Annotated in this window: 95 protein-coding genes (2 of these 95 cut by a window edge); 41 read left to right on the forward strand and 54 right to left on the reverse strand. The window is 72.7% G+C overall.

What is annotated here, in order from left to right; all coding sequences use genetic code 11:
* The 4 genes from SGUI_RS04280 to SGUI_RS04295 form a co-directional block, all read left to right on the forward strand.
* Positions 1-366, forward strand: the 3' portion of a protein-coding gene (locus SGUI_RS04280; protein WP_066636705.1) for a DUF3043 domain-containing protein. The gene continues 243 nt to the left of window position 1, outside the view; only the last 366 of its 609 coding nucleotides appear in the window; the start codon falls outside the window, past its left edge; it ends in the stop codon at positions 364-366.
* 116 nt (positions 367-482) lie between these two features.
* Positions 483-1,115, forward strand: coding sequence for a DUF937 domain-containing protein (locus SGUI_RS04285; protein ID WP_066636708.1), 633 nt, complete (start codon positions 483-485; stop codon positions 1,113-1,115).
* 81 nt (positions 1,116-1,196) lie between these two features.
* Positions 1,197-1,754, forward strand: coding sequence for a bifunctional adenosylcobinamide kinase/adenosylcobinamide-phosphate guanylyltransferase (locus SGUI_RS04290; protein ID WP_066636711.1), 558 nt, complete (start codon positions 1,197-1,199; stop codon positions 1,752-1,754).
* A gap of 153 nt (positions 1,755-1,907) precedes the next feature.
* A complete protein-coding gene (locus SGUI_RS04295) occupies positions 1,908-2,618 on the forward strand; it encodes an HAD family hydrolase (protein WP_066636713.1) in 711 nt (236 codons plus the stop codon).
* 2 nt (positions 2,619-2,620) lie between these two features.
* Here the strand turns inward: SGUI_RS04295 and gcvT are convergent, their stop codons facing one another.
* Entirely contained in the window at positions 2,621-3,733 is a 1,113-nt protein-coding gene (gcvT, locus tag SGUI_RS04300) for a glycine cleavage system aminomethyltransferase GcvT (protein WP_066636716.1), read from the reverse strand.
* Between the two features lie 130 nt (positions 3,734-3,863).
* Here gcvT and SGUI_RS04305 point away from each other — a divergent pair, with 130 nt between their 5' ends.
* Entirely contained in the window at positions 3,864-5,384 is a 1,521-nt protein-coding gene (locus tag SGUI_RS04305; protein WP_083190488.1) for a leucyl aminopeptidase, read from the forward strand.
* A gap of 72 nt (positions 5,385-5,456) precedes the next feature.
* Here SGUI_RS04305 and SGUI_RS17610 read toward each other — a convergent pair whose 3' ends face one another.
* On the reverse strand, positions 5,457-5,633 hold the full coding sequence (locus tag SGUI_RS17610) for a DUF5302 domain-containing protein (protein WP_191090947.1): 177 nt from the start codon (positions 5,631-5,633) through the stop codon (positions 5,457-5,459).
* Positions 5,634-5,823: 190 nt separating this feature from the next.
* Between SGUI_RS17610 and sucB the strand changes: the two genes are divergently transcribed.
* Both sucB and SGUI_RS04315 read left to right on the forward strand, forming a co-directional pair.
* Positions 5,824-7,830 (forward strand): 2-oxoglutarate dehydrogenase, E2 component, dihydrolipoamide succinyltransferase, encoded by a 2,007-nt coding sequence (gene sucB, locus SGUI_RS04310; protein WP_066636727.1) that lies wholly within the window; start codon positions 5,824-5,826, stop codon positions 7,828-7,830.
* 4 nt (positions 7,831-7,834) lie between these two features.
* Positions 7,835-8,818 carry a TIGR01777 family oxidoreductase gene (locus tag SGUI_RS04315; protein WP_066636728.1) on the forward strand — a complete coding sequence of 328 codons (984 nt, stop codon included), beginning with the start codon at positions 7,835-7,837 and terminating at the stop codon, positions 8,816-8,818.
* Positions 8,819-8,862: 44 nt separating this feature from the next.
* Here the strand turns inward: SGUI_RS04315 and SGUI_RS04320 are convergent, their stop codons facing one another.
* Positions 8,863-10,539, reverse strand: a complete 1,677-nt coding sequence (locus tag SGUI_RS04320) for a serine/threonine-protein kinase (protein ID WP_066636732.1) — start codon at positions 10,537-10,539, stop codon at positions 8,863-8,865.
* Between the two features lie 82 nt (positions 10,540-10,621).
* Here SGUI_RS04320 and lipB point away from each other — a divergent pair, with 82 nt between their 5' ends.
* The 6 genes from lipB (at position 10,622) to glnA (ending at position 16,984) form a co-directional block, all read left to right on the forward strand.
* Positions 10,622-11,314: a lipoyl(octanoyl) transferase LipB gene (lipB, locus tag SGUI_RS04325; RefSeq protein ID WP_066636735.1), complete on the forward strand. Its 693-nt coding sequence runs from the start codon at positions 10,622-10,624 to the stop codon at positions 11,312-11,314.
* Positions 11,315-11,379: 65 nt separating this feature from the next.
* Positions 11,380-12,411 (forward strand): ABC transporter ATP-binding protein, encoded by a 1,032-nt coding sequence (locus tag SGUI_RS04330; protein WP_066636737.1) that lies wholly within the window; start codon positions 11,380-11,382, stop codon positions 12,409-12,411.
* Entirely contained in the window at positions 12,411-13,394 is a 984-nt protein-coding gene (locus SGUI_RS04335; RefSeq protein WP_066636740.1) for an ABC transporter permease subunit, read from the forward strand. Before SGUI_RS04330 ends, SGUI_RS04335 begins: the two co-directional genes overlap by 1 nt.
* Positions 13,395-13,536: 142 nt before the next feature.
* Entirely contained in the window at positions 13,537-14,589 is a 1,053-nt protein-coding gene (gene lipA / locus SGUI_RS04340) for a lipoyl synthase (protein ID WP_066636743.1), read from the forward strand.
* A 5-nt stretch (positions 14,590-14,594) separates the two neighbouring features.
* Entirely contained in the window at positions 14,595-15,377 is a 783-nt protein-coding gene (locus tag SGUI_RS04345; protein ID WP_066636748.1) for a DUF4191 domain-containing protein, read from the forward strand.
* 182 nt (positions 15,378-15,559) lie between these two features.
* Complete coding sequence (gene glnA, locus SGUI_RS04350; protein ID WP_066636750.1) at positions 15,560-16,984, forward strand: type I glutamate--ammonia ligase; 1,425 nt, start codon at positions 15,560-15,562, stop codon at positions 16,982-16,984.
* Positions 16,985-17,140: 156 nt separating this feature from the next.
* Here the strand turns inward: glnA and SGUI_RS04355 are convergent, their stop codons facing one another.
* The 3 genes from SGUI_RS04355 to SGUI_RS18260 are packed head-to-tail and all read right to left on the reverse strand — an operon-like array spanning position 17,141 to position 22,183.
* Positions 17,141-18,085 carry a UbiA family prenyltransferase gene (locus SGUI_RS04355; protein ID WP_202816608.1) on the reverse strand — a complete coding sequence of 315 codons (945 nt, stop codon included), beginning with the start codon at positions 18,083-18,085 and terminating at the stop codon, positions 17,141-17,143.
* Positions 18,078-18,704, reverse strand: a complete 627-nt coding sequence (locus SGUI_RS04360) for a class I SAM-dependent methyltransferase (protein WP_157621735.1) — start codon at positions 18,702-18,704, stop codon at positions 18,078-18,080. The genes SGUI_RS04355 and SGUI_RS04360 overlap by 8 nt, the downstream gene beginning before the upstream one ends.
* A gap of 2 nt (positions 18,705-18,706) precedes the next feature.
* Positions 18,707-22,183, reverse strand: a complete 3,477-nt coding sequence (locus SGUI_RS18260) for a TM0106 family RecB-like putative nuclease (protein ID WP_066642743.1) — start codon at positions 22,181-22,183, stop codon at positions 18,707-18,709.
* A gap of 92 nt (positions 22,184-22,275) precedes the next feature.
* Here SGUI_RS18260 and SGUI_RS04370 point away from each other — a divergent pair, with 92 nt between their 5' ends.
* Positions 22,276-23,004 carry a potassium channel family protein gene (locus SGUI_RS04370; RefSeq protein ID WP_066636760.1) on the forward strand — a complete coding sequence of 243 codons (729 nt, stop codon included), beginning with the start codon at positions 22,276-22,278 and terminating at the stop codon, positions 23,002-23,004.
* A gap of 10 nt (positions 23,005-23,014) precedes the next feature.
* Here SGUI_RS04370 and SGUI_RS04375 read toward each other — a convergent pair whose 3' ends face one another.
* The 4 genes from SGUI_RS04375 to SGUI_RS04390 form a co-directional block, all read right to left on the reverse strand.
* A complete protein-coding gene (locus SGUI_RS04375) occupies positions 23,015-23,422 on the reverse strand; it encodes an HIT family protein (RefSeq protein WP_066636763.1) in 408 nt (135 codons plus the stop codon).
* Positions 23,423-23,431: 9 nt separating this feature from the next.
* A complete protein-coding gene (locus SGUI_RS04380) occupies positions 23,432-24,772 on the reverse strand; it encodes an aminotransferase family protein (protein WP_066636767.1) in 1,341 nt (446 codons plus the stop codon).
* Positions 24,773-24,780: 8 nt separating this feature from the next.
* Positions 24,781-26,142 carry an aminotransferase class III-fold pyridoxal phosphate-dependent enzyme gene (locus tag SGUI_RS04385; RefSeq protein ID WP_083190490.1) on the reverse strand — a complete coding sequence of 454 codons (1,362 nt, stop codon included), beginning with the start codon at positions 26,140-26,142 and terminating at the stop codon, positions 24,781-24,783.
* 88 nt (positions 26,143-26,230) lie between these two features.
* Positions 26,231-27,790, reverse strand: a complete 1,560-nt coding sequence (locus tag SGUI_RS04390) for an aldehyde dehydrogenase family protein (RefSeq protein WP_066636770.1) — start codon at positions 27,788-27,790, stop codon at positions 26,231-26,233.
* Between the two features lie 181 nt (positions 27,791-27,971).
* Between SGUI_RS04390 and SGUI_RS04395 the strand changes: the two genes are divergently transcribed.
* The gene (locus tag SGUI_RS04395) at positions 27,972-28,808 is read left to right on the forward strand and encodes a hypothetical protein (RefSeq protein ID WP_157621736.1); all 837 of its coding nucleotides are present in this window, start codon (positions 27,972-27,974) and stop codon (positions 28,806-28,808) included.
* Here the strand turns inward: SGUI_RS04395 and SGUI_RS04400 are convergent.
* On the reverse strand, positions 28,798-30,945 hold the full coding sequence (locus tag SGUI_RS04400) for a S9 family peptidase (protein WP_066642747.1): 2,148 nt from the start codon (positions 30,943-30,945) through the stop codon (positions 28,798-28,800). The two genes, SGUI_RS04395 and SGUI_RS04400, sit on opposite strands and share 11 nt — an antisense overlap.
* Before the next feature lie 74 nt (positions 30,946-31,019).
* Between SGUI_RS04400 and SGUI_RS04405 the strand changes: the two genes are divergently transcribed.
* The gene (locus tag SGUI_RS04405; protein WP_066636775.1) at positions 31,020-33,278 is read left to right on the forward strand and encodes a hypothetical protein; all 2,259 of its coding nucleotides are present in this window, start codon (positions 31,020-31,022) and stop codon (positions 33,276-33,278) included.
* 10 nt (positions 33,279-33,288) lie between these two features.
* Here SGUI_RS04405 and dnaE read toward each other — a convergent pair whose 3' ends face one another.
* The gene (dnaE, locus tag SGUI_RS04410) at positions 33,289-37,401 is read right to left on the reverse strand and encodes a DNA polymerase III subunit alpha (protein ID WP_066636777.1); all 4,113 of its coding nucleotides are present in this window, start codon (positions 37,399-37,401) and stop codon (positions 33,289-33,291) included.
* Between the two features lie 302 nt (positions 37,402-37,703).
* On the opposite strand from dnaE, the gene SGUI_RS04420 reads away from it, so the two are divergent.
* Complete coding sequence (locus SGUI_RS04420; RefSeq protein ID WP_083190491.1) at positions 37,704-40,739, forward strand: M14 family zinc carboxypeptidase; 3,036 nt, start codon at positions 37,704-37,706, stop codon at positions 40,737-40,739.
* Between the two features lie 110 nt (positions 40,740-40,849).
* Here SGUI_RS04420 and SGUI_RS04425 read toward each other — a convergent pair whose 3' ends face one another.
* The 20 genes from SGUI_RS04425 to mraZ all read right to left on the reverse strand — a co-directional run bounded on the left by SGUI_RS04425 (position 40,850) and on the right by mraZ (position 60,969).
* The gene (locus SGUI_RS04425) at positions 40,850-41,779 is read right to left on the reverse strand and encodes an RluA family pseudouridine synthase (protein ID WP_066636787.1); all 930 of its coding nucleotides are present in this window, start codon (positions 41,777-41,779) and stop codon (positions 40,850-40,852) included.
* The gene (lspA, locus tag SGUI_RS04430; protein ID WP_066636790.1) at positions 41,776-42,312 is read right to left on the reverse strand and encodes a signal peptidase II; all 537 of its coding nucleotides are present in this window, start codon (positions 42,310-42,312) and stop codon (positions 41,776-41,778) included. Before lspA ends, SGUI_RS04425 begins: the two co-directional genes overlap by 4 nt.
* A gap of 26 nt (positions 42,313-42,338) precedes the next feature.
* The gene (locus SGUI_RS04435; protein ID WP_066636793.1) at positions 42,339-42,800 is read right to left on the reverse strand and encodes a TraR/DksA family transcriptional regulator; all 462 of its coding nucleotides are present in this window, start codon (positions 42,798-42,800) and stop codon (positions 42,339-42,341) included.
* Positions 42,801-42,973: 173 nt separating this feature from the next.
* The gene (locus tag SGUI_RS17940) at positions 42,974-43,984 is read right to left on the reverse strand and encodes a DivIVA domain-containing protein (protein WP_066636795.1); all 1,011 of its coding nucleotides are present in this window, start codon (positions 43,982-43,984) and stop codon (positions 42,974-42,976) included.
* A gap of 170 nt (positions 43,985-44,154) precedes the next feature.
* The gene (locus SGUI_RS04445) at positions 44,155-44,439 is read right to left on the reverse strand and encodes a YggT family protein (protein WP_066636798.1); all 285 of its coding nucleotides are present in this window, start codon (positions 44,437-44,439) and stop codon (positions 44,155-44,157) included.
* Between the two features lie 64 nt (positions 44,440-44,503).
* On the reverse strand, positions 44,504-45,025 hold the full coding sequence (locus SGUI_RS04450) for a cell division protein SepF (protein ID WP_066636801.1): 522 nt from the start codon (positions 45,023-45,025) through the stop codon (positions 44,504-44,506).
* A gap of 62 nt (positions 45,026-45,087) precedes the next feature.
* Positions 45,088-45,828: a YggS family pyridoxal phosphate-dependent enzyme gene (locus SGUI_RS04455; RefSeq protein ID WP_066636804.1), complete on the reverse strand. Its 741-nt coding sequence runs from the start codon at positions 45,826-45,828 to the stop codon at positions 45,088-45,090.
* Position 45,829: 1 nt separating this feature from the next.
* Complete coding sequence (locus SGUI_RS04460; RefSeq protein ID WP_066636807.1) at positions 45,830-46,606, reverse strand: purine nucleoside phosphorylase YfiH/LACC1 family protein; 777 nt, start codon at positions 46,604-46,606, stop codon at positions 45,830-45,832.
* Positions 46,607-46,620: 14 nt separating this feature from the next.
* Entirely contained in the window at positions 46,621-47,928 is a 1,308-nt protein-coding gene (gene ftsZ, locus SGUI_RS04465) for a cell division protein FtsZ (RefSeq protein WP_066636810.1), read from the reverse strand.
* A gap of 127 nt (positions 47,929-48,055) precedes the next feature.
* Entirely contained in the window at positions 48,056-48,862 is an 807-nt protein-coding gene (locus SGUI_RS04470; protein ID WP_157621737.1) for a cell division protein FtsQ/DivIB, read from the reverse strand.
* Positions 48,859-50,379, reverse strand: coding sequence for a UDP-N-acetylmuramate--L-alanine ligase (murC, locus tag SGUI_RS04475; RefSeq protein ID WP_066636813.1), 1,521 nt, complete (start codon positions 50,377-50,379; stop codon positions 48,859-48,861). Before murC ends, SGUI_RS04470 begins: the two co-directional genes overlap by 4 nt.
* A complete protein-coding gene (gene murG, locus SGUI_RS04480; RefSeq protein WP_237141452.1) occupies positions 50,376-51,503 on the reverse strand; it encodes an undecaprenyldiphospho-muramoylpentapeptide beta-N-acetylglucosaminyltransferase in 1,128 nt (375 codons plus the stop codon). Before murG ends, murC begins: the two co-directional genes overlap by 4 nt.
* Positions 51,500-52,855 carry a putative lipid II flippase FtsW gene (gene ftsW / locus SGUI_RS04485; protein ID WP_066636816.1) on the reverse strand — a complete coding sequence of 452 codons (1,356 nt, stop codon included), beginning with the start codon at positions 52,853-52,855 and terminating at the stop codon, positions 51,500-51,502. The genes murG and ftsW overlap by 4 nt, the downstream gene beginning before the upstream one ends.
* Positions 52,852-54,393 carry a UDP-N-acetylmuramoyl-L-alanine--D-glutamate ligase gene (murD, locus tag SGUI_RS04490; protein ID WP_066636820.1) on the reverse strand — a complete coding sequence of 514 codons (1,542 nt, stop codon included), beginning with the start codon at positions 54,391-54,393 and terminating at the stop codon, positions 52,852-52,854. Before murD ends, ftsW begins: the two co-directional genes overlap by 4 nt.
* Positions 54,390-55,505, reverse strand: a complete 1,116-nt coding sequence (mraY, locus tag SGUI_RS04495) for a phospho-N-acetylmuramoyl-pentapeptide-transferase (protein ID WP_066636827.1) — start codon at positions 55,503-55,505, stop codon at positions 54,390-54,392. The genes murD and mraY overlap by 4 nt, the downstream gene beginning before the upstream one ends.
* A complete protein-coding gene (locus SGUI_RS04500) occupies positions 55,505-56,980 on the reverse strand; it encodes a UDP-N-acetylmuramoyl-tripeptide--D-alanyl-D-alanine ligase (RefSeq protein ID WP_066636829.1) in 1,476 nt (491 codons plus the stop codon). The genes mraY and SGUI_RS04500 overlap by 1 nt, the downstream gene beginning before the upstream one ends.
* A complete protein-coding gene (locus SGUI_RS04505) occupies positions 56,977-58,881 on the reverse strand; it encodes a peptidoglycan D,D-transpeptidase FtsI family protein (protein WP_157621738.1) in 1,905 nt (634 codons plus the stop codon). The genes SGUI_RS04500 and SGUI_RS04505 overlap by 4 nt, the downstream gene beginning before the upstream one ends.
* A 15-nt stretch (positions 58,882-58,896) precedes the next feature.
* Positions 58,897-59,346: a cell division protein FtsL gene (gene ftsL / locus SGUI_RS04510; RefSeq protein ID WP_066636838.1), complete on the reverse strand. Its 450-nt coding sequence runs from the start codon at positions 59,344-59,346 to the stop codon at positions 58,897-58,899.
* Positions 59,343-60,353, reverse strand: coding sequence for a 16S rRNA (cytosine(1402)-N(4))-methyltransferase RsmH (gene rsmH, locus SGUI_RS04515; protein ID WP_066636841.1), 1,011 nt, complete (start codon positions 60,351-60,353; stop codon positions 59,343-59,345). The genes ftsL and rsmH overlap by 4 nt, the downstream gene beginning before the upstream one ends.
* A gap of 184 nt (positions 60,354-60,537) precedes the next feature.
* The gene (mraZ, locus tag SGUI_RS04520) at positions 60,538-60,969 is read right to left on the reverse strand and encodes a division/cell wall cluster transcriptional repressor MraZ (protein WP_066642751.1); all 432 of its coding nucleotides are present in this window, start codon (positions 60,967-60,969) and stop codon (positions 60,538-60,540) included.
* A 379-nt stretch (positions 60,970-61,348) separates the two neighbouring features.
* Between mraZ and SGUI_RS04525 the strand changes: the two genes are divergently transcribed.
* The 4 genes from SGUI_RS04525 to zwf all read left to right on the forward strand — a co-directional run bounded on the left by SGUI_RS04525 (position 61,349) and on the right by zwf (position 67,421).
* Positions 61,349-62,326, forward strand: coding sequence for an AAA family ATPase (locus SGUI_RS04525; protein ID WP_066636844.1), 978 nt, complete (start codon positions 61,349-61,351; stop codon positions 62,324-62,326).
* Between the two features lie 16 nt (positions 62,327-62,342).
* The gene (locus SGUI_RS04530) at positions 62,343-63,587 is read left to right on the forward strand and encodes a DUF58 domain-containing protein (RefSeq protein WP_066636846.1); all 1,245 of its coding nucleotides are present in this window, start codon (positions 62,343-62,345) and stop codon (positions 63,585-63,587) included.
* Entirely contained in the window at positions 63,584-65,908 is a 2,325-nt protein-coding gene (locus tag SGUI_RS04535) for a transglutaminase TgpA family protein (RefSeq protein ID WP_066636848.1), read from the forward strand. The genes SGUI_RS04530 and SGUI_RS04535 overlap by 4 nt, the downstream gene beginning before the upstream one ends.
* A 76-nt stretch (positions 65,909-65,984) precedes the next feature.
* Positions 65,985-67,421, forward strand: coding sequence for a glucose-6-phosphate dehydrogenase (zwf, locus tag SGUI_RS04540; RefSeq protein WP_066636854.1), 1,437 nt, complete (start codon positions 65,985-65,987; stop codon positions 67,419-67,421).
* A gap of 114 nt (positions 67,422-67,535) precedes the next feature.
* Here the strand turns inward: zwf and SGUI_RS04545 are convergent, their stop codons facing one another.
* The 4 genes from SGUI_RS04545 to SGUI_RS04560 all read right to left on the reverse strand — a co-directional run bounded on the left by SGUI_RS04545 (position 67,536) and on the right by SGUI_RS04560 (position 71,863).
* On the reverse strand, positions 67,536-69,245 hold the full coding sequence (locus SGUI_RS04545) for an RNA polymerase sigma factor (RefSeq protein ID WP_066636857.1): 1,710 nt from the start codon (positions 69,243-69,245) through the stop codon (positions 67,536-67,538).
* 167 nt (positions 69,246-69,412) lie between these two features.
* Positions 69,413-69,820 carry a universal stress protein gene (locus SGUI_RS04550; RefSeq protein WP_066636860.1) on the reverse strand — a complete coding sequence of 136 codons (408 nt, stop codon included), beginning with the start codon at positions 69,818-69,820 and terminating at the stop codon, positions 69,413-69,415.
* Between the two features lie 44 nt (positions 69,821-69,864).
* Complete coding sequence (locus SGUI_RS04555) at positions 69,865-71,079, reverse strand: DUF4192 domain-containing protein (protein ID WP_066636863.1); 1,215 nt, start codon at positions 71,077-71,079, stop codon at positions 69,865-69,867.
* A 61-nt stretch (positions 71,080-71,140) separates the two neighbouring features.
* Entirely contained in the window at positions 71,141-71,863 is a 723-nt protein-coding gene (locus SGUI_RS04560; RefSeq protein WP_237141453.1) for an EcsC family protein, read from the reverse strand.
* Positions 71,864-71,944: 81 nt separating this feature from the next.
* Between SGUI_RS04560 and SGUI_RS04565 the strand changes: the two genes are divergently transcribed.
* A complete protein-coding gene (locus SGUI_RS04565; RefSeq protein ID WP_066636867.1) occupies positions 71,945-72,598 on the forward strand; it encodes a hypothetical protein in 654 nt (217 codons plus the stop codon).
* Here SGUI_RS04565 and SGUI_RS04570 read toward each other — a convergent pair.
* Positions 72,574-73,557 (reverse strand): PAC2 family protein, encoded by a 984-nt coding sequence (locus SGUI_RS04570; protein ID WP_066636869.1) that lies wholly within the window; start codon positions 73,555-73,557, stop codon positions 72,574-72,576. The genes SGUI_RS04565 and SGUI_RS04570 overlap by 25 nt on opposite strands.
* 98 nt (positions 73,558-73,655) lie before the next feature.
* Between SGUI_RS04570 and SGUI_RS04575 the strand changes: the two genes are divergently transcribed.
* Entirely contained in the window at positions 73,656-75,791 is a 2,136-nt protein-coding gene (locus SGUI_RS04575; RefSeq protein ID WP_066636872.1) for a S9 family peptidase, read from the forward strand.
* A 27-nt stretch (positions 75,792-75,818) separates the two neighbouring features.
* Here the strand turns inward: SGUI_RS04575 and coaE are convergent, their stop codons facing one another.
* From coaE to SGUI_RS17810, 11 genes are all read right to left on the reverse strand, one after another.
* A complete protein-coding gene (gene coaE, locus SGUI_RS04580) occupies positions 75,819-77,036 on the reverse strand; it encodes a dephospho-CoA kinase (protein ID WP_066636875.1) in 1,218 nt (405 codons plus the stop codon).
* On the reverse strand, positions 77,033-77,707 hold the full coding sequence (locus SGUI_RS04585; RefSeq protein WP_066636878.1) for a VOC family protein: 675 nt from the start codon (positions 77,705-77,707) through the stop codon (positions 77,033-77,035). The genes coaE and SGUI_RS04585 overlap by 4 nt, the downstream gene beginning before the upstream one ends.
* A gap of 106 nt (positions 77,708-77,813) precedes the next feature.
* Positions 77,814-78,197: a type II toxin-antitoxin system VapC family toxin gene (locus SGUI_RS04590; RefSeq protein WP_066636881.1), complete on the reverse strand. Its 384-nt coding sequence runs from the start codon at positions 78,195-78,197 to the stop codon at positions 77,814-77,816.
* A complete protein-coding gene (locus SGUI_RS18220) occupies positions 78,194-78,316 on the reverse strand; it encodes a hypothetical protein (RefSeq protein ID WP_257784409.1) in 123 nt (40 codons plus the stop codon). Before SGUI_RS18220 ends, SGUI_RS04590 begins: the two co-directional genes overlap by 4 nt.
* A gap of 592 nt (positions 78,317-78,908) precedes the next feature.
* Complete coding sequence (locus SGUI_RS04600) at positions 78,909-79,445, reverse strand: hypothetical protein (protein WP_157621739.1); 537 nt, start codon at positions 79,443-79,445, stop codon at positions 78,909-78,911.
* Positions 79,446-79,489: 44 nt separating this feature from the next.
* Positions 79,490-80,683, reverse strand: coding sequence for an ABC transporter permease (locus SGUI_RS04605; RefSeq protein ID WP_066636889.1), 1,194 nt, complete (start codon positions 80,681-80,683; stop codon positions 79,490-79,492).
* The gene (locus tag SGUI_RS16985) at positions 80,649-81,374 is read right to left on the reverse strand and encodes an ABC transporter ATP-binding protein (protein WP_191090948.1); all 726 of its coding nucleotides are present in this window, start codon (positions 81,372-81,374) and stop codon (positions 80,649-80,651) included. Before SGUI_RS16985 ends, SGUI_RS04605 begins: the two co-directional genes overlap by 35 nt.
* 967 nt (positions 81,375-82,341) lie before the next feature.
* Positions 82,342-82,959, reverse strand: a complete 618-nt coding sequence (locus SGUI_RS17320; protein ID WP_157621740.1) for a hypothetical protein — start codon at positions 82,957-82,959, stop codon at positions 82,342-82,344.
* 423 nt (positions 82,960-83,382) lie between these two features.
* Positions 83,383-84,489 (reverse strand): FtsX-like permease family protein, encoded by a 1,107-nt coding sequence (locus SGUI_RS04615; RefSeq protein ID WP_066636894.1) that lies wholly within the window; start codon positions 84,487-84,489, stop codon positions 83,383-83,385.
* Complete coding sequence (locus tag SGUI_RS04620) at positions 84,486-85,187, reverse strand: ABC transporter ATP-binding protein (RefSeq protein ID WP_066636897.1); 702 nt, start codon at positions 85,185-85,187, stop codon at positions 84,486-84,488. Before SGUI_RS04620 ends, SGUI_RS04615 begins: the two co-directional genes overlap by 4 nt.
* Positions 85,188-85,191: 4 nt before the next feature.
* On the reverse strand, positions 85,192-85,563 hold the full coding sequence (locus SGUI_RS17810) for a hypothetical protein (RefSeq protein ID WP_066636900.1): 372 nt from the start codon (positions 85,561-85,563) through the stop codon (positions 85,192-85,194).
* Between the two features lie 132 nt (positions 85,564-85,695).
* Here SGUI_RS17810 and istA point away from each other — a divergent pair, with 132 nt between their 5' ends.
* Positions 85,696-87,249, forward strand: a complete 1,554-nt coding sequence (gene istA, locus SGUI_RS04630; protein ID WP_066636904.1) for an IS21 family transposase — start codon at positions 85,696-85,698, stop codon at positions 87,247-87,249.
* Positions 87,246-88,046 (forward strand): IS21-like element helper ATPase IstB, encoded by an 801-nt coding sequence (gene istB / locus SGUI_RS04635; protein ID WP_066636906.1) that lies wholly within the window; start codon positions 87,246-87,248, stop codon positions 88,044-88,046. Before istA ends, istB begins: the two co-directional genes overlap by 4 nt.
* Here the strand turns inward: istB and SGUI_RS04640 are convergent.
* The 5 genes from SGUI_RS04640 to SGUI_RS04660 form a co-directional block, all read right to left on the reverse strand.
* Positions 88,006-88,782 (reverse strand): peptidoglycan-binding domain-containing protein, encoded by a 777-nt coding sequence (locus SGUI_RS04640; RefSeq protein WP_066636908.1) that lies wholly within the window; start codon positions 88,780-88,782, stop codon positions 88,006-88,008. The genes istB and SGUI_RS04640 overlap by 41 nt on opposite strands.
* Before the next feature lie 1,163 nt (positions 88,783-89,945).
* Entirely contained in the window at positions 89,946-90,191 is a 246-nt protein-coding gene (locus SGUI_RS04645) for a hypothetical protein (RefSeq protein WP_066636911.1), read from the reverse strand.
* Positions 90,192-90,207: 16 nt separating this feature from the next.
* Positions 90,208-94,248, reverse strand: coding sequence for an ATP-dependent RNA helicase HrpA (gene hrpA / locus SGUI_RS04650; RefSeq protein ID WP_191090949.1), 4,041 nt, complete (start codon positions 94,246-94,248; stop codon positions 90,208-90,210).
* Positions 94,249-94,325: 77 nt separating this feature from the next.
* Complete coding sequence (locus tag SGUI_RS04655; protein WP_157621741.1) at positions 94,326-94,760, reverse strand: hypothetical protein; 435 nt, start codon at positions 94,758-94,760, stop codon at positions 94,326-94,328.
* Positions 94,761-94,886: 126 nt separating this feature from the next.
* On the reverse strand, positions 94,887-96,134 hold the full coding sequence (locus SGUI_RS04660; RefSeq protein WP_237141454.1) for a DUF445 domain-containing protein: 1,248 nt from the start codon (positions 96,132-96,134) through the stop codon (positions 94,887-94,889).
* 95 nt (positions 96,135-96,229) lie between these two features.
* Here SGUI_RS04660 and SGUI_RS04665 point away from each other — a divergent pair, with 95 nt between their 5' ends.
* The gene (locus SGUI_RS04665) at positions 96,230-96,796 is read left to right on the forward strand and encodes an SRPBCC family protein (RefSeq protein WP_202816609.1); all 567 of its coding nucleotides are present in this window, start codon (positions 96,230-96,232) and stop codon (positions 96,794-96,796) included.
* Here SGUI_RS04665 and SGUI_RS04670 read toward each other — a convergent pair.
* Positions 96,729-97,370, reverse strand: a complete 642-nt coding sequence (locus tag SGUI_RS04670) for a TetR/AcrR family transcriptional regulator (protein WP_157621742.1) — start codon at positions 97,368-97,370, stop codon at positions 96,729-96,731. The genes SGUI_RS04665 and SGUI_RS04670 overlap by 68 nt on opposite strands.
* 86 nt (positions 97,371-97,456) lie before the next feature.
* Here SGUI_RS04670 and SGUI_RS04675 point away from each other — a divergent pair, with 86 nt between their 5' ends.
* The 15 genes from SGUI_RS04675 to SGUI_RS17330 all read left to right on the forward strand — a co-directional run.
* Positions 97,457-98,032 carry a dihydrofolate reductase family protein gene (locus SGUI_RS04675; RefSeq protein ID WP_066636918.1) on the forward strand — a complete coding sequence of 192 codons (576 nt, stop codon included), beginning with the start codon at positions 97,457-97,459 and terminating at the stop codon, positions 98,030-98,032.
* A 91-nt stretch (positions 98,033-98,123) separates the two neighbouring features.
* A complete protein-coding gene (locus SGUI_RS04680; RefSeq protein WP_066636922.1) occupies positions 98,124-99,857 on the forward strand; it encodes an aminotransferase class V-fold PLP-dependent enzyme in 1,734 nt (577 codons plus the stop codon).
* A 38-nt stretch (positions 99,858-99,895) separates the two neighbouring features.
* Complete coding sequence (locus tag SGUI_RS04685) at positions 99,896-100,309, forward strand: DUF1905 domain-containing protein (RefSeq protein ID WP_083190500.1); 414 nt, start codon at positions 99,896-99,898, stop codon at positions 100,307-100,309.
* Positions 100,310-100,445: 136 nt separating this feature from the next.
* Positions 100,446-101,687: a toxic anion resistance protein gene (locus tag SGUI_RS04690; RefSeq protein WP_066636925.1), complete on the forward strand. Its 1,242-nt coding sequence runs from the start codon at positions 100,446-100,448 to the stop codon at positions 101,685-101,687.
* Between the two features lies 1 nt (position 101,688).
* Positions 101,689-102,348 carry a hypothetical protein gene (locus tag SGUI_RS04695; protein ID WP_157621743.1) on the forward strand — a complete coding sequence of 220 codons (660 nt, stop codon included), beginning with the start codon at positions 101,689-101,691 and terminating at the stop codon, positions 102,346-102,348.
* Positions 102,345-104,120, forward strand: a complete 1,776-nt coding sequence (locus tag SGUI_RS04700) for an AAA family ATPase (protein ID WP_066636928.1) — start codon at positions 102,345-102,347, stop codon at positions 104,118-104,120. The genes SGUI_RS04695 and SGUI_RS04700 overlap by 4 nt, the downstream gene beginning before the upstream one ends.
* Positions 104,117-105,340 carry a hypothetical protein gene (locus SGUI_RS04705; RefSeq protein ID WP_066636932.1) on the forward strand — a complete coding sequence of 408 codons (1,224 nt, stop codon included), beginning with the start codon at positions 104,117-104,119 and terminating at the stop codon, positions 105,338-105,340. The genes SGUI_RS04700 and SGUI_RS04705 overlap by 4 nt, the downstream gene beginning before the upstream one ends.
* Positions 105,337-106,521 (forward strand): hypothetical protein, encoded by a 1,185-nt coding sequence (locus SGUI_RS04710; protein ID WP_066636934.1) that lies wholly within the window; start codon positions 105,337-105,339, stop codon positions 106,519-106,521. The genes SGUI_RS04705 and SGUI_RS04710 overlap by 4 nt, the downstream gene beginning before the upstream one ends.
* Positions 106,518-107,990, forward strand: coding sequence for a coiled-coil domain-containing protein (locus tag SGUI_RS04715; RefSeq protein ID WP_066636936.1), 1,473 nt, complete (start codon positions 106,518-106,520; stop codon positions 107,988-107,990). Before SGUI_RS04710 ends, SGUI_RS04715 begins: the two co-directional genes overlap by 4 nt.
* Positions 107,987-109,108, forward strand: a complete 1,122-nt coding sequence (locus SGUI_RS04720) for a hypothetical protein (protein ID WP_066636938.1) — start codon at positions 107,987-107,989, stop codon at positions 109,106-109,108. Before SGUI_RS04715 ends, SGUI_RS04720 begins: the two co-directional genes overlap by 4 nt.
* Positions 109,105-111,402 carry a serine/threonine-protein kinase gene (locus tag SGUI_RS04725; RefSeq protein WP_066636941.1) on the forward strand — a complete coding sequence of 766 codons (2,298 nt, stop codon included), beginning with the start codon at positions 109,105-109,107 and terminating at the stop codon, positions 111,400-111,402. Before SGUI_RS04720 ends, SGUI_RS04725 begins: the two co-directional genes overlap by 4 nt.
* On the forward strand, positions 111,399-112,550 hold the full coding sequence (locus SGUI_RS04730; RefSeq protein ID WP_066636943.1) for a PP2C family protein-serine/threonine phosphatase: 1,152 nt from the start codon (positions 111,399-111,401) through the stop codon (positions 112,548-112,550). The genes SGUI_RS04725 and SGUI_RS04730 overlap by 4 nt, the downstream gene beginning before the upstream one ends.
* Complete coding sequence (locus SGUI_RS04735) at positions 112,543-113,835, forward strand: VWA domain-containing protein (RefSeq protein ID WP_066642766.1); 1,293 nt, start codon at positions 112,543-112,545, stop codon at positions 113,833-113,835. Before SGUI_RS04730 ends, SGUI_RS04735 begins: the two co-directional genes overlap by 8 nt.
* Complete coding sequence (locus tag SGUI_RS17950) at positions 113,835-114,953, forward strand: FHA domain-containing protein (protein WP_237141455.1); 1,119 nt, start codon at positions 113,835-113,837, stop codon at positions 114,951-114,953. The genes SGUI_RS04735 and SGUI_RS17950 overlap by 1 nt, the downstream gene beginning before the upstream one ends.
* Before the next feature lie 65 nt (positions 114,954-115,018).
* Positions 115,019-115,343 carry the start of a hypothetical protein gene (locus tag SGUI_RS17330; RefSeq protein WP_066636946.1) on the forward strand. It continues 572 nt past the right edge of the window, so 325 of the gene's 897 nt are visible here — the first part of the coding sequence; its start codon is at positions 115,019-115,021; the stop codon falls past the right edge of the window.

Consider the following 115,343-nt stretch of genomic DNA (forward strand, 5'->3'; position numbering starts at 1 on the left):
GAGGAGAAGTACCTCCCCGCCCGCGACAAGGGGCCCGAGCGTCGGTTCCTGCGCGACGCCGTCGACGTGCGGTGGAACGTCGGCGAGATCCTGCTGCCGGCGATGATCCTCGTCCTCGCTCTCTCCCTGCTCCCCTTCGCCTGGGCCCGCGGCGGCACCTTCCTCTTCGCCTACGCCCTCATGCTGGGCGGCGTCATCGACGTCTGGCTGCTGTGGCGGCGCACCAAGAAGCGCTTCACCGCGGCCTTCGGCCACGGGCCGGGCCGGGGCTCGGCGTGGTATGTCGTGCTCCGCGCCTTCCAGATGCGCCGGAGCCGGATCCCGCGGCCGACCGTCGAGCGCGGCGCGGAGCTGCACCGGCGCTGAGCGGGCGTGGCGGCGGACCGGCCTCCTCTCACCGGGGACAGACCGGCCCCCGGTGCCCTAGGGTCGGCCTCAGCACGGCTCCTGCGGGGAGCCGACCACGAGGAAGGCGTGCCGCCATGATCGACCAGCTCCTGAGAAGCATCCCGACCGACCAGATCGCCGAGGCCATCGGCGAGGACCCGCAGGCCACGCGGCAGGCGGTCAAGGCCTCCCTCCCTGCGCTGCTCGGCGGTCTCACCGCCAACGCCGAGCGGGCCGACGGCGCGCAGTCGCTCCTCGCCGCGCTCGGCCGGCACCAGGACGGCCTGGCCGAGGGCGCCTCGGTGGACCAGATCGACGTGCAGGACGGGGAGAAGATCGTCGGCCACGTCTTCGGCGGCAACACCGACGCGGTGGTCAACCAGCTCGGCGGGATGTCCGGACCGCAGACCTCCTCCCTCGTCCGCAAGCTGCTGCCCATCCTGGCCCCCATCGTCCTGTCGTGGCTGGCCAAGCAGGTGGTCGGCGGGGGCGGCGGCGGCTCGGCCGCGGCGACCGGCCGCCAGGCACCCGGGCAGCCGGACGGGCCGCTCGGCCAGGGCCGTCCCGAGGCGAGCCCGGAGCAGGGCTCGACCGACCTGACCTCGGTGCTGCAGGACGTCCTCGGCTCGGCCCTCGGCAGCGCGACCGGCACCCGGTCCTCGGGGTCGTCGGGCTCCTCCGGCGGCATCCTGAGCGACGTGCTGGGCAGCATCCTGGGTCGCCGCTGAGGCTGCGATCACCCGGCACGACGCTTTGTATGCTGACCGGCGACAGTTCCCCTGCCCCGAGCCCGAGGAGCGCCGGTCACGATGACGTCCACCCTGGTCCTCGGCAGCGCCGATAGCGGCGTCGCCCGCCACGCCGCCTCCCTCCTGCGCGGCCACGACGCGGTGACCTGCCTGGTCACCGCGAGCCCGCCGGTCCCCGCCGGGATCGCGGACTTCCGCGAGCGGCTGGGCCAGATGCCCGGCGAGCGGCCGGAGGGATGGACCGAGGTGCCGGTGACCAGCCTCTCCATGGCCCTGCTCGCCTCCCGGCGGCCGGTCCTGGTGAGCAGCGTCCCCGACTGGCTCTGGTCGGTCGTGGAGTCCGAGGGCCTGTGGGACGACCCCCGTGCCGCCGCCCGGCACATGGAGCCCATGCTGGAGGAGGCCGCGGTCGCCCTGCGCGCCGTGCCCTTCGACGTGGTGCTGGTGAGCAACGAGCCTGCCGCGCCGACCGCCTCGGACGACCGGGACGCGCTGCTCCTGGCCGAGCTGCTCGGGGTCGCGAACACCCGCCTGTCGGCGGCCTGCGCCCAGGTGCACGTCGTCACCGCCGGCCGGGTGCTCGACCTGTCGGGCGCGCGGCCGGTCCCGGCCGGCTGATCCCCGCACCTGAGGCCCTACCGGCTCCTCCAGGGTCGACACCTGCGCGTCGCCGCACCCACTCGTCCTGGGCACCACCCGTTCTCCGACGCCCGCCGACAGTCATCTGACAGATAGTGTCGCGGTCATGACGACCACACCGGGGCAGGACGCATGACGCCGACACGCGACACCGTTCTGCTGGATGTCGACGGCACCCTGGCCGATTCCACCTACCATCACGCCCTGGCGTGGTCCCGGGCGTTCGCCCGCTTCGACCTCACCCCTCCGCTGTGGCGGGCGCACCGAGCGATCGGCATGGGTGGGGACAAGCTGGTCGCTGTGGTGACCGATGACGAGGTGGAAGCCCGTCTCGGTGACGACCTGCGGGACACCTGGGAACAGGAGTACTCCCGAATCCTCGATGAGGTCGTGCTGCTGGACGGGGCCCGTGAGCTGGTGCTCTCGCTGCACGAGCGCGGGTTGAGGGTGGCCCTTGCCTCCTCGGGCAAGAAACGGTTCACCGACCATGTCATCGAGCTGCTGGACCTGCCCGACGGGGTGCTGAGCACCGTCACCACCTCCGAGGACGCCGAACAGTCCAAGCCGGCGCCGGACATCCTCGGGGTCGCCCTGCGACGGGCGGGAGGAGAGCGCGCCGTCCTCGTCGGTGACACACCGTATGACGTGGCCTCCGCAGCACGGATGGGTGCGCCCTGCGTCGCGGTGCGCTCCGGTGGCTACGGGGTGCAGGAGCTGCGGGACGCCGGAGCCGTCCTGATCGTCGATGGCCCCCGCACCTTGATCACGGCCGACTGGGACGAGCTGTGCCGGGCCGAGCCGCCCCAGGGCTCGGACGACCCGCAGGAGCCGTTGCCGCACTGAGCTCAGCCCGCGGCGCCACCCTCGACGAAGGGCGGCTTGCTGACCTCGACCGGGACCTCCCGGCCCCGGACCTCGACCACCAGCTCGGTGCCCTGCTCGGTGCCCCGGTCCAGGAGCGCGAGCGCGATGCCCTGCTTGCGGGTCGGGCTGAAGGTCCCGGAGGTCACCTCGCCCACCTCCTGACCGGAGGCGTCGAGCACCCGGCACCCGGCGCGCGGGATGCCCCGGCCGGTCACGACCAGCCCGCCACCCAGCCGGCACTCCTTGGCCTCCCGCTGCGCGGTGAGGACCTCCCGGCCCCAGAAGGCGTCCTTGCCCCACCCGACCGCCCAGCCGGTGCGCCCCATGACCGGGGTGATCTGGTCGGAGAGCTCGTGGCCGTGCAGGGCATACCCCATCTCGGTGCGCAGCGTGTCGCGCGCGCCGAGGCCGCAGGGAAGGCCGCCCAGCGGCTCCATCGCGGTGGTGAGGGCGTCCCAGAGCGCGGGCGCGTCGGCGCTGGCGCAGACCAGCTCGTAGCCACGCTCCCCGGTGTAGCCGGTGCGGCACACGGTGACCGGCACGCCCTGCCACTGCGCCTCGACGAAGCTCATGTAGTCGTGGCCGGTCGGCAGCCCGAGCTCGTCCATGACCTCGTCCACCCGAGGCCCCTGGAGCGCCAGGATGGCGTAGTCGTGGTGCTGGTTCTCGACGCTCACGTCCTCGGGACGCTGCTCCGCACCCTGGAGCAGCTCGACCACCCGCGCGGTGTTGGCGGCGTTGGGGATGAGGAAGACCTCGTCCTCGGAGCGCAGGTAGGCGATCATGTCGTCGACCACCCCACCGTCCTCGGAGCAGCACATCGTGTACTGCGCCTTGCCGGGCTCGATGCGGTCCAGGTCGTTGGTCAGGCAGCTGTTGAGGAAGTCCTTGGCCCCCGGCCCGCGGACGAGCGCGTTGCCGAGGTGGGAGACGTCGAAGAGACCCACCCGCTCCCGGACGGCGGTGTGCTCGGCGACGACGCCGCCGCCGGGATACTCGATCGGCATGGACCACCCGCCGAAGTCGGCCATCTTGGCCCCGAGCGCGAGGTGCCGGTCGTGCAGCGGGGACGTCATCGTCTCGGAGTCGCTCATGGCGCTCACCCTAGTGGGTGGCGTCGTGGCCTAGTGTCGGTCTCCACACCCGGCGCGACCGCCGGGCGACACCCGAGCGACCGCCGCCGGACGGGCCCGTCCCGGACGGCACGGAGACAAGGAACCATCCATGAGTGGCTGCATGCCCGTGACCTTCACCACCGACGACCTCGCCACCGCGCAGGTCGACGCCCTCGTCCTGGGGGCGACCAAGCGCGACGGCGCCCTGGCCCTGCTCGAGGGCCACGGGCTGGGCGAGGACGTCGTGCAGGCGCTGTCGGGGGCCCTGGCCACCCTCGGCGCCGAGGGCTCGACCGACGAGGTGTCGTCGCTGGCGGGGGTCGCCGGGGTCGAGGCCGGGCTGGTCCTCGTCGTCGGGGTCGGCGGGAGCGGACCGGCACCGCGGACCGAGCAGCTCCGGCGCGCCGCGGGCGTCGCCGCGCGCTCGCTCACCGGACGGGGGTCGGCCCTCTTCGCCCTCGGCCAGGAGGGTCGCGACCAGGCCGTGGCCGTCGCCGAGGGGGCGGCGCTCGGCGCCTACAGCTACGTCGAGCAGCACGGGGTGGGCAAGGCCGACTCGGCGAAGGCACCCCTGGGCTCCGCGCTCGTCCGTGGCCTCTCCGGAGAGGAGGCCGAGGCGGCGCAGGCCGAGGTCTCGGCGCTGGTCGACGCGGTCTCGTATGCCCGCGACCTGGTCAACACGCCGCCCAACCTCCTCTACCCCGAGACCTTCGCCGCGGACGTCGTGAGCCGGGCGCAGGAGGCGGGCGTCGAGGTGGAGGTCTGGGACCCCGAGCAGCTCGCCGCGGAGGGCTGCGGCGGCATCATCGGCGTCGGCCAGGGCTCGGCCCGCGGACCCCGTCTCGTGACGCTGCGCTACACGCCCGAGGGCGCCGACCGGCACCTGGCCCTCGTCGGCAAGGGCATCACCTTCGACTCCGGCGGGCTCTGCCTCAAGCCGGGCGCCTCGATGGTGACGATGAAGATGGACATGGGCGGTGCCGCGGCCTGCGCCGCCGCCACCCTCGCCATCGCCGAGCTGGGTCTGCCGGTCCAGGTGACGGCATACCTCTGCCTCGCGGAGAACATGACGGGTGACCTGGCCCAGCGCCCGGGTGACGTCGTGACCATGCGGGGTGGACGCACGGTCGAGATCATCAACACCGACGCCGAGGGGCGCCTCGTCATGGCCGACGGCCTGGCGCTGGCCACCGAGCAGCAGCCGGACGCCATCGTCGACGTGGCCACGCTCACCGGTGCCTGCATCGTCGCGCTGGGCGAGCGGACCATCGGGGTGATGGGCAACGACGACGAGCTGCGCGACTCGCTGGTGCGCCTCGGCACCGACGCCGGGGACACCGCCTGGGCGCTGCCGATGCCCGAGGAGATCCGGCCCACCCTCGACACCCCCGTGGCCGACCTCAAGCACACCGGTGAGCGGTCCGCGGGGGCGATGGTGGCCGCGACCTTCCTCCAGGAGTTCGTCGGCACCCGCGGGGAGGGCGCGCAGGCCTCCCCGATCCCCTGGGCCCACCTCGACATCGCCGGTCCGGCCTACAACGAGAAGTCGGCCTGGGGCTACTACCCCAAGGGCGGCACCGGCGCCGGCGTGCGCTCGCTGGTCGCGCTCGCCCGCTCCTACGCCGGCTGAGCGGCACCGCACGCACGAGGGGCACCACCGCACGTCGCGGTGGTGCCCCTCGCGTCCGTCTGCCGGGCGACGTCAGCCGCTCTTGCGGCGGAACATCTGCTGGGCACCCGAGGTCTTGGCGTCGCGCTCCTGCGCGACCTTGCCGTGCTCGGAGTGGTCCGAGACGTCCGTCCCGCCGTGGGCCTGCTTCCTGGCCAGTGCCTCGCGGAACTTGGCCTTGACGTCGTCCGTGACCGGATCGTTGCTCATCGGGCCACCTCCTCACTCTCGCCGGACATGACCAGCCCACCCTGGCACGCCGATCCGAGGGTCCGCCACCGAATTCCGGGCAGGTGGCAGGATGGCTGGCGGACCGGCCGTCCTGGGTGGCACCACGCCTGACCCAGCGGCAGCATCACCCGTAGACTGCAGGCCCCGGACGAGGAGAGAGTCAACAGACATGTCGGAACGTGTATCGATGCCCGCCCTCGGTGAGTCCGTCACCGAGGGGACCGTGACCCGCTGGCTCAAGAGCGTCGGCGACTCCGTCGAGGTCGACGAGCCGCTGCTCGAGGTCTCCACCGACAAGGTCGACACCGAGATCCCCTCCCCCGTCGCGGGCACCCTGCAGGAGATCCTCGCCGAGGAGGACGAGACCGTCGAGGTCGGCGCCGACCTGTGCGTCGTCGGGGACGGCAACGGGGGCGACAGCAGCGACTCCGGCGGCTCCGACGCGCAGGCCGACGAGGAGTCCGGGCAGGCCGAGGAGTCCGGCGACGAGGGTGGGTCCGACGAGCAGGAGCGGGAGTCGGAGGACTCCGCAGCCTCCGAGGACACGAGCGACTCGAGCGACTCGAGCGACTCGAAGGAGGAGAGCAGCGAGGACAGCGGGTCCGGGGCCTCGAGCGGCTCCTCCGGGGGCGGCGGTGGCTCGGAGGGCGAGACCGTGACCATGCCGGCGCTGGGCGAGTCGGTGACCGAGGGCACCGTCACCCGCTGGCTGAAGTCCGAGGGTGACTCGGTCGAGGTCGACGAGCCGCTGCTCGAGGTCTCCACCGACAAGGTCGACACCGAGATCCCTTCCCCCGTCGCGGGCGTCCTGACCTCGATCCTCGCCGGGGAGGACGAGACGGTCGAGGTCGGCGGCGAGCTCGCCGTCATCGGGGGCGAGTCCTCCGGCGGCGGTTCCGACGAGGGTTCCTCGCAGTCCGAGCCGGAGCAGGACGAGGAGAAGTCCGAGGAGCCCGCCGAGGAGAAGTCGGAGGACAAGCCGGCCGAGGACGAGAAGGACGACAAGGCCGAGGAGGAGTCCTCCGACGACCTCGGCGGCGAGCAGGACAAGCAGGAGAAGGCGGCCCAGGAGGCCTCCGAGTCCACCGGCACCTCCGACGCCGACGACAGCGGTGAGGCGGTCGGTGTCGGCACCACCTCCGCCGAGTCCGGCAGCACCTCGCACAAGGACGCCGACGGCGACGGCACCCGGGACGTGGAGCAGCGCGAGCAGTCGTCCTCGCAGGGCCAGGACGTCAGCGCCTACGTCACCCCCCTGGTGCGCAAGCTCGCGGCGCAGCACGACGTCGACCTGGGCTCGCTGACCGGCACCGGCGTCGGTGGCCGGATCCGCAAGCAGGACGTCCTCGACGCCGCGAAGGCCAAGGAGGAGCAGTCGGCCGCGTCCGCCCCGGCGGAGGAGAAGGGGCAGGAGAGGAGCGCGGAGCAGCCCGCTGCCTCCGCGCCCGCCCCGAGCCCGGAGAGCGAGGCCAAGCGCGGCACGACGGAGAAGATGTCGCGCCTGCGCAAGGTCATCGCGACCCGCATGGTCGAGTCGCTGCAGACCAGCGCCCAGCTCACGACGGTCATCGAGGTCGACGTCACGAAGATCTCGCGGCTGCGCAAGCGCTCCAAGGACGACTTCCTCAAGCGTGAGGGCACCAAGCTGTCCTTCATGCCGTTCTTCGCGATGGCCGCGATCGAGGCGCTCAAGGAGCACCCGATCGTCAACGCCAGCGTCGAGGACGACTCGATCGTCTACCACGCGGCCGAGCACCTCGGCGTCGCCGTCGACACCCCGCGCGGCCTGCTGGTGCCCGTTATCAAGGACGCCGGCGACCTCAACATCGCGGGCCTGGCGCGCAAGATCGCCGACCTGGCCGAGCGCACCCGCGACAACAAGGTCACGCCGGACGAGCTGTCCGGTGGCACGTTCACGCTGACCAACACCGGGTCGCGCGGCGCGCTCTTCGACACCCCGATCATCAACCAGCCCAACGTCGGCATCCTGGGCACCGGCGCGGTCGTCAAGCGGCCGGTGGTCATCGTCGACGAGGACGGCATGGAGACGATCGCCATCCGCGACATGGTCTACCTCGCGATCAGCTACGACCACCGGGTCGTGGACGGCGCGGACGCGGCCCGCTTCCTGGCGACGATGAAGGAGCGCCTGGAGGACGGGAAGTTCGAGGTCTGAGCCGATGACGGATCCGTCCTCCGCCGAGCACGGCCCGCGGGTCGTCGCGATCACCGGTGCCAGCGGGCTGATCGGATCTGCTCTCAGCCAGGCGGTGCGTGATCGCGGCGACCAGGTCCTGCACCTGGTGCGCCGCGACACGCGCCCCGCCGACCAGCTCCCCGAGGGCGTCCGGGAGGCCACCTGGGACCCGGGCTCCCGGCTCGACCCCGAGGTCCTGGCCGGGGTGCACGGGGTCGTCCACCTGGCCGGAGCCGGGATCGCCGACAAGCGGTGGACGGACGAGCGCAAGAAGGTGCTCGTCTCCTCCCGCCTGGACGGCACCAGCACGATCGCCGACGCCCTTGCCGCCCTCGGGCAGGAGACGCAGCAGTCGACCGACAGCAACGGGGTCCCGAGGCTCGTGTCCGGCTCCGCCGTGGGCTTCTACGGCGACCGCGGGGACGAGGTGCTCACCGAGGAGAGCCGGCCGGGCGAGGGCTTCCTCTCCCAGCTCTGCCAGGACTGGGAGGCCGCCACGGCACCCGCCGAGCAGGCCGGGGTGCCGGTCGCGCACGTGCGCACCGGCATCGTGCTCGCCCCGGGCGGCGGCGCGCTGGGCCGGCTGCTGCCGCTCGTGCGTCTGGGCCTGGGCGGACCGCTGGCGGGCGGCGACTCGTGGTGGCCCTGGATCACCCTGCACGACCACGTGCGGGCGCTGCTCTTCCTGCTCGACCGCCCGGAGATCACGGGTGCGGTCAACCTGGGCGGGCCGGAGCCCGCCACCCAGCAGCAGGTCACCCAGGCCCTCGCCTCCCAGCTCCACCGACCGGCGATCCTGCCCGTGCCCGGCTTCGCGCTGCGCCTGGTCCTGGGCGAAATGTCGCAGGAGATCCTCTCCTCGACCCGGGTCCTGCCCGAGGTGCTGACGGCCGCCGGCTTCAGCTTCGACCACGCCGACCTCGACTCCGCCGCGGCGTGGGTGGTCGAGGAGTCCTCCGCCGCCTGAGCACCGGAGCCACCTGGCCTCCATCGCACAGGCGCCCTGCCCCCTCAGCGCACCGGAGCCCCCCACTCCTGCAGCAGCCAGCGCCCGTCGTGGCGCCCCAGCACGACCCGCACCTCGTCCTCACGCTCCGGCTCCGTGTGCACCACGTCCTCGCCGCGCCGCACCGTGAGGACCTCCCGCCGGACGACGAGGTCGGCCACCACCCGGCCGTCCTCCACCGACGCCGTGCTCACCCGGGCCACCGTGAAGGCGACATCCGGATAGGTCAGCCCCGCCCGCCCGGCCTGCCTCAGCTGCGCTCCCTCGGACCGAGCAGCTGGGGAGCCCGGCACGACGACGTCCTCGAGGCGGTCGGGGTCGACCTGCTCCCAGGCCGCGGCCCGGCGGTCGAGGAGATCCTGCAGGACGTCCGCGGCCGCCGCGTCGTCCCAGGTGGTGGTGGGCTCGGTCGGCCCGTCCGGGGTCGCGGTCAGGTCCGCGACGTCCGGGGGTCCCGCCGAGGTCGCCGCAGGATCCGCACCACGCGCGACGCCTCCTGCGGGTTCCGCGCGGGCGGGTGGGCCCGGCACCGGTGCGGCCGACGTCGGCGCCGGCGCCGGCTCCACCGACCCCTGCTCCACCGACGGGGCAGGCCGGACGGCCAGCACCACCGCCCCCACCGCGAGGGCGGTGAGGACCAGGCCCACGACCACCCCGCGGCCGCGGCCGGTCCCGGCCGGGGCGCCCTCACCGACCTCCCGGTGCGCGCCACGGCGACGGCGTGGCCTGCGCTCCGACGCGGCTGGTGCGGGCTCCCCGCTCCCCGAGGGGACGGGCAACAGCCGTCCCCACCACGGCCCCCGAGGTGAGGGCCCCGCCTGCGCGGCGTCCTCCAGCGCCACCTGGCGCAGCCGCTCGGTCACCCCGAAGGCGGCGTCGACGTCCGGCGCCACCTCCACCGGCTCCGGCTCGGCCACCGCGAGCAGCAGCCCTCCCAGCTCCTCGGCCGCGGGCCGGTCCTCCGGCTGGGGCGACATGCACCGCTGCACCAGGTCGAGCAGGTCGGGTGCCAGCCGCGGCGCCACCTCGGCCAGCGCGGGACGGTCGAAGCCCGGCCCCGGCACCTCGCCGACCAGGGACAGCCAGGCCAGCGCGCCCACCTGGTAGACGTCGGACTCGGCCGTCGCGGGGAAACCCTCCACGACCTCCGGTGCCACCATGCCGTCGTGCCCGCCCGTCCCCCAGCCGCGGAGCCCGTCCTCACCCGCGACCCGGGCGGTGCCGAGGTCGCCGAGCAGGGGCATACCGTCGCTGCGGAACATGATGTTGCCCGGTGAGAGGTCGCCGTGGACGACCCCGACCCGGTGCAGCTCGGCCAGCGCCGAGGAGACCGGGTGCAGCACGGTCACCAGCTCCCCCGGCGACAGCAGCCGGCGGCTGCCCAGGACCTGCGCCAGCGACCCGCCCGCCGCGAGCTGGGTGACGAGGGCGACGACGGGCTCCTCGGGCGTGCCCAGCGGCAGCACGTCGTAGAGGCGCAGGACGTGCTCGTGCCGCAGGCCGGCCATGAGACCCGCCTCGGCCAGGACCGCCGCCACGTCGCCCGCTCCCCCGGCCGGACGCACCAGCTTGACCGCCACCGGCAGCCCGTCGGCCCGCCGGCGCGCGCGCCACACCTGGGCGCTCGCCCCGCGACCGAGCGGGCCGAGGACGTCGTAGCCGGGGACGGAGGGGGTGCTCATGGCCTCCAGCGTGCCGCGAGGAGGCTCCGGCCCGCAGGAGTTGTCCACAGGTGGGTCGGCGACACGGACTACAGTTGCCGGTATGCGTTTCGAGCACCTCGGCTCCGCCGCCGACGCCCAGGGCCTCGTCGACTACGAGCAGGCCTGGGCGCACCAGCGCGAGGTGCACGCCCAGGTCGTCTCTGGTGCCCTGCCGGACACGGTGCTCCTGCTGGAGCACGCGGCGGTCTACACCGCGGGCAAGCGCACCGAGGCCCACGAGCGCCCGCTTGACGGCACGCCGGTCGTCGACGTCGACCGCGGCGGCAAGATCACCTGGCACGGACCCGGCCAGCTCGTCGGCTACCCCATCGTGCGCCTGCCCTCCCCGGTCGACGTGGTCGCCCACGTGCGCCGGCTGGAGGACATGATGATCGGGGTGTGCCGCGACCTCGGGGTCGACAGCACCCGGGTCGAGGGGCGCTCCGGGGTCTGGCTCCCCGCCGACGACGGGCGCCCCGAGCGCAAGATCGGGGCCATCGGGATCCGCGTGAGCCAGGACGTCACCATGCACGGCTTCGCGCTCAACTGCGACTGCGACCTCGGCTGGGCCGACACCATCATCCCGTGCGGGATCGCCGACGCCGGGGTGACCTCGCTGAGCGCCGAGCTGGGCCGGCAGGTCACCGTCGCCGAGGTGCTTCCGCTGGCGCAGCGGCACCTGGCCCGGGTGCTCGAGCCGGGCACCGCGCCGACTTCCGGACACGCTGCAACACCTGCGGGCGCGCGCACATAACCACGGTTGACTGACCCTGCAGGGGTTCGGCCGCCAGGCTGCCCACCGACGTCAGGAGGACAGTTGTGAGCGTCTCGCACGCCGGCCCCGTCACGGAGGGCCCCGCGGTGACGACCCGCGGGCTGCGCAAGACCTACCGCACGGTGCGGGGGCGGCGGGTCGCGGTCCACGGGCTCGACATGGACGTCCCGGCCGGCGGGGTGCACGGCTTCCTCGGGCCCAACGGCTCGGGCAAGACCACGACCATCCGGATGCTGCTCGGGCTGGTGCGCCCCGACCGCGGCGACGTCCAGATCTTCGGCACCCCGGTCCCCAAGCGGCTGCCCGAGGTCATCGACCGGGTCGGGGCGATCGTCGAGTCCCCGAAGTTCTTCCCCACCTTCACCGGGGCACGCAACCTCGCGCTGCTGGCCCAGGCCATCGGCACCCCGCAGGAGCGGGTGGGCGAGGTGCTCGACGAGGTCGGGCTCGGCACCCGCGGCAAGGACACCTTCCGGTCCTACTCCCTCGGCATGAAGCAGCGGCTGGCCATCGCGGCCACCCTGCTCAAGTCACCGGACCTGCTCATCTTCGACGAGCCGACCAACGGGCTGGACCCGGCCGGCATCCACGAGATCCGGCAGACCATGCGCCGGCTCGCCGACCAGGGCCGCACCGTGCTCGTGAGCAGCCACATCCTCTCCGAGGTGGAGCAGATCGCCGACACCGTCACGATCATCGGCCGCGGCCGGGTGCTGGCCCAGGGCTCGGTCGCCGGGCTCATCGGCGGGGGCGGGGAGAGCGTCGAGGTCGGCGTGAGCCACCCCGGCGCGGCCGCCCGGGTGCTCCGCGACGCCGGCTTCACCGTCGACTGGCGCGCGCTGCCGCAGGGCGAGGACGCCGCTGAGGCCCTGGCCCGCGCCGACCGCGCGGAGGAGTCCGGGCTGCTCACGGTCACCGGCGCCCAGCCCGCGGAGATCACCCGGCTGCTCGCCGGCCAGGGGCTGTGGGTGGAGCGGCTCGTGCCCAGCCGCCGCGGGCTGGAGCAGATCTTCCTCGAGCTCACCGGGGACGACGCGCTGCCGAGCACCCTGGGCGAGCAGGAGGGGGCGGCCTGATGCGGCTCACGACCGTCGAGCTGCGCCGGCTGCTGTGGCGCCGCATCCCCGCGCTGGCGGTCCTCGCCGCGCTCGTCATCTCCCTGGTCGCGCTCATCGGGGTGCACGGCCAGGCCCGGCAGATCGCGCAGGCCAAGGCCGGGGCGGACGCGTCGCTGCAGGCCGCGATCGAGGACTGGGAGGAGAACGGCGAGACCTACCTGCAGGAGTGCATCCAGGAGCAGGAGGAGGAACGCCGCCTGTCCGGGGACGCCGGCATCGACTTCGGCTGCGACGACATCCGCCCCCCGACGGCCGAGGAGTGGTACGGCGAGCTGCCGCCCGTCGGCGAGCAGTACACCCAGCTGCTCGGGATCGCGGTCTACCCGCTGCTGCTCCTCGCGCTGGCCGTCGGCTCCACGGGGGTCGCCGCGGAGTTCAGCCATCGCACGATGGGCTCCTTCCTCACCTTCGTCCCCCGCCGTGTGCCCGTCTTCACCTCCAAGGTCGTCGCCGCGGCGCTCATCTCGATCCCCGTCGTGGGGGTATGCCTCGTCGCGCTCGTCCTCGGCGTCCCCGCCGTCTACCGGCTCACCGGCAACGACCCGAGCATCCTGGCCGACGGGATCCTGCCCTCCTTCTGGATGTCGCTGCGCATCCTGGGGCTCGGCCTGGCGGCCGGGGCGCTCGGAGCGGGCGCCGCCTTCCTGCTGCGGCACAGCGGCCTGGTCATCGGGCTCCTCGTCGGCTACCTCATGGTGGTCGAGGGCGTGCTCGGCAACCTGCTGCCGGGCATCGCCCGCTTCTCGATCGGCCGCAACGTCGGGGCCGTCGTGCAGGACGGCACCGAGTGGGTCACCTACGTCGACTGCGAGGACGCCAACGGCTGCCGCGAGGTCGTGCACCAGCTGAGCCTCGAGCACGGCGTGGTGACGCTGTCGGTGATCGTGGCGCTCGTCCTGGCGCTGGGCCTGATCCGCTTCGTCCGCTCCGACGTGGACTGAGGCGGGCGCGCATCCGGTGCACCCGGGCGGTCGGCCCGGCCGCCCGGGGCGCTGTCGTCGCCGGGTGCGCACGGGCATACCCTGGAGTGGTGCAGCGTTGGTCCCAAGACCAGGCACACGCATCGACAACGAGGGAGCACCTGTGACCGTCGCACCGGAGGGTCGTCGTCTGCTGCGCGTCGAGGCGCGCAACGCCGAGACGCCGATCGAGCGCAAGCCGGAGTGGATCCGTACCACCGCCAAGATGGGGCCGGAGTACCAGGAGCTGCACTCCATGGTGAAGAAGGGCGGGCTGCACACGGTCTGCCAGGAGGCGGGCTGTCCCAACATCTTCGAGTGCTGGGAGGACCGCGAGGCGACCTTCCTCATCGGCGGCGACATCTGCACCCGCCGCTGCGACTTCTGCGACATCGCCACCGGCCGCCCGCTCCCCCTGGACAAGGAGGAGCCGCGCAAGGTCGCCGAGTCCATCCGCACGATGGAGCTGCGCTACGCCACCATCACCGGCGTCGCCCGCGACGACCAGAAGGACGGCGCGGCCTGGCTCTACGCCGAGGTCATCCAGAAGGTGCACGAGCTCAACCCCAACACCGGCGTGGAGATCCTGCCCCCGGACTTCGGCGCCGTGCCCGAGCTGGTCCAGCAGGTCTTCGACGCGCGGCCCGAGGTCTTCGCGCACAACCTGGAGACGGTCCCGCGCATCTTCAAGAAGATCCGCCCGGCCTTCACCTACGACAAGTCGCTGCGGGTGCTCTCCATGGCCCGCGACAACGAGCTCGTGACCAAGTCCAACCTCATCCTCGGCATGGGCGAGACCGAGGAGGAGATCGACCAGGCGATGCAGGACCTGCACGACGCGGGCTGCGACATCCTCACGATCACGCAGTACCTCCGTCCCTCCAAGCTGCACCACCCCATCGACCGGTGGGTCAAGCCGCAGGAGTTCGTGCACTGGTCCGAGCGGGCCGAGGAGATCGGCTTCAAGGGCGTCATGGCCGGGCCTCTCGTGCGCAGCTCCTACCGCGCCGGCAAGCTGTATGCCCAGGCCATGCGTCGGTGGGGCCGCGAGGTGCCCGAGCACCTGTCCCACCTGCGGCAGCAGGCGGAGGCCGACGTCCCCGCACGGCAGGAGGCGGCCTCCCTCGTGGCAGCGGCGGAGCGCAGGCTGGCCCCGGTGGCCGCCCACGTATCCTGATCACCATGTCGAGCGCCTCCACCCAGCCGGAGCCGAAGAAGCGTCGCTTCGGCCGCAACCGCAAGCCCAAGGACCCCAACAACCCGGGTCGCATCGCGCAGGTCCGACAGGTCTTCTCCATGACCCGCAAGGCCGACCCGGCGGCCGTGTGGTGGATGGTCTTCGCCGCGCTCGCGGTGCTCGTCGTGGCGCTGCTCGTCGGCCTCTGGCTGGACCAGGTCGTCTACCTGCTCATCCTCGGCGTCCCGCTCGCCCTGCTCGCGGCGGTCATCATCCTGGGACGGCGCGCCGAGCGCGCGGCCTTCACCCAGATCGAGGGCCAGCCGGGAGCGTCCGCGGCGGTGCTGCAGCAGCTGCGCCGCGGGTGGTACTACGACCAGGAGCCGGTCGCCGCCGAGGCCGGTGGCCAGGTCCGGGGTATGCGCGACCTCAACAACGCCGCGATGGTCTTCCGCGCCGTGGGTCGCCCCGGCGTCGTGCTCATCTCCGAGGGTCCGCGCGGCTCCGCGCAGCGGCTGGCCAAGGCCGAGGAGCGCAAGGTCGCCCGGGTCGTCGGCGCCGAGGTGCCCGTGCACACGATCAACGTCGGCACCGCCGACGGGCAGGTCCCGCTGCGCCGGGTCGTCAAGACCATCAAGGGCTATGACAAGGCGCTGACCAACGACGAGGCCCTCGTGGTGCAGCAGCGGATGAAGGCGCTGGGCAACCGCAACAAGCCGGCCATCCCGGCGGGCATGGACCCGACCCGGCCGCCGCGGGCGAGCCGCCGGGCGTTGCGCGGCCGCTGAGCGCACGGGCGCACGGTCTTCAGCGCAGTCTGGTCGGGGGAGGTTGGGGGGCGGAGCCCCCCGACGGTGGTGTAACACGGGCGTAACACCCGAGTGACCCTGCGGAAACCGCCTCCACGTAGGTTGGTCCCACCGGACCCGAACCCCGAGCCATCGCCTGGTCCGCGACAGGAGGAACTGGAATGTTCAGCAATGCCGATGAGGTGCTCGCCTACATCAAGGACGAGGACGTCAAGTTCATCGATGTCAGGTTCTGCGACCTGCCCGGTGTGATGCAGCACTTCAACGTCCCGGCGGCAGGCTTCGATCAGGACGCGTTCGACACCGGCCAGATGTTCGACGGGTCCTCGATCCGCGGCTTCAAGTCGATCCACGAGTCCGACATGAAGCTCATCCCGGACCCGCAGACGGCATACGTCGACCCGTTCCGCGCCGAGAAGACGCTCATCATGAACTTCTCGATCGTCGACCCCTTCACCGACGAGCCCTACGAGCGCGACCCGCGGCAGATCGCGCGCCGCGCCGAGGAGCACCTCGCCTCGACCGGCATCGCGGACACCGCCTACTTCGGCGCGGAGGCCGAGTTCTACGTCTTCGACGACGTGCGCTTCGCGACCGGCCCGAGCGGCGGTTACTACCACATCGACTCCATCGAGGCGGCGTGGAACACCGGGCGCGCGGAGGACGGCGGCAACCGCGGCTACAAGCCCCGCTTCAAGGGTGGCTACTTCCCGGTGCCGCCGGTGGACCACTTCGCCGACATCCGTGACCGGATGGTCCTCGACCTCGCGCAGGTCGGCCTGGACGTCGAGCGCGCGCACCACGAGGTGGGCACCGCCGGCCAGCAGGAGATCAACTACAAGTTCAACACCCTCCTGCACTCCGGCGACGACCTGATGAAGTTCAAGTACGTCATCAAGAACAGCGCCTGGGCCTCCGGCAAGACCGCGACCTTCATGCCCAAGCCGCTCTTCGGCGACAACGGCTCGGGGATGCACACGCACCAGAGCCTGTGGAAGGACGGCGAGCCGCTCTTCTACGACGAGAACGGCTACGGCGGCCTGTCCGACATCGCCCGGTGGTACATCGGTGGCCTGCTGCAGCACGGCCCGGCGCTGCTGGCCTTCACCAACCCCTCGATGAACTCCTACCACCGTCTGGTGCCGGGCTTCGAGGCGCCGATCAACCTGGTCTACTCGGCCCGCAACCGCTCGGCCTGCGTCCGGATCCCGATCACCGGGTCCTCCCCCAAGGCCAAGCGCGTGGAGTACCGCGTGCCGGACCCCTCGGCGAACCCCTACCTGGCCTTCTCGGCCCAGCTCATGGCCGGGCTGGACGGGATCAAGAACCGGATCGAGCCGCCGGAGCCGGTGGACAAGGACCTCTACGAGCTCCCGCCGGACGAGCTCGCCGACATCGCCCAGCTGCCGACCTCGCTGCCGGACGTGCTGGACGCCCTCGAGGACGACCACGCCTTCCTCACCGAGGGCGAGGTCTTCACCGAGGACCTGCTCGGCGCCTGGGTCGACTACAAGCGGGCCAACGAGATCACCCCGATGCGCCTGCGGCCGCACCCGCACGAGTTCGAGCTGTACTTCGACATCTGATCGGTCGACAGGCAGAGGGCCGACAGCGCGTTCCGCGCTGTCGGCCCTCTGCCTGTCTAGGTGGTTCTCTCGTCTGGACGCCGGCTTGTCACGTGAGAGCCTCCTCGTGCAGGCTCCTGAGTGACGAACCGGCGTCCAGTCGGGCCGGCGCCCCGCTCACACGAGGATCAGCCAGGCCGCACCCTGCAGGAGCAGGAAGAGAATCATGGCGGCCACGGCCGGGCCGGGCGGGCCGTGGCCGAGCCGGCGGACGGCATACCAGGACAGCGGTGCGGCCAGCAGGCCGGCGAGCGCGACCGGCCACGGGTGCACGACCAGGCTCAGCAGGTATGCCGTGGCCGCGGCGACTGCCCCGGTGCGCCGCAGCGTCGTCGGGGACAGCCGGGAGGCGAGGGTGTGCTTGCCGACGGCACGGTCGGCGGTCCGGTCGGCCCACTGGGTCTCGAGCAGGTTGACGAAGGTCAGCAGGGCGAAGGGGACGAAGGCCAGTGCCGCCGCGCCCGGTGCAGCCCCGGCGACCACGGCGCCGGTGGCCGGCAGGAGCAGCCCGCCGAGCAGGGCGTTGACCACCTCGCCCCAGCCGTGCCGGGAGAAGGGCCACGGCCCGACCGAGTAGGCCCACCCACCGACCAGGCCGAGACCCAGCAGCAGCGCGACGAGACCGGTGACCAGGCCGGACAGCACGCCGAACGCCGTCAGCGCACTCGCAACCACGGCTGCCGCGACGGCCACGCGCAGGGCGAGGACCGCCGGCAGCCCGTGCTCCGCGAGCGCCCCGCTGCCCCCGGAGAAGCGGGTCCGCACCGTCCGAGCGTCGGTCCCGACGTCGGCGAACTCGTTGATAGCGTGCACGCTCACCGCGACAGCGGCGACGACGAGCACCGTCAGCGCGAGGCCGCCCGCCGGCAGACCGACGCCGCTCGTCGCCATCCCCGTGCCGTTGGTCGGCACGGACCACCACCGGGTCGCAGCTCCGCTGGTGCCCGCGACCCATCCCACGCCGCCGACCATCAGGACGAGCAGCACCTGGTCGGGCCGGCTCAGCCGGACCGCCGCGCGGAGCCGTGTCGCCCTCGCCCCGACCCCCGGGGCTTCACCCACGCAGGGTCCCGACGCACACCCGGACATGGCCGCCGCGCCGCCTCCAGGACCGTGCCCCGGCGAGCTCCGGCTCGATGACCGTCCAGGGGTGGGCGTCGATGTCGGCGCCGCCGAGCCAGCAGGCCAGCCGGGCCACCGGCGCGGCCCACGCCGCGCGCCCGGAGGGGCGGGCCATGTCGACGACGGCGACCCGCGACCCCGGCCGCAGCACGCTCCGGAGGGCGCTCCAGGCCGCCCGCGGGTCCGGGGTCAGGGAGAGGGAGTAGGTGAGGATCACCGCGTCGAAGGGACTCCCGCCGGCGGCCTCGGCCAGCACGTGCCGGTCGGCCATGTCCCCCTCCACGAGACGCAGCTGGGCGGCGTCCGGGCGCGAGGACGCCTTGCGCCGCGCCGCGTCCAGCATCGCCGGGCTGCGGTCCAGGCCCACCACCGTCCCGGTCGGGCCCACGTCGCGGAGCAGGGCCGGCAGGTTGAGACCGGTCCCGCAGCCGACGTCCAGGACCCGCTCCCCCTCGCGCAGCCCCAGCGCCGGGATGGCCAGGCGCCGCCCCACGGCATAGACCGGTTCACCGGAGAGGACGTCGTAGGTGCGCGCCATGAGCGGGCCGTAACGGTCCACCCTCACCCCCTCGATCCCGCGAGCGTCCGCGCGGGTATGCCCTGGTCGCAGAGGGCCATGAAGGCTCCCAGCTGCAGCAGCGACTCGGCGCCAGAGGGCAGGTGGGCGGTGAGCGCCTCGGAGCGGATGAGGACCGCCCTCCACTGCGCACGGGAGATCGCGACGTTGAGCCGGTTGCGGCTCAGCAGGAAGCCCATGCCGCGGGAGACGTCGGCGGCCGAGGACGCCGTCATCGACAGGATCGCGACCGGTGCCTCCTGGCCCTGAAACCGGTCGACCGTGCCGACCCGCACCCCGGTGATCCCCGCGGCGTCGAGCTCGCGGCGGATGAGCTCCACCTGCGCGTTGTAGGGCGCGACGACGAGCATGTCGGCCGGACCGAGCGGGCGGGGCGTGCCGGTGTCGGCAGGGTCGCTCCACGTCGCGCCGAGGTATGCCCGCACCTGCCGGACCACCTCCTGCGCCTCCTCCGGCGACTCGGTCCGGTTGCCGTGGTGCTCGATCCGCACGACCTCCAGCCCGGGCTCGACCCCGTCGAGCGAGCGGGCCGAGGGTGGCGCCGCCGACCGGAGCTGGCCGGCATACGCGAGCTCGGAGACCGGCGCGGTCACCGCCGGGTGCATGCGGTAGCTCTCCTCGAGGAAGTAGCCCAGCGCGGGGTCCAAGGTGGGCTCGTCGTCCATGAGCCACCCCAGCGCCGACTCGTCGACCGGCTCGGCATGCGTGCCCTGGCTCACCTGGGGCAGCTGCTGCGGGTCACCGAGCAGCAGCAGCCGGGAGGCGCACCCCGAGACCGCGATCGTGGTGGCCAGGGAGAACTGGCCCGCCTCCTCGACGACGAGCAGGTCCAGGCCGCCCGGCTCGACCAGGTCGGCGTGCGCGAGAGTCCATGCCGTGCCGCCGAGCACGCAGCCGGTCCCCCAGTGCTCCTCGAGGTATGCCGCCCGGGCGGCCGCCGTGTTGCCCACCTCGGTCCACGGCGGGTCCGTGCGCTGGTTGGCCGACTTCCCGACCCGGGCCGGGTCGAGCCCTGCGTCCACGATGCCGGCGAGCAGGTGCTCGACGACGGCGTGCGACTGCGCCACGACACCCACGCGCCAGCCGTGCTCCTCGACCAGCCGCCGGATCACCCGGGAGCCGGTCCACGTCTTGCCCGTGCCGGGCGGTCCCTGGACGGCGAGCGCCGACCGGTCCAGGGCCAGGAGGGCGGAGACGAGATCCTCGACCGGTCTTCCGCCGTGCGGCAGCTCCGCCCCGGCGAGCAGGCGGGGACGGCGGCGCGCCAGCAGGTCCAGGGCCGGGTGGGCGGGCAGCTCGTCGGCCCCGAGCGCGTCCTGCGCCACCCGGGCGATGGCCTCGCTGAGGATCGACGTGTCCGGGGGCGAGGCAGGCACCAGCGCCACCGGCAGGTCCGCGAAGACCAGGCCCTCGGGCGCCCGCTCGACGAGCAGCGCCTCCCGGGGCCGCTCCGGGTCCCAGTCGAGGCGATGAGCCGTCGCCGCGGCAGAGGACCCGCCCTCCGGCCCGTACGCCCGCTCGGGAGCAGGGGCGGCATAGACCACCTGGCTGCGACTGCGCTCGGTGCTCCCCCGCCCCCAGTCACCGACGAGACGGACCTGCCGCTCGAGGTTCCTGGCCCGTCCGCCCGGATGGGTCCAGTCCTGCACCAGCTCCGCGGACTCGACGGCGAAGACGTCGCGGTCTCCGGCCCAGGACTCGACCGGTCGCCCGAGCCGGTCGAAGTGGCCCCACCAGAACTGCTTGGCCTCCCGCCGGTGGAAGCCGATGGCCGTGGCGAGCATCGCCCAGGCCTGCTCCTGCGGGGTCCGCTGCTCCCGGTGCTCTCCCCCGGCGCGCGCCGCGAGGGCCGCCTCCAGCTCGCCCTCCTCCTGCGCCTGCTCGCGCGGCTCCACGGGGACCGCCCGCGGCACGATGCGGTCGCGCACGCCGGCCTCCTGCGCGCGCTCCAGCAGCCAGTCCCGCAGCCCCAGCGTCGACCGGCAGTCGTAGCGGTTGTAGTCGGCGAGCGCGTCGAGCTGCTCGGTGGCCGCCCGGGGATCCTCCTCCCGCAGGGCACGGAACCGGTGGTAGACCTCGATCGAGACGTCACCGCTGCTCACGCCATCCTCCGCGCGCAGCTCCTCGCCCATGTAGAGCGGCTCGAGCTTCTTGATGCTGTAGGAGCGCTCCGAGACCATCACCGACCCCCGCACCACGGCGTAGAGGTCGACGAAGACCTCCCCGCGCAGCAGGTCGTCCAGCTCCTCCTCGCGCGTCCGGTAGATCATCGCCATCCGCTTCAGGGCGACCGTCTCGTAGGCCGCGTAGTGGTAGACGTGCAGGTCGGGCCAGCGCTCGCGGCGGGCGGTGAGCAGGTCGACGAAGTCCTCGAAGACCTGGCGCTCCTGCGCGAAGGTATGCGCCCACACCGGCTCGTAGGCGCCCTCGGCGTCCAGGGTGCCCCAGAGGTACTGGATGCCGGACCTGCCGCGGTCGCCCTCGTCGTAGTGCGGGTCGCCCTCGAAGTCGAAGAAGAGGTCGCCGGCGGAGGGTGCCGGCAGCCGCGCGAGGGTGGCGGGGGCGTCCTCGGTCAACAGGTGGCGCACCCCCCCGTCGGGGGTGCTCGCCTGCAGCTCCGCCTGCGTCCGCAGGCGGGTGAAGGTCGCCGGCGGCATGTCGGCCGGCGGGTCGTCGGCGGCGGCCAGCGCCTCGACGGTGCGCACCCCCGCGTCCCGCAGCTGGTCGCGCTGGCGGCGGTGCACCCCCGCGACGAGCAGGACGTCGCGATGCTCCTGCGCCGCCTCGATGCAGACGTCGCAGCCACCGCAGGCCACGAGCCCCGCGTCGTCCCAGTGGACCGGCGCACCCCTCTCGACGTGCTCCCGCACCAGCGCCCGGAACCCTTCCCGCAGGCTGCGGTAGACCGGCACGACGTCGGCGACGGCGACGTCGCGGCGCCGGCCCGAGCCCAGCAGCAACGACACGGTGCGCGAGGTCGGCACGTCGAGCCGCCCCAGCTGCTCCGCGTAGGCGCCCACCTGGACCAGGGCGAGCGCCGACTCCGAGCGGGCCAGCTTGGCGTCGCACACGCGCCAGCCGTCGGCGGCGTGCTCGAGGAAGTCGGCGTGGCCGAGCATCTCCCCGTCGAAGAAGGTCGCCTGGTAGACGGTGTCGGCGTCGCCGCCGAGAGCCTCCTGCGTCCGCCGGGCGGCGTCGCGCAGCGTGACCTCGCTGCGCGGCCACTCCGGGAGGCCGGGACGGACCACCGTGCCGATACGCTCGTAGGCGGAGAGCAGCTCGGCCTCGTGCCGCTCCCCCAGGGCGGCGAGCTGCCGCGCCATCGGGTCGGCCGTCGCCACGGACGGCTCGGCCCGCCCCAGCAGGACCTCCAGGCAGCGGAGGAAGGCATACCGGCACTGCGTCGCGGCGCGCAGGTCGGACGGGCTCCACACCAGTCGCACGTCGTCCAGCGCGAACATCGGCTCCACCCTCCTCCTGCTCCTCCGTCTCACCCTCGCACACGCCACTGACAGGCCCGTCCGCCGCCGTCCCGGCCGCCGTGCCTGGAATCATGGCCGCCATGAACCGCCTGGAGCGTTGGGAGTCCCGCACCCGGACCCCCCTCATGATCGCCGCCCTCGTCTTCCTGGTCGCCTTCGCCGTCCCGATCGTCAACCCGGGCCTGCCGAGGGGTCTGCGAGCCACCCTGATGACGGTCCAGGACGTCGTCTGGGCGATCTTCCTCGTGGACTACGTCTACCGCGTCCTCGTGGCGCCGAAGAAGTGGGAGTTCGTCCGCAAGCACCCCATCGACCTCGCCGCGGTCGCGCTGCCCGCCCTGCGCCCGCTGCGTCTCGTCGCCGCGCTGTCCTTCGTGCACCAGGTCGCCGGGGAGAAGCTGCGGGGACACGTCGCGATGTATGTCGCTGTCGCGACGATCCTCGTCGTCACCATCTCCTCGCTCGCCGTCCTCAACGCCGAGCGCGGCGAGCCCGGCGCCAGCATCGAGACCTGGCAGGACGCCCTGTGGTGGTCCTTCGTCACGGTGACGACGGTCGGCTACGGCGACTACGCCCCGGTGACGGCCGAGGGCCGGCTCTTCGCGGTGGGTCTCATGCTGTGCGGCATCGCCCTGCTCGGCATCGTCACCGCCAGCCTGGCGTCCTGGCTCATCGAGCGGATCGCCGAGCCCGACCCGGCCAAGCAGCCGGCGACCGCCGCCGACGTCACCGCGCTGACCGAGCAGGTGCGCGAGCTGCGCGCTGAGGTCCTGGCCCTGCGCGGCGGGCAGGGGACCTGACCGAAGGGCCTCACCCCAGGGCCGCCCGCAGCCGCCCTGCATACTCGGCGGCCTCGCCCTCCTCGTAGCGCACCCGGGGCCAGAAGAAGCCCCGGAGCCCGTCGCCCTTGGTCCGCGGGACGACGTGCGCGTGCAGGTGGGGGACGGACTGGCTGACGGTGTTGTTCATCGCGACGAAGCTGCCCTGCGCGCCCAGCTCGTCGCGCACGACGGCGGCGACCTCGCGGACGGTGCCGAAGAACGGCTCCACCAAGGTGTCCGGCAGCTCGGTCAGGGTGTCGACGTGCTCCCGCGGGACGAGCAGCACGTGCCCCTTGAAGACGGGGCGCACATCGAGGAAGCCGACCACGTCCTCCCGCTCGAGCACGAGGTCGGCAGGCTCCTCGCCGGCGACGATGCGGCAGAACAGGCAGCTCACGCCACCACGCTAGCCTGCGGCGCCGACAGGGCCCTGTCCGAGGACGTCGCGTATGCCCGCCGCGACCCCCGCCGCGATCCGGTCCACCTCGCCGTCGGTGACGACGAAGGGCGGACCGAGCAGGAGCAGGTCCCCGCGGCGGCCGTCGGCGCACCCGTTGCCCGGGTAGACGAGCACGTCGTGCTCCCGGCACGCCTCCAGCACCCGCTCGATGACGCGCTCCTCGCGCTCGAACGGCTCCCGGGTCTCCGGGTCGGCCACCAGCTCGACGCCCTGGAGCAGGCCGCGGCCACGGACGTCGCCGATCCCGGGCACGCCCTCCAGCTCGCGCCGCAGGGCGGCGTGCAGCCGCTCGCCCTGCCGGGCGGAGGCCTCGACCAGGCGCTCGCGCTCCAGCACCCGCAGCACCGCGAGCCCGGTGGCGGCCCCCACGACGTGGTGGGAGTACGTGAAGCCGTGCACGAAGCCACCCTCGCGCAGCGTCTCGTGGACCGGCCCGCTCACGACCGCGAGCCCGAGCGGCCAGTAGCCCGAGGCGGTGCCCTTGCCGGCCGTGAGCAGGTCCGGCCGCAGCCCGAAGTGCTCGCTGGCGAACCACGTGCCGGTCCGGCCGAAGCCGGTCATGACCTCGTCGGCGATGACGAGGACGCCGTGGCGCCGGCAGACCTCCGCGATCGCGGGCCAGTAGTCGTCCGGGGGGACGCACGCGCCCAGGCCGGCGCCGGAGATCGGCTCGGCGATGAAGGCCGCCACCCGCCCCGGACCGAGCTCCTGGATCTGCTGCTCCAGCGCCTCGGCGTGCCGCTGCGCGCAGCCGCCCGGATGGGTGTCCGGGTAGGGGCAGCGGTACTCGTAGGGCGTGCTCGTGTGCGCGAACCCCGTGAGCCACGGCAGGTAGGGCCGGCGCAGCCCCGCCCGTCCGGAGACGCTCAGCGCCCCGCGGGTGTTGCCGTGGTAGGAGCCCTGGCGCCCGATGACGACGTCGCGGTCCTCCCCGCGCGCCAGGTGGTATGCCCGGGCCATCTTCAGCGCGGACTCCACCGCCTCGCTGCCTCCGGAGACGGGGTAGATGCGCGGGTCGTCCAGGGGCAGCAGCGGGGCGAGGGTGTCGGCATACTCCTCGAGCACCTCGCTGGAGAAGGACGACCCGTGGACGTAGGCGACCCGGGAGGCCTGCGCGGCCGCCGCCTCGACCACCTCGGTGCGGCCGTGGCCGATCCCCACGACGACCGCGCCGCCGGCCGCGTCGAGGTAACTGCGCCCCTCGACGTCGACCAGCTGCGCCCCGTGGCCGTGGTCGATGCGGACCCGCTCCGCGCCGCCGCGGGAGAAGACGTGCGGTGAGGCCACGGCCGGGATCAGCCCCGTCGGTCGGCGGCCGCGGCGACCGCCTCGCCGAACAGACGCAGCCCGATCTCGGCCTCCTCCAGGGTGACGACCAGCGGCGGCGACATCCGGACGACGCTCTCCCCCGCCTCGAGCACGAGCAGTCCGCGCTCGAAGGCCGCCTGCTGCACCGCCCCGGAGAGCGCGCCGTCGGCGAACTCGACACCGATCATGAGCCCGACACCGCGGACGTCCACGACGGCCTCCGGGTGCCGCGCCTGGATCTCGCGCAGCCCCGCCAGGATCCGGTCGCCCACCTCGCGGGCGTGCGCCAGCAGGCCCTCGGACTCGATGACCCGCAGCGTCGCCAGGCCCGCGGCGCACGGCACCGGGCTGCCGCCGTAGGTCGACCCGTGGGTGCCGACGCCCCAGCTCTCCATGAGCGAGGCCCGGGCCATGAAGGCCCCGAGCGGCAGGCCGGAGGCGATGCCCTTGGCCGAGAGCAGCATGTCCGGCTCGACACCGGTCTGCTCGATGGCCCACATCGTGCCGGTGCGGCCCATCCCGCACTGGACCTCGTCGGCGACGAGCAGGATGCCGTGCTCGTCGCACAGCTCGCGCAGCCGCCGCATCCAGCCCTCGCCGGGCACGATGTAGCCGCCCTCGCCCTGGATCGGCTCGACGAAGATCGCGGCGACCTCGGAGGGGGCCACGTCGTGGCGGAAGATGGTCTCCAGCGCGTCGAAGGTCGCGGTGTCCTCCTCGGCGTGACCGGCGGCGACCTTGGCCGGGTCGGCATACGGGACGTGGATGACGCCGGGCAGCAGCGGACCGAAGCCCTGGTGGTACTTCGGCTTGGAGCTGGTCAGCGAGACCGCGCCCATGGTGCGTCCGTGGAAGGCGCCGTAGAAGCTGATGACGTAGGGCCGCTTCGTGGCGTAGCGGGCCAGCTTGAGCGCCCCCTCGACCGCCTCCGCGCCGGAGTTGGTGAGGAAGACGCGCACCGGCTCGCTCATGGGCGCGGTCGCGGCGAGCGCCCGGCACATCTGCGAGTAGGCGGGCAGGAAGAAGTCGCTGGCCGAGTAGTGCAGCAGGTCGGCGGCCTGGTCCTGGACCGCCCGCACGACCTCCGGGTGCGCGTGCCCGGTGGAGTTCACCGCGATGCCGGCGTTGAAGTCGAGGAAGAGGTTGCCGTCGACGTCCTCGATGCGGCAGCCCCGGGCGCGTTGCGGGGCGAAGGGGTAGGCGCGGGGCAGCGAGGGGCTGGTCACGGCCTGGTCCCCCGCCACGACCTCACGGGTGCGCGGGCCCGGCAGCTCGGTGCGCAGGTCCGGGACGGGGCGGGAGGGGTCGGCCCAGTCGGTGCTGGGGGCGGCCACGGCGGTGTCGGTCATGGGGATCTCCTGGGTGGTGCTGGTATGCCCCCTCCCGACCGGACCGCAGGGGTGTCCGGTCGGGAGGGGCGAGGTCGGGGTCGGGTGGTCAGCCGGTGACGACGGTCTGCGACTGCTCCCGCATGAAGAGCTGGACGTAGTGCAGGCCGCCACCGGCCTTGCCCGAGCTGCCCGAGCCCTTCCAGCCGCCGAACGGCTGGACGCCCGGCCACGCGCCGGTCGTGGCGCCGGCCGGACGGTTGACGTAGACGACGCCGGCCTCGATCTGGGCGAGGAAGCGGTCGATCTCGTCCTGCTCGCCGGCGAAGAGGCCGGCGGTGAGCCCGAAGACGGTGTCGTTGGCCCGCTCCAGCGCCTCGTCCAGGGAGTCGACCGGCGCGACGACGGCCAGCGGCACGAAGAGCTCGGTGCTGAAGAGCTCGTCGTCGGTGGGGAGGCCGGAGATGAGGGTGGGCTGCACGAAGTAGCCCGGGTGCCCCTCGGCTCCCTGGAGCACCTCGCCGCCGGCGACGACCGTGCCGCCGGCCTCGCGGGCGTGCTCCACCGCGGAGCGGAAGCGCTCGACCGCCTCGGCGTCGATGACCGGGCCGCAGAAGGTCGCGCGCTCCAGCGGGTCGCCGACGACGACCTCGCTGACGGCCTTGCCCAGGGTCTGGACCAGCTCGTCGTGGACCGCGGCGTCGACGTAGACCCGGGAGCAGGCCGAGCACTTCTGGCCAGAGGCCCCGGCGATGGAGCGGGTGATCCCCTTCGCCGCTGCGTCGAGGTCGGCCGAGGCGGTGACGATGGTCGGGTTCTTGCCGCCCATCTCGGTGATGACCGGACGCGGGTAGTCGCCACGGAAGGCGTCCATGACCGCCCGACCGCCGGTGTAGGACCCGGTGAAGGTCAGCCCGTCGATCCCCGGGTTGGCGACGAGCGCCTTCCCGACGTCGTCGCCACCGGGCAGGATCTGCATGAGGCCCTCGGGCAGGCCTGCCTCGAGCATCGTCTCGTAGAGCTTCCACGCGACGTGGGTGCCCTGGACGGAGGGCTTGAGGACGACCGAGTTGCCGGCCACGAGGGCGGCCGCGGCGGGCCCGGCCGCGAGCGCCATGGGGAAGTTGAAGGGGCTGATGACGCCCCACACCCCGTGCGGGCGGAGCACCGAGCGGGTGGTCTCGGTGTCGGACAGCTGCTCCATCTTCGCCTCGAAGCCGCCGTTCTTCTCGACCTGGTCGCAGTAGTAGCGGAAGAAGACCGCGGCCTCCTCGACGTCACCGAGCGCCTCGAGCCGGTTCTTGCCGACCTCGATCGTCATGAGCGCGGCGAGCTCGTTGGCCCGCTCGCTGATGAGGTCGGCGACGGCACGCAGCACCGGCAGCCGGTCCTGCCACGGGGTGGCGGCCCAGTCGCGCCCGGCGGTGCGGGCGGCCTCCACGGCGGCCTCGACCGCACCGGGCGAGGCGGCGCGGACCCGCGCGACGAGCACGGAGGGGTCGGCCGGGCTGACGACGTCGACCGGGTCGCCCGGGTCGGGATCACCGGGTGCCGAGATCTCGGCCCCCAGCCAGCTCTTCGCCACGTCGACCCCCGCCTCGTAGGCGGTGTGCAGGTCTTCGTTGTCAGCGGTCAGGGTCGCGTAGGTCACCTTGTAGGGCTCGGACACGGCGTCGTCTCCTCACATCTCGCAGATTGCCGAGTTCATCCGCCATCTTGCCAGATCGGCAGGACGATTGACGGAGGAACCTGCGATCTGCCGGACATCCTCCGGTCGGGGCTCTCGACCCTGTGAGACGGGTAAAGATTTCGGCTAAGCATTTCGTGGCTGGCATGCGACTCTCAGAGACATGGGGAGACACTCATCCGCAGAAGCCGCGGGCGCAGGCGCCCGGACCGTCTGGCTCGTCCTGGCGGCGGTCCTCGTGGCCGCGGCCGTGATCTGGTTCGGGGTGTCCCGTGGCCTCGGCGACGAGCCGGGCGACACCGCGCAGGAGACGACGGCGACCCAGGACGACGCCGAGGCGCTCGCCTCGGCCATGGACGGGCCTGACGGCGAGGAGTCGGCCGAGGCCGACACGGGCGACGCGCCCGAGGAGACCACCGAGGAGCCCGCGGCCACGCAGACCGAGCAGGCGCAGGACGCCGGTATGCCCGAGGAGGTCACCGCCTGCCTGGGCGAGGTGTCGGCCGGCACGGAGCGCGCGGCCGCCGCGGCGGAGTCGGCCGAGCACTGGCGGACCCACTACACCCAGATGGGGCTCATCGAGAGCGGTGAGATCACCCCGGAGGAGGCCGCCGGGCCGTGGGCGGAGACGCGTGAGGCCGGTCCGCAGGACCAGGAGCGCTTCTCCGCCGCGCAGGCGGCCTACGAGGACAGCGCCGGGTCGTGCGCGGACCTCGACGTCGCCGGCGCGGCCGCCGCGACCGACGACCTCGACGAGGGCGCGCTGCAGGCCTGCGTCGACCGCAGCGCCGCCCTGGCGCTCGTCGGTGACCGCGGTGCGGCGGTCAACGAGGTGTGGAGCGGCCACCTCGTGCAGATGCGGTCCAAGGACGAGGCCGACCCCGAGGCATACCAGGCGGAGTGGCTGGCGATGGTGGACGCCGCCCCGGAGACGATGGAGCCCTACGACGCGGCGGTGGCCGAGCTCGAGGAGGCGCCCGCCTGCGAGCTCAGCTCGTGACCGGGGCCTGCTGCTCCGGGCCGACCTGCGTGGCGCCGAGCTGGTCGAGCACGAAGGCGATCTCGAAGGCGGTCTCCCGCCACGCGTCGTAACGGCCGGTCCGGCCGCCGTGGCCGGCCACCATCTCGGTCTTGAGCAGGATCGGCCGCTCCCCCGGGTCGCTGGTCACCGTCTCGCGCAGCCGGGCCACCCACTTCGCGGGCTCGACGTAGAAGACCCGGGTGTCGTTGAGCCCGGTGGTGGCCAGGATCGCCGGGTAGTCGACCGGGCGGATGTTCTCGTAGGGCGTGTAGGAGCGCATGAGCGCGTAGATCTCGGCCGACTCGACGGGGTTGCCCCACTCCTCCCACTCGCTGACGGTCAGCGGCAGCGAGGGGTCGAGGATCGTCGTGAGCGCGTCCACGAAGGCCACGCCCGCGTGCACGACGCGGAACCGCTCGGGCGCCAGGTTGAGGATCGCCCCCATGAGCAGACCACCGGCCGAGCGGCCCTCGGCCGCCAGCCGGTCCGGCGCCACCCAGCCGCTCTGCACCAGGTGGTCGGCGCACGCCACGAAGTCGGTGAAGGTGTTGGTCTTGTGCTCCATGCGGCCCTCCTCGTACCAGCCGCGGCCCATCTCGCCGCCGCCGCGGACGTGCGCGACGGCATACACGACCCCGCGGTCGAGGTAGGAGAGGCGGGAGACCGAGAAGTGCGGGTCGGCCGAGACCTCGTAGGAGCCGTAGCCGTAGAGCAGCCCCGGGTGGGTGCCGTCGGGCGCGAGGTCGCGCCGGGCGACGAGGGAGATCGGCACCCTGGTGCCGTCGTCCGCGGTGGCCCAGAGCCGGTGCTGCTGGTAGTCCTGCGGGTCGTAGCCGCCGAGCACCGGCTGGCGCTTGACCAGCTCGAGGGCGCCGCTGCCGAGGTCGAGGTCGTAGACGCTGCGGGGCGTCACCATCGACTCGACGAGCACCTGGAGGGTGTCGGTCTCGTAGGTCGGGTTGGCGCCGGACTCGATGGTGTAGACGGGCTCGTCCACCGGCACCTGGAAGCCGCCGCCCACGGGGCGACCCTCACCGGACAGCGGCAGCACGTGCAGCTGGGTGAGACCCTCGCGGCGCAGCGACAGGACGAGGTGGCCGGCGAAGGCCTCCACCCCGGCCAGCCGCACCCCGTCCTCGCCCGGGACGACGGTGGACCAGTCCTGCGCCGAGGTGCTGGAGACCGGCGCCACGGCCAGCGCGAAGTCGCGGTGGTCGCGGTTGTGCACGATCCACAGCCGGTCCCCCGCGGGCTCGACGTCGTACTCCACGCCCTCCTCGCGGGGCGCCACGACCCGGAAGGACCCGGTGGGCTCCTCGGCGTCGAGGATGCGGGTCTCCGAGGTGTTCTTGCTGCCGAGCCAGATGAGGACGTGCCGGTCGTCGCGCGAGCTCCCGACGCCCATCCAGAAGCGCTCGTCGTCCTCCTGGTGCACGAGCACGTCCGCCTCGGCCGGCGACCCGACCTCGTGCCGCCAGATCTGGAAGGGGCGCCAGGCGTCGTCCACGCGCGTGTAGAAGAGGTGGTGCCCGTCGGCGCTCCAGGCGGTGCCGTAGCCGATCCCGGTCACCGCCTCGTCGAGGACCTCGCCGGTCTCCAGGTCCTTGACCCGCAGGTCGAAGCGCTCGTCACCGGTCGTGTCGACGGCATACGCGAGGCGCCCGCCGTCCGGGGTGACGTCGAAGGCCCCGAGGCTGAAGAACTCCTCGCCCTGCGCCTCGGCGTTGCCGTCGAGCAGCACCTGCTCCCCCTCCGGGGCGGCGCCGGGGTCGAGCTCGGGACGCTGCGGCGAGTCGCCCACCGCGACGCGTCCGTGGACGGCGTACTGCTCACCCTCGATGGTGCGGGAGTAGTACCACCAGTCCCGGTGGCGCACGGGGACCGAGAGGTCGGTCTGCTGGACCCGGTCCTTGATCTCGGTGAAGATCCGCTCCCGCAGGCCGTCCAGGTGGCCGGTGCGCGCCTCGGTGTAGGCGTTCTCCGCCTCCAGGTGGGTGATGACGTCCGGGTCGGTCTTGTCCCGGAGCCACTCGTAGGGGTCGGTGACGTCCTCGCCGTGGTGGGAGCGGACGACGTCGACGCGGGCGGCGCGGGGCGGGGCGGTCTCATCGGTCACCCGGCCCACGCTAACCCCCCTCGCTGCCGGGGTCGCGCCACGGTCCGGGGTCGACCGGCTAGGTTGGGCGCACCATGATCGAGCGCCCCGTCCGTCACCGCCGGGCCGCCTGGGTGGTCCGGGGAGCCGGTCGGGGCGGCGCCCCGTCGCTGCGCCGGTCGCGGTATGCCCAGGTCCGGCTGCGGGAGGTCGAGGGCCTGCTCCTGGGCCCGGCCGAGGTGAGCGAGGTCTACGGACCGGCGCCCACGGCATACCTGCTGGAGGAGCTGCTGGACACGACCGGGGAGTGGGTGGGTCTGCTCGGTGACGACGCGGGGCGCACCTGGGTCGCGATGAGCGACTTCCACGGCTTCGGGCACCTCTTCTGGGTGGTGCGGCCCGCGGAGGACGGGCAGGACGTCTACCTCGGGACGACTCTGGACGCCGTCGTCGACCGGCTGCGCGCCGACGGCCACCGGCTCGAGGTGGACTGGGCGGTCGCCCACACCACGCTCGCCTCCAATCACGTGCTGCTGCGCAACCAGTGGTCGCGGCGCACGCTCGTCGAGGGGGTCCGCTGCCTTCGCCCGGACGAGCTGCTCGTCGTCGACCACCGGGGCGTGGGCACCGTGCCGCGCCCGATGACGACGGACCCGCAGGGCCGCTCCTACGACGAGCTGCTCGACGCGGGCGTCGAGCGCGCCGCGGGGCTGCTGACGCAGGTCGCCGACGCGGTGCCGGACGTGCGGGTCTTCGCCTCCGGCGGCAAGGACAGCCGGGTGGTGCTCTCCCTCCTGGACCACGCCGGCGTGCTCGGTCACGCCAGCTTTGTCGCCGCCGACCCGAGCCGGTGGGCCGACGCGGCGGGACGCAAGGAGCTGTGGCGCGACCTCGTCGTCTCCGACGAGCTGCGGACGGCCGCGGGGCGCCCGTGGTACGTCGAGCCCGACTACGAGGACCGGATGCTCTCCTTCGCCGAGAGCATCGCCCACCACCAGAGCTTCTACGCCGGCAGCCAGTGGGCCGCCTCTGCGGAGCGGCAGCTGCGCTGGCCGACGGTGCCCTACGTCGCGGTCCGCGGCGGTGCCGGGGAGCTCATGCGGACGGCATACCGGGCGATCCGCACCGGCCGGCCCTTCTCGGTCATGGAGCAGCAGCCCGCGTCCCTCCCGGCGGACCTGCGCCGTCTGCACGGTCTGGTCGTCCACGGCGGCGTCACCCTGCCCGACGCCGCCCGCGCGGCCGGCGAGGAGGCGGTGGCCGAGGCCTTCTCCCTGCTGCCGGACGCCCCGGTCGGTGAGCAGGTCGACGCGCACTACCGGCTGCACCGCAACCGCTCGCACTTCGGCCACGTGCTGCACTCGGCGCACCGGCGCAGCCTGGCCCTGCACCCGCTGGCGACCCCGGAGTTCCTGCGGGCGGCGCAGCTGCTGCCCTTCGCCGAGCGGGACCTGGGACTGGCCGCCTTCGACGTGATCGAGCGGCTGCGGCCGGACCTCAACCGGCACCGCCTCGCCTCCGGCAGCTGGCCGGCGCAGGTGTGGGAGCGTCGCGGCGGCGCACCCTCCCCTCTGCCGCAGGCCCCGCGCGGTCCGTTCGGACGCGAGCGCGTGCCCTCCTACTTCGACGCCGAGGACCACAACCACTTCCGGCGCGGGTGGACCAGCGGGCCGCTGCGCTTCGACATCCGGACCGCCGCCCAGACCCGCGCCGTGCGCGACCTCTGGCGGCTGCACGAGCTGGCCCCGGAGCAGGCACCAGCCGGTCTCGTCGCGGACCTCGCCGACCTGGTGAGCCGCAACGCGCTCAACCCCGCCACCACCGTGGTCCGGCTCGCCTCGGTCCTGCGCGCGCTCGACGGTCCGGTGACCGACCCGCCGGCCGGGCTCGAGGTGCGGGTCAGCCCGGGGCGGGGTCTGCCGTGGGCGCGCCGGGTCGCGCCGGCGCCGGTGCGCACCGGCCCGCCGGGATCGGTCCGGGACCTGCGGGGGTATGCCGAGAGCGCCCCGTCGGCGGGGCTGGAGACCTTCGAGGTCGACCCGCGCACCGAGCCGGGGATCTACTGCCACCTGGAGCTCTCCGGCGGTGAGCTCCTCGCCCGACGGGTGGGCGCCGAGCGGGCCGGGTGGCGGCTGGAGCACACCTTCACCCTCGTGCGCGGGAAGGAGGAGGTGGCGGGAACCACCACCACGGACTCCCAGGTGTCCTTCGGGGCGCCGGGCGGGCCGGGACCGCACCGGGTGCTGCTCACCGCGCGCTGCCTGGACCGTCCCGAGGTCGTGGTGCGGGCGACCTCTCCCCAGGTCGTCGTGCCCGTCCCCGGCCAGGACGCCGAGGACGGCGCCGCGTCGTGAGCGTCGTCGGCTAGTTGCCGACGCTGGCCGGGCCGAGCAGCGCCTTGAGGTCGCCGAAGAGCTCGGGGGTCGCGGTGACCCGCAGGCTCTCGTCCAGCTTGAGCAGGACGGTCCGGCCGGGCTGGGTGAGCTTGACGTGGACGTCGGTGGCGCCAGGGTGGTCGGCCAGCACCGTCTTGAGGCGGTGCGCCAGCCCGTCCGTGACGCGGGTCAGCGGCAGGTTGAGCACGACGGGACCGCGGGGACCGGCCTTGATGTCCGGCAGGGTCATCTCGTTGGCCATGAGCTCGGTCGAGTCGTCCTTCTTCAGCCGTCCCTTGACCACGACGACGGTGTCCTCGGCGAGCATCGTCGAGATCGTCATGTAGGTCTTGGGCCAGAAGACCACGTCGAGCGAGCCGGCCATGTCCTCGACCGAGGCGCGGGCATACGGGTCGCCGTTCTTGGTGCGCTTGAGCTGCAGGTTGGTGATGAGCCCGGCGACGGTGACGAAGTCGCCGTCCTTGGCGCCGTCCTCCCCGACGAGCTGCAGGATCGAGGCGCTCGCGTGCTGGGACAGGATGTGCTCGATGCCGTTGAGCGGGTGGTCGGAGACGTAGAGGCCGAGCATCTCCCGCTCGAAGGCCAGCCGCGCGGTCTTGTCCCACTCGATCGCGGGGATCGGGGGCAGGGTGACGATCTGGATCCCGGCGCCCTCGTCCGCGTCGTCGCCGCCGCCGCCGAAGGAGAGCCCGGAGAAGAGGCTGTCCTGGCCGATGGCCTCCTGCTTCTTCTCGTCCGCGAGCGCCTCGACATACCGCTCGTGCACGGTGACCAGGCCCTGGCGGGTGTGCCCGAGGCTGTCGAAGGCGCCGGCCTTGCACAGCGACTCGATGGTGCGCTTGTTGCAGACCACCGCCGGGCACTTGCGCAGGAAGTCCTCGAAGGAGGTGAAGGCGCCCTTCTCCTCCCGGGTCGCGACGATCGCCTGGACCACGTTGGCGCCCACGTTGCGGATCGCCTGCAGGCCGAAGCGGATGTCGTCCTCGACCGCGGCGAAGGTGCCGATCGACTCGTTGACGTCCGGCGGCAGCACCGGGATCCCCAGCCGCCGGCACTCGGCGAGGTAGAGCGCGGTCTTGTCCTTGTCGTCGCCGACGCTGGTGAGCAGGGCCGCCATGTACTCGGCCGGGTAGTTGGCCTTGAGGTAGCCGGTCCAGTAGGAGATGACGCCGTAGGCCGCGGTGTGCGCCTTGTTGAAGGCGTAGTCGGAGAAGGGCACGAGGACGCCCCAGAGCGCCGCGACCGAGGCCTCGTTGTAGCCGTTGGCCTTCATGCCGTCGGAGAAGGGGATGTACTCGGCGTCGAGCACCTCCTTCTTCTTCTTGCCCATCGCGCGCCGGAGCAGGTCGGCGTTGCCCAGGGTGTAGCCCGCGAGCTTCTGCGCGATCTCCATGACCTGCTCCTGGTAGATGCAGTTGGAGAGGACCATCCCGCTGGAGACGAAGTTGTGCACGTCGTCGACGGTGATGTCGTAGACCGGCTCCGCAGGGCCCACCGAGACCTCGGTGACCCTGGTCCAGCCCAGCTGTTCGTCGCGTCCACCCGGAGCGGGCGCAGACGGCGAGGAGTGCCCAGACTCACGACCGGTCGTGGCGCCGACGAGGACCCTCTCGGAACGACCGACCCAGACCCGTTCGTCGTCAGTCCACGCGATCCGGTCGTCTCCCACCACGAGGTCACCGGCCTGGACCCAGCCACGCCCGGTCAGCACGGGGTGGTCGGCCGACAGGCGGAGGCGCTCGCCCAGATCCGTGCTCACCGTCAGGACCGGCTTGTCCGGCATCTGCCACCAGTGGGTCACGCGTCGACGCACGACCTTGCCGCGCTCGTCCACGCCGAAGGTGAAGAAGCCCTCCCGCACCCGGCGCTCCAGGTCGTCGACACGAACGCTCTCCCCGGTGTCGGCATCGATGATCGGGGTATCGCCCGCGACGCACAAACCGTAAGTGTTGCCGAGGATCGGCTCGAGGGCCGCCTCCATCTCCGGCTGCAGCTTGCCCTTGAGCTCGGGGTCGAGCGGGGTGTTCTCCTGCTTGCCGTTCTTGCGCAGGGCGAAGTTGGTGTGCGCGTTGACGCCCATGGGGCCGGGGCGGTAGAGCGCGAGCGCCGCGGAGATGTCCTCGAAGGTGTCCGGCTGCATGAGCCGGAGCAGCTGGCGCATGCCGTTGCCGTCGAGCTGGAAGACACCGAGGGTGTCGCCGCGTCCGAGCAGGTCGTAGGTCTTGCGGTCGCTCATGTCCTTGGACAGCGCGTCCAGGTCGATGTCCTGGCCGCGGTTGTCCTTGATGTTGTGGATCGCGTCGTCCAGGACCGTGAGGTTGCGCAGCCCGAGGAAGTCCATCTTGACCAGGCCCAGCGACTCGCACGTCGGGTAGTCGAACTGGGTGATGATCTGCCCGTCCTGGTCGCGGCGCATGATCGGGATGACGTCGATGAGCGGCTCGCTGGACATGATGACGCCGGCCGCGTGCACGCCCCACTGGCGCTTCAGCCCCTCGAGCCCGGTCGCCGTGTCGAAGACCTCGGCCGCGTGCTCGTCGTCGGCGAGCATCTCGCGGAACTCGCCGGCCTCGGCATACCTCTTGTCCTGCGGGTCCTGGATCCCCGCCAGCGAGATGTCCTTGCCCATGACGGTGGGCGGCATGGCCTTGGTGAGCTTCTCCCCCATGGCGAACGGGAAGCCCATGACGCGGGAGGCGTCCTTGAGCGCCTGCTTGGCCTTGATCGTGCCGTAGGTGACGATCATGGCGACCCGCTCGTCGCCGTACTTCTCGGTGACGTAGCGGATGACCTCGGAGCGGCGCCGGTCGTCGAAGTCGACGTCGAAGTCGGGCATCGACTTGCGCTCGGGGTTGAGGAAGCGCTCGAAGATGAGGCCGTGCGGGATGGGGTCGAGGTCGGTGATCCCCATGGCGTAGGCGCACATCGACCCGGCGCCCGACCCGCGCCCGGGGCCGACCTTGATGCCGTTGTCCTTGGCCCAGTTGATGAAGTCGGCCACGACGAGGAAGTAGCCCGGGTACTGCTTGTCGATGATGACGCCCGACTCGTACTCCGCCTGCTTGCGGGCGTAGTCGGGGACCCCCTCCGGGAACCGCTTGTGCAGCCCGGACTCGACCTCCTTGATGAACCAGCTCGTCTCGTCCTCGCCCTCGGGCACCGGGAAGCGGGGCATGTAGCGCCCCTCGCCCTCGGTGAAGGAGATGTCGCAGCGGTCGGCGACGAGGAGGGTGTTGTCGCAGGCCTCGGGCAGCTCGCGCCATACCTCGCGCATCTCCGCGGCGGACTTGAGGTAGTAGCCGTCGCCGTTGAACTGGAACCGGTTCGGGTCCTGCATCGTCGAGCCGGACTGCACGCACAGCAGCGCGGAGTGCGCCTTGGCGTCCTCCTGGTGGGTGTAGTGCAGGTCGTTGGTCGCCAGCAGCGGCAGCGAGAGCTCCTTGGCCAGCCGGAGCAGGTCCTGGCGCACCACCCGCTCGATCTGGATGCCGTGGTCCATGAGCTCGAGGAAGTAGTTGTCCGCCCCGAAGATGTCCTTCATGTCCGAGGCGTACTGCACCGCCTTGTCCCACTGCCCGAGGCGCAGCCGGGTCTGGATCTCCCCCGACGGACACCCGGTCGTGGCGATGAGCCCCTGGCCGTAGGTCTCCAGCAGCTCACGGTCCATCCGCGGCTTGAAGTAGTAGCCCTCCATCGAGGCCAGCGAGGCCATCCGGAAGAGGTTGTGCATGCCGTTGTTGTTGCGCGCCAGCAGCGTCATGTGGGTGTATGCCCCGCCGCCAGAGACGTCGTCCCTGCCGCCGTCGCCGTACTTCACCCGCGTCTTGTCGGTGCGGTGCGTGCCGGGGGTGACGTAGGCCTCCAGCCCGACGATCGGCTTGACGTCGTAGCGCTGGGCGGTCTTCCAGAACTCGTAGGCGCCGAAGATGAAGCCGTGGTCGGTGGTGGCGATCGCCGGCATCCCCAGCTCGGCGGCCTTCTCGAACATGTCGGTGATCCGCGCCGCACCGTCGAGCATGGAGTACTCGGTGTGGTTGTGCAGGTGGACGAAGTTCTGCGCGGGGCTGGCTGGGGAGGACATCGCAGATGATCCTAGAGCCCCGGACCGACAGGCATGGAGCGCCCGTCACCCTGCGCGGAGGGCACCTCGTTGACCTGCGACGGAGACCGTCATGCCGACCCAAGACCCCACCACCACCGTTCGCAGGCCGGAGCGCGGCACCCGCGACGGCACCGCGGACCCGTGGCTCGGGAACATTTACCTCATCTTTGCCAAAGAATTCTTGACCCGGGAGTTGCGTCGGATGAGGATGAAAGTTCCGCCCGGCACATTCGTGGCTTCATATGATTTTCCCTTCGGGCGGCCATCCCCCAAGGAGCGCAATGACGCGTAGAACCCTCGCCACCACCTTGTCAGCAGCACTGGTGCTCGCCGGCTCCGTCACCGCCGCCGCGGCGCCCGGTGACGCCGACCCGCCCACCGCCTCCGTCGACGCCGAGCTGGCGGCGGAGGAGACGGCGCTGGTCCGTCTCCAGCTGCCGAACCGTCAGATGCTCGAGCAGCTCGTCGCTGACGGTGCTGACCTCGCCGGCGTGCCCGCCTCCGCTCCCGACGTCCGCGGCGAGCAGGTGCTGGCCGACGTCGTCCTCACCGGCGCAGAGCTGACCGCGCTGCAGGCAGACGGCGCCACCCTCCTCCAGGTGATCCAGCGCGAGAAGGAGGGCACCGCGAACTTCGAGGCCAGCCGGGCGCAGGCCGAGCGCCGGCACCAGGCGGGGATGACGATGCAGACGACCGACGAGGGCCGCATGCTCGCGGACGTCCTGGTCGTCGACCACGCCTACTGGTGGGAGTCCGGGGGCCAGACGTTCCTGCAGGTGCAGGTGTCGACCTCCGCCACCGACGACCCGGACGTGCAGATCGAGGTCGAGTGGGAGACCGAGGACGGTGAGAGCGGCACCTTCCAGCTGTTCCGGTACGTCGACGCCGGCCAGTACATGTTCCACTACCACCAACCGGAGCCGCTGCCGTCGGCCCCGGTCAGCCTGACGGTCACCTCGTCGGAGGGCGGCACCGCGACCGCCGATCCCGCCCCCTGGCCCGGCGCCGACGTGCCGGAGCTGCCCGAGGGCTACCAGCAGGACTTCATCGACCAGTACATGACGCCGAGCGAGATCGACGAGCGCATCGATCGGCTCGCCGCGCAGTATCCGGACCTGGTCGACGTCGTCGAGCTGCCGAACGAGTCGCTCGGCTACCGCCGCCCGGCCATGGCGTTGGTCGGCGACCCCGCCACCGCCGCGCTGGCCGTGGAGTCGGTCGCCTACGGCACCGACGGGATGAACGGCACCGAGGTCGTCGTCGCCGACCCGGGTGAGCCCGGCCAGGAGCTCACCGGCGTCTACGAGGACGGCACGCTGACCCTCTCCCTGGCCACCGACGCCGAGGGCGCGGTCACCAGCACCGTCGACGAGGTGGCCGCATACATCAACGAGACGTTCGAGGAGACCTTCCGCGCCAACGCAGTGACCGACGGCGCGGCGACGATGACCGTCGTGGAGTCCGTCACCTTGGACGACGGGCTGGACGCCTCGCACCTGAACCCCGAGGGCCGGACGATGCGGATGATGCGCATCGGTGAGCACCGCGACGGGTCTCGCCCGGGCGTCCTGGCCTACAGCCAGGAGCACGCCCGCGAGTGGGTCACCCCGCTGGCGACGATGGAGTTCGCCGAGCGGATGCTGGCCAATGCCGCCACCGACGAGGAGACGGCCGAGCTGCTCGAGGAGGTGGAGATCTTCCTGGTGCCCGTGGTCAACCCGGACGGGGCGAACTACTCCTTCTACGACTACAACTTCCAGCGCAAGAACCTCAGCAACCACTGCGAGGGTGCCGCCCGCGACCCGCGGCGTCAGGACCAGTGGGGTGTCGACCTCAACCGCAACTTCACGGTCGGCTCCGTCCACGACGGGTATGTCGGCGGCTCGCTGAACTGCCTCTCGGGCACCTACGCAGGCCCCGAGGAGCTCTCCGAGCCCGAGGCGCTGAACACCGCCTGGATCGGGGAGAACTACGACAACATCACCCACTCGATGAACGTGCACAGCTACGGCGGCTACTTCATGTGGAGCCCGGGCTCCTACAAGGTGCCCGGCCGCGAGCCGCTGCCGTTCCCCCCGGCGGAGGACCTGCAGGAGTTCTTCGACGCCTCCCAGCGGATCATCGAGGCGATCAGCCAGCACCGCGGCACCGTGACCTGGCCGGCCAACACCGGCCCGGTCATCGACGTCCTCTACAGCGCCGGCGGCAACTCTGCCGACCACATGTACTACGAGCACGACATCGTGGCCTACAACTTCGAGGTCGGCAACGACCTGTGGAACCCGGAGCTGGAGCGCTGGGAGGGCGTCGGCTTCCAGCCGCCGTTCGAGGAGGCTCACCCCGAGTCGCAGGAGTATGCGGCCGGGCTGGTCGAGCTCGTCCGTATCGCCGCGGACGACGCACGCGAGGACAGGGAGGACGTCACCCGGCTCTCGGGCGAGACCCGCTACGAGACGGCGGTGGCCATCGGCCAGGAGGCCTACCCGGACAGCACCACCGCGGTGCTGGTCGGCGGCCCGGACGCCAGCATGGTCGACGGCCTGGTCGCTGCACCCCTCGGGACCGCTCTCGAGGCTCCGGTCCTGCTGACCGACACCGACGAGCTCTCCGGCGCCACGGCGCAGGACCTCACCGACCGCGGTGTCACCGAGGTCGTCGTCGTCGGCGGTGACGGTGCCGTCGGCGAGGAGGTCGTCGAAGCGGTCGAGGCCATGGACATCGAGGTCGAGCGGGTCTCCGGGACGAACCGGTACGGCACCGCCGTCGCGGTCGCCGAGCAGCTGGGCGCCGACACCGACGAGGTCATCGTGACCTCGGGCCTCCAGGACAACCTGGTCGACGCCCTCGCGGTGTCCGGCCCGGCTGCCGCCACCGGCACCCCGGTGCTCCTGGTCCGGCAGGACGGCGTGCCCGCCGTCACCGCAGGCGCCCTCGAGGACTACGACTCCTCGCTGGTCGTCGGTGGAGACGGGGCGGTCGGCAACGAGGTCCTGGACGAGCTGCCCGACCCGCTGCGGGTCTCCGGCACCGGCCGGTGGGAGACCGCCGTCGCGGTCGCCGACCACTTCGTCGCCGAGGGGATGGACAGCAGCTCGGTGTCCATCGCCTCCGGCATCCAGGCCAACATGGTGGACGCCCTGCCGGGCGGCACCCTGGGTCAGCTGATCCTGCTCAGCGAGACGGACGCGCTGCCCGGAGCGACCACGACCTGGCTCGTGGGCAACGAGGAGACCGAGCACGCCTACGTGCTCGGTGGCGACGGCGCCCTCACCGAGACGGTCGTCGAGACCCTCGAGAACATCCTCGGGGGCCGCTGACCGTCGTCCGACGGAGAAACACGTGCAGGGCCGGGGAGCTCCTCCCCGGCCCTGCGGCGTGCCTGCGCCGTGCGGGTCCTCGACCGTGACCATCGGGTCCCACAGAGACCTCAGGGTCGGACGACGTCCAGCGCTTCCTGCAGGTCCTCGGGGTAGGGCGACTCGAACTCGACCTGCTCCCCGCTGCCCGGGTGCAGGAAGCCGAGCTTCACCGCGTGCAACCACTGCCGATCCAGCCCGAGGTCGCGGGCCAGCGTCGGGTCCGCGCCGTAGGTGAGGTCGCCGCAGCACGGGTGCCGCAGCGCCGAGAAGTGCACCCTGATCTGGTGGGTGCGCCCGGTCTCCAGGTGGATCTGCAGCAGGCTCGCCCGCCGGTGCGCCTCGAGCAGCTCGTAGTGGGTGATGCTGGGTCGGCCGCTGGTCATCACCGCGAAGCGGTAGTCGTGGCCGGGGTGCCGCCCGATGGGGGCGTCGATCGTCCCCTCGTGCGGGTCGGGCAGCCCCTGCACCAGCGCGTGGTAGGTCTTCTCGACGACCCGGTCGCGGAAGGCCTGCTTGAGCACGGTGTATGCCCGTTCGGACTTGGCCACGACCATGAGCCCGCTCGTGCCCACGTCCAGACGTTGCACGATGCCCTGCCGCTCCGGCGCGCCCGAGGTCGAGATCCGGTAGCCCGCGGCGGCCAGACCGCCGACCACCGTCGGCCCGGTCCAGCCCACGCTGGGGTGGGCCGCGACGAAGGCCGGCTTGTCGACGACGACGATGTCGCTGTCGTCGTGAACGATCCGCATGCCCTCGACCGGCTCGGCCACTACCTCGAGCCCGGCGGGTGGGCCGGGCGCGGGCAGCTCCACCTCGAGGAAGGCGCCGGCGGTGAGCCGGTCGGACTTGCCGACCACCCGCCCGTCCACCTGCACCAGCCCCTGGCCGGCCAGCGTGGCGGCCTTGGAGCGGGACAGCCCGAGCAAGCGCGGCAGCGCCGCGTCGACGCGCTCGCCCTCGAGGCCGTCGGGGACGGTGAAGACCCGCGACTCGCTCACCGGGCGCTCTCGTCCTCGTGCTGCGTCGACTCCGCGCCGGCGCCGGCCCCCTCGTCCTCGCGGCTGCCGTGCCCCTCGCGCGTCCCGTCCGGGTGGAAGCCGCGCAGGGAGAGCAGCACGATGAGGCACGCCGCGGTGGTGACCCCCATGTCCGCGACGTTGAAGACCGGGAAGTTGGGCAGCGCCAGGAAGTCGACGACGTGCCCCAGCCCGACCGAGGGTGGGCGGAGGTAGCGGTCGATGAGGTTGCCGACGGCGCCGCCGAGCAGGAGCCCGAGCGTGAGCGCCCAGCCCAGGCTCCGGGTCCGGAAGGCCTGGATGACGATGCCGACCGACACCAGGGTGGCGATGGTGGTCACGACCCCGGTCCAGCTCGTGCCCAGCGAGAAGGCCGCGCCGGAGTTGTAGGTCAGGTGCAGCTGGAGCAGCTCTCCGACCAGCGGCACCGACTCACCGCGGGTGAGGCTCGCCTCGGCCCAGAACTTGGTCGCCTGGTCCAGGCCTGCCCACAGCAGCGCGACGAGCAGCACCACGTGGGGGCGCCGGGGTGGACGGGAGGTTAGCGGCGTTCCTGCTTCTGCTTGCATGACATGCATAGCGTCGCACGCGGGAAGGCCTGCAGCCGCATCTTGCCGATCGGCGTCCCGCACGACTCGCAGTCGCCGTAGCTGCCGTCCGCGATGCGGTCCAGCGCGTGGCTGTTCTGGTCGATGAGGTCGCGGGCGTTGTTGGTGACCGACATCTCGTGCTCCCGCTCCCAGGTCGCCGACCCTGCGTCGGCCTGGTCGTCACCGGCGCCGTCACCGTAGGCCCGGCCGCGTTCGAAGAGCTCCTGCTCGGCCTCCTCGACCTCGGCGCGCAGGCGCGCGATCTCGCCCTCGAGCTCCTCGCGCAGCTCCTCCACCTCGGCGGCGCTCCACGGGCTCTCGCCCTCGCGCACGCTCAGGGCTCGGTGCTCACCCTTGCCCCGCCCCGGGCGCGTCGCGGTCCCGGAGCCCCCCTTCTTCGCGGTCGTGGCCACGCCTCGCCCTTCGTTCGCAGCTGGCCCGTCCTGGGGACGAGCGATGGTGGCGGCAGAATAGATCAGCGCTCAGACGTTGACAACGCAGGGCGACACCCCCCTCCCCCGGGTATGCCGCAGCGCCCCGGCGAGGATGTCGGCCGGGGCGCTGCGGGGAGATCTCGGGGTCGTGCTCAGGAGGAGGTGGGCCCGGTGGCGTCCACCCGCTCCATCTGGTCGGCGAGGAAGGTGCGCAGCCGCTGCCGCAGGTCGCGCTCCTGACCCTGCAGGTTGCTGATGGTCGAGCCGAGAGCGGCCTCCTGGCCGTGCAGGTCCTCCAGCACGCTCGCGCGTCGGCCCTCGGCCTCGCTGACCATCTGGTCGCGGCTCGTCTCACCCTCGCCGACGAGCCGGTCGTGGGTCTCCTGACCTGTCCGGACCAGCTCGTCGTGCTGGGTCTGGCCCTCCTCGACCAGCCGGTCGTGGGTCTCCTGACCTGTCCGGACCAGCTCGTCGTGCTGGGTCTGGCCCTCCTGGAGCAGCCGGTCGTGGGTCTCCTGCCCGGTGCGCTGCAGCTCGGCGCTGCGCTCGTCGGCCTCGGCCACGGCGCTCGCCCGGTAGCCGTCGCCCTCCTCGATCAGCCGCGCCTTGGTGCTCTCGCCCTCGGCGACGTGCTGGTCGTGCAGGCGCTGGGCCAGGGAGATGATCGAGCTGGGGTCCTCCCCGTCGCCGATCTTCTGCTCACTGGCGCCGCCCTGCACCGCTGCCACCGTGTCCATGTCCTGGTTCCGCGAGGCGCGCAGCTCGTCGCGCTCGCGCTCGGCGCTCGCCACCTGCTCCTGCGCCGCGGCGAGGCTCTCCTCGGCGGCCACCCGGGCCTGCCGGCACTCCTCGAGCTGACGACGCAGCGACTCCACGTCCGCGTCGGCCGCCCCCGCGTCAGTCGCGACGGCGTCGGTTCCCTTCGGTGCCCCCGCGTCCTGCTCCGCCTCGCCCTCGGGCCGGCTCTCCACGGAGCGCATCGAGCCTCCGCCGGCGCGGCAGTCCTCGAGGTCGGTGCGCAGGCCGTCGTTCTCGGTGACGAGCCGCCGCAGCTCGACCACGACCTCGTCGAGGAAGTCGTCGACCTGGGTCTCGTCGTAGCCGCGACGCAGGTGCGTCGCGCTGAAGCTCTTCTTGATGACGTCCTCGGGGGACAGCGCCATGTTTCACCTCACGTGTGCAGGGAACGGCCGCCTCCCCGGCTCGGTGCCGGGCCCGGCGGTGACGTGCTGGTATGCACCTTGTCCAGCGTGAACTCTAACGCACGCCGGGCAGGCCGCTCGTGGTCCGTCGCCGGGGCATACCGCCGCGCCCGCCCCTCCCGCGCGGGACCTCAGAAGGGCAGCGAGAGCGCCAGGCTGCGGCCGATCCCCACGGCGATGATGAGCACGAGGAAACCGAGGTCGAGCGCGACCTGCCCGATGCGCAGCGGCGGGATGACCCGGCGCAGGGCACGCAGCGGGGGGTCGGTCAGCGAGTAGATGCCGTTGGCCAGGACGAGGACCGGGCCCTTCGGCCGCCAGTCGCGCGCGAAAACCTGCACCCAGTCGAAGACCAGACGCGCGATGAGGACGAAGAAGTAGATGTTGAGCAGGAGCGCGAGGAGCTGGCCGACCATGGCGACACCCTACGCGAGGACGCTGGGAGGAGCCGGTGAAGCCGGCCCGGGCGGGACGTCCGCCTCAGCTCTGGTTGAACGGACCCTGCGCGCCGCGGGTCTGCTCGGGCTGGCTGCCCCCGTCGACCTCGACGAAGGAGGGGCTGAGCAGGAAGACCTTGCTCGTCACCCGCTCGATCGACCCGTGCAGACCGAAGGCCAGGCCGGCGGCGAAGTCGACCAGGCGCTTGGCGTCGGCGTCGTCCATGTCGGAGAGGTTCATGATGACCGGGACGCCCCCGCGGAAGGCCTCACCGATGGTCTTGGCCTCGTTGTAGGTGCGCGGATGGATCGTGGTGATGCGGTTCAACTCGCCGACCTCCGGCTCGCGGACGACCTGGGAGACGGGGGTGCGGGAGGGCAGCGTGGCCACCGCGGACCCGCCCTGCGGGTCGCTCGCGCCGTCGTCCTCGCGCAGCTGGCGCACGGTCGCCCCGCCGCCGCGGTGCTCCGGCGACTCCTGCTCGTAGGTGTCGTAGTCGTCGAAGCGCTCGTCGGACTCGGCGAGTCCGAGGTACTCCATGGTCTTGCGCAGTGCCCCGGCCATGTGTGCGAGCTCCTAGGTGCGTGACGGGTGTGCGGCCCGTGGTGGATCGGTCGTGACCGACGCTACCGCTGCGGTGGGCGCGAACCGAGGATTGCGCTCCCGACACGCAGGTGTGTCGCACCGGCCGCCACGGCCAGCTCGAGGTCACCGCTCATGCCCGCCGAGACCCAGGTCGCGTCCGGGTGGGTGTGCCTCAGCTCCTCCCCCAGACCGTGCAGCCGGTCGAAGGCGCGGCGGACCCCGTCGTCGGCCAGGTCGCGCGGGGCGATCGCCATGACACCGCGCAGCCGCAGGTGGTCGGCCTGCGCGACGGCGTCGGCGAGCTCGGCCAGGCCGGCGGGGTCGGCCCCGCCCCGACCGGCCTGCTCGCCCTCGCCGAGGTCGACCTGCAGCAGCACGTCGAGCGGGTCGGTCACGACCTGCTCCTCGAGCGCGTCGGCACGACCGGACTCCAGGGAACGCACCAGGCGGGCCCGGTCGACGGACTGGACGACGTCGGCATACCGCGCGACCCGCTTGGCCTTGTTGGTCTGCAGCTGGCCGACGAAGTGGACCCGGAGGCCGGACCGCACGTGCGGCGCGAGGCTCTCCACCTTGTCGCCGGCCTCCTGGTCCCGGCTCTCGCCGACATCGGTCACCCCCTGGGCCGCGAGCAGCTCCACGTCGCCGGCCGGGAAGAACTTCGTCACGGCGACGAGCGTGAGGTCCTCCGGGCGCCGGCCGCTCTCCTCGCAGGCCCGCTCGATGCGTGCATGGACGGCGGCGAGGCGCTCGGTGATCTCCTGCTGGCGGGAGCCGGCCACGTCAGGCCACCTGCTCGGGGGAGACGAGGCGGACGACCCCGGCGAAGCGGCCGGTGGTGCCGTCCCGGCGGTAGGAGTAGAGGTCCTCGCGCTCGCGGGTGCAGCCGGGCAGCCAGCGCACGGTGACGTCGAGGTCGCTGTCCGCGAGCTGCTGCACCACGCCGGCGGCCACGTCGATCGCCGGGGTGCCGCTCCAGGAGACGCTCGCCGCCGCCGGCACGAGCGCCGCCGCCTGGTCGCGCAGGTCGCCGGGGACCTCGTAGCAGCGGGGGCAGACCGAGGGGCCCACGAGCGCGTCCAGCCGGCGGGCGCCGAGGTCGCGCAGCGCCTGCAGCGCGGCGGGGACGACCCCGGCCAGGAGGCCGGGCCGCCCCGCGTGCACGGCCGCGGCGAGCCCCTCGGCCCGGTCCACGAGCAGGACGGGCACGCAGTCGGCCACGAGGACCACCAGCGCCTCCTCGGTGCTGCCGGTCACGAGCGCGTCTGCCGCAGGGGCCGGCATACCGGAGGCACCGGCGGCACCGGTGGTCGCGTCCGTGAGGGCCACGTCGCACCCGTGCTGCTGGTCCATGAGCCGCAGGTCGGCGACCCGCAGCCCGAGCTCGTGCGCGAGCCGGTGCCGGTTGGTGCTGACGGCGTCCTCGCGGTCGCCCACGTGGGCCGCGAGGTTGAACGAGGACCAGGGCTCGAGGCTGGACCCGCCGTGCCGGTCCGTCACGGCCCACTCCACGCCGAAGCGGTCACCGGTGGGCTCGAGCCGCTCGCGCCAGGTGAACACGAGGAGCTACCGCCTCACTTGAGGAAGTCGGGAACGTCCAGGTCGTCGGAGTCCTCGAAGGTCACCTGGCGGGGGGGCTGCTGGACCGGCCGCTGCTGCGGCTGCACCTGCGGGGAGGACTGCGCGTCGCCCTCCTGGCCCTGCGGCTGCGCGGCGGGACGCGCGGCCTCCTCGCGACCGGTGCCCTGCTCGGACCCGCCCTGCGGCGCGGGCCGCTGCTGCGGCTGCGACGAGGGCTGCGCCGGGGCCTGCTGGCCCTCGGAGCCCTGCTGGGCCGCGGCGGGACGCTGCTGCCCCTGGCCGCCCTGCGGACGGCCACCACCGCCGGCCTGCACCTGGCCCAGCGCGCGCTCGTTGCCCTCGCTGCGACCGGGCACGCCGCCGTCGAAGCCGGCCGCGATGACGGTGACCCGCACCTCGTCGCCCAGGGAGTCGTCGATGACGGCGCCGAAGATGATGTTGGCCTCGGGGTGGGCGGCCTCCTGCACCAGCCGGGCCGCCTCGTTGATCTCGAAGAGCCCCAGGTCGGAGCCACCCTGCACGGAGAGCAGCACGCCGTGCGCGCCCTCGATGCTGGCCTCGAGCAGCGGCGAGGAGATCGCCAGCTCGGCCGCCTGCACGGCACGGTCCTCCCCGCGCGCCGAGCCGATGCCCATGAGCGCCGACCCGGCCCCCTGCATGACCGACTTGACGTCGGCGAAGTCGAGGTTGATCAGGCCCGGGGTCGTGATGAGGTCGGTGATGCCCTGGACACCGGACAGGAGCACCTGGTCCGCGCTGCGGAAGGCGTCGAGCATCGACACGGTCCGGTCCGAGATCGACAGCAGCCGGTCGTTGGGGATGACGATGAGGGTGTCCACCTCGTCGCGCAGCGTCGCGATCCCCGACTCGGCCTGGTTGGCCCGGCGGCGCCCCTCGAAGGTGAAGGGACGGGTGACGACACCGATGGTCAGCGCACCCAGCGACTTGGCGATCTTGGCGACGACCGGCGCACCGCCGGTGCCGGTGCCGCCGCCCTCGCCGGCGGTGACGAAGACCATGTCGGCGCCGCGCAGCGCCTCCTCGATCTCCTCGGTGTGGTCCTCGGCCGCCCGGCGGCCCACCTCGGGGTCCGCGCCGGCGCCGAGGCCGCGGGTCAGCTCGCGGCCGACGTCGAGCTTGACGTCGGCGTCGCTCATGAGCAGGGCCTGGGCGTCGGTGTTGATGGCGATGAACTCGACACCCTTGAGGCCGACCTCGATCATGCGGTTGATGGCGTTGACGCCACCCCCGCCGATGCCGACGACCTTGATGACGGCCAGGTAGTTCTGCGCTGCGGACACGATGGACCTTTCGGAACGGGTGCAGGTGCGGTGCATGGATGCGGTGCGTGTGCGCGAGCATACGCGTGGTGCCGTCCCGGCACCGTGACCGTGAACCTCGACCTCAGGTCGAGGGTCGAGGGTCGGTTCAGCCCGTGGCCTCGGGCAATCCGGACACCACCGGCGTGCCGGGCACGCGCACGTCGATGGTCATGGCCAGGGCACCCTGCGGGTCGATCGTGTCCTGCCCGACGAGGGCGGTCACGACGTTCCACTTCTTCTCGTTGTCGGTGGGCGGCCCCCACAGCAGCGTGACCTGCCCGAGGTCCATCTCGATCGACCCGTCGCGGCCCACGGAGGGGGCGCCGAGGTCGCCCTCGAGGGTGTCCGGGTCCGGGCGCATCCGCCACAGCTCGGCCAGCCCGGTCACCGTCGCGGCGTCCAGCTCGGTCGGGTCGGTGCGCACCGAGATGATCGGCAGCTTGTTGCTGGGGTCCTCGACCTCCTCGTAGACCACGCCGGCGTCGTCGGCGAGCCAGGTCGAGCCGTCGCCGCGCAGGGCGACGGCAGGCTCGCGCTCGGTGACGGCGACGGTGACCGAGGAGGGCCAGTCCCGCTCCACCTCGACCGACTCGATGCGGGGGTCCTCCAGCACGCGCTCGCGGACCCGGCCCTCCGAGACCCGGGCCAGCGGACGACCGTGCGGGATCTGCGCGTGCTGCAGCGCGCTCTCGGCGACCTCCTCGCGGGCGCCGGTGGCCTGCACGTCCTTGACGACGAAGGCGGCGGAGAAGTAGAAGAGGAAGACCATGGCGGCGGCCGCGCCGAGCACGAGAGCACCCCAGGTCAGCAGCGCCCGGCGCCCGATCCGGCTGCGGCGCCGGGTCGACCTGCGGCTGCGGCCGCGTCCGGCGGCAGCACCACGACGGCCCCTCCAGGGAAGGTGGAACCTCACGGCACCACCCCCGGCGATCCGGCGCCCACGTGCGCCTGCGTGCCGGCGTCGGCGTCGTCCTGCAGCAGGGTCAGCAGCTCACGGCCGACCCTGGTCACGTCGCCGGCCCCGATCGTCACCACCAGCGTGTCCTGCCCCTCGGCGACGAGGTCGCGCAGCGCGGGGGCGGCCTCGTCGACGGATCCGGCGGTATGCACCGCCGGAACGTCCCCGTCACGGGCGACCAGCCGGTCCCCCAGCAGGTCGGAGGTGATGCCCGGGAAGTCCTCCGCCCGCTCGCGCGCCGGGTAGACCGGGAGCAGCAGCACGACGTCGGCACCCGCGAGCCCCTCGGCGAAGCCGTCGGCGAAGTCCCGCGTGCGGGAGAACAGGTGGGGCTGGAAGGCGACGACGAGCCGGCGCCCGCCGGCCGCGCTGCGGGCGGCGCGCACCGCCGCCGCCACCTTGGGGGCGTTGTGGGCGTAGTCGTCGACGACCTCGACGGGGCCGAGGCTCCCGACCCGCTCGAAGCGCCGGTGCGCGCCGGCGAAGCTCTCCAGCCCGGCCACCGCACGGTCCAGGGGCAGCCCGAGACCGGCGGTCGCGACGAGCAGGGCGGCGACGGCGTCGTGCACGCTGTGCTCCCCGGGCACCGGCAGCCGCAGCCGCAGCGTCGTGCCCGGGGCCACCGGGCCGGCAGCGGTGCGGAAGGTGAGGGTGCCGGCGGAGGTCAGCCCGTCGCTGACCACCTCGTCGAGCTGCACGTCGGCGCCGTGGGCGCCCCAGGTGACGACCCGGGTGCCGCCGGCGGCGGCGTCCTGCGCCAGCCGCGCGGCGCCGGGGTCGTCGAGGGAGGTGATGAGCAGCCCGCCGTCGGCGATGGTCGCCACAAAGTCGCGGTATGCCGCCTCCACCGCGGCGACGTCGCCGTAGAAGTCGAGGTGGTCCGGCTGCACGTTGGTGACCACGGCGACCTGCGGCCGGTAGGTGAGGAAGCTGCCGTCGCTCTCGTCCGCCTCCACGACGAGCGGGGCACCGGGTGCGCCGAGCTCGGCGCTGCGTCCGTTGCTCGCCAGCGGTGCGCCGATGACATACCCCGGGTCGACGCCCGCGGCCTGCAGCGCCGCCGTCGTCATGGCGCTGGTCGTCGTCTTGCCGTTGGCCCCGGCGACCGCCACGGCCGGGCGCCCGTGCAGCAGGGCGGCGATGCCCTGCGAGCGGTGGAGCACCCGCAGCCCCGCGGCGCGGGCGGCGGCGAGCTCGGGGTTGTCCTCCCGGACGGCACCGGAGACCACGACGGTGCCGGCCCCGCCCAGGTGCGCGGCGTCGTGGCCGACGTGCACCTGCGCCCCGGCCTGCTCCAGGGATCGCAGGGTGGGGCTGTCCTGCTGGTCCGACCCGGACACCGTCACCCCGTGGTCGAGGAACATCCGCGCCACGCCGGAGACCCCGGACCCGCCGAGGGCGATGAAGTGCACGGCGCCGAGCTCCTCGACCGGCGGCACCGGCGCGGAGAAGTCGAAGCGGTCGCGGCTCATGCGGGGTCCTCCGCCGCGGCCCGCAGGACGAGGTCGACGAGCCGGTCGGCAGCGTCGCGGTCGCCGTGCGCGGCGGCCGCCGCGGCCATCTGCTCCAGCCGGGCCTCGTCCTGGACGAGCGGCAGCACGACGTCGCGCACCCACTCCGGCGTGACCTGGGCGTCCTCGACGACCATCCCGCCACCGGCCTGGACGAGCCCACGGGCGTTGAGCCGCTGCTCGCCGTTGCCGACCGGCAGCGGGACGTAGACCGCCGGCAGCCCGACCGCGGCCAGCTCGCAGACCGTCCCCGCGCCCGAGCGGCCCACGGCCAGGTCGGCGACGGCATACGCCAGGTCCATGCGGTCGGTGTAGGGCCGGGCGACGTAGCGGGCACCGGTCGCTGCGTCCGGGGCGGGGGCGCTGACGTCCTTGCCCGCCCCCGTGAGGTGCAGCACCTGGACCCCGGCCGCCAGCAGCTCGGCGCCGGCCGCGGCGAAGGCGGCGTTGAGGCGCTGGGCGCCGAGCGACCCGCCGAAGACGAGCAGGGTGGGGCGCCGGTCCTCGAGACCGAACTCCGCGAGTCCCTCCGCCCGCAGCGCCGCCCGGTCGAGGGTGCGGATCTCCTCGCGCAGCGGCAGCCCGACCCGGGTGGCGTGCGGGAGCCGGGTGAGGTCGAAGGTCGTGGCGACGTGCGGGGTGAAGCGCGCACCGAGCCTGTTGGCGAGCCCGGGCCGGGCGTTCTGCTCGTGGATGACGATGGGTATGCCCGCGCGGCGGGCGGCGAGGTAGGCGGGGGTCGCGACGTAGCCGCCGAAGCCCACGACGACCTGGGCGTCCACGGACCTCATCGCACCGCGCGCGGTCGCGACGGCCCGGCGCAGCGAGCCCGGGAAGCGGACGACGGCCGCGTCGGGGCGTCGCGGGAAGGGCACCTTGGGCACCACGGTGAGCTCGTAGCCGCGCTCGGGCACGAGCCGGGCCTCCAGCCCCTCCGCCGTGCCGAGCACGACGAGGTCGCTGTCCGGGACGCGCCGCCGCAGCGCGTCGGCGGTGGCGAGCAGCGGGTTGACGTGGCCGGCCGAGCCGCCTCCGGCGAGGACGACGCCCAGCCGCCGCGCACCCTGCTGCGGTGCCGCGCTCACCGCCGCCCGCCCGGCGAGCGAGACCCGCGGGCCGGCCGCGAGACCCCCCGCCGACCGCCGGCACGGGTGCGGCTGCGGGTGCCCTGCGCGGCGGGGACCGCGGCCAGGGTGCGCCGCAGCGTGCCGGTGCGGCCGCGCAGCGCCTCCTCGGCCCCGGGGAGGGAGCGCGCCAGCGCGAGCAGCAGACCGACGCCGATGAGCGCGGCGATGAGGGCCGAGCCACCGCTGGAGACCAGCGGCAGCGGCACCCCGATGATCGGCAGCATCCCGATGACCGAGCCGATGTTGACCAGCGCCTGGCCGAGGAACCACACCATGACGCCGGCGGCCGCGAGCCGGGTGAAGCCGTCCTCGGCCTGCGTGACGACCCGGAAACAGGCGTAGGCCAGGACCGCGAAGAGGCCGAGCACGGCCAGGCTCCCCGGCAGCCCGAGCTCCTCGCCGATGATCGCGAGGATGAAGTCGTTGTGCGGCTCCGGCAGGATGCCCCACTTCTCCCGGGACTCCCCGAGCCCGAGGCCCCACCAGCCGCCGTCGGCGAGGGCATACTCCGCGTGCACCTTCTGGTAGCACCCCTCGACGTGCGGGCTGTCGCAGATGCCGCCGATCCAGGTCTGGATGCGCTGCATGCGGTTGGCGCTGCCGGCGGCGAGCACGGCCACGCCGATGCCGCCGACGGCGCCCAGCCCGACGAACCAGCGCGCGGGCAGACCGGCCGCCCAGAGCATCCCGGCGATGATCGCCAGCATGACCATGCCGGTGCCGAGGTCGTGGCCCTGCAGCACGAGCCCGACGAGGAGCATGCCGAAGGGGAAGATCAGCGGCACCGCGGCGTGCACCGGCTTGTGGATCACCCGGCGCTTGGCCGCGAGGACCGCGGCACCGAAGACCACGAGCGCGATCTTGCCGAACTCCGAGGGCTGCAGCGAGAAGCCGCCGATGGCCAGCCAGTTGCGGTTGCCCTGGAAGTCGGTGCCGAGCGGGGTGAAGACCGCCACCTGCAGCGCGAGCGCGAGGAAGATCCCGGGCCAGGCCAGGCGCTTCCACACCGAGACCGGAAGGCGGGAGCCGATGACGGCCAGCGCGACGCCCACCGTGCCGAAGAGGAGCTGGTCGAGGAAGACGGTGTAGGAGCTGCCGTTGTCCCGGTAGGAGCCGACGCTCGAGGCCGAGAGCACCATGACCAGCCCGAGCCCGGTGAGGACGGCGGTCGAGACGAGCGCGAGGTAGTAGGGGGCCACCGGCGAGCGCAGCCACTCCCCGACCGACTGCACGCTCCAGCCGACCGGGCGACGGGACGTGGCGCCGGCGCTGCTGCCGCGGCCACGGGGTCGGTCCAGGGTCGTCGTCACGCCGGCTCCTCCCCCAGGGTGCGGTGCACGGCGGCGGTGAAGATGTCGCCCCGGCTGCCGTAGCTCGGGAACATGTCGAGCGAGGCGGCGGCGGGCGAGAGGAGCACCACGTCGCCGGGACGGGCGAGGTCGGCGCAGCGCGCCACGACGTCGTCCATCACCCGGTCCAGCGCAGCCATGTCCCCATGGTCGGTGACACCCGCGTCGTGGACCGGGACATCGGGTGCGTGTCGTCGCAGCGCCTGCGCGATCTGGTCCCGGTCGGCGCCGAGCAGGACGACCCCGCGCAGCCGGGGCGCGACCTCGCGGACGAGCTCGTCGACCTCGGCCCCCTTGAGCTGGCCGCCGGCCACCCAGACCAGGTGCGGGTAGGCGGTGAGCGCCGCGCGAGCGGCGTGCGGGTTGGTGGCCTTGGAGTCGTCCACCCAGGTCACGCCCTCGCGCTCGGCGACGATGGTGGTGCGGTGGGCGTCGGAGCGGAACCGGCGCAGCCCCTCGCGCACCGCCGCCGGGGTGATGCCGGCCGCCCGGGCCAGTGCCGCGGCGGCCAGCGCGTTGGCGACGAGGTGCGGTGGCGGGGCGGCGCTGCCGTCCCCGCCGGAGGCGCGGGCGAGGTCGGCCAAGGTGCCCAGCTCGGCCGCGGAGGTCCGCCGCTCCTCGACGAAGGCCCGGTCGGCGAGGACGTCCTCGACGAGCCCGACCATGGACAGGCCCGGGGTGCCCAGGGTGAAGCCGATCGCCCGGCAGCCCTCGACCACCTCGGCCTCCTCGACCATCGCCTCGGTCTGCGGGTCCTGCACGTTGTAGACGCAGGCGACCTGGGTGCGGGCGTAGATGCGGGCCTTGTCCGCGGCATACGCCTCCATCGACCCGTGCCAGTCGACGTGGTCCGGCGCGAGGTTGAGCACGCAGGAGGCCAGCGGGCTCATGCTGTGGGTGAAGTGGAGCTGGAAGCTGGACAGCTCGACGGCGACGACGTCGTAGGGGTCCGGGTGCTGCACCGCGTCCAGCACCGGGGTCCCGACGTTGCCGGTGGCGATCGCGCGCAGCCCCGCCGCCTGCAGCATCTCGGTCAGCAGCCGCACCGTGGACGTCTTGCCGTTGGTGCCGGTGACGACCAGCCAGGGCGCGGCACCGACCCGCGGGCGCAGCCGCCAGGCGAGCTCGATCTCGCTCCAGACCGGTATGCCGGTGCTCGCCGCCGCGGCGAGCACCGGGTGGTCCGGGCGCCAGCCCGGGGAGGTGACGACGAGGTCGACCTCGAGCGGGTCCTGCGACCCCTGGCCGGCCGGCCAGGCCGTGGTGTGCCCGGGGCCGCGCCGCACGTCGGCGCCGAGGATCCCGAGGATCCCCGCCCGAGTCTCCTGCTGCTCGTCCGCGCCGCCGGGGTCGCTGGCATCCACGACGGTGACGTGCGCCCCGTGCTGGAGCAGCGCGTCGGCCGCGGCGAAGCCGGTGACCCCGAGGCCGGTCACGAGCACCCGCAGCCCGGCCCAGTCGGCGTCCCGGTGGGTGAGCGCGTCGAGGTCGGCGCTCACAGGTTGGCCACCCACTCGCCGTAGAAGAGGCCGAGGCCGACCGCGACACAGATCCCGGCGATGAGCCAGAAGCGGATGACGATCGTCACCTCGGCCCAGCCGAGCAGCTCGAAATGGTGCTGCAGCGGCGCCATCCGGAAGACCCGTTTGCGGGTCAGCTTGAAGCTCGTGACCTGGATGATGACCGAGAGGGTGATGAGGACGAAGAGGCCGCCCAGCACCGCCAGCAGCAGCTCGGTGCGGGTGGTGATCGCGAGCCCGGCCAGGCCGCCGCCGAGGGCGAGCGAGCCGGTGTCGCCCATGAAGATCTTGGCCGGAGAGGCGTTCCACCACAGGAAGCCGAAGCAGGCGCCGGCCACCGAGCAGGCGACGACCGCCAGGTCGAGCGCGTCCCGGACGTCGTAGCAGTTCGGTCCCGGCGCCAGCTGGCAGTTCTGGTTGTACTGCCAGATCCCGATGACCGAGTAGGCGGCGAAGACCATGATCGAGGCACCCGTGGCCAGGCCGTCGAGCCCGTCGGTGAGGTTGACGCCGTTGGACGCACCGGCGATGAGCACGTTGGCCCAGAGGATGAAGAGGATGACCCCGAGCACCGGGCCGGCGAAGGCGAGGTCCAGCGCGGTGTCCCGGACGAAGGAGATGGCGGTGGAGGCCGGCGCCCGTGTGCTGTCGCCCTGCAGCAGCAGGGCGCCCAGCGCGAAGACGATCGCGACGACCGTCTGCCCGGCGAGCTTCTCGACCGAGGTCAGGCCCAGGCTGCGCTGCTTGGAGATCTTGGTGTAGTCGTCGAGGAAGCCGATGAACCCCAGCCCGGTGATGAGGAAGAGCACGAGGATCGCGCTCAGGCTGAAGCGGGAGTGCGTGACCTCGAGGACCCCGGTGACGTCCAGCAGGATGAGCAGGAGGTGGGACAGCACGTAGCCGACCAGCGTCGAGACGATGATGACCGCCCCGCCCATGGTCGGGGTGCCGCGCTTGGTGTGGTGCGAGGTCGGCCCGTCGTCGCGGATGAACTGGCCGTAGCCGCGTCGGACGAGGAAGCGGATGAACAGCGGGGTGCCGAAGAGCGCGCAGATCATGGCGACCGCGCCCGCGAGCAGGACGTTGACCATCAGCCGCCCACGCCCGCCAGCTCGTCGCCGAGCATCCGCAGCCCGGAGTCGCGGCTGCTCTTGAGCAGCACGACGTCCCCCGCCAGGAGCTCCTCGTCCAGCAGCGCGCGGGCCTCGTGGCGGTCCGCGACCGAGCTCACCCGGGCACCCCCCGCCTCCCGGTATGCCGTCGCGGCCGGCACCGCGAGCTCCCCCACGGTGAGCAGGTGGTCGACCCCGAGCTGCGCCGCCAGGGCGCCGACGCCCGCGTGCTCGGCGTCGCTGTCCGCGCCCAGCTCGAGCATCCCGCCGACGACGGCGAGGGTCCGCCCGTCGGGCCGCCGCATCGCGGCCAGGCTCTGCAGCGCCGCGCGCATGGACTCGGGGTTGGCGTTGTAGGCGTCGTTGACGACGGTCACGCCGTCGCTGCGCTCGGTCACCTGCATGCGCCAGCGCGAGCGGGGCGTCGCGGCACCGAGCTCGCGGGCGACCCGGTCCCAGGGCATACCCCACTCGTGGGCGACCGCGGCGACGGCGAGCGCGTTGCCGACGTGGTGGACCCCCACGAGCTGCAGCCGGACCGGCAGACCCCCCTCGGGCGCACCCAGGTCGGGGGCGCGCAGGGTGAAGGAGGCGCGGCCACGCTCGTCGGTGACCACGTCGGTCGCGCGCACCTGGGCGCGTTCGCCCAGGCCCACGAGCACCACCCGGGCGCCGGCGTCACGTGCGTACCCGCCCATCGTCGAGACCAGCGCCTCGTCGTCGGCGTCGAGGACGGCCAGCCCGCCCTCCGGCAGCGCCTGCACGAGCTCGGACTTCGCCTCCATGATCGCCGCCCGCGAGCCGAACTCGCCTAGGTGCGCGGACCCGACGTTGAGCACGACGGAGACCTGCGGAGGGGCGATCGCCGTGAGGTGGGCGATGTGGCCGGCACCTGAGGCACCCATCTCCGCGACGAGGTAGGCGGTCTCCTCGGTGAGCCGGCAGACGGTGAGCGGGACGCCGACCTCGGAGTTGTAGGACGCCTCGGGGGCGAGCGTGGGCCCCAGGGCGGGCAGCACCTGGGCCATGAGGTCCTTGGTCGAGGTCTTGCCCGAGGAGCCGGTGATGCCGACGACCCGCAGCCCTCCCACGGCGCCGCAGCGGTCCACGACCTCGCGCCCGAGCGCGGCGAAGGCCCGGGTGACGGCGTCGTAGGGCGGGCGGTCGGGGCGTGCCGACAGCCGCTGCGGGTCCTCGTCGACGACCACGCACGGCAGGTCGTCGACGACGCGGTTGGTGAGGGCGGCCACGGCTCCCTGCGCGGCGGCGGAGGCGACGAAGTCGTGGCCGTCGGCGACGTCACCGCGGCGCGCGACGTAGAGCGCCCCGGGGGCAGCCTCGCGGGAGTCGGTGACGACCGGCCCCGTGACGCGCAGGTCGTCCGCCTCGGGTGAACCCGGGTGGACCCGACCGCCGGTCACGCGGGCGACCTCACCGAGGGTCAGGGGGATCACCCATCGGTCCTTTCGTCCTTGATGGCGATGTCCCCCAGTGTGTCACCCGAGCCGTCCCCCACCTTCTCCTCGGGGTCGAACTCGATCTCGATCTGGGTGGGCGGCGTGGTGGCCGGCGGTATGCCCTGGCGCTGCAGCGTGTAGCGCATGAGGTCGGCGAAGACGGGGCCGGCGATGACGCCGCCGAACTCGCTGATCCGGGTCGGGCCCTGGATGACGACGGCGACGGCATACTTCGGGTCGTCGGCGGGGGCGAACCCCATGAAGGAGGAGGTCACCCCGCCGGAGTAGCGGCCGGTCTCGGGGTCGACGCGGCTCGCCGTGCTGGTCTTGCCGGCGACGTGGTAGCCGGGCACCGCGGCCAGCGGTGCGGTGCCCTCGGTGGAGGGCACCGACTGCATGATGTCGGTGAGGGTCTGCGAGGTCTCCTCGGAGATGACGCGGCGACCCTCCTGCTGCTCGTCCTCGGTGTAGCGGCCCTCCTCGTCGACGGTGCCGGCCACGATGCTCGGGGGCACCATGACCCCGCCGTTGGCCACCGTCTGGAAGACGCCGAGCTGCTGCAGCATGGTGCCGGACAGGCCCTGCCCGAACATGAAGGTGTAGCGGGTGGTCGCGCTCCAGGTGGAGGGCTCGGGCACCAGGCCCGGCGACTCGCCGGGGAGCCCGAGGCCGCTGCGGTCGCCGATGCCGAACCGGCGCATCCAGTCGTAGAGCTGGTCGTCGGAGAGCTTCTCGCCGTAGAGGATCGTGCCCATGTTGGAGGACTTGGCCAGCACGCCGCCGAAGGTGAGGTACTCCACCGGGTGCGGCTCGGCGTCCTTGAAGCGCGTGCCCGCCCGCGACATCGTCACCGGGACCTCGATCGGGGTCTCGACGTCGACGATGCCCTGCTCCAGCGCCGCCGCGGCGGTGATGAGCTTGGAGGTCGAGCCCGGCTCGTAGACGTCCTCGACCGCGGCGTTGCGCATCTCGTCGGCGTCCTGGGTGCTGTCCGAGGGGTCGAAGCTGGGGTAGCTCGTGAGCGCGAGCAGCTCACCGGTCTCGACGTCCATGACCGCGGCGTAGCCGGAGATCGCGCCGGCCTCCTTCACCCGGGTGCGCACCGCGTCGTAGGCGCGCCACTGCAGGTCCCCGTCGAGGGTGAGACGCAGGTCCTGGCCCGGCTCGGCCGGGTCCTCCTCGTAGACCCCCGTGGTGATGACCTCGCCGTCGCGGCCCACCTCGTAGAGCGCCTCGCCGGGCTCGCCCGTGAGAGCCTCGTCGTTGACGAGCTCCAGCCCGCCGGCGGGCATGTCGCCGGAGCCGACCCACCCGAGCAGCGGCGCGGTGGACTCACCCAGGGGGTACTCCCGGCGCATGAACTCCTCGGAGGAGACCCCACGGATGCCGGCCGCGCGGATCTCCTGCCACTGCTGCGGCGAGGCGTCCGGGACGAGGATGGCGTACTGCTCGCCCAGCGGCTCGGTCAGCCGGCGCAGCACGTCGGCCTCGTCGCTGCCGGTGATCTCCGCGACGACCTCGGCGGCGGCGGCATACCCCTCGCCCACGACCTCGGAGGAGCCGTCCGCGGCCTCCTCCCGGCGCTCGTAGTCCTTGACCAGCGTGGGGTCGGCGATGATCCGCCGACGCTCCACGCTCACCGCGAGGTCCTCGCCGTTGACGTCGGTGATGCTGCCGCGGGCGGCCGGGATGGCCCGGCTCTGGAGCCGCTCGCCCAGCGCCGCCGCCGACACGCTGGCCGCGTCCAGCCCCTGCAGGCGGACCAGCTGGGCGGCGAAGAGGCTGAGGACGATGAGCACGCCCAGCATGAGCGCCCGGGCGCGCCGGGCGGGGTGGGCGATCCCGGCGGCGACCGCACGGGGGGAGGTCCGGCGACGACCGCTACGTGGTGCTGCCACGGTGCCTACCCCTTGTCAGTCGTCCTTCGCCGGTGCCGTGCCCGTCGAGGGCAGATCAACGGTAAGCGTCCGCGAGCCGTCCACCTTGGACGCCACGCCGGTGATGGAGCCGTCGGACAGGCGCAGCGTCGCGGTGGACGTGGACGGCACCATCTTGAGCTTGGCGGCGGCCCGGGCCAGGTGCTCGGAGGACTGCTTGCCCGCCAGCTCGTCGGCGAGGGTCACCTTCTCGTCGTGCAGGGCGGTCGCCTCCGTCTCGAGCGTGCTGAGGACGTAGGAGCCCTCGGCCCGCACCGTGTTGAGCAGCAGCACCGCGGTGAAGGTGAGCGCCACGAGCAGGGCGCACAGCAGCCGGAAGCCGTGGTTGGCCGAGGTCGGGGCGGCGTCGACCGCGCGCGCCCGTCCGGCGCGGGCGCCCAGGGCCGTGCTGCGGCCGAGCCGGGTGGAGATGGTCATCTGGCTCATGCGTTCTCCTCGCGGGTGGTGGTGGTCGGTTGGTCGGGGGTGGTGCGGGTGCGCTCGGCGGCGCGGAGCCGGACCGAGGCGGAGCGGGGGTTGGCCTCGCGCTCGGCCGGGCCCGCCTGCTCGGCGCCCCGGGTGAGCAGCCGCAGCCACGGCTGGTGCTCGGGGAGCTCGACCGGCAGGTCCGGCGGCGCCGAGCTGGTCGCCCCGGCGGCGAGACCGCGCTTGGTGATGCGGTCCTCGAGGGAGTGGTAGGACAGGACGACGATGCGTCCGCCGACGCGCAGCGCGCGCAGCGCCGCGCCCAGCCCGTCGCGCCAGGTGGACAGCTCGGCGTTGACCTCGATCCGCAGCGCCTGGAAGGTGCGCTTGGCCGGGTGCCCGCCGCTGCGCTGCGAGGCGGCCGGCACCACGTCGTGGAGGAGCTCGACCAGCGGGCCCGAGGTCGTGAACGGCTCACGCTCCCGGCGCCGCACGATCGCGCGGGCGATGGGGCGGGCGAAGCGCTCCTCGCCGTAGTCGCGCAGGATGCGCTCCAGCTCCCGGACCTCGGTCTCGTTGAGCACGTCCGCGGCGGTGCGCCCGATGCCCTGGTCCATGCGCATGTCCAGCGGGCTGTCGGCGCGGTAGGCGAAGCCGCGCTCCAGCTCGTCCAGCTGCAGCGAGGAGACGCCGAGGTCGAAGAGGACGGCGTCGGCGCCGGCGAGGTCCAGCCCGGCCAGCGTCGCCGGCAGGTCGTCGCTCACCGCGTGCACGGGACGGAAGCGGTCGCCGAAGCCGGAGAGCCGCTCGGTGGCCAGGGCCAGGGCCTGGGGGTCGCGGTCGATGCCGACCGCCACCGCGTCGGGGCACGTGCGCAGGACCGCCTCGGTGTGCCCGCCCAGGCCCAGCGTGCCGTCGACGAAGACCGCCCCGGGGCGGTCCAGCGCGGGGGCGAGCAGCTCCACGCACCGGTCCAGCAGGACCGGGGTGTGCCGGTCCTGGGTGGCTCGTCCGGAGGGGGCTGCCATGTCGTCCGTGGTCCCTGGGTGGTGGGTGGTCCCCGGTGCCCGGGCCCTGGTCCCCCACCGTCCACCTGTGGCGTCCGGCCCGGGGGAAGACGGGTCGGGTGCCGGGGTGCGGCCCGACTCCGGGGAAGAGGAGTCGGGGGCGCCGGGGCGGACGGGGGGAGGCCGGAGCGCGGGCGCGCGGCGATCACATGAGCCCGGGGACCACCTCCTCGGACAGGTCGGCGAAGGACTGCTCGTGCTCCTCGGTGTAGGTCTCCCAGGCCTGGGTGTCCCAGATCTCGAGCCGGTTGCCGGCGCCGATGACCGTGCAGTCGCCGGTGATCCCGGCATACGTGCGCAGCAGCGGGGGGACCGTGACCCGGCCCTGCTTGTCCGGGATCTCGTCCGAGGCGCCGGAGAGGAAGAAGCGCTGGTAGTCGCGGACCGTCTTGGACGAGGTGGGGCTGCTCTGCCACTGCTCCACGACGCCGTCGAAGTCGGCCTGGGTGAAGACGTAGAGGCAGCGCTCCTGGCCGCGGGTGATGACGACACCGCCGGCCAGCCGCTCGCGGAACTTGGCCGGGAGGATCATCCGGCCCTTGTCGTCCAGCCGGGGCGTGTAGGTGCCGAGGAACAGCACGTGCACCACCCCTTTCGCGCGATCCGGTACGGACGACTCCCAGTGCGCCCCACTCTACTCCACAATGCCCCACCAAGGCGAGCGATCCGGCTCGATTCTGACAGATGACCCACTGTTTCCGCAGGTCGGAGGTGGTGGTGCGGGGTGGAGGGAAAGTGGTTGGCTGGGCCACGCTGCGCCACGAGCTCGCCGACCTCCCCCGGCGATGGCTGGCATACCCGCAGGTCGGGGCGCCGGCGCGCGGCGGGCACGTCGCCCTCGCCCCCGCCACCGGGTGCGGCTGCCGCGTGGTGGGGGGAAGTGGGGGAACGGGGTCGCCGGGGCCGCGCAGGCCCGCGACCGCGCCCTCGCGCCGCGAGTTTGGCAAACTCGGGGCATGTCTGCGATCTCCCCCGCACCCGACACCGTCGACCTGGACGCCGTGAGGTCCGTCGCCGGCCCCGTGCACCGCGCCGTCGCCACCGTCATCGAGGGCAAGGACGACGCCGTCGACGTCGCCGTCACGGTGCTGCTGGCCGAGGGCCACCTGCTCGTCGAGGACGTGCCCGGGGTGGGGAAGACGATGCTCGCCAAGGCGCTGGCCCGCGCCATCGACTGCCGGGTGAGCAGGGTGCAGTTCACCCCCGACCTGCTGCCCAGCGACATCACCGGGGTGAGCGTCTACAACCAGGACTCGCGCTCCTTCGAGTTCCGCCGCGGCGCGATCTTCGCCAACGTCGTGGTCGGCGACGAGATCAACCGGGCCTCCCCCAAGACCCAGTCGGCGCTGCTGGAGTCGATGGAGGAGCGGCAGGTCACGGTGGACGGGCAGACCTACCCGTTGCCCCGCCCCTTCCTCGTCATGGCGACCCAGAACCCCATCGAGATGGAGGGCACCTACCCGCTGCCCGAGGCCCAGCGCGACCGCTTCATGGCCCGCATCTCCATGGGCTACCCCTCCGCCGCCGCCGAGACGACGATGCTCGAGACCCACGGGGCGGTGAGCCCGCTGGAGGGCCTGTCGGCGGTCACCACCGCCGCCGACGTCCAGCAGCAGATCGAGAACATCCGCGGCCTGCACATCTCCCCCGCCCTGCGGCAGTACGTCGTCGACCTCATGGCGGCCTCCCGCTCGCACCGGATGCTGCGGCTGGGCGCCTCCCCCCGGGCCGGGCTGCAGCTGCTGCGGGCGGCGCGCGCGCACGCCGCCCTCGCGGGACGCGACCACGTGCTCCCCGAGGACGTCCAGTCCATCGCGGTCCCCGTCCTCGCCCACCGCGTTCTCCCCACCGGCGAGGCCTCGCTGGCGCACCGCGGCACCGCCGACATCGTGCGCGACCTCGTCGAGCGCACCGCCGTGCCCTCCGGACGCTGACCGGGACGGGCAGGGTATGACGCAGTCCGCCTCTCCCTGGGGCCTCCTCACCGCGCGGGGCAAGGTCTTCGCCGTCCTCGGCGTGCTGCTCGGGGTCGCGGGCACCTTCCTGGGCTACGAGGACGTCACCCGGGTCGGGCTGGCGCTGCTGCTGCTGCCGGCCCTCGTCGTGCTGCTCCTGCCCCGCCGCCCGCCGCAGCTCACCGTGTCCCGCGAGGTGACCCCGCAGCGGCTGACGCCGGAGGAGCGGGGCGAGGTCGAGGTGCGCTTCCGCAACGTCGGCGGCCGGTCGGCGGTCTACCTCGCCGAGGAGCACCTCGACTACCAGCTCGGCGACCGGCCGCGCTACATCCTGCCCCGGATGGGCACCGGGGAGGAGCGTCGGCTGCGCTACACCGTGCGGTCCCGGCACCGGGGGGCATACTCCCTCGGCCCGATCGTCCTGCGCCAGCGGGACCCCTTCGGCCTGGTCTTCCGCACCCTGCAGCTGACCTCGCGCACCGAGCTGCTGGTGCTCCCCCGCGTGGTGTCCCTCGGGGACGAGCGGCTGCGCGGCAGCTCGCGCGGCAGCGAGGGCGAGATGCCGCAGATGATCGCCCTGCACGGCGAGGACGACGTGAGCATCCGCTCCTACCGCGACGGTGACGAGCTGCGCCGCGTGCACTGGCCGGCGACCGCGCACCGCGGCGAGCTCATGGTCCGGCAGGAGGACCGCCCCGCACGACGCCGGGCCGTGCTGCTCCTGGACTCGCGGGCCGCCGCGCACCCGGGGTGCGGGGTGCATCCCTCCTACGAGTGGGCGGTCAGCGCGGTCGCGTCGGTCGCCCGCCACCTCGTCGCCGACGGGTTCGTCGTCCACCTGCTCACGGACGGGACGCTGCGCGACGGCATCGCCGGCCACCAGGTGGAGCTCGGCACGCTCATGGACACCCTGGCCCGGGCCCAGCCCGAGGAGGACTCGCGGCTGGACCGGCTCACCGCGGCCGCCTCCTCCTTCACCTCCGGCGGCGTGCTCCTCGTCGCCGCGGTCGTCGCCCACGACGAGGGCGAGCTGCGGGCGCTGGCCTCGATCCGGCAACCGGGCTCCCGCGCGCTGGCCTTCGTGCTGGACCCGGGGAAGTTCGGTGGAGGCACCACCGGTGACCATCCCACCGGCGTGCTGGCCGACGCCGGGTGGCGCACCGTGACGGTGGGCCCGCACACCGAGATCGCGCAGGCCTGGGTCTCGCTGCGCTCCTCCGCCCTGGGCAGGTCGGCATGAGGCTGGACGACCGGGCGTGGTGGGAGCGCGGGCTGTGGGCGGAGGGCTTCGTCGCCGCGCTGGCCACGCTGTCCGTCGCGTGGCCGCTCGCCGACCTGCTGCGCGAGGAGAGCTGGGTCGTGCCGTCGGTGACGATGGTGGTCCTCGTGGCGCTCACCGGTGCCGTGCTGCGCACCGTCGACGCGCCGCCGACGCTCGTGGCCCTGGGCCAGCTCGCGATCGGGCTGGCCGGCCTCGCGGCGCTCTTCCTCCGGGACACGCTGTGGCGCGGCGTCCTGCCCACCGGCGAGACGCTGGACCGCATCGCCACCCTGCTGCAGCAGGCGGGGGCCGTGCTGCAGACGTATGCCGCGCCGGCACCCACCACGCAGGGCGTCTCCTTCCTCGTGGTCGCCGTGCTCACCCTCACCGCCGTCTCGGTCGACTCGATGGGGGTGACCGGGCGGGCCCCGGCGAGCGCGGGCATACCCCTCGTGGCGGGATTCCTCGTGTCGGTCTCCAACACCGGCCAGGCGATGGAGCCGTGGTACTTCGCCGCCGTGCTCGTGATGTGGCTGCTCATGCTCGCGCAGCAGGGGAACCGGCTCACGCTGGCCTGGCCCTCGGCGAACCGGCGCGAGTCGCACGGGGGCGACGACGTCTCCGCGGGACCGCGCACCTACCGGGGCCTCGCGCAGGCTGTGGGCGCCCTCACGCTCGTGGCCGCGGTGCTCGGCGCCGCCTCCCTGCCGCACCTGCCGCCGACCTTCTTCGGGGACGGCCTGGCCCGCAACCCCGACGCCCGGGGGGTCGACGGGGACACCGGCGACGTGTCGTTCACCGAGACCATGGACCCGGCCCAGGACCTGCGCAACCAGTCGCGGGCCCCGGTCGTCACCTACCGCACCAACGCGATCAGCGTCGCGCCGCTGCGGGTCACCGCCACCGAACGCTTCGAGGACGGGCGGTGGGTGGCGCCGGAGCGGCTGACCTCGGGCCTGCTCCCCCAGGACGCGCCGATCCCGGCGCCGCCGGGGCTCGGTGACGGGGTGTCCTTGAGCGAGTCCGAGTTCAGCGTCGTGGCCAACGAGCTCGAGCCGCCGCACCTCGCCGCGCCCAGCCCCCTGACCTCGCTGGAGCTGGAGGGCGGCAGCTTCCGCTACGACCCGGAGGACAGCACCGTCGTCCTGCAGGGCCAGGTCTCGAGGTACGACGCCACCTACCTCGGCCTGGAGCCGGGCGCGGAGCTCCCGCAGGGCGTCGGCGAGTCCGCGGCCGACCCGGAGCAGTTCGACGCCGACCTGCTCGCCGTGGACGAGGACTCCGCTGAGGCGGTCGGCGACCTCGCGGACGAGGTCGTCGGCGGTGAGGACAACGCGCTGCGGGCCGGGATCCTCATCCAGAACCACCTGCGCACCGACGGCGACTACGAGTACTCCCTGGAGCTCGCGCCCGCCGCCGAGGTCGGCGCGGACGACCCGATCGGCGCCTTCCTCGAGACCCGGCGGGGCTACTGCGTGCAGTTCGCCTCGGCGATGGTCATGATGGCCCGGCACGAGGGCATACCGGCGCGGATGGCCGTGGGCTTCCTGCCCGGGACCACCCAGGACGACGGCACCCGGCAGGTCATCGCCTCCGACGCGCACACCTGGCCCGAGCTGTGGATCGAGGGTCTGGGCTGGACCCGGTTCGAGCCGACCCCGGGCATCCGCGCCGGCACCCCGCCCGCCTACGCCCGGTCCACCGACGAGCCGGACGCCGCACCGAGCACGGCGACCGTGCCGGAGGAGATCACCCCGACCGTCGAGCCCACCGCGGCGCCCGCGCCGGCGGACCCGACGTTCCTGGACCGTCTGGGCGACCTGCTTCCCACGCTGCTGCGCGCGGTGGTGGCGATCCTCGTGCTGGGCCTGCTCATGGCCGTGCTCCCGCTCGCCGGACGGCGTCACCGCGAGGCGGGGCTGCGGGCCGCGAGCACCCCCGCGGAGCGGATCGAGGGGCAGTGGCAGCTCATGACCCGCACCCTCACCGACCTCGGCGTGGACCCCCCACCCGGGCGCAGCCCGCGCGAGCTGCGCCGGCACTACCTGCGCGGCACGGTCATGGAGGAGGACGGCCGGCAGGCGCTGGGCCGCGCCACGGCCACGCTGGAGCGCTCCCGGTATGCCGCCCCCGAGCTCGTCTCCGAGGACGAGGCGGAGCGGATGGGCGAGGAGGTGCGCACCGTCGTGGACGGGGTACGGCACACCTCCGCGTGGAACCAGCGGGCGGGCGCCGCCCTGGTGCCGACCAGCGGCGTCGAGGGGCTGCGGGAGGGCATACGCCGGCTGCTGCGCCGGTGACCCCGGTCGCCGGTCCGCACCCGCCCGGTCGCGGCCGGGGTGGCGGAGGTGGGTGGGGACAGGACAGAGTGGTGCCATGACCGCACCGCTGACCGTGATCCTCTTCGGCGCGACCGGTGACCTCGCCCGGCGCAAGCTCATCCCCGGTCTGCTCCACCTCTACCTCTCCGGGCTGGTCGACGACCTGCGGGTCGTCGGGACCTCCCTGGACGAGATGTCGGTGGACGAGTTCCGCGACCTGGCCGTGGAGGCGGTCAAGGAGTTCAGCGTCCGCAACAGCGACGACTCCGCGCTGCGGGACTTCGCCCAGCGGCTGGACTACGTTTCCGGCACCGCCGGGCCGCAGGCGCTGCGGGAGGCCGTCGACCGCTCCGAGGAGGAGCTGGGCGGCGGTGAGCTGCTGCGCCTGCACTACCTGTCGGTGCCGCCCAGGGCCGCGCTCAAGGCGGTCGGGACGATCGGCGAGGCGGGTCTGGTCGAGCGCAGCCGGATCATCATGGAGAAGCCCTTCGGCACCGACTACGAGTCGGCGGTGAAGCTCAACGGCCAGCTGCACGAGGTCTTCGACGAGGAGCAGATCTTCCGGATCGACCACTTCCTCGGCAAGGAGCCGGCGCAGAACATCCTGGCCTTCCGCTTCGCCAACGGTCTGTTCGAGCCGATCTGGCACCGCAACCACATCGACCACATCCAGATCGACGTGCCCGAGACGCTGGGCCTGTCCCAGCGGGGCGACTTCTACGAGCAGACCGGGGCCTACCGCGACATGGTCGTGACCCACCTGTTCCAGATCCTCGCCTTCACCGCGATGGAGCCACCCACGTCGCTGGAGCCGCAGGCGATCAGCCGGGAGAAGAACAAGGTCTTCCGCTCCATGCTGCCGCTCGAGCCGGGCAACGTGGTGCGCGGGCAGTACGTCGGCTACCGGGACGAGAAGGGGGTCGCCGACGACAGCCAGACCGAGACCTTCGTCGCGCTGAAGTGTTTCATCGACAACTGGCGCTGGGCGGGGGTGCCGTTCTACCTGCGGACCGGCAAGGAGCTGGCCGAGGGTGCCCGGATCATCTCCATCGCCTACCGCGAGCCCCCGCAGTCGATGTTCCCGCCCGGCTCCGGCGTGGGCGACCACGGGCCGGACCACCTGACCTTCGACCTCGCCGACCGCGCCCGCATGTCGCTGAGCTTCTACGGCAAGCGGCCCGGCCCGGGCATGAAGCTGGACAAGCTGTCGATGCAGTTCTCCATGCAGGACACCGACTGGGCCGGCTCGGTGCTCGAGGCCTACGAGCGGCTGATCTACGACGCCGCCCGCGGCGACCGCACGCTCTTCGTCTCGGCCTCCGGCATCGAGCGGTTGTGGGAGATCTCCCAGCCGCTGCTCGACAACCCGCCGGTGGTGCGGCCCTACCAGAAGGGCTCGTGGGGGCCGAACCAGATCCACCAGCTCATCACGCCGTTCACCTGGCGCCTGCCCTTCGAGCGGCAGTGGCGCGAGTCGAGCTCGAAGACCTGACCGAGCTGACCTACCTGACCCCGACCGGACACACCTTCCGTCCGCGCCGACCCGACCGGGCATACCTTGCGTCCGGGACACACGGTATGTCCGGTCCGGGTACGGAGGTGCGGGTCAGTCGAGGTAGTCGCGCAGGACCTGGGAGCGGGACGGGTGGCGCAGCTTCGACATCGTCTTGGACTCGATCTGCCGGATCCGCTCGCGGGTGACGCCGTAGACCTTGCCGATCTCGTCCAGCGTCTTGGGCTGGCCGTCGGAGAGGCCGAAGCGCATGGACACCACGCCGGCCTCGCGCTCGGACAGGGTGTCCAGGACCGAGTGCAGCTGCTCCTGGAGCAGGGTGAACGACACGGCGTCCGCCGGCACCACGGCCTCGGAGTCCTCGATGAGGTCGCCGAACTCGCTGTCGCCGTCCTCGCCGAGCGGGGTGTGCAGGGAGATCGGCTCGCGGCCGTACTTCTGGACCTCGACCACCTTCTCCGGGGTCATGTCCAGCTCGGCGGCGAGCTCCTCGGGGGTGGGCTCGCGACCGAGGTCCTGCAGCATCTGGCGCTGCACGCGGGCCAGCTTGTTGATGACCTCGACCATGTGCACCGGGATGCGGATGGTGCGGGCCTGGTCGGCCATCGCGCGGGTGATCGCCTGGCGGATCCACCACGTCGCGTAGGTCGAGAACTTGTAGCCCTTGGTGTAGTCGAACTTCTCGACGGCGCGGATGAGTCCGAGGTTGCCCTCCTGGATGAGGTCCAGGAAGAGCATGCCGCGACCGGTGTACCGCTTGGCCAGCGAGACGACGAGGCGCAGGTTGGCCTCGAGCAGGTGGTTCTTGGCGTTCTTGCCGTCGTTGGAGATCCACCAGAGCTCGCGCTTGAGCTTGGCCTCGACCTTCTCGCCCGAGTTGAGCTTCTCCTCGGCGAAGAGACCGGCCTCGATGCGCTTGGCCAGCTCGACCTCCTGCTCGGCGTTGAGGAGGGCGACCTTGCCGATCTGCTTGAGGTAGTCCTTGACCGGGTCGGCGGTGGCACCGGCGGTCACGACCTGCTGGGCCGGTGCGTCGTCGTCGTCGGCGGTGGACAGGGTGAAGCTGTCCTCGTCGCCCTTCGTGGCCGGGGTCTTGGTCTTGGCGACCTCGGGGGTCTCGGCCTCGGCGGTCTCCTCCGCCTCCTCGGCAGCCTCTATCTCGGCCTGCTCCGCGGCGTCGGCCTCGACGATCTCGTCGACGACGTCCTTCTTCTTCCGGCGACCCTTGGGAGCGGCGCCGGCGTCGGCGGTCGCGGCGGCCTTGGTGCCCGTCGCGCCGGCCGCGGTCTTGGCCGCCGCACGGGTGCTGCCCGAGCTCTTGGAGCGCGAGGTCGTGCTCTTCTTCGGCGTGCTCTTCGTCGTCCCCGTGGAGTCGGAGCCGGTCTCGGCGGCGTCCGCAGCGGTCTTCTTCGCGGTGGTAGCGGTCTTCTTCGCGCCCGTCGTCGCGGTCTTCTTGGCCGCGCCGGACGTCTTGCTCGTCGACCCGGAGGTCTTGGTCCCCGTGCCGGAGGCCTTGGTCGTCTTCGTGCCCGTCGAGGTCGACTTCTTCTTGGCGGGGGTCGCGCGTCGCCGCGTCGTGGCGGGCTCGGCGTTACGCACCTCGATCGCCTGGTCGCTGAAGACGCGCAGCACCTTCTTCTGCGACGCCGCCGCCGTGACCTCGGCCGCCTCGAGGGCGGTCTTGATCTGCTCGGCCTCGACGTAGCCCTGCTCGGTCCCGCTCGCCAGGAGGGCACGCAGGGCCTCGTGCTCGAAGGCGGGCGGGAGTTCGGGGGTGCTGGTGCGGGACGTCCTGGCTGTCACGGGCGAAACCAACTCTTTCTGACGACGCAGGTATGCCGCGGCCGGGGCAGCGAGGCGCCCCGACGCGGTTCAGGAAGTGGTGAGCGGTGCCGGGTGCGGCACGCGACTGACACCATTATAAAACCCGTCGGGGTGATGACACATTCCCGGCGTCCCACCACCGGGTGTCAGTCGCCCTCCCCGGCCTTGACGGCCAGCACCGGGCACTGGGCCTCGAGCAGGATCCGCTGGGCGTTGGACCCGAGGATGAGCTTGCCGATGGGCGTGCGCCGCCGCAGGCCGATGACGATGAGGTCGGCGTCGGACTCGGCCGCCACCTCGATGAGGTCCTCGGCCGGCTCGTTGCCGTGGGCCAGGGCCCGCACCTCGTGCTCGATGCCCGCCTCGTCCAGCTCGGCGCCCACGGCCTCCAGCTCCTCCTCGAAGCGCCGCGCCTCCCCCGCGTCGAAGTCACGGCCCCCGCGGTGGGAGTTGACGACGACGAGCCGGACCTTGCGCAGCAGCGCCTCGGTGCGCGCCGCCCCCAGGGCCGCCCGCCCCTCGCGCGTGGGGATGTAGCCAACGATGATCGACATCGATCTCCTCCTGACGTGACAGCCTTCGGGAGAGGCTACCAACCTCAGGCGGCCGGTCGTCCCCCTGACCGCCGGGCCGAGCGGTTGCCGGTGCCGGCCGGCCGTGGCGGGCGCAGACCGGCCTCGGTGGCCCGCCGCACGAGCTGCGCGAGGGTATACCGGGGGTCGCGCTCGAGCGCGAGGTCCACGGCCTCGTTGGCCAGGGTGCCGTCGCCGCGCACCCAGGCGATCATGGCCACCATCGTGAGGACCGGCGTGTCGAGGCCCTGCGGGAGCTGGCCGGCCAGGGACAGGAGCCTCGCCACCGGGTCGCGCCACTCCTCGGCGCGGACCGGGGCCAACCCCGGGCACCGTTCCATGAGGCTGTGAGTACTGACGGCGGCGTCCCAGCCGAGCTCGGGCAACCAGCGGGCCAGCACGGCGTCGCGCAGCTCGCGCTCGGCGAGGAGCACGGCGATCCCGGCCCGCTCGCGCGCCGAGGGCCGGACCCCGTCGACCACCCACGCCGCCAGCGCCCCGAGCCTGGCGCCGGGGTCGAGCCGGGTCAGGTCCAGCTCCAGGATGCCGAGCGCCACGCCCGTGGCGTTCGCGGCGGTCTCGTCCCGCTGACGGACCTGCTGCACCACCTCCGCACGGCTGGGCAGCGCCGCCCTGCCGGCCAGGACGAGGTCGGCCGCGGCCGGCACGTCCGCAGGGGCCGGCACCGGGGTCCAGCCCCGGTCGCGGTCGGGCACGTCGTCACCGTCCTGCACCAGGGCGCTCAGCTGCCGCCCCTGATCCCGCACCAGGAGCAGGTCGTGCAGGTGGGTCCCGGTCGCGGCCGCCAGCCGGCGGGCCGCTGACTCCAGCGCGAGCGCGTGCTCCTCCTCGACCACCGTGGGCTCGCGCTCGGGCAGGTCGTAGCCCACCACGGTGAGGAGCACCGCCCCGGAGGCGACGTCGCGGGCCTGCCGCAGCGGGGCCCGCACCGCGTCCAGGTGGTCCTGCATGGCGTCGGCCGGCGGCAGGTCCAGCCGCGCGCTGCAGACCATCTGCCCCAGCTGCGGACCGCGCCCGGGCAGCAGCTCGGAGGCGACCACGACCACGCTGTGGTCGGGGTGGTAGCCGATGAGCTGGGGCAGGAGGCCGACCAGCTGCCGGGCGCCCCGCACGCGGGCCGGCGCGTCGGCTGCGGGTGGAGACGCGTGGACGGTGTCGAGGTCGTGGTCGTGGTCGTCGTCGGGCCGGCGTGAGCGCCCCCCGGGCTCAGGTGTCGTCATACCCCCCAGCGTGCCGCGAGCGGGCCCGCCGGAACGGGCCCGCTCGCGATCTGTGGATAACTCAGCCGGTCGGTTGGTCCACCGCCGCGGCCGCCCTCGGGGCGAACTCGGCCCGGGCGTGGTCGGCGATCCGCTTCATGAGGTAGCCGTCGAGCCCGGCACCGACGACACCGCCGGCCACGGGGACGAAGCGGATGAGGCGGCCCAGCGCCCTGCCGCCGACCGCGGTGAGCAGCCGGAACCCGACCGCCTTGTTGACCATCATGGCCGCGGCCTTGGGCAGCCGCGACATCGCGAGCGTGGCCAGCCGGCCCGAGCCGGTGAGACCCGCCGCGGTGGAGACGCCCGCCTTGCGCATGAGCTCGTCCGCGTCCGCGCCGACGAGCGAGAGCAGCACGGCCGAGCGTGCCTCCTTGCTCCTGACGTCGTAGCCGCGGTGCTCGGCGATGGCCGCCACCATGCGGGTCGCGAGGGTGTAGAACTCCAGCACGTTGACGGGGATCGCCACGGGCATCGTGAAGATGCCGCCCATGCCGGTGAGGAAACCACCGACGGCGGCCTTCCTGATGTGCTCGGAGACGATGGCGTTGACGACCTTCTCGTCGTCCTCCCCCTTGTTGTTGCGGACCCGGGCCAGCACCTCGCTGGAGGACTGCACCGGCCCCACGCCGTCCACGCCGTAGTCGAGCAACCTGCCGACGAAGACGTTGGCCAGCTTGTCGAGCGGGCCGTCCTCGGACGTCTCGGACTTCTCGGTCGCCACCTCGGACTCACGTCGAGCCACGTCATCTCTCCTCTTGTCGGGGGCCTGTCTGCGCCTCATCCTGACACGCACGGCCCTGGGGTGCGCGATAGGTTGCGCGGTATGACGTCTCCGCAGCGGCCTCCGGGGACGCGCGTCCTCTGGCCGCTCGCGGCGCTGCTCACCCTGGCCGGTCTGGTGCTCCTCACCCTGTCCCTCACCGGCCCCGGCGACCGGTCCGGCGCGGACATGGTGGGCGCCCGGCCCGGTGACCTGGTGAGCGTGGGCGAGGAGGGGATGTCGGTCTGGTCCCGCAGCCCGGACACCCGGGCGGACACGGTCTGCACGCTCGACGACCAGGCCCTGGACCGGCCGACGGAGGACTTCACCACGCGTGTCGCCGGCGAGGAGTTCCACGAGGTCGCCCGCACCGGCGGCAGTCACCCCACCGGGGACCAGCCGCTGGTGTGCGACACCGAGGACACGGTCTACGCCGGGCCGTTCGGGCCGGCGACCGCGCCGACGGGGCTGCGCGGCGGCACCGGTCTCACGCTCGGCCTGCTCCTGCTCCCCCTGGGCCTGGTCTGCGCGGTGCTGGCCGTGCTCGCCCGCCGGCGCACGGTCGAGGTGGAGCAGGGGCCCGACCCGGGGGCATACACCCTCGACCCGCGCACCTCTCCCCCGCCGCAGGACCCCTACGGCCCGCCGCCCTCCGGTCCACCGGGTCAGGCGGGCGGACCCACGGGTCCGCGCTACGACCTGCCGCCGCCGCCCTGACCGGCCGGGGGCACGTCGTCCTCGTCGGGACCCTCGGCCCCCTCGGTCTCCTCGACGGCCTCCGGGTCGCGCAGGTATGCCTCGAGCTGGGCGCCGATCTCGTCCGCGCTGGGCAGGTTGGCGACCTCGGCGGCGAGCAGGCTCTTGCGGCGCTGGCCCTCGACGAAGTGGTCGTAGCGCTGCTCCAGCCCCTCGACGACCTCGCGCGCCTCGTCGTTGCTCGCGAGCTCCTCCTCGATCCGGCCACGGGTGAGCCCGGCCATCGCGACGAGGTCGGTGGTGGGGATCACGAGGCCGGTGAGGTCCATGAGCGCGTCGGCGGCGGCCACGACGGCGTCGCCGAACTGCGTCTCGGCGAGGTAGTGCGGCACGTGCACCGCGACGCCCATGGTGAGCAGCCCGGACTCGGCGAGCCGCAGGTGCAGCAGCGAGTCGGCGCTGGAGGGGATGCGCACCTGCCCGAAGATCGGGGTGTGCTCACCGAGCACCGAGGAGTCGCTGGCGAAGCGGGTCGTGCCGACCGGACGCGTGTGCGGCACCGCCATGGGGATGCCGTGGGCGCTGACCATCCGCCGGACCCCGAAGGCCATCCCGAGCTGGCGCACCGCCTCGACGAAGCCCTCCCACCGGAAATCCGGCTCCACGCCGTGCAGGAGCAGGAAGGGCTCGCCGGAGGCGTCCATCATCCGGTAGAGGATGAGCGAGGGATCGTCGTAGTCGGTGTAGTGGTCGGAGTCGAAGGTCATGAGCGGGCGCCGCGACCGGTAGTCGACGAGGTCGTCGACCTCGAACGTCGCGACCACCTCGTGCTCGAGCGTGTCGAGCAGGTGCTCGGCCAGCGTGGAGCGCACCTGGCCGGCATCGAGGAATCCGTCCAGCGAGACCAGCAGCAGGGGTGCGGGCTTCGGCTGGCGGGCGGCGTCCGCCTCCAGCCGGAACAGCGGCGAGTGCGTCGTCACGGTGTCTCCTCTCGGGGTCTGCCCAGCACAACGTCGGTCCGACCCCCAGGATTCCATCTCGGCGCGGCACGGGCAGGTCCCGATGATAGGAACGGGGTATGCCCTCTCCCCGGACCGCCTTCCACGACCTGTCCCACTACGTCGCCCTCCCGCGCGTCTCGGGGCTCGCCCTGAGCCCGGACGGCACCCGCCTGGTCACCTCGGCGGCGACCCTCAACCCCTCCGGCACCGGCTACGTCTCGGCGCTGTGGGAGGTGGACCCGACGGGCGAGCGGGAGGCATACCGGATCACGCGCAGCGCCAAGGGCGAGAGCGGCGCGGCCTTCGGAGCCGACGGCGACCTCTACTTCACCTCGAGCCGCCCCGACCCCGACGACGAGGAGGACGCGGCCGAGGGTGCGGCACTCTGGACCATCCCGGGCCACGGCGGTGAGGCCCGGGTGCTGCTGCGCCGCCCCGGGGGCGTCGCGGCGGTGACCGCCGCCCGGGACGCCGACCGGGTCCTCGTCACCGCGGGGCTGCTGCCCGGCGCCTCCACCGAGGCCGAGCACGCGCAGCTCGCGGAGGGCCGCACGAAGGCCAAGGTGGACGCGATCCTGCACACGACCTACCCCATCCGGTTCTGGGACCACGACCTCGGCCCGGAGCGGCCCCAGGTCTTCGCCCTCGACGACGGCCCCGCGCCGGGCGTCGACGCCGTGCCCGAGGACGACCCGGACGGCCAGCCCGGGGCCGCGCTGCCGGGCACGACCGACCGGGCGCGCGAGGTGCACCTTCGCCTGCTCACCGGCGACCTGCCCGCGCCCCTGCACGAGCCCAGCCCGCAGGTCGCCCCGGACGGCAGCTTCATGCTCGTCGGGCTCACCGTCCCGCAGGGCCGCGCCGACCTGCGCGAGGGCATCGTGCGGGTCGACCTGGACGGCGGCGGGACGCGCACGCTCTTCGACACCGCGGGCCAGGAGGCGCACGCCGGGCCGGTGAGCCCGGACGGCTCGCGCGCCGTCGTGGTCGTCAGCGAGATCACCTCGCCGACGACCGCGCCGCACCCGCGGATGCACCTCATGGACACCGCGACCGGGGAGCTCACCCCGCTCGCGCACGACTGGGACCGCTGGGCGCAGCCGGTCGCCTGGACCCCGGACGGCGGCTCGGTGCTCGTCCTCGCCGACAGCGAGGGACGGAGGCCGGTCTTCCGGGTCGACGTCGCCACCGGCGAGGTCACCCGGGTCACCCGGGACGACGCCGCGTGGAGCGACCTCGTCCTCTCCCCCGACGGCACCACCGCCTACGGCGTGCGCTCCTCCTACCTCTTTCCGCCCGAGCTGGCCCGCGTGGACCTCGCGAGCGGCGACGTCACCCGGCTGCCCGGCCCGGCCGAGCGTCCCGAGGTCCCGGGCCGGCTGGAGGAGGTCGAGACCACGGCGGAGGACGGCAGCCCGGTCCGCGCCTGGCTGGCGCTCCCCGAGGAGGCGCCCGCCTCGTCGGCCGGGCACCCCACCCTGCTGTGGGTCCACGGCGGCCCGCTCGGCTCGTGGAACGCCTGGACCTGGCGGTGGAACCCCTGGCTCATGACCGCCCAGGGGTATGCCGTCCTGCTGCCGGACCCGGCGCTGTCCACCGGCTACGGGCAGGACTTCGTGCAGCGCGGCTGGGGCGCGTGGGGCCAGGCGCCCTACACCGACCTCATGGCGATCACCGATGCCGCGCTCGCGCGCGACGATCTCGACGCCGAGCGCACGGCGGCGATGGGCGGCTCCTTCGGTGGCTACATGGCCAACTGGATCGCCGGGCACACCGACCGGTTCCGGGCCATCGTCACGCATGCCTCGCTGTGGGCGCTGGACGGCTTCGGCCCCACGACGGACGCCGCGTTCTACTGGCAGCGGGAGATGACCGAGGAGATGGGGCAGGCCAACAGCCCGCACCGTTTCGTCGAGGACATCGTCACCCCGATGCTCGTCATCCACGGCGACAAGGACTACCGCGTGCCGATCGGCGAGGGGCTGCGCCTCTGGTACGAGCTGCTCTCCCGCTCCGGGCTGCCGCAGGCGGAGGACGGCACCACCGCGCACCGCTTCCTCTTCTTCCCGCACGAGAACCACTGGATCCTGAAGCCGCAGCACGCGAAGGTCTGGTATGCCACGGTCAGCGCCTTCCTCGCCGAGCACGTGCTGGGCCAGGAGCCGCCGCCGGCCGCCGAGCACCTCGGCCTCGCCCCGCCGGAGGCCGACTGACCGTCACGGCTGGGCGGGGGGCGCCGGTCAGGCTGGGTGCCACCCCGCGGCGTCGCCCCAGGCACGCGCCCGGACGAAGGCCTCCGCGAACCACGGCTCCTTCGCCTGCGCGTAGTCCTTCCGCGGCGTCCCCGCCGCGACGTGGCCGGCCTTGAGCCGCGCATACCGGTCCCTCTCGTCCGGGACCGCCCGCAACCAGTCGCGGAAGAGCAGGGCGAGGGTCCACGCGGGCGAGTCGACCGACCGGACGTGGACGTGGGTGACGCGGGCCGGGTCGGCGTCGCCGAGGAGCCGTTTCGGCCATGTCTCCGGACTGTCCCGGGGCAGCCCGGCCGGCCCGGGGTGGGCGTGGTCCCACGAGTCGTCGTGGACGGTCACGAAACCGCGTCGCGCCAGCGCCGACCTGACCTTCTCGTCGTCGAGATCACCGAGGTCACGGACGACCAGCTGGAGGTCGACCACGTCCTTCGCGGCCAGCCCCGGGACGCTCGTGCTGCCGATGTGGTCGGCGCGCACGAGGGCGGCTGCGGGGACGGCGGCGCGCAACCGGGCCAGGAGCCGCTCCGCCTGGGCGGGCCAGGTCGGGTCGGGCGGGACCACGACGAGCTCCTCCGGGGCCCTCGCCGCCTCCCCCGCGCGCAGCCACCGCTCGAAGGGCAGCAGCCGGTCCTGCCAGAGGCGGTCGACCTGCTCGTGGAGCTCCTCCACGGTGCCGGAGTTGTCGAGCAGCACGTCGGCGGCCGCGGCGCGGGCGGCGTCGTCGGCCTGGGCGGTGATCCGGGAGCGCGCCGCCTGCTCGTCCATGCCGCGAAGTTCCACCAGACGGCGCAACCGCTCCTCCTCGGGCACGTCGACGATGACGGTGAGCGCGTAGTCGGCGGCCAGACCCATCTCCACGAGCAGCGGGATGTCGTGGACGACGACCGCGTCGTCCGGCGCGGCGTCCATGAGCTCGGCGGAGCGGCGCCGGATCTGCGGGTGCGTGATGGCCTCCAGGTCACGCCGGGCCTGCTCGTTCGCGAAGACGACCCGGCCCAGCGCCGGCCGGTCCAGGGACCCGTCGGCGGCCAGCACGTCGGGACCGAAGCGCTCGGCGATCTGCTCCAGCGCCGGCATACCGGGCTCGACCACCTCGCGCGCCACCGCGTCGGCGTCCACGACGACCGCACCGAGCTCGGCCAGCCGGGCCGACACGGTGGACTTGCCCGACCCGATGCCGCCGGAGAGCCCGACGCGCAACGTCATGCCGGCGTCTCTCCGCTGCCCTCGCGTCCCTGCCAGGTGCAGACGCAGACCTCGTTGCCCTCGGCGTCCGCGAGGACCCACCAGGACGGGGCGAACTCGTCGGTGACCAGGTGGCCGCCGGCCGCGAGCGCGGCCACGACCCGCTCCTGCGCGAGGTCGTGCGGCACGTCGAGGTCGAGGTGGAAGCGGCCCCGCTGGGTACGGGCCTCGTCCATCTGCTGGAACCACATCGGCGCCAGCCGGCCGGCCGGGTCCTCGAGGTGGTCCTCCTCGGTCTCGGCATACCCCAGGACCGCGGCCCAGAACGGCTCGACCGAGGGGGCGTCCATCACGTCGAGGGCGACCTCGAGCTCGGAGACCTCGTGCGGCCTCGCCTCCAGCCCGAGCTCGGCCGCGGCGGCGCTGACCGCGACCGCCAGGGCACGGTCACGGGTGGTGAGCGCGCCGACGTCGTGGCTGACCGTCGAGACGGTGACGTGCGGGTAGCGCAGGTCGACGTCCGGGTGGTGGTCCACCTCGTCGGCCAGCTCGGCGATCCGCGCCACCAGGCGCGCCCCGGCCGCGAAGTCTCCCGTCGCGAAGCGGGCGTGCAGCCGCCCGCGCAGCACCCGCCAGTCGGCGAGCTCGGGATCGGTGGACAGGGCGTGGTCGGTGAGCGTCTGGGAGGACATACCGCGACTCTGCCAGATCCCGACCGGCCGCACGGTTTGCGACCACCGGCCGCACGGTATGCGCCGACCGGCCGCACGGTCTGCGTCCACCAGCCGCGCGGTATGCCTAGCTGACGACCTCGATACCGAGCTTTCGGGCAACGCGCCCCAGCCCCCGGTCGAAGGTCGCGAGCCGGGCCCGGTGCTGCTGCGCGCTGATGGCGACGCAGCAGTCCGGCATCCTCAGCGCGGTCGTGACACGAAGGTCGGCGAGGGCCCCGGCGCTCTCGACCGGCAGGGGCAGCGTCTCGATCTGCAGGTCCTGCATGAGCAGCTCGACGTCCTCGCCGCGGCCGACCCGGGTCGGCGCCACGAGGATCTCGGCGTGCGTGAGCACGTCGACCGCGAAGGTGTCTGCGGACTCCCGGGTGAGCAGGGCGAGCGCCGCGCCGTGGTGGGCGTCGTCACCGTCGAGATCGCCGATGAGGACGCTGGCATCGAGCACGATCACCTCGGCCAGTCCTCGCGCAGCTGCTCCAGGTGGTACGTCGGGTAGACCCCGGTCAGGGTCCCCCGGTGCCGACGCAACGCCGTGAGCCGGTCGGCGTGCTCGTCACGCTGCTGGCTCACGATCAGTCGATGGCCCTCGAGAGCCAGGCGGGTGATGAGCTGACCGCGGCTGAGGTCGGGCCATCTCGCCTGGGCGACGTCGAGCGCGTCGGAGAGCTCGTCGATCTCCGTGACCTGGTGCCGGGGGCGAGGGTGGGCATATCCAAGTGTATGCCCTCTGCTCAGGGGTGGTACCCCCCTGTGGACAACTGATCCAGTGGGGTAGTCGGTCGGGCTGGGCGCGGCTGCTCGCAGGGAGGGGGTGGCGGTGCCGGGCGATGACCTCAAACAGACGACTGCAAGGCACTAAGCCAACTCAGGTACGTGCACGGGGTTCTGCCGCTCCCCGCGGGGCCTGTCAGCCGGCCGGAGGGACGCTCCACCAACTGCCCACCACCAGGTGCCTGTCCAGCTCCCGAGAACAGCCGATCAAGAAATGAACGCGGGCTCTCAGCCGAGCAGCTCGCACCGTCACCCCGATTCACACACGCCACACCAGCAACACCCCCTTGGACTTACTCACCTAGTCGGCCCACGGACAGGGAGATCAACTGTCCGTCAGCAGTGAAGTACCTGTCCGCCTACAGGGAGATTGGCATGTCCGCTAGCAGCTTCAGTGGACGCGTGGCCGTCGACGAGCCCAAGTGAGCAGTCCGATCGCGAAGAGCACGGTAGAGAAGGCGACGTGACCCATCGTGGGTTCACGTTGGAGGATCCAGGCCCACGACAAGGGCGTCCCAAAGACGTCGGTACCGAAGGTCAACGTCATTCCCGCATGGATCACGGGGAGGGCCCATGCGATCTCCTCCCACAGGACGGCGGCCGCGAGAAGAGCCTCCCCGCTCAGGCTGAGCAAGCACACCAGCACCGGACCTGAAGCCTGACCCCCGCCGAGCAAGACCATGGCCACCACTATCGACGCCATGAGCAAAGCCACCCGAAGCATCCGCCATATCCTGATGTCGCGCGGTCCCACCCAGGGCAGGACGGTCACCGGCTCCTTGAGAAGGAGTGTGACGGCGAAGGCGCCCACGAGGCCGCTCAGGATGGCGCTCGGACCCTGCACCACGACTCCCACTGCGTTGAGCTGGGGTGTGGTGAACAGCGGGCCCAGGAGCACAGGCGCGAGCACGGCCAGGATGGCGAGCAAGACGGCGAGTCGGACGTTCCACCAGCTCCCCCAGTGGCGAATGTTCAAGACTCGCACCGCTGCACGCTCGCGACCCAGCCGGCCACCGTCGCCCGGGGCACCTCCCCTCCCAAGGGCGCCATATTTTGTGCGACTGCCTGGAGCCACGCGGACAGGTCGTTGCGTGCCGCCTCGGCTTCAGGATCGGGGCACGAGCCGGCCGGCAGGGAGCGCACCGCAAGATCTGCCATGGTCCGCTCACGCACCTCCTGACCATCCTCCTGTGGCAGCGAGCCGATGTGGACATCCTCAGCATCAGGCGTGCCGGCACCGATCTGGCGATAGGTCGAGGGAAGGGTATAAACGTCACCCACCAGCATGTCGACTTGTTGGAGGGCGTCGATCGCTGCGGGAATCCTCTCGGCCTGTTGCGGCCATGTACATACGGTGTAGCTATTGAGAGAACGACAGGTCGGATCGTCGGTGCGCGCCTGCACCGCCGGCCAGTTCGGGGAAGTCGACACGATCGCGAGCCCGGCGACGAGACCGAGGAACCCTACGCCCACGGCGCGCACGCGCCATCGCGCCATGAGCGTGGCCGCCAGAAGGACACTCAGCCCCGCCGCTATTAGCGCTTTTCCGCTGTTAAGGCCGACGTTAGGCTGGAGGAAGATCGGAAAGGCAGTCCCGGGATAGACCGTGGCCCAGCGCGCGGACCAGAGTTCGATGTAGCCGCCGCCGTACAGGAGGGCGAAGGACAGCACAGCTACCATCAGAGCAGACTTGGTCGAACTCCATCGGTATCCCACGGCCGTTCCCACCGTTGTGCACAGCAGGATGAGGGAGAGCGCCGCAGCTACCAAGGACAGATCAGACCACCTGAAGATTCCTGTGGAACCGCGCTGCAGACCAGCCACCAGAATCCCGAGGTAGGCGAGCACAGCCCAGATCATGACGGCAACGACCAGCACACAACCACTGCCGAACTGGCCGCGCGGGGTAGCTCTGACCAGCTCGCTGACGTTGGCTCGGCCATCCTTGCTCGCCTGAGCGGTCGCTACGCCGGCTGCGACTGGTCCGAGGAAGAATACACTGGTCAGCGCCATGTTCGCGGCGTTGGCGCCATCAGCTCCATCTGGTAACGGCCCGAGGGACCAACCGATGATGAGGGCAGCCACGAGCAGGACGAAGCCGCCGGCAAGAGGGAAGCCAGAGGTGGCCCTGTCACGGATGATCGGGAACATGCCCATCTCGATCATGCAGAACCTGGATGAACAGTGACTCGAGCTTCTGGCTCGAGCTCTCCTGAGCCGATGGTCCGGCGGGCGGCTTGAGCCCGGACCAGGCGACTCTGCCCCCGTTCAGTATGACGACGTCATCGGCTACCGCGGCAGCATCCTCCACCAGATGGGTCGACATGAGGACTCCGGTGGTCTCCGACATGCCCCGGATCGTCTGCAGGAGGCTTCGTCGCTGAGTCGGATCCAGTGCGTTGGTCGGCTCATCGAGCACGATCAAGCCCGGGTCCCCAAGGAGCGCCTGAGCCACGGCGAGCCGGCGGCGCATCCCGCCAGAAAGGGATCCCACCTTGTCGGAGGCCTTCCCCACCAGCCCCACGATACCCAGAACCCTTCTCACCTCATCGGCCCAGAGTCGTGGTGACAGACGCTTGAGCCAGGCGCAGTAGTTGAGAAACTGGTGGCACGTCAGACCTCCGTCGATCTGGAGGTCCTGGGGAACGTAACCGACCAGACCTCTGACGTCGGCTGCCTCTATAGTTCCTTGCTGCAGCTTCAGCGCACCGGTGACCAACCCCAAGAGTGTTGACTTGCCAGCCCCGTTGGGACCCAGCAGCGCCAGACATTTGCCGGCCGACTCAAATGAGACGCCAGAGAGGCCCTGACCAGAGCGTCGATAGGTGTGGTAGACGCCCTCGACCTTCAGTAGCAAATCTGCACGTATCCGCTCGGCTTACCAGTCAGATTTCCTGAGTAGTTCCAGGTCGAGCGGGCGTAATATTCTCGTGAAGTGTACGAGGAGTACTGACCAGAAGCGTAAGCCGAAGCGCGGTACTGCCGCGACGCCGAGGCCTGATTCGGGTCAGCCTGGCATGTTCTGTGCCACTTCACATTTCCGACGAACGTGGCATACGAACTGGACCCGGGTGCATCCATGCACATCCTGTCATTGCTGCCCGAGCCCCACACCCTGTAACTGTTGCCCGAGCCAGATGGGACATCGTAGTAGAATGTGACCTGGCCCGTCGATGGAACGTACTGGCCTGCGGCGAAGGCTGCCACAGCTCCCGGTCCAACAACGAGCAACGACGCCAGCAGAGGAGCCGCAACCTTCCGTGATGTACTCATGGAAAACTCCAGTCCAAGGGACTCAGTACCCTTCTCCTTTCTCGGAAATTGCACCCCTTCTTAGAAGCCGTCAACCCCCGGGCTAGTTTTCCGACCGGGGCGCAGGTGAACGAGGTGTGGACCTACGACATCCCCAACCAGGGCACCAAGTAGGGCCCGCCAGCTCACCAGTTAGAACTCGTGAGCCTCAGTCAGTGAGGCGGTCCTGAACCGTCTTGAGTCTCCCGGAGGGTGCTGATCTAGCAAGGGAGACTGGTTCTGCATGGCAGCAGCACCGAGGAAGTACGACAGGGAGTTCCAGGAGCGAGCGACGCTGAGCGTACCGGGATCGGTTGGCCGAGGGCAAGGAGTCGAAGGTGGGGGCCCGGCGGCGTGTCGGGTCGCTGCTGGACTTGAATCAGGCGACACTGCGAAATTGTGTCGAGGAGGAGCTGGTCGCCGGAGGGGCGCCCTCGCCCGCGGCGCAAGCGGTGGACTCTGAGGAGGGTCTGCGAAAGGGCCTCAATAGTGAGTAGCCGGTGGATACCCGAGAAGAAGGGTCCACGTCGACGTCACTCAGGCTCGGTGGGACACTCTTCACCGTAGACGGATTCCTCGGTACTCCAACGTCCTTGGTCAACATCCGCAAGAACCTGTTCCATAGTGGAAGCTCTCGGGTCCCAGACTGCCCCGGCCATGAAAGCCTCCCGAGATGGAGGAGTATCAACTGAGTATCCCAGGGATTCCAAGCACGGAATCGTGTCATCTACCCAGTGGTCATACAAGACCCCTCGCCCATCGGCGTCCAAGGCGCCGCGAAATTCTTGAGCGATTGGATATTGAGCATTGCAAGTATAAATTGCCAGCGAGAATGCCTCACCTTGCCCCTCCGGAACTTCCCACTCCAGGTTCAACGAGTCTGGGTCGGACACCGTGAATCCTGATTCGGCCATACAGTCTCGAACAGCGACCATTTGGTCCTCAGGGGAAACCTCTCGGACAACTGTAACATCCGGTGGATCATCTACGCCGAGAACTTCGGCGTAGTCTTTTAGTTCGTTTTCTCTTTCTGGCGATCCAGTGCTGCCAGCATCATCACTGTTGTCGGAGTTACTTGAAGCGCACCCACTAACTGTTACCGAAATAAATGCCGCAACTGCACCCATCGACGAAAGTCGGCTATTCCTCATCAAGTTTTAATCCTAGTTGGCTAGTACGAGGTGAAGAACGAACCTACTGACCCCAGGCTCTTGGAAGCATACCCTCAAGCGTTTGCCATCCGGTGGGGCTCTGACAGCCCTGCTTTACTTGTCGCCCTGTAGATTTCATACTTATTGAATACGGGAGCTGCCTGAACTTCACAACATCCCCTCGGAATCCGTAGATGCGATGATTCTGATATCCTGCGCGGTAACCTCGACTAGCCGCGTTCTGACCAGTCGCGCAGAACTTCGACCCCGTGTCTGCAGTATCGCATAGGCCAGCGTTGCAGTGCCGCCTGCCCCAGCTTGGGCGATAATGGTACCTCCCCTAATCAAGGCAGTCAAGACTCCCATCTGAATCAGTTGCGAAGCCAGAGGTGAACAGGAAGACGTTCGTCACGCGGTCGAGTCTTACGGAGTTCGGAGGATGCGGACGGGGTCTCGGGTGGCGGCGTACAGGGCGGGGGGTATGGCGGCGGTGGTCGCGGCGATGAGGGCGAGGGTGGCGGTGCCGGTGGTGAAGTCGGCCGGGGGGACGGTGTCCGGGCCGAGGCGGGCGGCCAGGGCCAGCCCTGCTGCGACCCCGAGGGCGGCGCCGAGGATGGCGGGGGTCAGGGTGCGGCCGATCACGAGGGTGATGATCGTGGCCCTGGTAGCGCCCAGGGCGCGGCGGCGGCCGAGGTCCTTGCGGCGGACGAGGACATCGGCCAGGACGACGATCGCCACGAGCAGGGCACCGCCGCCGAGCACCCCGAGCAGCAAGGTCGCACCGAACGCGGCAAGGTCGCCGGTGACCTGGCCCTGCAGGTCGGCCAACGAGACGGGGGAGGTGATGGTGACCGCGTCCGGGGTGGGCGGGTCGACCAGAGCCAGGACACTGGCCTGGGTGGCCTGCGCGGCCGATGCGTCGGTCAGCACCACCTGCAGGGTGTCCATCGGCTGGTGGCTGGGCGCGACGTACAACACCCCAGCGGCGTAGTCACCGAACGGGTCCCTGGGGGTGAACGTCCCGACCACGGACCAGTCGTCGACCTCGCTGGTCGAGGCCAACGCGACCCACCCGACCGGGTCGGCCATCCCGAGCTGTGTCATCGCGGTGTCGGTGACGATCGCCTCGCCCGGGCCGGGCCAGCGCCCCGCCGTGAGGTCGGCGACCGCGGCCAGGTCACCATGCACCCCCCACGCGGGCACCCGGGTCCCGCCCTGCCCGATGACCCCGTTGACGACATCGACCGGGATCAGGGTCCCCACCCCACGCTCCACGGTCGACAGGGTGCTCGCCTGGTCCACCACCGTCGCCGGCAGCAGACCCTCACCACGTGCGTCGGCAACGGCCAACACCCGGGACCCGGCCTCGTCCAACCGGTCCGTCAGCTGTTGCTCCGCGGCGGCGGTGCGGCCCACGGTGGCGATCGTGGCCGCGCACATCACCGCGACCAGCAACCCGACCAACGCCGAGGGCACCTTGGACGCCCACGCCGTCGCGGCCGCCTCCCGCAACACCAGCACCCACCTCATAGGGCCAGCACCTCATCCGCATGGTCCAGCACGAACGGGTCGTGCGTGGCGATCACCACCGTCCGCCCCCCAGACCCACCCCCTGCGGGCGCCTCGCCCGCCCCCTTCCCCGGATTCTCTGCCGCCTGATCGGGGCCGCCGGCGGCTGCGGACAGCGCTGCCAGCACCCCGGCGGCATTGTCCCGGTCCAGGTTGCCCGTCGGCTCATCGGCCAGCACGACCACCGGGTCGGTCACCAGGGCACGGCACACCGCCACCCGTTGCGCCTGCCCACCGCTGATCTCTCCCGGCCGGTGACCCGCCCGCGCCGAGACCCCCATCTGCTCCAGCAACCCCGAGCCGCTGGCCCGGGCATCACCCAGCCGCCACCCGGCATACAACGCAGGCTCGATGACCGAGTCCAGCACGGTCCGGGTCGGGTCCAACGCCGCATCCTGGAACACGAACCCGATCCGGTGCGCCCGCACCCGCACCCGCGCCGCATCCGGCGCGGCCGAGACCGCCTCACCGTCCAGCAGCACCCGCCCCTGCGACGGGGTCAACATCAACCCCAGCACGTACAGCAACGTCGACTTGCCCCGCCCCGACGGGCCCGTCACCGCCGTCACCACCCCCGGCGTGAACGCGTGGGACAACCCCCCGAACAGTTCCTCCGCACCCCGCCGGTAGGCGAACGACAGGTCCTTCACCGCCAGCAACGTCTCACCCGCCCTCGGTGGTATCCGCGCCCTCGCCCGAGACAGCAGCCGGCTCGCCGGTGACCAGGACCGGCATGCCGGGCTCGATGCCGTCGCCGTCCACGATCGCGATCCCCTGACCCGAACCGATGACCTCGACATCCACCTCCCCCTGCCCGGTGACGAGATATGCCGTCCCGTCGGCCCGGGTGCGCACCGCCGCTGCCGGGACACTGGCACCCTCGACCCGCGGCGTGATGACGACCTCAGAGCGCAACGTGACCTGCTCATCCCCCGGCAGCACCCCACACTCGTCCCCGCACACCGGCCCACCGTCCGGCGCGGTCAGCTCGAACACCGTCGACCCCGACTCGTCCACCTCCGACCCGGCGATCACCCCCGTCTGAGTGTGCCAGTCTGAAGTGGCCCCACTTGGAGGTGTAGTGCTGGTCTGAAGTGGCCCCACCCTCGACCCCGAACTTCCCTCTACTGTCCGGATCGTCTGCCAAGGCGATCACGGAGGTGGAGGGTGAAGGAGAGATCGAGAGTGGAGCAGTTCGAACGTATCCGACGCGACCGGCGCGATGAAGGCCTGTCGATCAGAGAGCTCGCCAGGAAGCACCGTGTGCACCGGCGCACGGTCCGTGCGGCGTTGGCCGACGCGGTCCCACCGCCACGGAAGGTGCCCGAGCGTGAGGCACCTGTCACGGGTGCGCACGTGGAACTCGTGCGGTCCTGGTTGACGCAGGACCTGGACGCGCCCCGCAAGCAGCGGCACACCGCCCGCCGGGTCTGGCAGCGGCTGATCGAGGAGGAAGGAGCGGTCGTGGCCGAGTCCACGGTGCGCAACCTCGTGGCCGGCCTACGCGCCGAGGTCGCCGGGTCACAGACCCAGGTGATGATCGTCCAGGAGCACCCGCCGGGTGAGGAGGCCGAGGTCGACTTCGGTGAGTTCCGCGCCAGCATCGGCGGCGTCGTGCTGCGGCTGTGGATGTTCTGCATGCGCCTGTCGCACTCGGGCCGGGCGTTCCACTACGCCTACGCCAACCAGTCCCAGGAGTCTTTCCTGGACGGGCACGTGCGCGCGTTCGCCGCGTTCGGCGGGACACCGACCGGGATGATCCGCTACGACAACCTCAAGCCCGCGGTCATCCGGTGCGCGTTGGGCAGGGAACGGTTCGAACACCCACGCTTCGTTGCCCTGCGGTCGCACTACGGCTTCGACTCTTTCTACTGCCAGCCCGGGATCGAGGGCGCGCACGAGAAAGGCGGGGTCGAAGGAGAGATCGGCCGGTTCCGTCGCCGGCACCTGACCCCGGTCCCGCACGTGGGCTCCCTGGCCGCGCTGAACGAGGCGATGGCCGCCGCCGACGCCCGCGACGACGCCCGCCGCATCGGCGCCCGCCGGGTCACCGTCGGAGCCATGTTCGCGGACGAGGCCCCGCTGCTGCTGGCGTTGCCACCAGTCCCCTTCGACGCTTCGGCGGCACTGTCGGTGCGGGTGGACGCCAAGGCGCGAGTGTGCGTGCGCCAGTCGTACTACTCGGTCCCGGCCCGCTACGCCGGGACCCGCCTGGACGTCGCGCTCGGCGCCACGACCGTGCGGGTGCTGGACCGCGGCACGGTGATCGCCGAGCACGTCCGCTCCCTGCACAAGGGCTCCCAGGACCTGGTGCTGGACCACTACCTGGAGGTCCTGACCCGCAAACCCGGCGCCCTGGCCGGCTCGAGCGCGTTGGCGACCGCCCGGGCGAACCGGACGTTCACCCCGGTCCACGAGGCGTACTGGAGGGCCGCCCGTGCCCGCCTGGGCGACAGCGGCGGCACCAGGGCGTTGATCGAGGCGCTGCTGCTGCACCGCACCCTGCCCACCCACGCGGTGCTGACCGGGATCACCGAGGCCACGACAGCCGGGGTCTTCGACGCCGACGTCATCGCCATGACCGCCCGCCGGCTCCTGCACGCGACGCCCAGCCCGCCACCGGTGCCCGTGCCCGAGGGTGCACCACCAGCGGCCCTGGTCCACCGCCCGGCGCCCTGCCTGGGTTCCTACGACCAGCTGCTCACCGGGGCCGGAGCATGAGCGCGGCCACGCCAGCGGTCACCGCGCTCGGTGCCGACGCCGCCCAGGCCGCGGTCACCGCCGCCGCCAAGGCCCTGGGGCTGCCGACCGTGCGGGAGGAAGCCGCCCGGTACGCGGCCGCGGCGGCCAAGGCCCGCCTGACCCACCTGGCATTCCTGGCCGAGGTGCTCTCCGCCGAGTGCGACGACCGTGAGCACCGGCGCCGACAACGTCGGATCAACGAGGCCAAGTTCCCCCGCCACAAGCGCCTGTCCGACTTCGACACCGCCCGCCTGCCCGACCTGCCCGCCGCGACCCTGGCCCACCTGGGCACCGGCGCGTGGATCGAGGCCGGGCAACCGCTGGTGCTGCTCGGCGACTCCGGAACCGGCAAGACGCACCTACTCATCGCCCTGGGCATGGCCGCGGCCGAGCAGGGTCACCGGGTCCGCTACATCACCACCGCGGCCCTGGTCAACGAGCTGACCGAGGCCGCCGACGACAAGCAGCTCACCCGCGTGGTCAACCGGTACGCCCGACTGGACCTGCTGTGCCTGGACGAGATCGGCTACGTCCACCTCGACCCCCGCGGGGCCGAGCTGCTCTTCCAGATCATCACCGCCCGCGAGGAACGAGCCTCCATCGCCTGCGCGTCCAACGCCCCGTTCAGCGAGTGGGGCACCACCTTCACCGACCCCCGACTGGCCGCCGCCGTCGTCGACCGGCTCACCTTCAACGCCCACATCATCAACACCGGCACCCAGTCCTACCGACTCGCTACCACCCGCACCCGCCAGGAGGTGACCCCACCACGCTGACCCCCTCCGGGGAGACCGAGCACCATCGACACGCCCTCAGCCCCCCCCCCCCCCCCCGAGGGTGGGGCCAAATCAGAACAGCACAGTGGGGCCAAATGGACTTGTCATTCTCACCCGTCCACTGCTGGTCCTCGAAGCTCATCTCCACGGTCGCCTCGGCCGGGATCAACCGGGCCTGCTCCGCGGTCACCACCAGCACGAAGTCCCGTTCCCCCGTCGGCGCCAGCACCGCGTCCTCACCACCCGACACCTGGGCCCCCACGCTGATCGCCTCACCGACCGTGACCGTGACCGGCAGGTCCGGCACCGCGACCAGCTCCCCCAAGCCCACCACCCCAGACTCCGGCAACCCCTGCTCCTCCTGCCACGCCTCCACCGCATCCTCAGTCGCCTGACCGAAATCACCATCGGCCTCAGCGTCCAGGTACCCCCCAGCGGCGAGCAGCTCCTGCAACGCGGCCACGTCCTCACCGCGCACACCCCGCGACAGCTCCCGCCAGAACGGTTCCTGCGCCTGCACCACCCTCACCGGTGTCCGCCCCACCACATACACCACACCACCGGACTCCACCCGGCCCGGCGACGTCGAGGTCACCACCCCAGACAACCCGTTCACCGCCACCACCCCCACCGGCTGACGCACTGTGGTCGACAACGGCAACGACCGCCCCACCGACCCCGGCACCACCTCACCCCACACCACCTCACCGGCGGCCGGCGAGCTCGACTCGCCCACCGAGCTGTCCGGCAACGTCGCCCGCGACGCCCACCAAGCCGCACTTCCAGTGCCTGAAACCAACAGCAGGACTAATAGGATCCCTACGATTCGGCGCACTTCTGTCTATTCCGTTGTTTCGTTAGCCGCTGTTTCCGGCAGATCTGGACACTGTGTAACCCAAGCGTTCATGTGTTCCAACGATCCTTCGTCCACCGACTGCTGCAGTTCAAGATTGAATCTTTCAACATTGACCCAATTTGGATTTGCTATAAATGCTTCTTTTGACGGAATCTCCCCCAAATCGATGCCAAACTGTTCTCGCATGCACGGGATCCACGATGACTTCTGGTGTTCATAAACCCTGGCCCAGTCATCGGGATTTGCATCGCGGGCGTAGTCGAACTCTAATGGGTACTGTGCTCGGCAAACTTCATCTGCACGTATGAAATCTTCATCCTGAGCCTCCGTGAACGGGCCGTACTCCCTGCTGCCATCTTCGGCTATGCCGGAAGGAGGGAACCCAGCATGCTCTAGGCAGTGGAAATGGCTGACCTGTGGTTCAGCCGCAGCTGCCCTCGCATTGGGAACGGCAGTCCTCGCTCAAGCGGCCGGGGGTAGACAAACTGGAGCCGCAACTGGCCGCAGTGTTCTAGCGGGAAGATCTTGAGCCTCACGACGCAGATGGATCCTGGCATGCAGGCGCACGGGTACAAGAGCACAAGCAACGCGACCACCTACCGGTACTCCCCCCACTACACTGGGTGGTACAGCTCCAATGGCGCCTGGTCGAAGTCGAAGATCAGGTACAAGGACTTCGGCAACGGTGTTTGGGGTACTTTCTGCGCCGCGAGGTGACGTTCCCCCGATCCAAGCGGACCTTGTAGTTGCGGAAGGGGTACCTCTTCTCGTGAGGGATGACGAGGGGCACTCCTCCCGTACTGCCTGTGGCGGAGTCTTGGTCGCTAGGTACCTACCGGGAGGCTGGTCTGGTCACTCGCGAATCCCGTCGTTCCTTGTCGTGCCCGCGAGGTTCGACCAGACCGTGTCGTCCCTGGTGCTGGACCGCGAAGGCTGACATTTCTCGCCGCGCCGCGCGGTCCTGGGGGGCCAGGCGGGCGAGCAGGGAGCCCTCAGGTGGAAGACAAGGTGCCTGTGTCTAGCCCGTGACCCACCGCCGAGCCTCACCCGCCGCCCCGGAGCTCATCGGCTGGAGGCGAGGGCGGGCACGCATCCAAGAACTCCTCGAATGAGTCCCATCGACCGGTCGACAGAGCGTCCTCGGTGACCTGCTGCTCCACCTCCGCCACCGGGTTCCACCGGGACTCCGGCCCGGTGTCCAGATACGTCTGCAGCGTCGGCGGATCGGCTACCTCATATCCCAGCTCGCGGATGCACGGCACCGTCACCTCGACCTGGTGCTCGTACACCCGGGTCCACTGCCCGTCACCCGGCCGCCTCGGCGCGGTCCATCGCGGCGTAGATCCGCTTGGGCGAGACCGGGGCAGGCGTGCCGAGGCGCTGGGCGAAGAGGGAGACCCGCAGCTCCTGCAGGGACCACACGACGTCCCGGACGTCCGGGTCGCCCCGGCGGTGCGGCGGCAGCCCGTCGAGGAAGGACGCGAGCTCGGACTCGACGACACCGACGTCCTCCCTGCGCTGCCGGTCGCGGTTCAGGTCCTCCACGCCCTTGTCCAGCCGCTCGGCCATCCCGCGCAGCCACACCACCATCCGCGGGAGCCGGGCATACCCGACGTCGGTAACGAAGCCGGGCCGCACGAGCGCGTCCAGCTGGCGCCGCAGGTCGGTGGCGAGGTCCGCGGCGGCCGGCGCGTCCAGCCGCTGCAGCCGCAGCGACACCTCGCGCGCCGTGTCGAGGATCGGCACGAGCGACTCCACGATCTCCAGCACCCGCGGCACGGTCTGCTGGCGGACCCCGACCAGGGCCGCCTCGAACTGCGAGGGTGTGCGGACCGTGGCCCCCGGCTGCTCCGCCACGACCGAGTCGACCGCCGCAGCCAGCGCGTCCTCGAGCAGCGCGGGCACCGAGCCGTGCGGGTTGTGGCCCAGCGACAGCTTCTGCTGGTTGGACAGCAGCGCCAGCAGCCGCTTCCACGGCGGCGTCGTGCCGAGCAGCAGCAGCCGCCGCACCCCGCGCCGCGTCTCCCGGTCCGCCTCGGAGCGGGTCGCCAGCACGCGCACGTCCACCGCGTCACCGGTGTCGACCAGCGCCGGGTAGCCCTGGACCTCACGCGGCCCGACCTGGCGGCTGAACGTCTCGGGCAGCGGGTCCAGGTCGGCGGGCCACGCCGTCAGCCCGGTCCGCTCCACCCCCGAGGCCGCGGCGGCCATCGAGCTGCGCACCGCGGGTGCCAGCTCCTCCTGCAGCGAGGCGAGGTCCTTGCCCTCGCCCAGCACCTCGGCGCGGCCGCGACGTCGGTTCCGGCCCTTGCCCGGCCGGGCGGCGCGCTCCACCCGGAAGGTCATCCGCAGGTGGTCCGGCACCCGCTCCCAGGCCATGTCCCCCGGGTCCACCCGCGCCAGACCGCGGCCGGTGAGCTCGTCCGCCAGCGCCTCCCGGACCGGCACCCGGCCGACGACCCCGGCCTCGCGCATACCCCGCAGCGCGGCGCGCGCGTGGTCCGGCGCCGGCACGAAGTTGCGGCGCACGTCCTTGGGCAGCGCCTTGACCAGCGCCGTGACCAGCTCCTCGTGCATCCCGGGCACGAGCCAGTCGAAGCCGTCCTCCTGCACCTGGTTGAGCACCTCGACGGGCAGGTGCGCGGTCACCCCGTCGGCGTCCGCGCCCGGCTCGAACTGGTAGGTCAGCCCGAAGGTCAGCTCGCCCTGGCGCCACTGCGTCGGGAAGTCGTCGGTGAGCCCGCTCACCCGGTCGCCGGCGTCGCCCACGAGCAGGTCCTCGGTGAAGGTCAGCAGCTGCGGGTCCTCGCGCCGCGCGGTCTTCCACCAGGTGTCGAAGTGCGTGCCGGACACCACCTCGGCCGGGATCCGCGCGGAGTAGAACTCCACGAGCGTCTCGTCGTCGACGAGGATGTCGCGGCGCCGCGCGCGCTCCTCGAGCTGGCCCAGCTCGCGCACCAGCCGCCGGTTGGCGTGGAAGAACTCGTGCCGCGTCTCCCAGTCCTCCTCGACCAGCCCCTGCCGGATGAAGAGGTCACGCGCGGTCTCCGGGTCGATCCGCCCCAGCGGCACCGCACGTCCCGCGACGAGGGGTATGCCGTAGAGCGTCACCCGCTCGTCCGCGACCGCCGACCCGGCCGAGCGCGACCAGCGGGGCTCGCTGTAGGACCGCTTGACGAGGTGCGCGGCGGCCCGCTCCACCTCGGCCGGGTCGATGACGGCGTTGGTGCGGGCCCACAGCCGGGTGGTCTCGACGAGCTCGGCGCTCATGACCCAGTCGGGGTTCTTGCGGTGCAGCACCGAGCCGGGCTGGATGACGAAGCGGGCGTTGCGGGCGCCGAGGTATGCCCGTGCCTCCCGCTCCCACATCCCCACGTTGGACAGCAGCCCGGTGAGCAGGGAGGAGTGCACCTGGTCGCTGTTCGCCGGGTGCTGGTTGAGCTCCATCCCGAGCTGCTTGACCGCCCGCCGCAGCTGCGTGTGCAGGTCCTGCCACTCCCGCACCCGCAGGTAGTGCAGGAACTCGGCCTTGCACATGCGCCGGAAGGCGCTGCCGGAGAGCTGCTTCTGCTGCCGCTGGAGGTAGCGCCAGAGGTTGAGGATGACGAGGAAGTCGCTGTCGACGACGTCCTTGTCGCCCTTGTCGTCCGGTGCCGGCCGGTGGGGGTTCGGCGGGCCCTGGGCCCCACCGGTGCGGCGGAAGCGGGCGTGCGCCTGGTCGGCCTGCTGCTGCCGGTCGGACGGACGCTCGCGGACGTCCTGCATGGACAGCGCCGCGACGACGACGAGCACCTCCTTGAGCGCCCCCTGCCGCTCGGCCTCGATGAGCATCCGGGCGAGCCGGGGGTCGACCGGCAGGCCGACGATGGCCCGGCCGTAGGGGGTGAGGCGCTTGCGTGGCAGGTGCGCGGGCGCCTTGGGGTCGATGGCCTGCAGCTCGGTGAGCAGCCGGACGCCGTCGGCGACCTGCCGCGAGTCCGGCGGCTCGAGGAAGCCGAACTTCTCGATCTCCCCCAGGCCCAGGTTGGTCATCTGCAGGATGACGCTGGCCAGGTTGGTCCGCAGGATCTCGGGGTCGGTGAACTCGGGCCGGCCCGCGAAGTCCTCCTCGCTGTAGAGCCGGATCGCGATGCCGTCGGCGAGGCGCCCGCAGCGCCCGGCCCGCTGATTCGCCGACGCCTGGCTGATCGGCTCGATCGGCAGCCGTTGCACCTTGAGCCGCTGGCTGTAGCGGCTGATCCGCGCGGTGCCGGTGTCCACGACATACCGGATCCCGGGGACGGTGAGCGAGGTCTCGGCGACGTTGGTCGACACGACGATGCGGCGCCCGGTATGCCGCGAGAAGACCCGGTGCTGCTCGGCCGCGGAGAGCCGGCCGTAGAGCGGCAGGACCTCGGTGCCGGGAAGGTCCAGCCCGCCGAGCGCGTCGCACACGTCGCGGATCTCCCGCTCGCCGGAGCAGAAGACGAGCACGTCCTCGCCGAGGCCGTCGCGCCCGGTGTCCTCGGTCCACAGCTCCTCGACCGCCTCGACGACGCCGGTGACCTGGTCGATCTCGACCTCCCGGGGCTCGGCGTCGGCCCCGCCGCGCCTGCCGGGCTCCTCACGGGTGAGCGGCCGGTAGCGGACCTCGACCGGGTAGGTGCGCCCGGAGACCTCGATGACCGGTGCCGGCCGCCCCTGCTCGTCGGCGAAGAAGGCCGCGAAGCGCTCGACGTCGATGGTGGCCGAGGTGATGATGACCTTGAGGTCTGGCCGGCGCGGCAGCAGCCGGCGCAGGTAGCCCAGGATGAAGTCGATGTTGAGGCTGCGCTCGTGCGCCTCGTCGATGATGAGGGTGTCGTAGCGGCGCAGGTCCCGGTCCCGCTGCAGCTCGGAGAGCAGGATGCCGTCGGTCATGACCTTGACGAGGGTGTCGGCGCGGGAGACGTCGGTGAAGCGCACCTGGTAGCCCACGACGGTGCCCAGCTCGGCGCCCAGCTCCTCGCTCACCCGCTCGGCCACCGACCGGGCGGCGATCCGGCGCGGCTGGGTATGCCCGATCATGCCCTCGACGCCGCGTCCCAGCTCCAGGCAGATCTTCGGCAGCTGGGTGGTCTTACCAGAGCCGGTCTCCCCCGCGACGACGACCACCTGGTGGTCGGCGACCGCGCGCAGCAGGTCCTCGCGGCGCTCGGAGACGGGCAGCTCGGGCGGGTAGTGCAGCGAGCCGGGCTTGGGCTGCGCCTCCCGACGCGCCGCGGCCGCCGCGGCGGCGTCGGTGCCCCTCGGCGACCGGCTCTGCCCCCGCCTGCCGCGCCGACGACCGGTGCCGTCCTTGCGGTCACGTCGATCTGGCCCAGGCACGCCCTCCACTCTAACGAGCGGCTGCCACCCGTTTCCGCCCTCGGCCGCCCCGGGCGGCCCGGCTCACGTGGCCCGGCTCAGGCGGCGCCGGTGCGCGGCACCAGCCCGGCGGCCACCGGCAGGTGGGTCACCCCGGCGTGGGTGGCCAGGTAGGTCCCCCACAGCCGCAGCCCCGCGGCGTCGCAGGCGTCGAGGGCGTACTGGTGCAGCGCGCGGTCGATGTCGGTGACCCCGCCGCGCGGCCGGGCGATCGCCAGCACGAAGCCCGGCGTGTCCGGCAGGTCGGCGATGACCGCGATCATCCGGGCCACCACCCCGACCGGGTCCTCCTGCTGCACCTCCCCCACCACGACGGGCTGGGCCAGGGCGCCACCGGGCCGCAGGAGCAGGAAGCCGAGGGCGCCGGCGCGGCGGTCCGCGTCGCTCACCACCAGGTCGACGACGTCGGCGGCCAGCACAGGGTCGTCGAGCGGTCGGGCGGGCCAGTCATCAGGAAGGTTCTCGAAACTCATGGTCGCCACCCTGCCGCGAACGCCCCCGCCCGCGCAGAAGTTGTCCACAGCCCCCGGCATACCTCGAACCAGCGGACGGAGGGTATGCCCGGTCGGCGCAGGGGCGGGTATGCCCCCGCGCACCCCTCAGAGCAGCTGCGAGAGCGCGTGGATGGCCAGGCCCACGAGGGCACCGACGATGGTGCCGTTGAGCCGGATGAACTGCAGGTCACGGCCGACGTGGAGCTCGATCTTGTCCGAGGCCTCCCGGGCGTCCCAGCGCGCAATGGTGCCGGAGATGACCGAGGTGAGCTCGGTGCCGTAGCGCTGCACCAGCGAGACCACGGTGTCCGCGGTCCACGCGTCGAGTCGCGCCTGCAGCCGCTCGTCCTCGACGAGCCGACGGCCCAGCTCCTCCAGCCCCGTGCTCATCCGCGTGCGCAGCGTCCCCTGCGGGTCGTCCAGCGCGTCGAGCACCGACGTGCGCAGGGTCTCCCCGAGCGCGACCCCGGTCGCGCTGACCTGAGGGTGCTCCAGCACCCGCTCCTTGAGCGACTCGAAGCGCTCCTGGGTCCGGTCGTCGTGCTGCAGGTCGCGGCCCAGCTCGGTGAGGTAGGCGTCGAGGGCGTAGCGCACGCTGTGCTCCGGGTCGTCCTTGACGTCGCGGGCCCACCGCAGCACCTCGGTGTAGACCCGCCGGGTGACCTGGTCGTTGACCCAGGCCGGCGCCCAGGCGGGCGCCCGAGAGCGCACGATGTCCTCGACCTGGTCCTGGTGCAGCGCCAGCCAGGCGTGCAGCTCGCGGGCCGCGAGGTCGACCAGGCCGCGGTGCGAGCCGTCCTCCACCACGCGCTCGAGCAGGTGACCGGCGACCGGCGACAGCGGCTCCTGGCGCACCCGCGGCAGGATCACGTCGTCGACGAAGACGCGGATCTCCTCCTCGTCCAGCCGCTCCACCGCGCTGCGCAGGAAGGGCGCGGCCTCGGAGACCACGCGCTCGGCGTGCTCCGGCCCGCGCAGCCACTCCCCGACGCGCAGCACGACCCGCGCGTCCAGCAGCTTGTCCCGCAGCACCTGCGGGGTGAGGAAGTTGTCGCCGACGAACTGCTCCAGGCTCGCCCCGAGGTCGTCCTTGCGGCGACGCACGAGGGCGGTGTGCGGGATCGGCAGCCCGAGCGGGTGCCGGAACAGCGCGGTCACGGCGAACCAGTCGGCGATCGCGCCGATCATGCCCGCCTCGGCGCCCGCGTTGACGTAGCCCCAGAAGCCCTCGCGCTCGTGCGTGAGCACGTAGATCACCGCCATGAGCACGAGCAGCCCGGTCGCGACGATCCGCATCTGACGCAGCCCGGCACGACGCGACGCGTCGTCCTGGCGCATCACGGTGCTCTCCACGAGTTCCTCCTGCGGGTATGCCGTCGGCGCGGCTCAGTGATCAACCACCCTCGTCGACCACCCTATTCCGCCCACATGGGAGCAGGATGGGAGCCATGACCGAGGAACGGGTCGACGCGGCCCTGACCATCCACGCTCCCGCTGACGCGGTCTTCGCCGTGCTCACGGACCCACGCACGCACGCAGCCATCGACGGCACCGGCTGGGTGGACGGGTCGTTGCAGGAGGCGCCGCTGCGCGAGCCGGGTCAGCTGTTCCGCATGCGGATGTACCACCGCGACCACCCGGACGGGTACGACGACATCGTCAACGAGGTCCTCGACCTCGAGGCGCCGCACGTCGTCTCCTGGCGTCCCGGCTACGTCGGTGACACCGGCGGGCTCGAGTTCGGCGGCTGGGTGTGGCGCTACGACCTGCAGGAGGTCGGGCCGGCCGCACCCGCGTCGTGCACACCTACGACTGGTCGGCGGTCGGCCCAGGGCCGCGTGCATACCTCGACTTCCCGCCGTTCCCGCCGGACCACCTGGCCAGCTCCCTGGACCACCTCGCCACGCTCGTGGCCGGGAGTCGGTGACCACCGGGGCCCGTCGACGGTCAGGTCCTGGGCGGTCGGGAACCCTCCGGACCGTCGCGCCGAGAGCCCTGCGGAGCCGTCGTGGTGAGGCCGGCCAGCAGGAGATCCAGCCCGTGCTCGAAGGCCTCGTCAGCACGGCGGGTGGGCCTGGACCCGTGCTCGGCAGCGATGGCGGCCAGCACCCAACGGGCCATGGTGTCGAAGGTCCTCTGCGCCTCGTCCGGGTCCAGCCCGGCCCGGACCAGGGCGGCGACATCGGGTGCCGTGCGTTCGTCCCGGTCGTCGACGCTCCCGGCGCCGCGGCCACCGACCCGGTCCAGCATGACCCGGGCGAGCCCGGGGCGTGCCAGGTAGTAGTCGCGCATCGCCAGCGCATCCGGGCGGGACAGCGCGACATACTCCTCGAAGCTGGTGACCCCTGCCAGCGAGGTCTCCCCGGCGTCGTCGAAGTCGATCGGGACCCGGCGCGCCACGAGGTCGAGCAGCGCCTCGCGCCCGGCGACGTGGTGGTACAGCGCGGGAGCACTCACCCCCAGACGTGCCGCCAGCGCTCGCATGGTCAGGGACTCGACACCGGCCTCGCAGATCATCGCGAGCGCGGCATCCGCGATGGACTCCTGGGTGATCTTGACCCGGGGGTCACCGGGTCGCCTCGGCTCCACCACGCCCGTCCTTCCTCTTGACCTCTACCTTCACAGCGTTAGGCTAGCAACTGAACGCCGTTAACCCAACTGTGAGGAGCTCGACCATGCGACAGCTGATCGTCACGCAGAACATCACCCTGGACGGCTCGATCGAGATGCTCGAGGGCACCGACTGGTTCTCGCCGGAGGCGGAGCAGGACCAGGACGACCTCATCGAGGAGGTGGCCCGGCAGGACGCGACGAACGACGCGGTGCTCTTCGGCCGGCGGACCTTCGAGGACATGCGCGGCTACTGGCCGCAGCAGACCGACGACCGGACCGGGGCCACCGACACCCTGAACCGGGTGACGAAGTACGTCGTCAGCTCCACGATGGATGACCCGGGCTGGGACCGGTCGGTCGTGCTCGCCGGCGATCCGGTCGAGGAGGTCCGGGCGCTGAAGGAGACCGAGGGGCAGGACATCGTCTGCACCGGCAGCATCGAGCTGGTCCACGCGATCGTGCCGGCCGGTCTCGTGGACGAGTACCGGCTCTTCGTCTACCCGGTCGTCCAGGGCGCCGGACGACGCCTCTTCCCCGACGGCTACCAGGTGCCCCGCCTGGAGCTCCTCGAGGCGAAGAGCTTCCGCTCCGGGATCGTGCTCCTGCGCCACCGACCCGTCACCGGCCAGGGCGGCTGAGCGCCTCACCTGCAGCTATTGCGCCGGGTTATGGGTGGCGACCCGCCCGGCCCGTTGTGCCGCCGCCCCGCCATCGGTCACGCTGCTCGGCATGACCGCCACGCCCTCGTCCACCGCTGCGCCGAGCCACGCGGACCACCCGCTGCTGCGCCGCATCCGCGAGTCGGTCATCGGCGAGGACCACGTCATGACCACGCCCTACGGCGCCCGCCGCGTGACGTATGCCGACTACACCGCCTCCGGCCGCGCGCTCACCTTCATCGAGGACGCCATCCGCGAGGTCGTCCTGCCCAGCTACGCCAACACGCACACCGAGTCCAGCGGCACCGGGCTGCAGACCACCCGGCTGCGCGAGGACGCCCGCGCCGCGATCCACGACGCCGTGGGCGGCGACGAGGACACGGTGGTGCTCTTCGCCGGCTCGGGCTGCACCGGGGCGATCGCCAAGCTCGTCGGGGTCCTCGGGCTGCGCATCCCCTCGGCGCTGGAGGACGCGCACCACCTCTCCGCGCACCTGCCCGCCGACCAGCGCCCGGTCGTGCTCATCGGGCCCTTCGAGCACCACAGCAACGAGATCCCCTGGCGGGAGAGCATCGCCGACGTCGTCGAGGTCGAGATGGACGCCGACGGCCACGTCTGCACCGACGACCTGCGCGAGCAGCTCGTCCGGTATGCCGACCGCCCCCTCGTCATCGGCTCCTTCTCCGCCGCGTCCAACGTCACCGGCATCATCTCGGACACGCACACGATCACCGAGGTGCTGCACGAGCACGGGGCGCTGGCCTTCTGGGACTTCGCCGCGGCCGGGCCCTACGTCGACATCGAGATGAACCCGCCCGGGCGGCCGCAGGCATACAAGGACGCGGTCTTCCTCTCCCCGCACAAGTTCATCGGCGGCCCCTCGACGCCGGGGGTCCTCGTCGCGCGGCGGCAGCTCTTCACCAACCGGGTGCCCGACGTCCCCGGCGGCGGGACGGTCGCCTACGTCAACCCGGCCGAGCACTCCTACCTCGCCGACCCGGCCCACCGGGAGGAGGGCGGGACCCCGGCCATCGTCGAGTCGGTCCGGGCGGGCCTGGTCTTCCGGCTCAAGGAAGCGGTCGGCGTCGCGACCATCCGGGCGCGCGAGGACGAGCTGCTGCAGCGGGCGGTGCGGGCCTGGTCGCCCGAGTCGGGCCTGGAGATCCTCGGCAACCTCGACGCCGAACGGCTCTCGATCCTGTCCTTCGTGGTGCGAGGGCGGGACCGCGCCTACCTGCACCACAACTACGTCGTGGCACTGCTCAACGACCTCTTCGGCATCCAGGCACGCGGCGGGTGCTCGTGCGCCGGCCCCTACGGCCACCGGCTGCTCGGCATCGACACCGAGCGCTCGCACGCCTTCGAGCGGGAGATCACCGGCGGGTGCGAGGGCATCAAGCCCGGCTGGGTGCGGGTCAACTTCAACTACTTCGTCTCGGACGCGACCGCGGACTACGTCATCGAGGCGGTCCGCCTCGTCGCCCGGGACGGGTGGCGGCTGCTCGGCGACTACACCTTCGACGTCGAGCGCGGACTCTGGCGGCACCGCGACGGCGTCGTCGAGCCGCCGGTGCGGCTGGCGGACATCACCTTCGGCGCGGACGGGTCGGTCGGTATGCCCCCGCCGGGGCCGACCGGCGGCGAGGAGCTGCTCGAGGAGCACCTCGCGCAGGCCCGGGAGATCCTCGCGTCCGCCACGCCCGCGCCGACCGACGAGCGGCCCGGTGGCCCCGCTCTCACCGAGGACGTCGAGGAGCTGCGTTGGTTCGACCTGCCGGTCGGTGCGCTGCGGTCGACCTCCTGAGCCTCCCCGGCCGTCGACGCCGGCCACTACGGTGAGGTATGCCCGACTCCCCGCCGACCCGGCCCGCCTTCGAGTGGGACGACGACGACCTGCCGGCGGCACGGCATACCGCGGCTACGGGCGGACCGGAGGACGGCGCGGCAGGCGAGGACGAACCCGCCCCCGACCTGGAGTTCACCGGCGAGGTCGTCGAGTGGCGCGGGCCGGCGCCCTTCCACTTCCTCGTCGTGCCAAAGGAGGAGTGCGCCTGGCTGACCGAGGTGATGCGCGAGGTGACCTACGGCTGGGGCATGGTGCCCGTGACCGGCCGCGTGGGCGGGACCGACTTCACCACCTCGTTGTGGCCGAGGAAGGGCTCGTTCTACGTCCCGCTCAAGGACGCCGTGCGGCATGCCGAGGGGATCGAGCTGGGCGACACAGTGCGCGTCGCGCTCACCATCCGGAGCGGCTGAGCGTGACAGATGCCACGCCGGGAGGTATCCCCCGTGTGCCAAGGTGGAACGCAGGACACAATAGGCACGTCACAGCGTGTGCCTCGCATCCAGACGGGGGGCGGGAGCACGACGCCAGGCCACCTGAGGAGAGACGATGACCGACCAGCCGCAGCCGCTCGCCGCACCCGAGCCCGAGGGCGAGTCGTTGGTGCTCACCGCGCCCGCCGCCACCGAGCCGGTCGCCCAGACGGCCGCCCCGAAGATGGCGCCGCAGGTCGACCCGGAGGCGATGCCCGCCCTGGACGCCAAGGTCGAGACCTACCTCGCCGGGCTGACGCAGACCGAGACCAAGTCCCCCGAGTTCGCGCAGCGCGCGGCCGACGTGCGCACCATGGGTGACGCCGACATCCGGGCGGCGGCGGAGACGTCCAACCGGCTGCTCAAGTCGCCGGTCCGCGCGATCCAGTCCGGCGGGGTGTCCAAGGAGTCCAAGGTCGCCCAGACCCTCACCGAGCTGCGGCACACCGTCGAGGACCTCGACCCGGCGCAGGCGACCGGCGTGAAGAAGTGGTTCGAGCGGCTGCCCTTCTCGGACCGGCTGACGAAGTACTTCCAGAAGTACGAGTCCGCGGAGAAGCACCTCGACGCCATCCTGCACGCGCTCAAGAGCGGGCAGGACGAGCTGTCCAAGGACAACGCCGCGCTCAACATGGAGAAGCAGCAGCTGTGGGAGTCGATGGGGCGGCTCAACCAGTACGTCTACATCGCCGAGCAGCTCGACGCCAAGGTCGCGGCCACCATCGCCGAGCTGGACAGCAGCGACCCCGAGCGCGCCAAGGCGCTGCGCGAGGACGTGCTGTTCTACGTCCGGCAGAAGCACCAGGACCTGCTCACCCAGCTCGCCGTGTCGATCCAGAACTACCTGGCGATCGACATCGTCATGAAGAACAACATCGAGCTGATCAAGGGCGTCGACCGGGCCTCCACGACCACGGTCTCGGCGCTGCGCACCGCGGTGCTCGTCGCGCAGGCGCTCAACAACCAGAAGCTCGTCCTGGACCAGATCACCGCGCTCAACCAGACCACCTCGCAGATGATCCAGAGCACGAGCGAGCTGCTGCGCGACAACTCCGTGGCGATCCAGGAGCAGGCCGCCTCCTCGACGCTGGGGCTGGACCAGCTGCAGGCGGCCTTCACCAACATCTACGCCACCATGGACGCGATCGACGAGTTCCGGGTCCAGGCGCTGGACGGCATGTCGCAGACCATCGGCGTCCTCGAGGGCGAGGTCGAGAAGTCGCGCGAGTACCTCGACCGGGCCAAGCGCACCGACGTGCGCCTCGCCTCCGGCCAGCTCGACATCGAGGGCGCGGGCGGCTCCTCGCGCCGGGCCTGACGTGGGCTTCTCCGACCTGCTGGACCGGATGCTCGGCCGGCCGGCCGCCGCGGACGACCGGATGACCCTGCCCGCGCCGCCGACCGCCGAGGACGTCAACCAGGCCCTGACCTCGACCGAGGAACTGCTCACCTCCGCCGCGCTCCCCTCGGTCGTCATCGCCCGCGGGCGACGCGTCATCGACACGGTCCGGGACACCGTGCCGCGGCTGGAGAAGCTCAGCGGCAGCGACCTCGGCTACACCGTCATCGCGACGGCCACCGACTACCTGCCGGAGGCGGTCGGGGCCTACCAGCGGCTGCCGCGGCGGTATGCCGACACCCGCCCGGTCGACGGCGCCAAGACCTCGCTCATGGTCCTCGTGGACCAGCTGGACCTGCTGGGGCTGACGATGGACAAGGTCTTCGACGCGGTCTACCGCCAGGACGCCCGCGAGCTGGTCGCCCAGGGCCGCTTCATCGCGGAGAAGTTCGGGTCCGCCGGCGCCGGAGGATCGCTGCGCGTGCACGAGGCGGACCACGCGCCCGTCCCCGCAGCGCCCCCGACCGGGACCGAGCAGGCCGACGCGACGGCCGCGGTGGACGAGACAGAGACCGGGGCGGCGCAGGACGACCCGACCGGGCTGAACCCGTTGGCGCCGCCGCAGGGGGTGGACCGGTGAACCAGCTCACCGAGGCCGTCGACCTGCTCGCGCGGGTCGGTCGCGAGGCGGGACTGGACGAGCAGGCCGCACGCGTCGAGGGCCAGCACCTCGCGGCGGCCGTCCTGGAGCAGCCCGGGCCCGGGGAGGCGCACACGCTGTGGGCACAGGCCTTCGGGCGCCCCGCCAGCGATTTCTTCGGCGCGGTCCCCAAGGGCCGCAGGTATGCCTCGATCCCCACCCCGCTGCTCTCGACCCTCGTCGCCGAGCGCAGCCCGCGGGCGGCGGGGTACGCCCAGGCGCTGGCGGACGTCGCGACCGCGGCGTGCACCGTGTCCGGGGCGGGCTCGCTCAGCGTCGGCAAGGCGGCGTCCGTGGCCCGGGCGCAGCTGGCCACGGCCGGCGTGGCTCCCGCCCACGGAGCGGGCTCCCCGACCGCGGGCCTCACGCCTCCCGACGCCGGACCGTCTGTGACGCCGGGGGCCCTGCCGGGCGGCGCGGCGGGAGCGTCGTCGCTGTCCGCCGACCTGCTGCGCCGGGCGCAGGAGCAGAGTGCCCGGGTCCGCGACATGCTCACCTCCCTCTCCGCAGGCAGCCAGACCTACCAGCCGGCACCGACACAGCCGCCCGCCCCGGAGGGTGCTGCACCGGACGCCGGGGGGGCCGAGCCGCCATACCGGACGTCCGGTGGGGATGAGGCGCCATACCGGACGTCCGGTGGGGAGGAGGCGACCGGGGGCGCGGACCCGCAGGCACCGCGGACGCAGACGCAGTCGCCACCGGGCGACGGCGCCGAGGCGGAGCCGGAGGAGGAGGCGCAGCCGGAGCGCAGCGTCGAGGAGCTGCTGGCCGAGCTGGACGAGCTCATCGGCCTGGAGCGGGTCAAGGCAGAGATCCACCGGCAGGTCGCGGTCCTCAAGATGGACGCCCGGCGCCAGGAGGCCGGCCTCAAGGTCGCGACCCTCACCCGGCACCTCGTCTTCGTCGGCAACCCGGGCACGGGCAAGACGACCGTCGCCCGGCTCGTGGGCGGGATCTACCGCGCCCTCGGGCTGCTGAGCAAGGGCCAGCTGGTCGAGGTCGACCGCAGCGAGCTCGTCGCCGGCTACCTCGGGCAGACCGCCGCGAAGACCGCCGAGGTCGTGGGCAGCGCGCACGGAGGCGTCATCTTCATCGACGAGGCCTACAGCCTCGGCGGCGACCAGTACGGCAAGGAGGCCATCGACACCCTCGTCAAGGAGATGGAGGACCACCGCGAGGACCTGGTGGTCATCGTGGCCGGCTACCCCGACCCCATGGCGGACTTCATCGCCACCAACCCGGGCCTGGAGAGCCGCTTCCGCACCATCATCGAGTTCGAGGACTACACCGACGAGGAGCTCCTGGCGATCCAGCAGCACCTGGCCGGGCAGATGGACTACGACGTCGCGCCGGAGGCGACCGAGCGCTTCGGCGAGATCCTCGCGGCGACGCCGCGCGGGCCCAGCTTCGGCAACGCCCGCTTCGCCCGCAACCTCCTGGAGGCCGCGATCGGGCGCCACGCCTGGCGGCTGCGGGACGCCCCCGACGTGGACGTCGACCAGCTGCGCACCCTGCAGCGTGAGGACTTCGAGGACCGGGACGCCGTGGACCTGTCCACGTTGGCGCCTGGCGCGGAGGAGGCCGTCGACGAGGTCGCGGACGAGGCCCCCGGTGAGGTCGCGGACGAGGCCTCCGACGAGGCCGCGGACGGCGCCTCTGGCGAGGTCGCGGACGACCCCCACCAGGACGACGCACCCCGGGAGGACCGGTGAGCACGCCGACGCCGGGCCCGGCGTCCTCCCCCGCCTCGCCACAGGCTGCTGCCTCGCCACAGACCACCACCGCCGCCTCCCCGCAGAGCGCCGCGGCCCAGCAGACCGCCCCGGCCGGGGCGCCCGCCCCCGCCGCACCTCGGCAGACCCGTGGTGCGGGAGCCGGTGACGGGGTCTCGAGGACCCCCCGGCTGCTGCGCCTGGCCCGCGGTGCGGCCGCCGCGGCCGCCCTCCTCACCGGGGTGGTCGCGACCGGCACCTTCTCGACCGACGGGATCAACTCCACCCCCAACGTCATCGCGGACCAGTGGGCCGCGGCCGAGCAGGCGGGCGTCGACATGGCGCAGGCGGACCTGCTGGCTGCCGAGCGCGTCATCGGGGAAGACCCGGCCGACGCGCAGGCGCTCGAGGCCTACGACGAGGTGCTGCGGGCGGTCGGCTCGGACCTGAGCCGGATGGCGGACGGCTCCGGGCAGGCCGCAGGCGACTGGAGCACCTTCGTCACCGGCGTGGAGCGCGCCGGTGCGGCCGACGCACCGGGTCAGGCGTATGCCGACGCCTCCCGGTCGGCGCGCGACGCCACCGCCCGGGTCGACGACGTCGCAGCCCAGCACGCGCAGGACCTGCTGACCGGCTCCCGCTCCATGCTGACCACGGTGGTCGGGACCCTCGGCGTCCTCGTGCTCCTCGGGGTGATGGTCTGGCTGGCGCTGCGGACCCGCCGCATCCTCAACGTGCCGCTGGCCCTCGCCACCGTCATCACCGGCGGCCTGGCCTGGCTCTCGGTCAACCCCACGGCGCTGCCGCTCAACTACGACATGCACGTCGAGGAGACCCAGGCGTCCACGACCGCCCTGCAGCAGGTCTTCCAGGCGCGTCAGGCCCAGCTCGCCGCCGCGGCCGGCATCGACACCGACTGGGAGACCCAGGCGGACGCGACCACCGACGCGGTGGAGGCCCTGGGCGACGCCGACCTCGAGGACGACTGGCAGCAGGTCCGCGACGCGGGGGTGGGGGACGGCGCGGTGCAGGACTCCGCCGACGCCTACGACCGGGTCACCGAGAGCCTGTCCGCCCAGGTCTCCGACGACCTGTCCAACGTCGACCCCGACGTCAGCAGCCCCGCGGTGCTCACGGCCGCCGGGGCGCTGCTGCTCGGGCTCCTGGGAGCAGGGCTGGCGTGGGCCGGCGTCACCCAGCGGCTGCGGGACTACCGGTGAGCGTGGGCGGCCGGGGCCGCGGCCCGTCCCGCCGGCCGATGCCGATCATCGGCGAGGACCGGCCCGACGTCGAGGACACGACCGTCGAGGAGCTGGCCCGGCGGCAGGAGGAGGCCGAGGCCGAGCTCGCCGCGCGGCGGGACACGGCCGAGCGCGAGCTGCGGTCCCGGCAGGCGGTGCTGGACCGCGCCGAACGCCGGCTGGCCCAGCGCCACGGACGCTCCTCGGTCCAGCGCGAGCTGGACCTGGCGGAGCAGGAGCAGCGCTCGGGGATCCGCGGCTCCCGGGTGGCCGTGTGGGCCTGGGGTCTCGGGGTGGCCCTGCTCGTCCTCGGCGTGATCTCCAGCGGCCCGGACACCGACCCCGCGGACCGCGAGGCCCTCGGCACCACCGACGAGGTCCGGGTCGCGTGGCTGCGGGTCGCGGTGGCGGCCGACGAGGCGTGGGCGCTGACCGCCTCCGGCGAGGACCTCACCCTCGACAGCGGCCGGCCCGGCGACACCGTCTCGCTCGCGGAGGAGGCGAGCGACATCGAGGGAGGTATCCCCCTGCACCAGCAGGTCATGACCGCCTCCTTCGAGGGTATGACCGCGGAGCCGGGGTCCTCCGCCGCCACCGCCGCCTGGACCGAGGTGCACACGCTCTCTCTGGGCGTGGTGCGCCAGGACGCCGTCGCGGACCTCTTCCACGAGAGCATCCGGCCCGACCGGCTGGCCGTCGGCCTCCTCGCGCTGGGTGGCGCGGGCCTCGTGGTGACGCTGGTCGTCGCCCTGCGTCGTCGGGCGGGCTGGCAGGCGGCCGCCGCGGGCGGGGCCGTGGTCCTCACGCTCGTCACCCTCGTGCAGGTCGACGCGCAGACCGCGCCGTCGTATGCCGACGCCGCGGCCGAGCACCGGGCGGCCCAGGTCGAGCTCACGGACATCACGACCGGCCTGCACGAGGAGGTGTCCGCCCTGCTCGACGGTCCGCAGACGGACCCGTCGGCCGCTCTCGACCTGGCCCGCGAGGGCAGCGAGCGCTTCGAGGAGGTGGCCACGCAGGTGGCCGACGAGCGCGACGACATGCTGGGCGCGCTCGCGCAGCAGCAGAGCGCCTCCGCCCCGGTCGCCGCCGCCGGGCTCGGAGCCGCCGCCCTCGCCGGGGCCGCCTTCGCCCTCCCGGGACGGAGGAAGGACCGATGACGCCCCGACGTGGAGACGACCACCGCGGTGACGACGTCGAGCAGGACCGGCCCATGCTGCTGCTCGGCGAGGACCTCCCGGACGTCGAGGACACGACGCTGGAGGAGCTGCGCGAGCAGGAGGCCGCGCTGGAGCGGCGACGTCGTGAGCTCGCCGCGCAGGCCGAGCGCGACCGCGAGCGTGCCCAGGAGCAGCTGGCCGACGACCGTCGGGAGGCCGAGAAGCAGCTGGCCGCGCGGCAGCGGGCCCTCGACGAGACCGAGCGCCAGCTGGTCCGCACGGAGCGCCGCCTGCGCAAGCAGGCCCAGCGGGTCGGCCAGGCCGGCAGCGTGCCGCGCGTGTCCACCTCGCACACCGGCGCCCGAGGCACGGGCCGCAGCTCCCTCCTGCGCCGCCTGGGGACCTCCGGCTCGTCGCCCCGGACGCGCCTGCCGCTGTCACTCCTCGTCGGCGCGAGCCTCGCCGTGACGATCGGCACCGTGCTGACCTCGGACCGTGCGGACCACGCGCAGGTCGCCGTCTTCGAGCAGCTGGACCAGGTGCGTGCCGAGCTGCGGGCGGTGATCCCGGTGCTGGACGCCGAGATGATCGACCAGGCCACGGGCGACCCGCAGCCGGTCGACGCGCAGGGGGACCTGCCCAGCGTCGCGCTGGCGAACCAGGCGCTACAGGGGGTCGAGACGGCCCCGTCGTTCTACGCCGACGACATCGCCCAGGTCAGCCCGACGCTGTCCACGACGCAGGTCGGCGACGTGCGGGCGGCGACGGTGTGGCGGGACGGCCGCGACGCGCTGGGCTACTCCGTGCCCGGCTACGAGGTCGACGATGCGCGTGAGGCGATGCTGCCCGGGTCGACCTGGGGCACGGTCCTGCTCGTCGGCGGCGCCGTCCTGCTGCTGATCTGCGCCCTGCTCCTGCTGCGCCAGGGGGCGCGGGTGGGTGCCGCCCTCACCGGGCTGGCCCTGGTGGGTGCGGTCGTGCTCCTCGCGCAGGACCCCGCCCTGGACCGCCTCGGCGGGCTCGGCGAGGCCCACGAGGACGCGGACCGCCGCGCCGACGACGTGCTCGACCTGGTCGCCGACGACATCGAGGTCGTCCTCGGCCTGCGCTCGCTCGACCCGAGCGAGCAGGAGGGCGACTTCTCCTGGTGGGCCGCGGACTACCGGCTGGAGGCGCTCGGCGAAGAGGACGGCGACTGGGCCCGGTCCCGCGAGGAGCTCGGCGCCACCCTCGCAGGCGACCCCTCCCCGGAGGACCTGCGCACCGCCACCCTCGCCATGGTCACTGCGGCAGATGCCGCGCGCCAGGGCCCAGAGGCCGAGGTCGTCGAGGCGCGGCAGGCCGTCGTGGAGGGCTCCACGCAGGCACCGCCCCCGGCCCTGCTGTGGCCGACCCTCGCCGGCGTCGTCCTGCTGCCGTGGGCAGGCGTCGCCGTGGAGGCCCGGCGACGTCGGGAGGAGCAGGCATGAGCGCCGGCTACGCGCAGGCGCCCGCCGCGCCCGGCTCGCTGGGCGGCGACGTCCCCGACACCGAGCTGCTCGCCTACCTCGACGCGATGCTGCGCTGGAAGGACCAGCGGCGCAGCGAGCTCGCCGCGCTGGACCAGGCGTCCCTGGAGGTGGCCGAGCCCGCCGAGCGCGCCGCGCTGACCCCCGACGTCACGCTGTCGATGACCCTGTGGCAGGCGGTCGCGGACCGACTCGCCCTCATCCAGGCGACCTGGGACAGCGGCCGGGTCGGCGAGCAGGAGCGCCGCCGGATCACCACCCTGGTGTGGGGCACCCTGGAGCAGCCCGGCACCCGGGGCGCGCAGTCCCTCGCCGTGTCGCTGCCCGAGGCCTGCCGCCTCTCGGACTCGCTGGCCTCCTCGCTGCGCTCCCGGCTGCGGCTCGACGGCGCGGACCCCGACCTCACCGGCCGGCTGCGCTCGCTGCGGCAGCAGGTCGAGCGGATCGCGGACCAGGTCGCGCTCATCCCCGACTCGCGGCGCTCCTCCGCGGAGGTCGCGCACGGCGAGCTCGACCAGCGTCTCTCCGACGTCACCGACCGGGCCGCGCGCGGGGCCGACGTCGGCGGTCTGCTGGCGCCGCTGGAGTCCCGGGCGGCGACCGTCGAGCGCGACCTCATCGTGGCCGCCTCGGCCCGGGCGCACGCCAAGGCCGACCACGCGCAGGCGACCCGGGAGGTCGCCGAGCTGACCGCCCGGGGGCAGGCGGTGCTCTCCCTGGCCCACCGCGCCCGAGCCACGGTCTCCCCCGCCCCGCGGCTCGGCGTCCCCGACGTCTCCGCGCTCGGCGAGGTGCCGACCGCGCCGGCCGAGCTCACGGCATACCGGGAGCGGCTGGGTCGTGTGGAGCGCGCGCTGGGCGTCGCGCACTCGGAGTATGCCGCCGCCCTCGACCGCCTGGAGGACCTCACCGAGCGCGCCACGACGGTGCGCGAGGCGTTGGCCGACGAGCCCGCGGTGCTCGCCCTCGCCGAGCAGACCGACACGCTGCTGCGGACCCGGCCCACCGACCTGACCCGACTGGAGGCACTGGTGCAGGCACAGGAGAGCTTCGCCCGGACGATGGGGGTGACGCCGTGAGCGCGGCACCCTGCCAGGAGCCCGGCTGCACCGGGACCTACGAGGACGGCTGGTGCAACGTCTGCGGCTCTCCCGAGCCCCGGCAGGCCCCGATCGAGGCGACGCCGGTCGGCCTGGCACCCGACACCGCGCAGCCCGAGGCCGACCCGGGCGAGGGCTCCCCCGACTCCGCGGCAGGCGGTGGCGACGGGGACGCCGACCCGGCCGCCGGCTCCGGCCACGTGGTGGCGACCCCGGCCCCCGGGCAGACCCGGCAGGCCGTGCGCGCGGCCCGGGTGCGCCGGCAGCGGGCCGACGTCGCCGGCCGCCGCTCCCGGCTCGGCCTGGGCCTGACCACGGTCCCGGACGTGCCCGAGGGCGACCCGACCGAGAAGCTCATGGTCGACCCGCGGGTGCCGGAGGACAGACGCGTCTGCCCCGCATGCGGCGCAGACGTCGGCCGGGCCGCCGGCGAGGGCGAGGGCCGGCAGCAGGGTTTCTGCCCGCAGTGCCGGGCGCCCTACTCCTTCACCCCCAAGCTGGAGCCGGGCGAGCTGGTCGCCGGACAGTACGAGAACGTCGGCGCCCTCGCGCACGGCGGGATGGGCTGGATCTACCTCGGCCGCGACAAGAACGTCTCCGACCGCTTCGTCGTGCTCAAGGGGCTGCTCAACACCGGCGACGACGACGCGCTCGACGCCGCGGTCGCCGAGCAGCAGTTCCTCGCGCAGGTCAAGCACCCGCTCATCGTCGAGATCTACAACACCGTCCAGCACGACGGCGACGCCTACACGGTCATGGAGTACGTCGGCGGGCGCTCGCTCAAGCAGCTCCTCCAGGACCGGATGCGCGAGGCCGGGCGCTACACCCCCTTCCCGGTGGACCAGGCGCTGGCCTACGTCATCGAGTCGCTGCCGGCCTTCACCCACCTGCACGACCTGGGGCTGCTCTACTGCGACTTCAAGCCGGACAACCTCATCCACGAGGGCGACGGCATCAAGCTCATCGACCTCGGCGGCGTGCGGCGCCAGGACGACCTGGAGTCGCCGATCTACGGCACCGTCGGATACCAGGCGCCCGAGGTCGCCGAGGTCGGTCCCTCGGTCGCCTCCGACGTCTACACCATCGGGCGCACCCTGTGCGTGCTCACCTTCGAGTTCCGCGGCTACCAGAGCGAGTACGAGCACTCCTTCCCCCCGATGTCGCGCGTCCCCGCCTTCACCGAGCACGATGCCTTCTACCGCGTCGTGGCGCGGTGCTGCGCACCGGACCCCAACGACCGCTTCACCTCGGTCGAGGAGCTGCGCAGCCAGCTCGTCGGGGTGCTGCGCCAGGTCGTGGCGGCGACCGGGCCGGAACGTGCCGCCACGCTCTCGGCGCACAGCCCCGCCTTCGAGCCGCCGGTCACCACCGGCGAGACGCTGTCGTGGTGGGAGCTGCCGGAGCTCAAGCGGGACGAGGCCGACCCCATGCTCGACTGGATCGCGAGCCAGTCCGGCAACGACCCGAGCGCCACCTTCGAGGCGCTGCGCGCCGCCCCCGAGGAGACCCCCGAGGTCTTCCTCGCCCGGGCGCGGGCCGGCATACGCATGGGTCAGCAGGCGTGGGTGGACGACGCGGTGCGCGGGCTGCTCGCCGAGGACCCGTGGGACTGGCGCGGGTCGTGGTTGCGCGGGCTCTGGGCGATCTCGCAGGCCGAGGGGGAGCACGCCGAGCAGCGCGCGCAGGAGGCCGGCGGCCACTTCGCCGCGGTCCGGGACGCCCTGCCCGGGGAGATCGCACCGCGTATGGCGTTGGCGCTCGCCACCGAGCTCGCCGGCTACGGCAAGGCGGCTGAGCTGGACTACCTGCGCGCCTGGCGCACGGACGCGGCCTACGTCGCCCCCGCCGCCTTCGGCCTGCACCGGGTGCGGCTGGGGCGGGACGACGTCGAGGGCGCGATCACCGCGCTGGACTCGGTGCCGCCGAGCAGCCGCGCGCACCCCCGGGCGCGGTGGCTGCGGGCCGAGCTGCTGCGCCGCCGCGGCAGCCTGGCGGACCTGCGCGAGTCCATGCACTCGGTGAGCCGGCTGACCCTGGACCCGCGGCAGCGGGCGCAGTTCAACGCGGTGCTCTTCGAGCAGGCGCTGGACCAGGTGACCCGGCAGGGCCCCAAGCCCGACTGGCGGGTCGGCGAGGTCCCGCTCACACGGGACGCGCTGCAGCGTGCGCTGGAGAAGGAGTACCGCGTGCTGGCCGACTACACCCCCGACCCGCAGGAGCGGGCCGGGCTCATCGACCGCGCCAACGCGGTCCGTCCCTGGAGCTGGACATGACGCAGCAGACCCCCGGGCCCCCCGAGGCCGAGGAGCCGCGCCCCGCGGACGCCGCCGCACCGGAGAAGCTCGAGCCGGACGCCGGTGAGCAGGCCCCTGGGCAGGAGGCCGCCCAGCGGGCCCCCGGGGAGCAGACCCCCGGGGAGCAGACCCCCGGGGAGGAGGCCGAGCCCGAACCCTTCAGCGAGGGACCTCCCCCGCTGCCCGAGCCCATGCTCGTCCTGGACGGCGACCTGGCGCCGGTACGTCCCTCGGAGCCGGAGCCGACCGTCGACCACGGGACGTGCGAGGCGTGCGGCGGGGCCTACGACGAGGACGGGTGGTGCCAGCAGTGCGGGGAGCGCAAGCCCGACCCCCGGCACCACACGAGCGCCGCGCCCTCCGCCGCAGTCGCCGCGGTCTGCGACAAGGGCAGGCGGCACAGCGACAACGAGGACGCGATGGCGGTCTGGGCCGACGACGAGCTGCCCGGTCGGGCGGTGCTCGTCGTCTGCGACGGCGTCTCGAGCGCCCCGCGGTCCGCCGAGGCGAGCGAGGCGGCGGCCGGGGCCGCGCTCGGCGTGCTCACCGGCGGCACCACCCCGCACGAGCGTCACCCGCAGGCCGCGGCGGCCGCTGCTGCGGCGGTGGACGAGGTCGCGGCGCAGTTCACCGGGACGGCCCCGTCGTGCACCTACGTCGCGGCCGTCGTCGAGGGCGGCCGGGTCTCCGTCGGGTCGATCGGGGACAGCCGGGCCTACTGGGTGCCGGACGACGGCGAGCCGCTGCGGCTGAGCACCGACGACTCGATGGCCGAGGAGCAGGTCCGCGCGGGCATCAGCCGCGCGGACGCCGAGGCGGGTCCGCTCGGGCATACCATCACGCGGTGGATCGGTCCGGACGCCCCGGACGTGGAGCCGGAGGTGACCGAGCAGGACGTCACCGCGCCGGGCTGGCTGCTGGTGTGCAGCGACGGCCTGTGGAACTACGCCTCCGAGCCGGCCGCCCTCGCCGAGGTCCTGGCCGCGCAGGCGCGCGAGGCCGGCCAGGAGCCGCTGGCGCTCGCCGAGGCGCTGGTCGGGTGGGCCAACGAGCAGGGCGGCGCCGACAACATCACGGTCGCCCTCGCCCGCTGCGGGGGCACGAGGCAGGATGGTGGGCATGGCTGAGTTCTCCTCGACCGTGCACCAGAACGAGTTCCTGCCCGACGGCGGCACGGATGTCCACGCGATCGTGTCGGTGACCTGCACCGATGCCGGTGCGGTGGCGCCGAGGGCGACGAGCAGCTCCGGCGGCGAGGCGGGCGAGGTCATCATCGTCGACGTCTCCGGGTCCATGGACGTGCAGGGCGTGCAGGCGGCCGCCTACGCCGCCTCCGCCGCGCTCGACCAGATCGTCGACGGCGTCTGGTTCGCGATCGTCGCCGGCAACCACGAGGCCGCGCTGTGCTACCCCACCGGCACGTCGGCCGCGATGGCGCGGATGTCGGCGCAGACCCGGCTCGAGGCCAAGCGCTCCCTGCAGCGCCTGGTGCCCGGCGGCGGGACCGCGATGGGCCGCTGGCTGCTGGCCGCGGGCCAGCTCTTCGGGACCGTGCCCTCGCTGTCCAAGCGGCACGCGATCCTGCTCACCGACGGCGCCAACCAGCACGAGACGCCTCAGGAGCTGACGTGGGCGCTGGAGCAGGTGCGCGGCCGCTTCCAGGCCGACTGCCGCGGCCTCGGCGCGGCCTGGCAGGTCGCCGAGGTGCGCCGGATCGCCGAGGCGCTGCTCGGCGGGGTCGACCTCATCCGCACCTGGGACGGGCTGAGCGAGGACTTCGCCGCGCTCATGAGCTCCTCGATGAGCAAGGGGGTCAGCGACGCTCAGCTGCGGGTGTGGGCGCCGCAGGGGGCGGAGGTGCTCTTCGTCAAGCAGGTCAGCCCCACCCTGGAGGACCTCTCCGGGCGACGGGTGGAGGTCAACCCCCTCACCGGCGGCTACGACACCGGGGCCTGGGGCGACGAGACGCGTGACTACCACGTCGCCGTGCGCCTCTCCCCCAAGGGCATCGGGCAGGAGCAGCTGGCCTCCCGGGTGCAGCTCGCCGTGGGCGGCGAGGTGCAGACGCAGGGCCTGGTCAAGGCCGCCTGGTCCGCCGACGACGTCCTCACCGCGCAGATCAGCCCCGAGGTGGCGCACTACACCGGGCAGACCGAGCTCGCCTCGGCCATCCAGGAGGGGCTGCGGGCCAAGGCCATGGGCGACGACGTCACCGCGACCTCCCGCCTCGGGCGTGCGGTCCAGCTCGCGCAGGCGACCGGGGACGACGGGGCGACCTCCCGCCTGTCGCGCGTGGTCGACATCGACGACGCCGCCACCGGCCGGGTGCGCCTGCGTCGCAACGTCGACCGGCTGGACGAGATGGAGCTCGACACCGCCTCGACCAAGACCACCCGCGTCCGGCCCGGCTGATGGTGCGCTGCCCGGAGGGCCACGAGAGCGAGGCCACCGACTACTGCGACACCTGCGGCTCCCCGATCGAGCAGGCCCCCGCCGCCGAGCAGCCGGGCTCGGTGCTCGACCTGGGTGAGCCGGTCGCGGCCCCCACCCAGACCTGCCCGCACTGCGGGGCGCTCAACGTCGCGGACGCGCTCTTCTGCGAGGCGTGCGGCTACGACTTCACCACCGGTGCCGCGCCGCTGGGCGAGGAGCCCGACGTGAAGCCGGACGAGGCAGGGGAGACGGTCAAGGCGGAGGAGCCGGAGGCGTCGCCGGAGCAACCAGACCCGACGTCCGGTGCGGAGGAGGACCGAGAGGCACCCGTTGTGGCGGAGGAGCCGGACGGACGCGAGGGGTTGGAGGCACGCGAGGAGTCGGAGCCGGACGAAGAGCCCGGGACGGCGCGGGAGGCACCAGACCGGACGTCCGGTGAGCAGGAGAGGTCCGAGCTAGAGCCAGAGCCGGCGGCAAACCCGGAAGCGCCAGACCGGACGTCCGGTGAGCAGGAGAGGTCCGAGCCGGAGCCGGAGCCAGAGCCAGAGCCGGAGCCCGCGTCCGAGCTTGCACCGGAGACGGTCCCCGATCCGGAGGCAGACCCGACTCCCGAGCCCGAGCGGACCGGCGAGGTGGCTGCGCACGCGCGGCCGCGGCATACCCCTCCGTCGCGCGACCTCGCCGACACCTGGGTGGTCGAGGTGTGGGTCGACCCGGACTGGTATGCCGTGCAGCAGACCGCGGAGGCGTGCCCGAGCGCCGGGGTGCCGGACGTCGTCGCCGTGCAGCGCTCGGTCGTGCTCGTCGGCCGGCCGTCCGGCAGCCTGGGGGTCCGACCCGAGGTGGACGCGGGCGCGGACAGCGCCGTCTCGCGGCGGCACGCGCAGTTGACCAGCGACGGCCGGCGGTGGTGGATCGAGGACCTCGGCAGCAGCAACGGCACCTATGTCGGCACCGTCGGGGAGCCGCTGCCGACCACGGCGCTGACCCCCGGGCGGCGGGTGGAGATCGACCGGGACGACCGGATCTACGTCGGGGCCTGGACCCGGCTGGTGCTGCGCCAGGCGACCGAGTCAGAGCGGCGGGGTACGGGGTGATCAGGGTGAGCGTGACGGCGTGCCGTACCCGGCATCAGGTCCCGGGCGCGGCCTAGAGTTCACCCATGCCCTCCGACGCCCCGACGACCCGCTCCAGCCGGGCGCGGCTGCGCCGGTCCGGCCGCCACCTGGTCCGGTTCGGCGGGCTGCTGGCCGTCGTGGCGCTGGTCATCACCCTCGTCGGTGGCTGGGCGACACGCTCGCTGCTCGACCACCTGCAGTCCAACTCCGCAGAGCTGGTGGACGGCACCGCCACCGTCTCGCTGGTCGAGGGGACCGAGCGCACGCTCTACGTCACCGGTGGCCTCATCGCCCCCGGCGAGATCGTGCCCACCTCGGTCGACCAGATCACCTGCACCATCACCGGGCCCGGCGGAGAGGTGCCGTTCA

Source organism: Serinicoccus hydrothermalis (genome assembly GCF_001685415.1).
GTDB lineage: Bacteria > Actinomycetota > Actinomycetes > Actinomycetales > Dermatophilaceae > Ornithinicoccus > Ornithinicoccus hydrothermalis.

Bases quoted from the DNA above. Each gene is read 5' to 3' on its own strand.
- SGUI_RS04285 (WP_066636708.1), top strand. From the start codon at position 483: ATGATCGACCAGCTCCTGAGAAGCATCCCGACCGACCAGATCGCCGAG.
- SGUI_RS04290 (WP_066636711.1), top strand. From the start codon at position 1,197: ATGACGTCCACCCTGGTCCTCGGCAGCGCCGATAGCGGCGTCGCCCGC.
- SGUI_RS04295 (WP_066636713.1), top strand. From the start codon at position 1,908: ATGACGCCGACACGCGACACCGTTCTGCTGGATGTCGACGGCACCCTG.
- gcvT (WP_066636716.1), bottom strand. From the start codon at position 3,733: ATGAGCGACTCCGAGACGATGACGTCCCCGCTGCACGACCGGCACCTC.
- SGUI_RS04305 (WP_083190488.1), top strand. From the start codon at position 3,864: ATGAGTGGCTGCATGCCCGTGACCTTCACCACCGACGACCTCGCCACC.
- SGUI_RS17610 (WP_191090947.1), bottom strand. From the start codon at position 5,633: ATGAGCAACGATCCGGTCACGGACGACGTCAAGGCCAAGTTCCGCGAG.
- sucB (WP_066636727.1), top strand. From the start codon at position 5,824: ATGTCGGAACGTGTATCGATGCCCGCCCTCGGTGAGTCCGTCACCGAG.
- SGUI_RS04315 (WP_066636728.1), top strand. From the start codon at position 7,835: ATGACGGATCCGTCCTCCGCCGAGCACGGCCCGCGGGTCGTCGCGATC.
- SGUI_RS04320 (WP_066636732.1), bottom strand. From the start codon at position 10,539: ATGAGCACCCCCTCCGTCCCCGGCTACGACGTCCTCGGCCCGCTCGGT.
- lipB (WP_066636735.1), top strand. From the start codon at position 10,622: ATGCGTTTCGAGCACCTCGGCTCCGCCGCCGACGCCCAGGGCCTCGTC.
- SGUI_RS04335 (WP_066636740.1), top strand. From the start codon at position 12,411: ATGCGGCTCACGACCGTCGAGCTGCGCCGGCTGCTGTGGCGCCGCATC.
- SGUI_RS04345 (WP_066636748.1), top strand. From the start codon at position 14,595: ATGTCGAGCGCCTCCACCCAGCCGGAGCCGAAGAAGCGTCGCTTCGGC.
- glnA (WP_066636750.1), top strand. From the start codon at position 15,560: ATGTTCAGCAATGCCGATGAGGTGCTCGCCTACATCAAGGACGAGGAC.
- SGUI_RS18260 (WP_066642743.1), bottom strand. From the start codon at position 22,183: ATGTTCGCGCTGGACGACGTGCGACTGGTGTGGAGCCCGTCCGACCTG.
- SGUI_RS04370 (WP_066636760.1), top strand. From the start codon at position 22,276: ATGGCCGCCATGAACCGCCTGGAGCGTTGGGAGTCCCGCACCCGGACC.
- SGUI_RS04385 (WP_083190490.1), bottom strand. From the start codon at position 26,142: ATGACCGACACCGCCGTGGCCGCCCCCAGCACCGACTGGGCCGACCCC.
- SGUI_RS04395 (WP_157621736.1), top strand. From the start codon at position 27,972: ATGGGGAGACACTCATCCGCAGAAGCCGCGGGCGCAGGCGCCCGGACC.
- SGUI_RS04405 (WP_066636775.1), top strand. From the start codon at position 31,020: ATGATCGAGCGCCCCGTCCGTCACCGCCGGGCCGCCTGGGTGGTCCGG.
- dnaE (WP_066636777.1), bottom strand. From the start codon at position 37,401: ATGTCCTCCCCAGCCAGCCCCGCGCAGAACTTCGTCCACCTGCACAAC.
- SGUI_RS04420 (WP_083190491.1), top strand. From the start codon at position 37,704: ATGACGCGTAGAACCCTCGCCACCACCTTGTCAGCAGCACTGGTGCTC.
- SGUI_RS17940 (WP_066636795.1), bottom strand. From the start codon at position 43,984: ATGGCGCTGTCCCCCGAGGACGTCATCAAGAAGAGCTTCAGCGCGACG.
- SGUI_RS04445 (WP_066636798.1), bottom strand. From the start codon at position 44,439: ATGGTCGGCCAGCTCCTCGCGCTCCTGCTCAACATCTACTTCTTCGTC.
- SGUI_RS04450 (WP_066636801.1), bottom strand. From the start codon at position 45,025: ATGGCCGGGGCACTGCGCAAGACCATGGAGTACCTCGGACTCGCCGAG.
- murC (WP_066636813.1), bottom strand. From the start codon at position 50,379: ATGAGCCGCGACCGCTTCGACTTCTCCGCGCCGGTGCCGCCGGTCGAG.
- mraY (WP_066636827.1), bottom strand. From the start codon at position 55,505: ATGGTCAACGTCCTGCTCGCGGGCGCGGTCGCCATGATCTGCGCGCTC.
- ftsL (WP_066636838.1), bottom strand. From the start codon at position 59,346: ATGAGCCAGATGACCATCTCCACCCGGCTCGGCCGCAGCACGGCCCTG.
- rsmH (WP_066636841.1), bottom strand. From the start codon at position 60,353: ATGGCAGCCCCCTCCGGACGAGCCACCCAGGACCGGCACACCCCGGTC.
- SGUI_RS04525 (WP_066636844.1), top strand. From the start codon at position 61,349: ATGTCTGCGATCTCCCCCGCACCCGACACCGTCGACCTGGACGCCGTG.
- SGUI_RS04530 (WP_066636846.1), top strand. From the start codon at position 62,343: ATGACGCAGTCCGCCTCTCCCTGGGGCCTCCTCACCGCGCGGGGCAAG.
- SGUI_RS04535 (WP_066636848.1), top strand. From the start codon at position 63,584: ATGAGGCTGGACGACCGGGCGTGGTGGGAGCGCGGGCTGTGGGCGGAG.
- zwf (WP_066636854.1), top strand. From the start codon at position 65,985: ATGACCGCACCGCTGACCGTGATCCTCTTCGGCGCGACCGGTGACCTC.
- SGUI_RS04550 (WP_066636860.1), bottom strand. From the start codon at position 69,820: ATGTCGATCATCGTTGGCTACATCCCCACGCGCGAGGGGCGGGCGGCC.
- SGUI_RS04555 (WP_066636863.1), bottom strand. From the start codon at position 71,079: ATGACGACACCTGAGCCCGGGGGGCGCTCACGCCGGCCCGACGACGAC.
- SGUI_RS04565 (WP_066636867.1), top strand. From the start codon at position 71,945: ATGACGTCTCCGCAGCGGCCTCCGGGGACGCGCGTCCTCTGGCCGCTC.
- SGUI_RS04575 (WP_066636872.1), top strand. From the start codon at position 73,656: ATGCCCTCTCCCCGGACCGCCTTCCACGACCTGTCCCACTACGTCGCC.
- coaE (WP_066636875.1), bottom strand. From the start codon at position 77,036: ATGACGTTGCGCGTCGGGCTCTCCGGCGGCATCGGGTCGGGCAAGTCC.
- SGUI_RS04585 (WP_066636878.1), bottom strand. From the start codon at position 77,707: ATGTCCTCCCAGACGCTCACCGACCACGCCCTGTCCACCGATCCCGAG.
- SGUI_RS04605 (WP_066636889.1), bottom strand. From the start codon at position 80,683: ATGATCGAGATGGGCATGTTCCCGATCATCCGTGACAGGGCCACCTCT.
- SGUI_RS17320 (WP_157621740.1), bottom strand. From the start codon at position 82,959: ATGAGGAATAGCCGACTTTCGTCGATGGGTGCAGTTGCGGCATTTATT.
- SGUI_RS04615 (WP_066636894.1), bottom strand. From the start codon at position 84,489: ATGAGGTGGGTGCTGGTGTTGCGGGAGGCGGCCGCGACGGCGTGGGCG.
- istB (WP_066636906.1), top strand. From the start codon at position 87,246: ATGAGCGCGGCCACGCCAGCGGTCACCGCGCTCGGTGCCGACGCCGCC.
- SGUI_RS04655 (WP_157621741.1), bottom strand. From the start codon at position 94,760: ATGAGTTTCGAGAACCTTCCTGATGACTGGCCCGCCCGACCGCTCGAC.
- SGUI_RS04665 (WP_202816609.1), top strand. From the start codon at position 96,230: ATGACCGAGGAACGGGTCGACGCGGCCCTGACCATCCACGCTCCCGCT.
- SGUI_RS04675 (WP_066636918.1), top strand. From the start codon at position 97,457: ATGCGACAGCTGATCGTCACGCAGAACATCACCCTGGACGGCTCGATC.
- SGUI_RS04680 (WP_066636922.1), top strand. From the start codon at position 98,124: ATGACCGCCACGCCCTCGTCCACCGCTGCGCCGAGCCACGCGGACCAC.
- SGUI_RS04685 (WP_083190500.1), top strand. From the start codon at position 99,896: ATGCCCGACTCCCCGCCGACCCGGCCCGCCTTCGAGTGGGACGACGAC.
- SGUI_RS04690 (WP_066636925.1), top strand. From the start codon at position 100,446: ATGACCGACCAGCCGCAGCCGCTCGCCGCACCCGAGCCCGAGGGCGAG.
- SGUI_RS04715 (WP_066636936.1), top strand. From the start codon at position 106,518: ATGACGCCCCGACGTGGAGACGACCACCGCGGTGACGACGTCGAGCAG.
- SGUI_RS04720 (WP_066636938.1), top strand. From the start codon at position 107,987: ATGAGCGCCGGCTACGCGCAGGCGCCCGCCGCGCCCGGCTCGCTGGGC.
- SGUI_RS04730 (WP_066636943.1), top strand. From the start codon at position 111,399: ATGACGCAGCAGACCCCCGGGCCCCCCGAGGCCGAGGAGCCGCGCCCC.
- SGUI_RS04735 (WP_066642766.1), top strand. From the start codon at position 112,543: ATGGCTGAGTTCTCCTCGACCGTGCACCAGAACGAGTTCCTGCCCGAC.
- SGUI_RS17950 (WP_237141455.1), top strand. From the start codon at position 113,835: ATGGTGCGCTGCCCGGAGGGCCACGAGAGCGAGGCCACCGACTACTGC.